The organism is Leptolyngbya sp. PL-A3 (assembly GCF_039962325.1).
Taxonomy (GTDB): domain Bacteria; phylum Cyanobacteriota; class Cyanobacteriia; order Elainellales; family Elainellaceae; genus Vacuolonema.
In genome coordinates this window covers 1-115,343 of sequence record NZ_JAMPLB010000001.1, presented here as the reverse complement: position 1 = coordinate 115,343, position 115,343 = coordinate 1, and the positions used below count along the sequence as shown (strand labels likewise).

Genomic DNA, 115,343 nt, shown 5'->3' with positions numbered 1-115,343 from the left:
CATTGGCGACGCCACACCCAATTACCGCAATGCCAATCGTGCGACTCAAGCCCTCGATCGCCTTTCGCTGGATGCATACCTGGATACGGTCGATATTGATCCGATGATTCGCGATCTGGTGCGTGTTGCCTACATCACGGAGTATGGCCGTGACAGCGGAGATCAGACCTGCCTGAACATGCTGTTTTTGATTGGAACGGAGTCCGGCCAGTGGAGCACCTACGGCACCAGTGATGAACGCTGGCATGTTATTGGAGGAAATGAGCAAATTCCTAAAACCCTGGCTCAACGGTTGCGATCGCCCATTCAATCAGAAACGGTCTTAGAATCAATCCGCGAAACCGATACTGGCACCTATCAGGTCAGCCTGCGGCAGGGAGCGACCAGCCGAGAACGCACCTATGAAGGGGTTGTTCTGGCAGTACCTTTTACGGTGTTGCGGCAGGTGGAATTAGCAGTAAAGTTACCCCCAGCTAAACGGGCAGCGATCGCTCAACTGGGGTACGGCACCAGTACCAAGCTCGTCGTTCCCTTGCGAGAGCGAATCTGGCGTAATCGCTATGGTTCTACCATTAGTGTTTACACTGATCAGGCTTTTCAAAATACCTGGGAGAGTGCCCGTTACACGCCCGGCAGCAGTGGCTGGATCACCAACTTACGGGGTGGTGCAGAAGGCATTCGGCTGGGAGAAGGAACTCCTGAAGCACAGGGCGATCGCCTGATCAGGAGTCTGAGTCCCCTCTTCCCAGGTATTGATCAAGTACAGAGAGGGCAAGCCCTACGAGCTTACTGGGCGGCAGAGCCCTATGCTCTGGGGTCCTACTCTTGCTACCGACCGGGTCAGTGGACTCAGTTTGGTGGAGCCGAAGCGGAACCTGTGGGTAACTTATGGTTTGCTGGAGAGCACTGCTCCCTCAGCTCTCAAGGGTATATCAATGGCGCGGTTGAATCTGCAGAAGTGGCTGCACAACAGGTGCTCAAAACTTTGAGAGGACAGTCGGTATAGTGCGGTCGCTAAGCCATACACAGCCTCCAGGTGAGGCAATCTGACGTGTCTATTGTTGCGTGTGCAAAACGCACGCAACAATAGGGGTTTTTCGAGTGCCACACAATGCGTTGTACTCAAAAGCGAAACTTCGCGTCTATGCTCCTTCCTGTGTCGAGGTAAAAGCCTGCCCTGTATTGAGGCAAAAGCTTGCTGGGTAGGAATTTAGGGCGATCGCAAAAAAGTAAAGATATTCTTAAAATCGACTAAATAAGCGCCATAATTCGGTTAAGTTACACGGTGCTAAGTGTAAATACTCAGCCTAAAGAGGCTTGGTTTAACTCTGACGAGTCGATCAGTCTTAAACCAGCCCATGTGAAACCAATGGCATCGCATGAACGTAGAAGATCTTTTACAACAGTACGCTGAAGGACGGCGTGACTTTTCTGGAATTAACTTGACTCAGGCGAACCTGTTTGAAGCCAATCTTCAAGACATCAACCTTCAGGGCAGCAACCTGAATGGGGCCTATCTGCCCTATGCCAACCTGAGCCGGGCAAATCTTGAAGATGCACAATTGCAAGGGGCCGACTTAAGCCATGCCCGATTGCAGTCCACCAATCTAAATCGAGCTAAGCTGCATCAGACAAATCTCTCTCGTGCTATCTGCTCGTATTCCACCTTCCAGGGCGCTAATCTATCAGATGCGAATTGCCAAACTACTGATTTTCGGTACGCTGACCTATCACAGGCAAACCTCACCCAGGCCAATCTGGTTAATGCTAATTTAGAACACACGAACCTGACCCAGGCCAATCTCCAACAAGCCAATTTGTTTCGATCCCAGGGGGGGAGTTTCAAGGAGAGTGTCTCTGACACCCGAACAATTTTCCCCGATGGGCATCGAAATGGGGATGGCTAACGCTTCTCTTTAAGAATTCAGCAACTCCCATTATGAGCTTCAAAGGCGAGAGTTCGCACCTTTGAAGCTTGAAGATAGACCGCCTTCGGCGGTCTATCTTCAAGCTTCAATTTAAAGTGGAAATTGCTGTTAAAAATCTGTTCTGGATGTGTAGTTGTTTATTGTATGTGTAGTTGTTTGTTGTGGAAAAGGAACTCGCATTCTTTCCACAGCAAACAACCACACGTTTGAAACACAATTTCTTTAAGCAAGTATGTTTTGAGGGTACAAAAACCTAGATTCTATGGCTCTAAAGTATCGCTCAATCAGCAATCTCCCAGTTTTTCAGGTGAGAGATTTGCTTTTTAATGAGAAAGCCCCTCGTTTCTCCATGGTTTATGCTAGTAGAAAAGTGTGTTACATCCCTTTATAAGCTGGGTTATCGCTTTTACGGGCTCACCCGTTAGGGAAGAAAAAACTAGAGATCAAGCCTCTAGTTCTTTTTTACCTCTGAAAGATCTAAGGTGCTAGGAAAAATTGGATGCGATCGCATCTCTGGTACTTAAGTGCTTGACACATCACGAATCAGCAGAGCCTGTTCATCTACAAAACCTTCATTCGGGTGAGAATATTGCCTGTGCAGTCCCCTTTCGATGCCGCTGTTGATGCTTTATCTCAGCACGAATGTCTGACACGAATCAAAAAACTGTTGATTTATACCTGTCAGAGTGTCTGGGAAAGCGACCCCTATCGGCTCGACTACTTTGACTTGCGCAGCCTCGTGTATCAGCTTCTACAATTGGCCCCATCGCGGGAACAGTTACGCAGCCGCCTCGATACCTTTGTTCGCACCTTAAGCAAGGTAGATGAATATACTCACGTTGCTGATATTATTTACAGCCAGTTAGAGCCGCTCTGCGTTCATCAACCCAGCGGCCCGCTCAAAGGAGATTCTCGTTGGCAAAGTAAGGCCGACCGTCAGCGTTATCGCACTGTGGCTCGACAATTACTTCAGGATCCAGAACAGGTTCGCATCAAAAAGATCCTGTACTGTGCGCAAACTCGCACCTGGGAAAATGACCCAGGCGTTCTCAGCCAAATCGACCTGGAAGCATTACTTCAAGACTTGCATAGCCTGCTTCAAACCCCGGAAGCTTTGGCGTTAAACCTGAATGCTATTGTGCAGACTCTCAATCGTCAGGAGCAATATATCCCCATTGCTCAACGCACCCAGCGCATCCTGGCCCCTCTCTTTGCAGAAGAAGCACCTGAGCAGACAAGGGTTATGCCTGCCGCTAGTCCTCAAACTGTAGCTCCAGCGCCTTCTAAAGCTCAGCGATCGCCCGCTCCCCCGCCGCCACCACCACCACCCAGAGCCACGGCTATATCTCCCCCGGCCCCTAGCTTTAAGCCTGCGGTTAAAGTATTGGATACAGCTAATTTGATGGATGTACGCTTGCAGGTCATGAAATACAGTAATCCCCTGCGGGCTAAGGTACTCCTTTTCTCTACCCTATATCGCCCGCTTGGACCGGAGCCCCGCTCCTGGGAAGTGCTCCATTCTCATGAGCTAGATACTTTGCTTTTAGAAGCCTTCCGAGCTTTTAGAGACGACAGTGAACTGCGTCTAAAGCTTCAGCAAACAGCCGAAGCTCTGGCGGAATCAGAGCACTACATTCAGGCAGCAGGGGCTATTCTACGGGCTTTAAAGCCTTACTATGCTCCAAAAACCTCCTCCGCAACTTCACCCGAAGAACCTGTGAGTGCTGGAGGGCCAAATACCAGCATTTCTAAACAACAGGAATGGACGGTTCCCCATCTTCCACCTCATCCCAAAAATTCTCCATAAGGCTGAATAAAGTGCAGCACACAAGACTGCCCCTCATTCATGCGAGGAACGCCATTGGAATCAATACACGCTACTCCCTCTTAATGAAGGGATCAACCATGAATGCTCGAGAGTTGCTACAACGTTATGCGGCCAAACAAACCAACTTTGCAGAGGCCAAGCTGAACGGCATTGACCTATCAGGGGCAGATTTAATTGGAATTGATCTGAGTCAGGCTTACTTACAAAATGCAACGCTGACCCTGGCTTACTTGAACCGAGCAAACCTATCAAAGGCGCATTTGAACCGGGCCCGGTTAAGCGGCATCAACCTGAGTCAGGCGAATCTTATACGAGCGAGCCTGCGCGATGCAGATTTACATGGAGCGATCTTGCAGGGAGCAGATTTGAGAGGAGCGGATCTGAGCCTGGCCAGTTTACTGGATGCCAATCTGCTGGATGCAGATCTGCGGAATGCTGAGTTGGGTGGAGCGAATTTGACGGGAGCCTGTCTGCGAGGAGCAAACCTGCGAGAAGAAAACCGCAAGTATATTGCAAATCTGCGGGGAGCCATTCTACGCAAAGCAGATCTGCAGGGAGCCAATTTGACGGGAGCCGACCTGGCTCGTGTTGACCTGCGAGGTGCGGATCTGAGTGAGGCAATGCTACGAGGAGCCGACTTGAGCGGAGCAGATTTGAGCGAGGCAAACCTCCGTGGAGCATTTCTAACGGAGGCAAACTTGGTGCAAGCCAATCTGCGAGAGGCAAACCTGACTAATGCTAAATTGGAGCGGGTAGAAGCTTTAGAGGCTGATTTGGAAGGTACCACGCTCAAAGGAGCCATTCTTCCGGATGCTAAACTGACCCATGCTAATCTGCAAGGGGCCAACTTACAGGATGCCCAGCTGAGCCGTGCCGACCTGAGCCGCGCTAATCTCAAGCAAGCAAATCTCCAGGGAGCATTTCTCACCGATGCCTATCTGGCCCGTACAGATCTCAGTGACGCAGATCTGACGAATGCCAACCTTGTTCGAGCTGAAATGAGCAGTACCAATTTGCTCGGAGCCATCCTTGCAGGAGCTACGATGCCTGATGGTTCAGATGGAGACTAGGACTCGACAGCTTAAGTTCGCCGATGGTTAGGGATAGGTTGATTTCTGCCGCTTAGTACTATAGCGCTGTGCATGTTGATTAAGTACGGTGGTGTGGGGCACTTCGTGCCCCACACCACCGTTGTTGTACTTAACGCACTTGCACATTGCTATAGTAGCCGCTTAGTACTAGTAGAGAGGCCCAGGCAGTGCCTGGGCCTCTCTACTAGATTCTTAATGATTGAGCGCCTAGCGCTCAGTCATTGGTTGACGTTACACCAGGGCAGGTTGGCGGTTGCTCAGGTGAGGATAAAGCGGGAAGCGATCGCACAACTTTCCAATCCGCACACGGCAGTCTTCCGCTACAGATTCGTCACTGGGGTTGAGCAGGCGATCGGCAATGATGTTGGCGATTTCGACGAATTCTGCCTCGGCCATGCCGCGAGTCGTCATCGCTGGGGAGCCCAGACGAATACCGCTGGTAACAAAGGGCGATTCGGGATCAAAAGGCACCGTGTTCTTGTTAGCCGTGATGCGGGTCGTTCCCAACAGTTGGTCGGCCACCTTGCCCGTCATACCGATCGAGCGCAGATCTACCAGCATCAGGTGATTATCAGTACCATCGGATACCAACTTAAAACCACGGGCTTGCAGTTGTGCCGCCATGGCCTGAGCATTCTTGATCACTTGACCGCAGTATTGCTTGAAGGATGGCTGCAGGGCTTCACCAAAGGCAACCGCTTTCCCAGCGATGACATGCTCCAGTGGGCCACCCTGGGTACCGGGGAAAACGGCTTTGTCAAATTTCTTACCCAGCTCAACATCCCGGGTCATGATCAGGCCACCGCGAGGACCCCGTAAGGTTTTGTGGGTGGTAGTGGTAACCACATCACATAGGGGTACGGGATTGGGGTGGTGCCCACTCGCTACCAGACCCGCAATGTGAGCGATGTCAGCCATCAGATAGGCTCCTACTTCGTCGGCGATCGCCCGGAACTTCTCGAATTCAATAATTCGAGGATAAGCAGAGTAGCCGCAGATGATGAGCTTGGGCCGATGTTGCAGAGCCAAGTCACGAATTTGGTCAAAGTCAAGGCGCTCGGTTTCCCGATTCACGCCATACTGCACGACCTTAAACCATTTACCAGACACATTCACAGGCGAACCATGGGTCAGGTGACCACCATGGGACAGATCCATGCCAAGAATGGTATCGCCCGGCTCTAGCAAAGACAGGAAAACGGCAAAGTTAGCCTGGGCTCCGGAGTGGGGTTGTACGTTGGCATGAGCTGCACCAAACAGCTCTTTGACGCGATCGATCGCCAACTGCTCAACTTTATCAACGAACTCACAGCCACCGTAGTAGCGCTTTCCGGGTAGACCTTCCGCATATTTGTTGGTCAACACGGAACCTTGGGCAGCCATCACGGCCGCCGAGGTAAAGTTTTCACTGGCAATCAATTCCAAATGGTCTTGCTGCCGTTGCAGCTCATCCTGAACGAGGGCCGCGACTGTCGGGTCGGTTGCCGCTAGAAAATCCCAATTGGTTTGAGTCACAAATACGCTCCCAGGAGTTCTCACATCAACGTGGCATAGATTGCCCTATGCTAGGGGCCAGGGTGCGACGGTATGCTCTCCGGTAAAGCCCCGCTTAGCCGATTGCCCTGGATCTAACATCATACTGCGGTTGCGGTTTCTCGCGAAGATGGGATCTTGAGGAGCTGGCTTTCTATCAAAAGGTAGAGAATTGCGGATTGTAGATGACGTTAAGCTTCCGCCATCTTCCGGGCGCGACCATAGAAGGCTGATATAGAATTTAAGGATAGGAGAAATCCAGCACGGTACACCGGAAAGCGACTGTACGTCGGAGGTGACGGATGCTTATTGTATTAATGGATCAACAAATTCTTTCCCCGGAGCAGATTTGTCCGGGATGTCTGATGGCAGACCAGAGCGGGCAACCTCGCTGGAACCATGGGAAGCTACGCTGTGGACGCGCCCTAAAACGCACCGCAGAGACAGTGCCAGAACAGTACGAGTGCCAAATGGGCTTCCGGATTGCCAATATTGAATGATTGAAACCCATTACAGAGTAGGAGCGGTGCTTAGTGCCGCTCCTACTCTGTAATGGGGTCTTTAGAATAGCTGTGAGTATAGCTACCCTCTTCTCTTAAGGATCCGCATTCTTGTTGTGTGGGCTGCCTTGCACCCCACACAACAAGAATGCATAAATATAGTGGGCTTGTATAAGTCCTATTGGTAATTAATTAAATTAATTAACCTGAGTTCGGGTTAAGGGCGTTTTCGAGTGCCGCGCGTTGCGCGGCACTCGAAAACGCTCATTTTGGCGTGCGCTTTGCGCACGCCAAAATGAGCACTTCAGCTTATCCCGAACTGAGGTTAATTAGGTGATTTCTGAAAAAGAACTTCCCATTTTTGGGAGAAAGTACGCGGCTTCGCCGCGCACTTTCTCCCAAAAATGGGGCTACTCTTTTGCGGTAATCTCCTTAGATGGCTGTGGATGGATAGAGGACGGGTTGAAAGAGTTTGCGGTAATCTAGAGCAAAAGCCGCTTAGTTTCCCTCTGATTAGGAGTTTTGCTCATGACCTGGCGTGGCTCCATAACGGCGAGCGATCGCATCTTTGCTTGCCTACCTTACCTGCTGCCGCTCATCTCGTGCCTTGGTTTCGCCGCCCCTCTGGTGTCGCAGTTTCCAGTGGTGGGGCTATTGTTCCTCCCAATCCTGCCCATTGCGGCCATTTATCAGGGAGTTCCCTTCCTCAGTCTGGCGATTTTCTTCGCATTATTTTTGCTGGTCGTACGCAATGAGAGCATTGCTCGCTTCATCCGATTCAACACGATGCAGGCGATCCTATTTGATATCGTGCTGGCCCTGTGCAGTATTGTGATCAGCTACGTACTGCGGCCCATCCTGCCCGGTGGATTGCTGATGGATACCCTGTACAACGTGATTTTCCTGGGCACTTTAGCGGCCGTTGGTTACTCGCTGGTTCAAACAGCTATGGGTAAGTACGCCGAAATTCCTACCATCTCAGATGCGGTAAATACACAGATTCCTTAATCTAGCCCCATTTACAAAGCGCGTTGGAGATACTGTCTCCAACGCGCTTTGTTTTGCACCTGTTTCTATTCCAACCCCAGTTCTCGCTTTAGCAGACTGATGGACTTTTCACCGATGTAATTCTCGCAAGTCACCAAGCGAGGAGCCCGAATCAGATCATCCCGTACCTTCTGAATCGTGTCCCGTACCGCCTTTTCACTGTACTGATCGAAACAGACAATGGTTTGGGAACTGCGAACTAAAGCTGTCAGCTTGTAGGCATCTTCGGTCTGGGCCGTCATCACCAGCAACTCTTCACCCCGCAAGCTGTGAATAATGACTTCCACAGCTCGCAGAATTCCTGTACTGAGACTCACGACACCGATGTTGGTGTTGCGAGGAACGTCCTTGAGTAGGTCCAGTTCTTTGCGGTAGTCATAGATATCAATAGGGATCACACGAACGGATTTGGGGGAAGCGATCGCCTCCGCTTCCCCAATGAAGTAGCGGCTCGTGACCACCGTTCCCCCACGGGCCTGATCCAGCACTTCCCCCAATTCCTCAAGGGGTACCAGTTGGACAGGAATCTGGAGCGCTTGCTGAAGCTCACGCACCATCAACTCACCGGCCCCAATATCCTGACTGGGAGCCGTAACCAGCACGCGGGCACTGCACCGCAACCGCCAGTCAATCTCTGCCAGAAACAATTCTCGGGCCTGGCTCAGGGAACACCCCTGGTTCAACAGCTCATCCAGGCTCTTTTGCACCAGTTTGTAGGCTTTGGGGTGCTTCTCCATGATGGGCGATCGGCTGGCCCCACCGCCTCCTTCATCGCCCTGAGCTCGTACGTAAATGCCGGCTCCAGCTCGGGCATCGACAACCCCATCATCTTCTAGCTGCCGATAAACCTTGCTGATAGTGTTGCGGTGCAGCCCGGTTTGCATGGCCAGTTGGCGGGTGCTGGGCAGGCGGTGTCCGGGGGGAAATTGGCGAGAGGCGATCGCAAAGCGAATTTGATTATAAAGTTGGGCCGAAGCGGGAATGTCGCTCTCTGGCTGGATATGGAACTCAACCATGGTGTTTAAGGAAGTGCAGAAATGGGCAAGCGGCTGGGGGGCAAGCTGGAAGAGATCCTGATTAGGGACTACATTCGAAATCGCAGGGTTTCCTGGATTTAATCCTAAAAACGAAGGGATCAGGCGGTTGCGCCATCCAGTTTACCTCCATAATCTCGTTGACAGCTTCATAATTAACGTGGCGAGTTGCAAAAAGCACAATGGTTGTAACCCAGGATATTCATACTGAGCGCATTACCGTCCCCAATGGTGATTTGCAAATCGAGGCATACCTGGCCCAGCCCGCGGCAGAAGGGGTGTTTCCGGCAATCGTTGTGATTCAGGAAATCTTTGGGGTGAATGCCCATATTCGGGATGTCACCGAACGTTTTGCTCGATTGGGGTACGTGGCGATCGCCCCCGCTATCTACCAGCGCCAGGCTCCCGGCTTTGAAGCAGGCTATACCGAACAGTCTATTAAGCTTGGTCGCCAATATAAAGAGCAAACTCAGGTTTCTGAGCTGCTGAGCGACATTTCAGCGACCCTGGCCTACTTGAAAACACGGCCTAATGTGAAAGCGGGGGCGATCGGCTGCATTGGTTTTTGCTTCGGTGGCCACGTTGCTTACTTAGCCGCAACCCTACCCGACATTAAAGCAACAGCCTCCTTCTACGGAGCAGGCATTCCGACCTGGAGCCCTGGCGGTGGCGCACCCACACTCAGCTACACCGCTGACATTCAGGGCGTGATTTATGCCTTCTTTGGCATGGATGATCCCAGCATTCCCCCCGAACATGTAGACGACATTGAAGGAGTCTTGCAAAACCACCACATTTCCCATCGAGTATTCCGTTACCCAGGAGCCCAACATGGCTTTTTCTGCGACCAGCGTGGCAACTATAACGCCGAGGCAGCCGCAGATGCCTGGGAAAAAGTTCAGCATCTATTTAGCCAAACTCTGCATTCATAGTTAACGTCAGTTCGGGATAAGCCGAGCCGCCCATTATTGCGTGCGCGACGCGCACACAATAATGAGCTTTTTCGAGTGCCGCGCTTCGCGCGGCACTCGAAAAAGCCCTTAACTGGAGCTGAGGTTAGTTAACCTCGGGTGCATTCCACTTTTGTGAGGCGAGCAAAGCCCGCCTCACAAAAGTGGGTTCCTAAATCCGCAAAAGTGGGATGCACCCGTTAACCTTTATTTGGCATAAGCCTAAGTGCCCCTTGTTACCTGCGACAAAGAGAGGATGGGTGCCCCGCGCCCATCCTCTCTGCCAAAGAGGTCTGGAGCTTTGGAAATCCATTTGAATGTGTTAATCCATTCTCTTGGATGGGGAATGTTACAGGTAAGCGCGGCGAACTAGGCGGAAAAGCCCCTATTCGACAGAAATAAAAAATTGGGGCATCCTGACTGTAAGTTATACCTATCCGCCGTTGTTACTGAGGCGGTTGTTGTGATGTCGTTTTTTCGGTCGTCTTGCAGCGATTGAACGAAGCCATGCGCCCAATACTGAATCAACTTCCTGTTTTAATAGCCGTTTTGACCCTGAGTTTAGGGGGCTGCTCGCCATCCAAATCCAACGAAACTGCTACTCCCGTCCCAGTCTCACCCAGCTTAACCGCTTCGTCACCTGCAACCTCAGCTACACCAGCAGCACCGAATGTTGCTCAACTGGTAGCCGAAGCAAAAGAAAACGCGACCCAGGCTGCAACCCTATCTCAGTCAGCCCAATCGCGAGATGACTGGGCTTTGGTGAGTAGCCGTTGGCAACGGGCGATCGCCCTCCTCAGCCGTATCCCTGAGGGCGCCCCCGAAGCAGCCAAAGCCCAGCAAGATCTGGCCACCTATCGGCGCAACTTGGCCGAGGCACAGCAACAGGCCAGCCAACCGCTCAATCGGCAACCCGTCCGTCTAGCTCGCCCTGAGGCAGACGCCTCGCCCGCTGACGGCAGTAGCCCATCACCTGACGCCAGCCCTTCCGGGGATGGGACAGCCTCCCCAGAAGCCAGTCCGTCTCCGGGTGAAAGCCCATCACCAGGAACCAGCCCGTCACCAGGCGAAAGCCCGTCACCAGGAACCAGCCCGTCACCAGGCGAAAGCCCGTCGCCCCAGGCCAATTTGTCTCAGCGGGCGGATGTGACGGCGGAGGTGGCACTCGCCAATCATTTGCAGCAGACAGGCGCACGGATGTATGCCGCCTACTGGTGTGGTTATTGCCAACGTCAGCAGGCAATGTTTGGCTCCGAAGCCGTGCAGCAATTGGAGATTGTAGAATGCGACCCCCGCGGGACTAATCCTCAAGTAGATCGCTGTCGCACAGCCAACGTGGGTAGCTTTCCCACCTGGCAAATTAATGGACGACTCTATCCTGGCCTGCAATCTATGACCCGCCTGGCAGATTTGTCAGGATATAGCGGCCCTCGCACATTTAGGAACTAGCCATGACACCGAGAACAACCGCATCCACATCAAAGCGTTCCGTTAAACACTGGCTTGGGTTAGGAGCGTTGGGGTTACTCGGTTTGGGGCTGGTGGTCTGGGCTAGCCAGATTCGCCTGATTGAATTTCTACGACCATTGCAATCCCTGGTGTTTTGGCTAGAAGAACTGTACCGTCCCTGGCTGGAACAGACGGCTGCTCAGAACCCACTGCTACTGTTGCCAATGGCGTTTCTGGGAGGGCTGATAGCCAGCCTTTCTCCCTGCATTCTTTCCTTGCTACCGGTGAACCTGGGCTACATTGGTACCCGAGAAATTACGTCTCGGCGGGATGCCTTGCTCAAAGCAGGTCTGTTTGTACTGGGGGTCAGTACGACCCTCAGTATTATTGGGCTGTTTTCGTCGGTGGCAGCGGCGATCGCCCTCCAATACCGTGGCTATATCAATGTTTTGGTAGGACTGCTGATTGTAACCATGGGGTTAGGGCTGTTTGGGATTGTGCCTCTACCCATGCCATCCTTTGGGAAACACTTGCCCCTTGCCAATCCCTACATCTTTGGCCTGTCGTTTGCCCTGGTTTTATCTCCCTGTGCCAGCCCCATTGTGTTCGCGGTCATTGCCGCGGCAGGAGCAACAGGCTCACAGGTGATCAGTGTGCTGACGATGGTGAGCTATGCCATTGGCTACAGCATGATTATTTTTCTAGCCAGCCTCTTTACTGGGTTGGCAAAACAAACCCGAGGATGGCTGGTCCATTCCAGCAAATTCTTGCGAATTGGTGCCGTCATGCTGGTGCTCCTGGGAACCTATTACATTGCGACGGGGGTAAATTGGCTCACATTGATGAAGAATTAGAAAAAAATCTGTATCGCAAGATACCTTTGTGCCATAATTCAACCAAAGAAGAGTTTACGGAACTTCTCTCCAGTCTATTGATGTTCTGTTACAGAACATTTCCGACAACCCTTCTCTCCCTTGACTTCCACAGAGAGGCATACCTATGGGCACTCCGTCGAATTCCAATCCCAGACTGAATACAAGTCAGGCATTAGATCAGGCAGTCCGAAATTACCGCAAACACGACCTGCGAGGGCCAGAGTTATTCCGTCAGTGGAAAGCAATTCGAGATGCCTCTCTCGCCTTAGAAATGGGCCCTGGTGAGGGCGATCGCGTTGCTGGCGATGACAGCTACTAAACGATGACTGAAACAAAGAGCGCGGTGCTTAGCACCGCGCTCTTTGTTATTGTGGACGACCCAATTAGGCATCCGGTGGCGTATCAACCGTTGGTTCTGTAGTTTCCGCATCTTCTTTCGTCGACGGCTCCGAAGAGTAGAGCGTATCTACCGCTAAGGCCAGCTCATCTTCAGATATTTCGAGTGGAGATTCTGTCCCTTCAGGTTGAACTGTGCCTTCTTCAGGTTGATCCGACAGAAGAGTGGATGACTCTGAGATAGAAGACTCCGCTACTTCAGTTTGATGTGGGACTTCAGCAGATGTAACAACGGATGTATCTGGGGAGGGAGATTCTCCGTCCGTTGCAGCAAGCGTTGAAGACGGAGTGGGGACGACCACAGACTCGGGCATGGGAAGAATGCGCTTGAGGCGAATTCCAAGCAGGGTGAAGTCTTTACCGATGCGCTCGGTAGGGTAAGGTTCTTGACGGTTAACCTTGGCATCATTCGCCACCATAACCCCCAGAACACTGACCGGAACCTGGGTGAAAAGATTGGCGAAGAAGAAGGCGATCGCCGCTAACCCCAATCCAAACCAGCGCTGCCCATCAAAGGGAGCCACCGAGGCCACCAAGGGGGCCCGCAGGTAAAGCTGCCACAGGACAACCAGTAACCCTACCGCAACTGGAATAGCCAGCAGTTGGTTAAACGAGCCTTTAAACAGCCGCAGTAGTCGACGTTGCCCCTCTGTCATATGAATGGGCGCTACGGATAAAAACAGCAAGCTGAAGATACAGAAGGGCTTTTGCCATTGCATCCACAAAATGGGCACAATACCGACTCCAGCCACCAGCAAAACCTCTAGCCAGACGGGCAGAACTGGATCGCCCACTGCCAGCCCCAACAGACAAATTTCCAGCCATAGGGGCACGGTAGCAAGGCCCGCCAAGTGCAGCCAGAGATAAGGATCAGACCAGAAAGCACGCATAATCGTGAACCGTGAACCGCCAGATTGCTCGAACGTCAGGGGGAAGAGACGCGAAGCTGCCGCTCTCCTACCTTAATGTCGAATCGATCCATTGCAATCCTAATTCAGAGTGGGGGCATTACTTAAAAAATGCCATTTTTTGTGTATACGAATGCATAGCGATGTGCAAGTGCATGAAGTACAGCAACGGTGGCGTGAGGCACGAAGTACTCCACACCACCGTAATTAACTAATGCGCACAGTGCTATAGAAGAAACGGCATTCCACGAGGTGCGGCAACCGCCTCTGTCGTTTCCCCTGGCTTTTCCTTACTATGGTTGATAAACCGAGCCCAGTTCATTCGGTTTCATCCATCGAAACTTTCCCAAGTACCGATTACCGTTCCCTAATCCCGGTTTAATCTATGGCGATCGATCGCTACGGGCGCAGCATCAACTACCTGCGGATTTCTCTGACAGATCGCTGTAATCTGCGCTGTGTCTATTGCATGCCGGAGACGATGACCTTTCGTCCCCGTGCCGAACTGCTTCAGGATGAGGAATTACAGCGGCTTATTCCACTCTTTGCCACGATCCTTGGATTTCGAAAATTCCGGTTGACTGGAGGCGAACCAACTCTGCGAGAAAATATTGTGGGCTTGGTGCGCCATATAGCCGCTGCCCCCGGTGTCGAAGAACTGGCTATGACGACCAATGGCGTGTTGTTATCAAAACTGGCACAGCCCCTCGCCGAGGCAGGATTGCAACGCGTCAACATCAGCATTGATACTCTCGACCCTGACAAGTTTAAAGCGGTGACACGCTGGGGGGACGTCGGCGACGTGTGGAGTGGAATTAAAGCTGCGACAGAAGTAGGACTACACGTCAAACTGAATGCTGTGATTGTACGCGGCTTTAATGACCGAGAAGACGTGATCGAGTTAGCGCGCCTAACTTACGACTTCCCCTGGCAGGTGCGATTCATCGAAATGATGCCCTTTGGAGAAGTGGCAGAATTTCAACAGGCCAACTCCGTCAGTGAAGCCGAATTACTGGCTCGTATCGGTGATACGTTAGATGCGCCGGTACTTCTCAATAACGGTCAACTTGATGGAGAAGCCCGCCTGTACCAGCTACCAGGAGCTGTAGGAAGCTTAGGTTTCATCAGTCCGGTCACACAACCCTTTTGTGCTGGATGCAACCGGGCCCGGTTGACAGCTGACGGGCGCTTACGGCTCTGCCTGCTGCGTGACCATGAACTGGATGTACTCACCCCCCTCCGTCAAGGCATTTCTTCTACAGACTTACAACAACTGATTGAAGATGCCATCTGGCTCAAACCCTGGGGCCATGGTTTAGCAGAAGAAGATGTCCCCCTAAACCGGGTCATGTCGGAAATCGGCGGCTAATACAGCTAAGACCGAAAAGGCTGTATCGCCCGTGTGGGCAGTACAGCCTTTTCGGTCTTAGGTTTGCTGAGCTACTTATCCCTAACAAAAATGCACTAGTACGCTGAGGCGGAAATCCATCACCTATGTTTTGTGTGGGGTGCTTCGCACCCCACACAAAACATAGGTTGTGAACTTAGGCCGCAGCCTACTAGCTCTGGTCTTTTCAAGACGACTCAGCTTCCGAGGGAACGTTGGTTGTAGTCGTTGAAACGAGGGCGATCGCCTCCCCATCTCCCTCCACCTGCGCCTCCGTTGAAGAACGGCCAAACACGATTTCGCTGAGGCGATCGCGCTGATTAATCAAATAGATGCTCACCAGCGTCAACCCTACACCAAACCATTGGGTTAAATTCAGCACCTCACCCAACAACCAATTGCCAAATAGCAAGGCAAAGACGGGGGTGAGAAATGTCAGAGAAACAAGACTGGTAAGGCTACCGGTGGCAGCAAAGTAGAAAAAGAGACCGTAGGCGATCGCACTTCCAAACACGGTTGAATAAGCCATCGCCGTCCACTCTGACAGGCCCAACTGCTGCCATTGGCCCACTTCTCCCCAGGCCGACAGAACAAACAATGGAATGCCGCCCAAAATCATGTGCCAGCCCGTTGCCGCCACCGGATCAGCATGACGGCTCACATAACGCATTAGCACCGTACCCACCGCCATTGATAGAGCTGCCAGCAACATCAGCCACTGACCGTTCTGAAAAATTCGCTCAACCAGATCCACGCCACTACCCAGCGACAACTGCCCATGCAGGAGGCCAGAAAGAACAGCCTCGGGCAGCCCTAAAAGGCTAATGCCAGCAACCCCAAACGCTAATCCTAGCCAGCCCCAAAGGCGCACCTGTTCCCCAAATAAGAAACGTGCCATCAGCGCCACCGCCAGCGGTTGAGAGTCAATCATCACAGACCCCAAACCCGCGCCAGTGCGTACTAATCCTTCGGCTAGAAAGCCCTGAAACAAGGCCCCATCAATCAGGCCGAATAATGAAATCCAGGCCCAGGCTCTCCAACCGGATGGCTGAGGGCGACCCATCCATTGCGTGGCGACAAGGATCAGCAGCCCCGCTGGTACCAATCGAATTCCGGCCATGAAGAGAGGTGTGGTTTGTAGAATTACCCCTTTCATGGCAACCATCGCTGTTCCCCACAGGAAGAAGGGGGCAATCAACAACAAGGATGCAACGGGAATCCGAGACTCGGATAATTTGAGGGCCATAGGGACTGCCAGAAAGTCTTCATCTAATTTTACAGATTATGTAGTTTCTTAACAAAATGGTCTGTATTCTCTCACATCGGCGTCTGAGTACGGTGAGAGCACCACTTTGCCCTCCTTCTACCTCATCCAAGTATTACAGCGCTTTGCGCTTGAATTAGCCATGGTTATTTTTGTGAGAGCCGCACTCCGCGCGACTCTCACAAAAATAACCAGATTTTAAGCGCTTAAAAAGTGCTGTAAGAACTGCTGCATTGAAGGTAACCCCCTCAATTCGCCAGCGCTGAATTGCCACTTACGGAGAATCATTCGGGGTGGATTAGTGCAAACTAGAGATCAGCTTAGTCGCACGAACGATTGTACGGATTCAACATGGTTTGGTTTTTTAAGCGCCCATTTCGTCAACAGATTGCCCGCATTGAAGTGAATGGGGCGATCAATGGTTCCACCCGCACCCGCGTTTTAGAAGCCCTCAAAACCGTAGAAGAGAAGAAATTCCCGGCATTACTCCTGCGGATCGACAGCCCTGGCGGCACCGTAGGCGATTCTCAGGAAATCTACGAGGCGCTCAAACGGCTTCAGGACAAGGTCAAGATTGTTGCGAGCTTTGGTAATCTGTCGGCTTCGGGTGGGGTCTACATTGCCATGGGAGCTCAGCACATCATGGCAAACCCCGGTACGGTCACCGGCAGTATTGGCGTTATTTTACGCGGCAATAACCTGGAGCGGTTGCTGGACAAGGTGGGCGTTTCTTTTAAGGTGGTTAAATCTGGCCCCTACAAAGATATTCTGGCCTTTGATCGAGAATTGACTGAGCCTGAGCAAGGTATTTTGCAGGCGCTCATTGATAGCAGTTACAGCCAGTTTGTCCAGACTGTTGCAGAGGCCCGCAGGCTTCCGGTTGAGGCCGTAAGAGCCTTTGCCGATGGACGTATTTTTACAGGGCAACAAGCCTTGGAACTGGGGGTCGTCGATCGCCTGGGTACCGAAGCTGATGCTCGCCGTTGGGTAGCAGAGCTGGTAGGGTTAGATCCAGAGAAGACACCCTGCTACACCTTGGAAGAGAAGAAAAAGCTGATCAACCGCATTCTGCCATCAAATACCCGCTTCCCTGCTCAATTACAAGCCACAACCCAATGGATGGAATTTGAGCTAGAAACCAATGGATTGCCGCTATGGATGTTTCGTCCTTAGGGTTTGACGGAGAATTCACAGGATCTTTATCAAAGCAAGGTTAAAGGATTCATGGTTTCCGCATTTCAATGGAGAGACAGACCGATCAGAGATCCGTTGAAAGGTTAGTTCTTTGTATGCAGAGCGGGCAAAGCCTAATTTCTTTTAGGGCTTTTCAAAGGACTCCTATTAAGGCTGTTAAAACAAGAGGATGCAGTCAAATTTGAAATGGTTCGAATGTTAAAAAGTTTTGAGTAAGTTTTGAAAACATTGGTATGGAGCTTATGGAGGACATCCACGTGGGTTGGCGAGTGCGGGCAATTCGAGGAGCAACCACTGCGACTGGAAATTCGGTGGAGGCAATTCACTCGGCTGTGATGGAAATGCTAGATGCTATCGAGCATCGAAATCAGTTGGATTTTGATGAAATTGTCAGTGTGACTTTTTCCGTTACCCGAGATCTAGATGCAGCTTTTCCCGCGGCGATCGCCCGCCAACGCCCCCACTGGCAAAACGTTCCCCTGCTCGATGTGCAACAAATGCACGTTGCAGGTAGCCTGGAGCGCTGCATCCGGCTGATGATCCATATCAATGCCCCAGCTCATATCCGCTTCCACCATGCCTACCTGCGCGGTGCCGCCGTTCTGCGACCCGATTTAAGCATGGAACCTGTCATCCCTCAGTTCTAGAATCCCTGTTTCCTTTAAAGAAGAATGCACGGTGCTTAGCACCGTGCATTCTCTTTATCTATCTATTGACTTTAAGAATCCTCAGGATACGTTGGTGTAGGTGCGATCGTTCGTACGCTGATGGGAGCGGGGGCTGCGAGCGCCAACAGCAGCACCAATCATGGAGGCGGCCAGACCCAGCAATGAACCCAGGGCAAAAGACCAACCCACTTTAGCCGAGTTGCCTGCAAGGTTTTGAGCTTCCTGAGTTGTTACATCGGGAGTTTGAACATTCGCGGGGTTAGGAATGTTGCCCGTCTGATTCAGGATTTCTCCAGCATTCGATGCAGCAATACCGAATGCACCGGAAACACCGGAGGAGATCAACCAGGCACTGACGGCCAGGGTAGTTGCCCACAGAATTGCACCATTCAACAGAGCAGTCTTACGGTTCATCGGACCGCAAGCACGGGAGGTAACCCAGCCACCCAGAAATAGAGAAATAAACAAGCTGATGATCGACCAAATACCCACAGCGGAGCCAACTCCACCGGCATTGGCTTGGGGGGCTCCAGAGTTAGCCAGAGTAGTTAGACCGATCGCGGCACCCAGAGCTGTCAGCACGAGTTGAGAGCTGATCGCGGTGACGAGTCCTGCAAAGATAGGACCCCAACGTACCAGATCGTGATACTCGGCAACTGGGACAGCAGCCATCGGTTCTACAACCCGATTGACAGGTTCATTTGTGTAAGCCATGGTCTAGTAGCTCCTGCTAGCTATAGGTGAAATCTAGGCGTGAATTTTCATAAGTCCAAAATAGGCTGTGTTTGCTGTGGATACACCTACCTGCAGGGATAAGCAAAATATCCCCTAGGAGTACATATTTCGGCAATCCGTACCTCTAAGGTGTGGCCTAACAGAAATGTGTTTATTGCATCTATGCGTGGGATCATGTACTGAACAGGTCTGTGCTTCTTAACCCAAGGTGCAAGGCTCACAGCATCGCTTTTCTATCAAAGAACAAACTATTTTTTTACTTTAGCTGAAGTGAATATTTCACACCGATTCTCTTATCAACCTGAGATATCCGCTGGCAAGAAATCCACCAGTACTGTTCTAAATGAGCTGATAGGTTAAGGGCGTTTTTAAGTCAGTAATTCTCATTTTGGAATCCAACCCGAAAATAGCCCGCCTTCGGCGGGCTATTTTCACGTCAGTTCGGGATAAGCCGAACCGCCCATTATTGCGTGCGCGACGCGCACGCAATAATGGGCTTTTTCGAGTGCCGCGCGAAGCGCGGCACTCGAAAAAGCCCTTAACCCGAACTGAGGTTATTTTCGGGCTTCAACGCTGAAGCCCATACTGAGAATTGCTGCTTTTGAGTGCCGTACGTTGCACGGCACTCAAAAACGCCCTTACGTTTAAAACACGACTGAGCTTCTACGAACTATCCCGAAGGGATTGCAAGTTTTGACTCAACTGCAGGAGTCCTTTCCGAGTCCAGGTTTTTACAGTGCCCAGTGGAGCGTCCAGAAATTGAGCAATTTCTGCCTGGCTTAAGCCTTCAAAATAGCTCAGCTCCAAAACTCGCCGCTGCATTTCTGGGAGCATCGCTACAGCACAGCGAACCAGCTCTCCTCGTTCAAGGGTAGAGGCTTGATCAAAGGGTGTAGTGCTCGTGATAGGAGGGCTGACCTCATCGGACCACTGATTTAAGATACGGCGACGGTTGCTGCCCACTCGCAGGCGATCGATGGCGCGCGATCGCGTCACCGTTGACAAATAACTACTCAAACTGCCCCGACTCGCCTGATAGGTATTGCGTTGCCATAAGGTGAGAAAAACCTCCTGGGTCAGGTCTTCTGCTTCTGCTGAGTTACCCAGAATTTTCATCGCAATTCCATACACCAACTTGGAATAGCGATCATAAACAACGCCCAGTGCAGCAGTCTGACCGGCTTGAAGGGCTTGAATCAGCTCTGCATCAGTATCAAGCATGGATATAGATTGAGAACCTATAAATACTTTTGCAATAACAGCTTGAGCTTTTCTTTTGTACTGTCAGGTGCCTTATCCAACGGGGTGATAATGGCATACTTGAGGGCATCATGAGCATCGGATAAAGGCGGATTCTCGCTCAGACGCCGGACTGTTTCACGAATGACCCGTTGGGCGTTAACGGCGTTTTTCTGCAGGTTGCCAATCACCATTTCAACCGTCACACTGTCATGGTCGGGATGCCAGCAATCGTAGTCTGTTACTAGAGCTAGAGTGGCATAGGCAATTTCGGCTTCACGGGCAAGCTTGGCTTCAGGCAAGTTTGTCATGCCAATAATCGTGGCGCCCCAGCTCCGGTATAGATTCGATTCCGCTTTTGTGGAAAATGCTGGGCCTTCCATGCAAACGTAGGTGCCCCCCCGATGCAAAGTAATGTCGGGCAGATTGAGGTCAGCGATCGCCCCCGCCAACACTTCCGCCAATCGATTGCACACTGGGTCACCAAAGGAAATATGAGCAACAAGGCCATCACCAAAAAAGGTGGATACACGGTGTCGGGTGCGATCGATGAACTGATCTGGCACGACCATATCCAGCGGCTTCACTTCCGCTTTTAGAGACCCCACGGCCGAAGCCGAAATTAAATATTTCACCCCCAAACTCTTCATCGCGTAGATATTCGCCCGGAAGGGGAGTTCCGTTGGCATCAGCGTATGCCCGCGCCCATGACGCGCTAGAAATACAACCGGCGTCCCATCCAAGGTGCCCCGAATCAGCGCATCGGAGGGTGGCCCAAAGGGTGTATCCACCCGGATTTCCTCCACATCCTGCAACGCCTCCATTTGGTAGAGGCCGCTGCCGCCGATAATGCCGATCTGAATATCTGTCATAGCTGGGGTTCTGAACGACTCTAGGATTTTATATCAATCACTCAGGGTGTTAAGAGTAATATCAGACCTTGCATAAAAAAACCAAGTAGCGATCGCCCCCTACACTGGGCTAACCTTGGCCCGATAAAGCAACCGATCGCCCTGCACATACCCCATATATCGCACCCTGACTTGATCTCCTGGCTGTGCATTCCCTTCCATCAATTGATGCTGCTGCGGGTCATAGGGAATCTCGGAGCCGACCGGGGCGATCGACTCGATCCCCCACTGGCTCAGCAATTGATCCAGCGGCCGCAGTAGGGGAGCTAAACGACTAGCTGGGATATCCGGTTTTTGCTGGGCTGTATACAAGGCTGTTGGTAGTTGCACCAGCATAGATTCCAGAGTTTGCAGCGTCGCCTGCTGAAATTCAGCCAATAACTGCTCCCGCTGTTGCTCTAGTTTGGCCTGAAGCCGTTGATACTCCTCCTGTAGGGCGGTAGCGTCTGAGTCAGTAGAAGCTGAGTTTTCTACCGCAGTTGATGTTACCAAAGTCGATGAAAAATGGGAGATAAACTCCGTTAAAGACAGGCCTAGAGCTTCACTCATGCGTTGCAAGTTCTCGACGCGCATGGCAGCTATCTGCCCTCGGCGCAACTGCTCCACCTGCCATTTCGACACCTCTGCCTTGCGACAAAGCGCTCGAAAACTGGGGATATTGGCTGCTTCAAGCAGCGATCGCAACCGTTCTGAAAAATCCGGGGAGTTCATACCAGCGTCCTGATGTTGCGCTTCCCAACTTCAAGTAATGTTTTTGTGGGTAGCAGAGACAGCCTGCCACCCACAAAAACATTACATCGTATCCAGAGTTGAGGGACAAAATGCGCAGATTGGTGACGGGATTGATAGTAGCCATGTTCTGGTTGGGGGCGATCGCGGGAACCTGGGCCGCCGAGTTGCCCACAAGCAATTTGCCGGACGCGGCCCCCCTATTTGAGACGCACTGTGCCGGCTGCCATATTAACGGCGGCAACATCATTCGCCGGGGCAAAAATCTGAAACAAAAAACCCTGGAACGCAACGGATATGACACTGCTGAGGCAATCGCCCAACTCGTTACCCACGGCAAAGGCAATATGCCCGCCTATGCTGACCGCATGACGCCAGACGAAATTCAAGCCGTCGCTAACTATGTATTGGAGCAAGCGGCACAAAATTGGAAACCCTAATTTCGAAGTGATGGGTCAGGGTAGCGTCGAAGCATTTGACAGTCAAAACATCACGGAATAGCAGAACCATACCGAACGTTGACGATAGGTTATTCCTGAGAACGTCCCCGACTAAATCGCTCACGGATACGGCCGACAAACTGATCGACCTCCGGCAACTGTAATCGGCTGGCATAAAACGCAAAAGCCAAAAATCCTAGGGCTCCAGCGATCGCCAATTCCCCTAACTGAACGAAGAAGCCGTCCAACCCCATCCAATTTTGCAGAAGTCGGAGGCTACCGTAGGCGATCGCTCCAGTCATCACGCTCCCAACGGTCAGATTCAGCGTAATCATACTCCACTGACGCAGAGGCAACCCATTCAGGCGGCGATCGAGAATCCACAGCATCGTCACTAGGGCAATGAAATTGACCCCTACCGTTGCCAATACCAAACCCACTGCACCTAAAGGTTTGACCAGCAGGAAATCCAAAAAGGCATTCAAAAAAATATTAACGACGCTGATGCGAAAAGGAGTATCCCCATCTTCCAGAGCATAAAAGACGCGGACCAATACATCTCGGCCTAGATAGAAGAACATGCCCAAGGCATAAGCCACCAGCACTGAAGCCGTCAGATACGAATCTTTTTCTGTAAATGCGTAGCGTTCATAAACCACCCGCGACAGCGGCACCGCCAGAGCGACCATCAGAGCGCTGATTGGCAGCATCGTGATAGCCGTCATTAACAACCCCTGCCGGATGCGCAGCTTCAGATCAGGCCAATTTTCTGGCGCCGCCAGACGAGAAAAAACAGGAAGCAAGGGCACCAGGATAACGTTAGACAGGATACCCAGCGGCGTCTGAATCAACAGACCCGCGTAGCCCATAGCCGATACCGCCGCCGCCGCACTGGGGATGAACGATGCAAAAAACAAGTCCGTCCAGACGTTGATCTGCATCATGCCTGAGGAGAATGTGGCAGGCCCCATGATTTTGATCACTTCCTGCACTTCCGGCTGACGGAAGTTAAAGCGGGGGCGCAACGTTCCTAACCCCGATCTCCATTGCACAGGCAGCTGCACCAACCACTGCATTACAGCTCCAGCCACAATCGACCAGGCCAGTACCGCACCGCCAAACATGATGTTTTCTGAGCCGGAAATACCGGATCCTAGATACCAGGCCAACCATCCCAACCCCAACAACACCGAAAGACTAGAAAAAATTGGGCTAATGGAGGGCAACCAATACTGATCTGAGGCATTCAGCGTACCAAAGCCAATGCCAATCAATCCTGCCAGCACCGCCAACGGCGACATGATGCGGAATTGCAAAATAGCCACTTCCCGAGTCTGTTGCAAGGTTGCATACACCTCAGGTGCTTCTCCCAACGCCTGAAATTGCTCTGGGGTAATAAACAGACCAGGCGCGACTAATCGCATCAATGGCTCTGCAAAGACAATCATGCCGACCATGACCAACAGGAGAATGCCGACTACCAGGGTGGTAATGGTTTCCACAATGGCCGCGATTTCCTCGCGCCTCCGCTTGGCCAGAACACTGACAATGGCACTGTGGAAAGGGCCATTTATCCCCCCCAGCAAAATCAGTAGAAAGCCGGGAATCACATAGGCAAAGTTGAAGGCTCCGAAAATCGGTCCGACTCCAAAAGCGGCAGCGATCGCCTGCTGCCGAAACAGCCCAAACAGTTTACTTATCAGGGTGGCCGCCGCAACAATACCAGCAATCCTGGTTAAAGAGCGGGCTGGGCGCTTGACATCAGACACAGAATTTCAGGTTCCTTTAGGGTGACTTCACCCATTTAAGCCTGAAATGGGTAAGAAGTTTTGCGGGTTCTATTTCAAACCTATCCATGGGCAGGGTAGAAGGGATACTGAACGACTCTTCCGGCGCACCCAACAAGCGGATGAGAATACTAGTACGCTGAGGCGGAAATCCATCACCTATGTTTTTGTGTAGGGTGCTTCGCACCCTACACAAAAACATAGGTTGCGAACTTAGGCCGCAGCCTACTAGGGTAAGTTTCAAAGCTTATTGAAAGGGTTGTTTTTTCGTGCGCTAAGCGTGCGAAAAAAACAACCCTTAAAACAGCCCCTGGCTTTTCATGAGGGGGACAGCTAAAGAATCTCCGCGCGCAGCTTAGCTAAGGGCAGGCTCAGAAACTTCCGCGCACCCGAAACATAGGCTCGCTTCGTGAACACGTCGTAGCGGTTCTTCTCGATAGCATCGAGGATTTGGCGATAGAGCATCAGCGCTGACCACACGGGGAAGCGAGCATCGCGGCTGAGCTGACGAATGCCACTCTCAGAATCCGCAAAAAACTGACGAGCCCGACGAATCTGAAATTTCATCAACTCTCGCCAACGGTCGTCGATGACGCCGTTCATCAGATCTTCCTCGGTGTAATTAAACCGAGCCAGGTCTTCCAGCGGTAGATAGATTCGACCACGGCGCGCATCTTCACCCACATCTCGCAGGATATTGGTGAGCTGATTGGCAATGCCGAGGGCGATCGCCTGCGGTATCGGATTAGGTACCCCTTTATCCCCATCCCATGGGGCTGTGCGGCCATCCGTATCGACTCCCATCACCGCTGCCGACATCAGGCCGACCGTCCCGGCTACCCGGTAACAGTACAGCTCCAGTTCTTCAAAGGTCTCGTAGCGGTTACGGTAGAGATCCATCCGCTGCCCCGCAATCATGTCACGGAAGGGTTGGATGTCGATAGGAAAGTGCTCCAGGGTATCAACCAGGGCAACATCTACATCGGAGATCGGATGACCCGCAAAAATAGACTCCAGGTTCGCCTCCCAGTCATCCAGGGTGGCGTCAGTCGTAAATTGAGCCCGGGCACCATCTACCAATTCATCAGTGTGGCGACACCAGACGTAAATTGCCCAGATCGCGCGTCGCTTCTCCGGGGGCATCAATAACGTCCCCAGGTAGAAGGTTTTAGCGTACTCTTGGGTAATTTGACGACAAGATTCGTAGGCTTCTGCGACCGAAGCCTGCGGCGTCTTGCAGGTGGGTTTTGGAAGTTGCAGCATCACATCGCAGGGCTTGGAATACAGATAAACCTATCAGCAATTGGCAACCGAACGGGAGTAAACCGCCACGATTCAGCCTGAAAAAGAGAATAAATCGCCATTATCAGGAAGAAGCGGGCTGAAGAACCTTTGCCGGAGCATCGGCAGACTCGGTAACCACGGGCGGTTGACAAATAGCCTGCGCTGCAAGCTTACCAGAAAGCACGGCACCTTCCATACTGCCGAGGTAGCGTTGCATGGTGTAACTACCCGCCAAGAAGAAATTAGAGATGGGCGTAGCTTGGCTGGGACGGCACTTCTGACTGCCTGGACGCGCCGTATAAACCGAGCGCGGCGTTTTTACAATCTTGTACTTAAGCAGCTTTGCCGGGTTCTCACCCTCAAAATCATCTGGAAAAATCTTTTTCAACTCCTCCAGGGTGGCAGCCAGGATATCCTCTTCAGATCGGTCAATCCAATCTTTTGCAGGAGCCAATACAAGTTCCAGCATGGACTTATCGGGGTCTGAATACTCGCGGCAGGTATTGCTCATGTCAGCGTAGACACTGAGCAGGGGCGATCGCGAGAACAGTAGCTGATCTACCTCCGTCAGCTTCCGATCCATCCAGAGGTGAATGTTAATAACGGGTACACCTTCCAACTCCGTCATCTTCTGGAAGAATTCAATCTTCTGCCAGGGTTCAGGCATCAATGCCTTCATCACGTCCACTGACATGGCCGAGACGTAGGCATCCGCTGTAATAACTTCATCGGGAGCCCCATCTAGGCCACGAATCGCGAAACCTCCAACCGTTCCGTCATCGTTCAATAACACCTGTTTCAAAGGCTTCTTGAGGTGAACTTCCCCACCTCGTTCGGTCACATAATCCACGATGGGCTGGCAGAGCCGCTCCGTGGGCGAACCATCTAAAAAGGCAACCTTGGAACCATAGCGCTCCTGTAGGAAGCGGTTCAGAGCCGTTAGAGGGACAGTAGCGGAAACATCTTCAGGGTTAATGAAGGTCAATGCTTTAGAAGCCGCAATGAAAATATCGCTGTTCACCCGCTCATCAACCCCTTGCAGCCGCAACCATTCCAGCAAGGAGTATTGATCCATGTTCTCAACGTACTGCTGACCCCGCACGATCGCAGGCAGAAGGCCAATCGCAAAGCGTACTTTTTGCTCCCAGGTCAGCATGTCGTTATTGCGCAGAATAGAGGCAATAACGTTAAGGGGAGCCGGAATATCGGGTACGTCGAAGCGCGAAAGGACGCCAGGCTTTTCCGGCTGGTTGAAGATCAGGGTGTGTTCTTTCCATTGCAGGCGGTCTTCAATTCCCAGCTCCTTGAAGAGTTGGAGCATGTTGGGGTAAGCGCCAAAGAAGACATGCAGCCCGGTTTCATACCAGTCTCCATCTTCATCTTTCCAGGCCGCCACCAGACCACCCAGGACATCACGGCTTTCCAGGACGATGGGGGTATGTCCGGCATCAACGAGATACTTGGCACAGGCCAGACCGGCTAACCCGCCCCCAGCGATCGCTACTCGCATGAATGATTCCTTCCCTTGGTTGGTGTTTGGATGTGCTCTAAGATTATACGCCTTTCCTTTACATTCCTTAAAAAATACTGAAGGAATGGAGTGCATCCCATTTTTGTAAGTGAGGCGGGCGAAGCCCGTCTCACTTACAAAAATGGGGTTCCCAAATCTACAAAAGTGGGATGCACCCAAGGAATGCTTGTTTACGGGTTATCGCCATCTTATTGCGATGTCGCGTTAGCTAGGACATCGCCCATGTTGATTTTTCGTGTGTATAGCGCACAAAAAATCGCTATTAATCGTCCTCTTCCAACACTTCATCCAGGTGGAGGGAGTCCAGTTCTTGCTTGCCACTGCGACGCGATTGACGGCGGTACTTCTTCTGGGAAAGTTTAGGTTCTGTTTCGATTTGACCCGATTGGCGAATCTTTTGCTTGGTGGTGGATTCTACATCAGGGGTACGGTCAAGTTGAGTCTGACGAGCGATCGCCTCTTCCAAAAACGTTAAATAATACTCATACCGCTCCCAATCGCCTCGCACAGCACAGCCGGGCTCATCCCGATGGAGGCAATCGTTAAACTGGCAGAATTCATGGCTCAAGCGCTCGCGGGCTTCGGGGAAGAAGTGAGCCAACTCGGTGGGAGCACAGTATAAATCAGGCTGATTAAACCCAGGGCTATCGGCCAGAAGACCGCCGTGGGCTAATTCAAATAATTCGACGTGGCGGGTGGTGTGACGACCGTGGCGCAGTTTTCCAGATACTTCTCCAACGCGCAGTTCCACATCAGGTAGCAGACGATTGAGCAGGCTGGACTTGCCAACTCCTGATGGCCCTGAAACCAGAGTAATATGGCCTTCCAGGCTCTCTTGCAAGTCATCCAGGCCCGTATTGGCTTGAACGCTCATAAAGATGGGGGAGTAGCCCCAGGTAGCCAGGCGATCGCGCCACTGCTCCCGTTCTTCTTCTGAAAGCAGATCTTGCTTATTCAGACACAGCCGAACCGCTACTTCTGTAGACTCCGCTTTGACCAGAAATCGGCTGAGCTGCATGGGTTCTAACGATGGCTCCGCCAGAGCAAACACTAATAGAATTTGATCGACGTTAGCAATGCGGGGCCGGTCCAGCTCCGTCTGCCGGGGATAGACAGCAGAAATGGCTCCTCGTCCTCCAGCCCAGTCAGGTTCTTCGATCTGGACGCGATCGCCGACCATCACCTGCTGACCAATCTTTTTGAGACGTGCTCGCCGCGTGCAGAGCAACATGGAAACCTCCGCCCCTTCAGGCGGAATGGTGTCTGACTCTAACTGTACCGAGTAGAAGTTGGCTTGAACTGCCAGCACTGTCCCGATTAACGGCACCGATTCCTGGGTCTGCTCAGACGCCTCGTCAGCATCGTCTTGCTGCAAATCTGCAGGTTCTGACGTGATACGTTCGGGTAATTCTGCCCTTTCCCGACCCAGCATGGCCTCATTCCGTTGCATTCGGACGACGCACCCGCAGCGAGAAGAAACCATCCCGCGCTTCAATTTGCTCAATGGGATAGCCTTCTAATCGCAAGCTATCGGGCACCTGTTCAATCGGCTCTCCCCCATCCAGCCACACCTCTAGCAAAGCTCCAGGAGCCAGTTTCTCCAGAGTTAGCTTGGTACGTACAAAGTTGATAGGGCAGGGTGTGCCCCGTAGATCCAGTTGAAAATCTGGGGTCTGGAGCACATCACTCATGACTGAAACAGCCCCCCCAGAAAGCCCGAACCTTTACCACTGGTGCGATCGCCCCGAATCTTTGCCAATTTCTCCAACAACTCACGCTCCTCAGAAGAGAGTTTCGTTGGAATATCAACCGAAACGGTCAACAAATGATCTCCACGCACATCCGGCGTCCCTAACCGAGGCACACCGTGCTTATCCAAGGTGAGCACAGTTCCTGGTTGGGTTCCGGGCGGAATGGTCACTTCGATTGGCCCATCTACTGTGCTGGCATCCAATTTTGCTCCCAGAATGGCCTGCAAATAACTCACCTTCAACTTGGAGTGGATGTTGATACCATCCCGTTGAAATTCTGGATCCTCATTCACGAAGAGGTAAACGTACAGATCGCCTGGAGGGCCATTACGCTGTCCGGAATCCCCTTCTGAGGAAACCCGCAGACGCGTACCATTGTCCACACCAGCAGGAATAGTAATCTTGAGCTTTTTCGCTTCCTGACGCAGCCCAGCGCCACCGCAAGAGTCACACTTGTCCTCAATGACTTGCCCATTGCCACCACAGGTAGGACAACCTGAAACCTGGGTAAAGCTGCCAAAAGGGGTTCGAGTCGCACGGCGCACCTGGCCCGCTCCGTTACAAGTGCCGCAGGTGGTTGGACGAGTGCCTGGCTTGGCCCCAGAACCAGTACACGTAGTACAGGTTTCCAAGTGGCTAATGCGAATTTCCTTTTCGCCTCCAAAGATAGCTTCCCGGAAGTCCAGCTTCAGATCTAAGCGCAAGTCATCCCCACGGGTTGGCCCAGAGCGACGACGGCCCTGTTGTCCCATCCCAGAGAACCCGCTGAAGAAGCTTTCAAAGATGTCGGCAAAGCCGCCCATATCTCCAAAATCTTGGTAGCCACCAGCTCCAGCTCCAGTCACTCCAGCTTCACCGAAGCGGTCGTAACGGGCTTTTACTTCCGGGTCTGATAGCACCTCGTAGGCCCGGTTAATCTCTTTGAAACGCTCCTCGGCTCCCTCCTCTTTATTGACGTCGGGGTGATACTTACGCGCGAGGCGGCGATAGGCTTGCTTGATATCTTCTTTATCGGCTTCGCGTGAAACACCGAGAATCTCGTAGTAGTCACGGGGCATAGAGCATTGCCTCGGAGGTGCGGGGAATAAAACAATAAGAACAAAATTTGTCGAATATGTGACGGGCTAAGCACAGTCACACATTCTTAATCCTAAATCACAGGGTATCGCATCGGGAATCCGCGAGAATTACGGTTTCCCCGAAATCAACCGCCCAGTGTCAACCTAATCCTTGCTTCAAAAGCCTTTGACACATCAATGTTTCGTACGCTAGACGCACGAAACATTGACCCCTCTTGGGACTCTCCAAACATCCTCATTTAGATGTCAATTAATCAACGGCTTCGTAGTCCGCCGTCACGGTCTCGTCAGTTTCAAAGTTGAAGCTCTCGTCGAAATCTTCCAGCGTCCGAGTTTCCTCATCCTCATACTGGCCGTTATTCCACATTGCGGTAGCTTCCGCATCAGGGACAGGATCGTATTCGTAATCGGTCGAGGTGTCTTGAGACACGGTGGCATTCTGATATAGAGATGCGCCAATGGCAAAGAGAGCGGCCTGCAACGCATCAATGCGCTGCTTCATGTCATCAACGGAAACTGTACGATCGGCGATCGCAGCCCGCAGTTCTGCCACTCGCTCCATCGCTTGTGCCTTGTACTCCTCGGGAATCAACTCACCATTTTCCCGCAGAGTCGTTTCGTAATTACCAAACAAGACATCAGCCTGGTTACGCAGCTCGATCAGGTGCTGACGACGACGATCCTCCTCAGCATAGAGCTCAGCTTCCTGACGCATCCGATCCACTTCAGCATCGCTCAAGCCACCCGTATTGGTAATCCGGATGCTTTGAGCACGCCCAGTGCCCTTATCTCGGGCGCCCACCTGGAGAATACCGTTAGCATCAATCTCAAAGCTCACCTCAATTTGAGGAACACCCCGAGGAGCTGGCGGAATACCCGTTAGCTGGAATTTCCCTAAGCTCTTGTTGTCCTTCGCCATGGCGCGCTCACCCTGTAGCACATGAATTTCTACAGAGGTCTGGCCATCGGTAGCCGTAGAGAAGGTTTGAGTTTTGCTAGTCGGAATCGTTGTATTCCGCTCAATGATTTTGGTAAACACTTCACCCAGGGTTTCAATTCCCAGGGAAAGCGGGGTCACATCGAGCAGGAGCAAATCTTTTACTTCACCGCCCAACACCCCAGCTTGAATGGCTGCACCTAATGCGACCGCTTCATCAGGGTTAACCGAGCGATCAGGAGCTTTGCCATCAAAGAACTTCTTAATCGCTTCCTGGACGGCAGGGATACGCGTTGAGCCACCAACCAGAAGAATCCGATCAATTTGGTCAACAGCAAGCCCCGAATCTTTCAGTGCCTGGCTTACAGGCTCAATCGTACCCTGCACCAAGTCATTGACTAATTCTTCAAATTTGGCACGGGTCAGCTCCATCTCCATGTGCTTTGGCCCGGTTTCATCAGCAGTGATGAAGGGCAGGTTGATGGAGGTTGTCAGCATGCTAGAAAGCTCAATCTTGGCTTTCTCTGCTGCTTCCCGCAGACGCTGGAGGGCCATGCGATCGCTCGCCAAATCAATCCCTTCTTGATCACGGAAGGTATTAATAAGCCACTGCACCAACGCGCTATCAAAGTCGTCACCGCCGAGATGGTTGTTTCCTGAGGTCGCCTTCACCTCAAACACGCCATCTCCGAGCTGTAAGACGGATACGTCAAACGTTCCACCTCCTAAGTCAAAGACCAGTACAGTTTGATCCTGATCTTGCTTGTCCAGCCCGTAAGATAAAGCAGCGGCTGTAGGCTCGTTAATAATACGGAGCACTTCGAGGCCCGCAATTGTACCAGCGTCCTTAGTTGCCTGTCGCTGAGCATCTGTGAAGTAAGCCGGAACCGTAATCACAGCTTGAGTCACGTCTTCTCCGAGATAGCTTTCGGCATCCTGCTTGAGTTTTTGCAGGATCATGGCTGAAACTTGCTGCGGAGTGTAACCTTGCCCCCGAACCTGAACATCTACCGTGTCATCCTTACCCCGTACACAAACGTAGGGAACACGGCTCCGTTCCTGATTGGTATCGTCCCAACGTCTCCCAATGAACCGCTTAATACTAAAAATGGTATTTTCAGCATTGGTAACGGCTTGCCGCTTTGCAAGCTGTCCAACGAGACGTTCACCGTTTTTGCCAAAGCCTACAATGCTGGGTGTGGTTCGTCCACCCTCGGTATTGGCGATGACAACTGGCTGCCCGCCTTCCAGCACAGCAACGCAACTGTTTGTTGTACCCAGGTCAATGCCAATGACTTTTCCCATATTCAGCCGCCGATAAGTTGTTCAGGGGGAAATGAGTACAGAGCCCCTCAGAACTGAACTCATTTCTTGCAAGTATTCCGCAAATGCTCGGAAAGCGATCAGTATTTGCTCGTTAAATTTAGCAACGTTGATGAAGTTTCTGATGGTTTTCCATGAATTAGGGGCATTTAACCAGAACTTACGCTTCCGAGGCTTCTGAAGTACTAGATTCTGGAGCGGTAGATCCACCATCTTCTGGCGCTGCTGCAACCTTCACCATGGCATGGCGCAGGACACGTTCTCCCAGAGTATACCCCCGTACCAGTTCTTCGATCACAGCGCCTTCGGGGTACTCAGCACTAGCTTCTCGAAGAACGGCTTCATGAAAATTAGGGTCAAACTCCTGACCTTCAGAACGCATTTGAGCTACCCCAATGCGCTTTAGACGGTCGACCAAATCTTTATAAACGCCCTGATAACTCTTATGAACTGAAAGCCCTTCTTCCGTCTGGGGCTTAATTTGCGATCGCGCCCGCTCAAAGTTATCCACCACAGGTAAAATCTCAATCACTGTCGAGCACTTCACCTGAAGTTCAAGGTCTTCCCGCTCTTTTTGGGTGCGTTTACGGAAGTTATCAAAATCTGCCGCAATCCGCATAAATTGAGTTGTACGGTCGTCCAGTTGAGCCCGCAATGAGGCAATTTCTTGCTGCAACTCTTCCGCACTGGCTCCACCCGTGGTTTCCCCAGTTGCATCAGAGCCTAAATTTTCACTGCCTTCAACTGGAACAGCATCTTCAACCGAAACAACATCTGCCCCACTTCCTTCCTGGGAAATGGTCTGTTGTTCCGAAGCCTGCATCTCTTCAATTCCATCGGACATCATGCCTTGCTCCATCTCCTCGACTGGCTTCTCTTGCAACAAACCTCAGACGCTACCCGAACATAAGTCTTGCGGTTAGCGACTCAACCTGGCCTGTGTTATATAAGATGCATCGCTGCTGACAGCGAACACTCGTACAAGCCTATCCTACTGAGGTATTTTACTGACAAGGTATTCACTGACAAGATTTTATTGACATCCAACAGTCGGCATAAACCCACAAACTGGCGTCGAATCTAACTATCTGTTGATTTTAACGATTTCAGGAGGGTTTTAAGCATAGATTTGCGATCGCCCAGCGATCTGGCAACCATATTTATGAAGCTAAGGTTGCCTTTTAAGCTCAAATTCTTCCGGCCTCCAGGACTGGGCTATCCGATTCCGCAACGGTTAACCCTAGACTTGGGGCGATCCAGTATCTTTACGGAAAGTTTACCTATCATCAACTATTATTTCCATCAAATCCATCTTCCCCGGGATCGGTTCTACGAAATTTTGCCTTCCTGTTATCAAACCTTTATGTTTGCGGGAATACTCAATCTACGACTGAAACAGAAACACTGGATTAACCATGGCTAACTCTTCCTCGCAGCGCCGCGCGCTGGTTGTTCAGCATAACTTCTCCCCCTTCAGCAACAAGCTCATCCAGTCGGGTTATGTCAATAATGAGCAGATGCAGCAGGCGCTGGTTGAGAGCCGCAAAACGGGTAGACCCCTAACCGACGTTCTTCAAATGATTACGGGCCAGCAGCTCCCCCCTGATCTGCTGCGTCAGTATAAGAAGCAACAGTTATTTGAGCTAAAGATTCTCTACGGGGTTGAATCGCTTGACCCCGAGATCAGTCAGATTTCCACGGCCCAGGTAGGTCAACTGATTGACACCCTGATCCCCGTCGACCTGTGTCGGCGGTATCGCCTCGTTCCTGTGTCGAAGACAGAGGGAGAACCCCCCTCCGCCCTGATTGCAATGGTCGATCCCGATGACCTGGCAGCTCAGGATGATCTCAACCGCATTCTGCGGCCTCAGGGGCTGGCCTTACAGCGCATGGTTATTACAGCCGAAGACTACCAGCGCATCATCTCTGAGTATTTAGATGAGCAGGTCGAGCGGCAAAAGCAACTTGAACAACAATCCAAAGTTGATGTGAAGGCCGACCTGGAAGGGTTGGATTACCTCGACCTGGAAGAGCCGGACGATGATATTGAGTCCAACCTGGACGTCGCTCTGGAGGATGCAGAGGCAGCTCCAGTCATCGCTCTGGTTAACAAGATTTTGGTAAAAGCCCTACAAGAAGGGGTATCTGACATCCACATTGAGCCCCAGGAAGAACACCTGCGGATTCGCTTCCGCAAAGACGGGGTACTGCGGGAAGCCTTTGATCCCCTGCCCAAAAAGATTATTCCGGCGGTAACCGCTCGCTTCAAGATTATCTCCAACCTGGATATTGCCGAACGTCGGATGCCTCAGGATGGCCGGATTCGTCGAATTTTTGACGGTCGCAAGGTCGACTTCCGGGTCAACACCCTGCCCAGCCGTTACGGAGAAAAGGTTGTGTTGCGGATCCTCGACAACTCAGCCACTCAGCTTGGCCTAGACAAGCTCATCACTGATCCTGACACCCTAACCATTGTGCAGGAAATGGTCGCCCGTCCCTTCGGTCTGATTCTGGTAACAGGGCCAACGGGTTCGGGTAAAACGACTACCCTGTACTCGGCTCTGGCAGAGCGTAATAGCCCAGGCGTAAACATCAGTACTGCTGAAGACCCGATTGAATATTCCTTGCCTGGGATCACCCAGGTACAGGTGATTCGGGAAAAAGGAATGGACTTTGCCTCAATTCTGCGAGCCTTCCTACGACAAGATCCAGACGTCATTCTGGTGGGTGAGACTCGGGACAAGGAAACCGCCAAGACTGCTATCGAAGCGGCGCTAACGGGGCACCTTGTATTAACAACACTGCACACCAATGACGCGGCCAGTGCGATCGCCCGCTTAGAAGAAATGGGCGTAGAAACCTTCATGGTATCCAGCTCTCTGATTGGTGTGTTGGCTCAGCGTCTAATGCGTCGGGTTTGCGCCGAGTGTCGCATTCCCTACAACCCCACCCCAGAAGAACTGGCTCGTTTTGGCTTGTCGGCATCCCGTGATGGCGAGATTACCTTCTACCGAGCTAATTCTCTATCAGTGGAGGAGATTCAGGCAGCGAAAAGCAACAACACATTGTGCTCAGCCTGCCGAGGAATTGGCTATAAGGGCCGTTGTGGCGTTTACGAAGTCATGCGGGTGACGGAACAACTGCAAACCTTGATTACAGAAGGCGCTCCAACAGAGCGGATTAAGGAAGTAGCCGTTGATGAGGGCATGAAGACCCTGTTAGCCTACAGCCTGGACCTTGTACGCCAGGGTGCAACCACCCTAGAAGAGGTCGAACGAGTTACCTTTACCGACACCGGCTTGGAGTCGGAGCTAAAGGCGAAACGGAAAACATCACTCACCTGTCGAAATTGTGCGGCGGAACTGAGACCCGAGTGGTTAGATTGTCCCTTCTGCACAACACCACGCTTCCAGGATTAATCCTCCTTGAACTTTGCGTGGCTTTGCAATCGGCTATAGAATCTTTGGTTTCGTTGCTCTTTACTAACCCATGTATTTGCTGAAGGAGACTATCCCATGCCCATGGATTTGATGATTGAAGACCTGATGGAGCAATTGATCGAAATGGGAGGGTCTGACCTGCACCTATCGGCTGGAGTACCCCCTTATTTCCGAATTAACGGTCACTTGACCCCCATTGGAGATGAACCGCTGACCCCAGAAGAATGTCAGCGTCTAATCTTCAGCATGCTCAACAACACCCAACGGAAAACTTTGGAACAGACTTGGGAGTTGGACTGCTCTTACGGCGTGAAAGGGTTGGCGCGCTTCCGGGTCAACGTCTATAAGGATCGGGGCACCTATGCAGCTTGTCTCCGGGCATTGAGTTCCAAAATTCCCAACTTTGACAAACTGGGTTTGCCCGACATTGTGCGAGAAATGGCCGAAAAGCCCAGAGGTCTGATTCTGGTGACAGGACCAACGGGTTCCGGTAAGACGACCACTCTGGCGGCCATGATCGACCTGATCAACCGCACCCGGGCTGAACACATTCTGACCATTGAAGACCCAATCGAATTCGTTTACGAACCGATTAAAAGTCTGATTCACCAGCGTCAGTTGCACGAAGATACCAAGAGCTTCGCCAACGCTTTAAGAGCCGCGCTGCGGGAAGACCCAGACATTGTACTGGTGGGTGAGATGCGGGACTTAGAAACCATTTCTCTGGCAATTTCTGCCGCAGAAACCGGTCACCTGGTTATGGGCACCCTGCACACCAGTTCTGCCGCCCAGACGGTAGACCGGATCATTGACGTGTTCCCTGCCGAGAAACAGCAGCAGGTTCGTGTACAGCTCTCCAACTCGCTGATTGCGGTATTCAGTCAAACCCTGGTATCCAAGAAGAACCCTAAGCCTGGCGAGTTTGGGCGGATCATGGCTCAAGAAATCATGGTCGTAACCCCTGCTATTTCCAACCTGATTCGGGAAGGAAAAACATCTCAGGTTTATTCTGCGATTCAAACCGGCGGTAAGTTGGGCATGATTACCCTGGAGAAGGCTCTAGCCGACATGTATAAGGCAGGCCAGATCTCCTTTGAAGCGGCAATGTCAAAGACCTCTCGCCCTGATGAATTGCAGCGGCTGATGGCTGGAGCTGGTGGCCCAGGGGCCCGTCCAGCCGTTCAATCCCGTTAATCTTAAAGAGTTGCTTTTCGTGTGCTTGGCGCACGAAAAGCAACCGATTCCGTTGGGGACATCTCCAACCATCAGGAAAGGGCTCTATCTCTTCGTGAACGTAAAACAGTTAGCGGTTCAACTTTAATTTTTTGTTTTTTAAAGAGCCCAAAGCCCAGGATTTATTTTCTACCTTAAACCCTGTGGCTATTATGGAGGCATCCAATATCCTGTCCTGCTGTCGCTTCATTAATTCACCCACTCGATAGCCTCACATTTCCACTCTTCGTTTTACTTCTGCTTGTGATAGAGCTATGCCTACTTATGTTGTCCGTGCCAGAGATGCTAAAGGTAACCCCGTCCGACGTAAAGTAACGGCGGAAACTCCGACGGATGTTCGGACTACCTTGCGATCGCAAGGTCTGTTCGTGCAGGAAATTAACCAGGATCGAAGCTTGATGGAAACCATCAATAACTTCGATATGAAGGAAGTTAGTACGGCCTTCGCGTCCGTGAGCGTGAAGGACAAAGCGATTTTCTCGCGGCAATTTGCCTCCCTGGTAAATGCAGGCGTTGCCATGGTAAGAGGTTTGGGAGTACTAGCCGATCAATGCCCCAACCCTAAGCTGAAGAAAGCACTTCAAGAAATTAGCTCAGATGTGCAGCAGGGGACTGACCTATCGGATGCCATGCGCAAGCACCCCCAGTGCTTCGATGGTCTCTATGTCAGCATGATCCAGGCTGGAGAAGTGGGCGGGGTACTCGATGAAGTATTAAACCGTCTCTCTAAGCTTCTGGAAGATATCGCCCGATTGCAGAACCAAATTAAGTCTGCGATGGCATACCCCATCACCGTAGGCGTGATTGCGGTCTCCGTTTTCATCGGGATGTGCGTTTTTCTGCTGCCCACCTTCGCTAATGTGTTTGAGGAATTGGGTGCAGAGCTGCCTATGTTTACCCAAATCATGCTAAACATCAGCGCAATTTTGCGAACTCCCATCTATTCCATCACGCTAATTGCGGTTGTAGCCCTTCTGGTCTTTGCTTACCGCCAATACTACAAAACTCGGGTCGGCCGGGAAACCATGGATCGGTTCTTCCTCAAGATGCCGTTGTTTGGTGACCTGATTCAAAAAACAGCAACGGCTCGCTTCTGCCGTACTTTTGGTGCTTTATCGCGCTCTGGGGTACCCATCCTGACATCGCTGGAAATTGTGCGAGATACCTCGGGAAACCAGGTGGTTGCCAATGCGATTGATTCTGCCCGCAGAGAAGTGCAAACCGGTGGCATGATTACCATGGCTCTTCAGCGAGAGCAGGTATTTCCTATCATGGCGATCCAGATGATCAGCATTGGGGAGGAAACCGGGGAACTGGACTCCATGTTGTTCAAAGTGGCCGACTTCTATGAGGATGAGGTAGAACAGTCGGTAAAAGCCCTAACCTCCGTTATGGAGCCCATCATGATTGTGTTCCTGGGGGGCATGGTTGGTTCGATTCTGGTTGCGATGTATCTACCGATGTTTAAGGTCATGGACGCAATCGGTTAAAATCTTAGCCCATTAAATCTCCTCAACATGAGGGATGAACAGCGGCGGAATCGGGTTTTAGGATCTGTTCCAAGCTCATAACCGGCACTTTTAGGGAGCCCTACAACATGACGGTTAAACAATCCCAATATGAAGAGTTGCTGGCGGAGTACTGCGACCATCAGGGGGCGATCGCGCTCCTCAAGCAGTACCGCTCCTACCTGGAAATGGTGCCGAGTATGCGCCGCCCCAGCGACAGTGTCATTACCATCCCCCTGCCAGTGGTTCGAGTTCGCCACACGAATCTAGCGGGGGATGGGGGAGTGGCCACCGTCAAAACATCCGAGACGGTGCTGCTGCCCTGTGATGTGGGCATCCTCATGTGTGACCCGGAGTGGAAGATTAAAACGGGCTCTGAGATTTTCGTATTCATTCACCGCCCCCAAGAGGACTTCTCAGATTTACTGAGTCGCTGGCGCCACACGCAAATGCTCTTGAATCGTGACTATGAGTGGGTGATGCCTCACCGCTACAAGCACATTCTGAATGAGGCGGCAGAAGATACCTACCCATTGTTCGTGATTTTTCCCGACACCCCAGAACGTATTCGGCGGGGGTTGCGGGGAGCAGGGTTACCCTTTGTGATCCAGCAGGTTGATGTGGCTGATGCCGAAGAACCTGAACTGATTGAAGAGGCAGACGATCTTTCCTACCTACCATTATCCGATGACACGTGGGGTGAGATAGGGGAAGGGTTCTAGCTGAAGCTGATAAAGAAGAAGCGGGGTGCTAAGCACCCCGCTTCTTCTTTATCAGGCTATTGTTAATCCCAATCATCAAGATGTTCGTCAGCCTGGGCAACCCCTTCCGAGTTTCCTTGCGCTTCGTATAAGGAGCGGGCCTGCTCCATGGCGGCGATCGCCTCCTGCCGACGCTCACGCCCATCGAGTGCCAAGGCAAGGTTGTAGTGCGCGTCTGCGTTATTGGGCGATATTTCGGTCCAGCGGCGGAAGGTCAGGATTGCTTGCAGATAGTCTTCCCGTTCAAGCTGGATATTGCCAAGGGCAGCCTGAGCCTCTGTGAGATCGGGCTGCACCAAAACTGCACGGTTGTAGTAGGACTCCGCTTGCTCCAGATTGTTCTGAGCCCGGTAGACGTCACCGACTTGCAGAAGAATGCGACCATTACGCGGCTCCAGCTCAGAAGCTCGCTTCAGAGCATCTAGACCCTCCCGCGTATTCCCTGCGTTTAGAAGGGCTACCCCTAGATTGACAAAAACGCTGCCATTACGAGGATTTTGATTCGCGGCCTGACGTAAGACCGTAACTGCCTCGTCATAACGCTCCTGCTGAATCAAAACAGCCCCAATGGCATCTTGAATTACAGCATTGTTGGGTTGTAGACTTCCAGCGCTCTGATAAGCCTCTAGAGCTTCCTCATATTTACCCTGGCGAGCCAGTACAACACCTAAACCAACCTGAGCATCAGCATTATTGGGGCGTAGCTGGGTAGCGCGGCGGTAAGCATCCGCAGCAGCGTCATAATTCTCCAGGTTGGCCTGGGCAAACCCGAGGGCCAAATAGAAATCAGAGTTATCATTCTCTAGAGCGATCGCCTGTTCATAGGCGGGTATCGCTTCCTCAAAGTCGTTCAGGCTGACATAGGCAAAGCCAATGGCTGAAAAAATACGAGCGTTGTCAGGCTCCAGTGTTGCCGCCTGTTGGTAAATCCGTACCGCCTCGGCATAATTGCGCCGTTGCATTAGGTCACGACCCTGACGTAACAATTCGTTGACCTGGCGGCCCGTCTGCTGGTTCCCTGAACCCTGCTGCTGAGCCAGCATCAACACATCGCCAGATGGGTCGGTGCTCGAAACAGCCTCATGGGCCGCAGCCAGGACAGGAGGCTGCAGGAGAAGCCATCCGCCCAGAGCTACTCCCATAGTAAGAAGCGTTTGCCGATTCACTGAACTACTCTCCAATCAGACACAACATCAAACCAGTGAACGTGAAATTATCCGATTCATTCTCTTCGGATGCAACCCGATCCGGTTCAATTAGAAAAAACTGTCTCGTATAGAGATCCAGCCTATGATCTTAACCACAACTGACGTACTTCAGGGATCCGTAATCGATGCTTATCTCGGTATCGTGACCGCTGAAGTAGTTTACGGAAGTAATGCTCTTCGCGATTTTTTTGCCGGCATTCGCGACATTATTGGAGGCCGAACCGCTAGCTATGAGCGGGTTTTCGAAAAGGGTCAACAGGATGCTCTGGTTGAGCTAGAACGCCGAGCCGCTCAACTAGGAGCAAATGCTGTCATTGGAATTCGTGTTTCTACAGGCACAATTAAACTGGACGAAACAGGGGTATTGCTATTAATTACGGCCACAGGAACTGCTGTACGGACTCAAGGCTAATCTGGCCACTGATAGGCCTTTTGTAGAAGGGAGTAGTGCCCTACAGCCGCCCTCTTCTATTAAGAGATAACCCTTCCGCTCTAGTAAGGTACGAGAGGATGTAGAACTTCGTCCTATCCTCTTGCACCTCACTAGTACGCTGAGGCGGAAATCCATCACCTATGTTTTTGTGTAGGGTGCGAAGCACCCTACACAAAAACATAGGTTGCGAACTTAGGCCGCAGCCTACTAGAGCGGAGAATGCTGTATTTCAGAGCAGATTGTCCCTGGAAACAATTGTTTTTGGGAAGGGGTGAAGCCGCTCTCTCAAAAACAATTACAGGTTATTTTATGGGTGACCCATAAGATAGACGACGCGGGGTAATGATGTTGGATACGCTATAAAGTAATCTTATAGCTTCTTTAGTTAGGCATATGGATTGTGTTAATGCATAAGGAATCTTATGCTATCGCAAACCCCTATCCAAACCCCAAAAGTCCCCCTCACGTCACAACAAAGATTATGGAACTCACCAATAGCTCCTATCCCGTTCGGGCATTCATTCGCCACAAGGCTGAAATGAAAATTCGGCAAGCTGAAGCGGCTGAAACGTTCTGCCCCCATGTCGACCGCATGCTTCTGAAAGATTTGGCAACGACGCTCTTCCGTTCACAACTTGGCACAGCGATTTACACAGCTTATCCCACCCGGGTAGAAGCCGAGGCCATCGAGGAACGTTTTGCCGAGGAGTTGGCCCAGACGTATCAACACATCAAGCAGCAGCAAACTAATCCAGATATTCAGAAACTTAATCAGCTTCTCGAATAAGTAACCGTTCACAGAATCAGTACTTGCTGTGACTTACGCATTCGTATTGTGAAGCAGGTTACACCTGGCCCGGAATACGAATGCGCAAGGCTTGTTGCAAAGGATTATAGTCTGAGTCTTGGTCAGGCCGTAACATGAGGTGGCGCAGCGCTTTGCACTGTGCCACCTCATGTTACGGTTATTCAAACCAATGTCCTATAACCTGTAGACCAAGAGCCTGGCCATGCTAGTGCTAACCCAACGGCATCCCGCCAACCGAACGACGCAAACCGCCCTGGTTCTAGCCCTGACTGCAGAGGAGCGAACGCGATCGCGCCATCACTTCACCACAGAAGATGGGCACTCGTTTTATGTGCAGCTTCCCCGGGGCACCGTCCTACAGGACGGCGACCTATTACAGGCTGAGTCTGGAGAATGGGTGCGCGTCAGTGCTCGACCTGAGCCTGTTATGACGGTGACAACAGAACATCCACTGGATTTGTTACGAGCCGCTTATCACCTGGGTAACCGCCATGTCTCCCTGGAAGTGACCCCACATTATTTACGACTCTCCCCAGATTCAGTGCTGAAATCTATGCTGCAACAGATGGGATTAAGCGTGGTTGAGGAAACTCAGCCGTTCCATCCGGAAACAGGAGCTTACGGTCACAGCCATCGTCATGCCCATGCCCACTAATTCGCTTGCCACTAACTCGCTCGCATTGTCGCGTTTGCTGCAGTTGGCCAGTCCTGCCTTACCTGTGGGAGCTTACACCTATTCTGAAGGGTTAGAAACCCTGGTTCAGGATGGGGTGCTCTGCCAAGTAGAAGCTTTGGAAAACTGGATCATTGCAGAATTGCAGCAGGGAGCTATACGGCTGGAAGCAGCCATCGTAGCTCAGGTTATGCGAGCCCTTCAGAATGAAGATATGACTGCTATAGAGCAGTGGAACAATTGGCTGTCAGCTCTGAGAGAAACAAGTGAACTACGGGAGCAGAGCTGGCAGATGGGGCGATCGCTCCAACGTCTTCTTCAAGAACTGGAACCCAGCCTTGCACCAACCCTAAAGGCCATAGGTGAGCCTTGCAACTTTGCGATCGCGTATGGAGTTGCAGCCCAACACTGGCACATTGATTGTCATGCCGCAGTCGTAAGTTACCTGCAAAGTTGGGCTACTAATCTCATTACCGGTGGCGTAAAGCTCATTCCGTTAGGACAAACGAAAGGGCAGCTTTTGCTGGCACGCCTCGCGGCTGTGCTTGAAGTCGTGGCGACTGAGGTGCAGGAACTTGCCCCGGAAGAATTTTATGCTTGTGGATGGGGTGTGGCGATCGCCAGCATGAATCACGAAACCCTTTACACCCGCCTCTATCGAAGTTAGAGCATTGGTTTGGTGGGCTAGCCATACAAAAAACTTACTATGGCATCATCCAAAACACGGGGTTATTGGCCATTTCTGTAATGTCATCCTGGGATATTGATCGATTCTTCGGCTGTTCTGTGGCGGAATGTTGAGTATTAGGAGACGGCTGGGGCTTCTGATTAGAGGCGCGAGAATTCACAGAGGGCTCAGTCGTCGCAGCAAAGGGAAGTTGAAAAAATCCGAACGCTTCCATAGTGGGTAGAGACTCCTTAGGATGCAGCAACCTGGTGGTTGAATGGTTACGCAAATACTCCTCGACGGCTCCACAGCAAAATCCGTACAATTTCGGACACTTTATAAATCGGTGGTTTTTGGCCAGATAGTTTAACGGAAATTCAAGGTTTTGAGGGGGGGCGATCGCAACCACTTCTCAAATTGGCTGCGGTAGAATGCAGGGTCATTGCCGACATCGTTATCAGCCTCTCAAAGAAATCTATGCAACCATTTCGTGTTGGAGTCGCGGGGCCAGTGGGGTCAGGGAAAACCGCTCTGGTGGAGCGGTTATGTAAAACGTTGCGCGATCGCCTCAACCTGGCAGTCGTCACCAACGACATTTACACCCAGGAGGACGCTCAGTTTCTGGTGCGTAATCAGGCATTGGAAAGCGATCGCATCATTGGGGTCGAGACAGGAGGGTGCCCTCATACTGCTATCCGCGAAGATGCGTCGATTAACCTGGTAGCCCTCGAACAATTAGAGCAGCGGTTTCAAAATCTCGATCTGGTCTTTGTGGAAAGCGGGGGTGACAACCTGGCTTCGACCTTTAGCCCCGAACTGGTCGATCTCACCCTCTACGTCATCGACGTAGCGGCTGGCGACAAAATTCCCCGTAAAGGTGGCCCAGGAATTACCCGCTCTGACCTGCTCATTATCAACAAAATTGATCTGGCTCCGATGGTAGGAGCTGATTTGGGGGTCATGCAGCGGGATGCAGAGAAAATGCGTGGCGACAAGCCCTTCGTCTTCACCAACCTAAAAACGGAGGAAGGCTTACCCAGCATCGTGGAGTTTATCCAGTTACACATGGGTCAATTGGTGCGGTGACATCCATTTTGCGTGTGTCAAGCACATTCAAAATGAATGCCAGTAACGTGAAGTGGGGGATGGTTATCCATCCCCCACTTCAAATCTTTTGGTCATTCCATCAGCCCCAAAATTACGATGGCCGGATGCGTGCCCACAATTACTGTTCACGAGCAATCTGACGCTTCAAGGGGCTTGTACCATCAGCAATCAGTAATTGGCTGGAGAGTCCATGCAAATGCTCAGCAGCGAACCGGAAATAAGCAGCAGCCCGCTGATCAGCTCCTAACTCCAGAAAATAAACGCCATGTTCCAGAGCGGCTTGGGCTAGAGCAAATTCACGGACGGTCACAGATGAAGACATGGTTTTCTCCCTAAACAGTTGGTTTTCGTTGCAATGGGGTCGGCGTGGGTTTTAGGCCAGTGATGCAAGTAGGAGGTGCGATCGCCACAGCCCCGCCCGACAAATCAACGGGCAATAGTAATGAAGCAATTGCTTCTGGCGGTAGCTCGGTTTACGGTGAGCCGCGTCGTAGCGGGCGATCGCCCAGGCGATCGCATTAGCTGCATCGACGGGAATTCCGGCTTCAATTAGTCGACGCCAATAAGTTGGAGTAATTTCACGGAGCGGCTTACGGGGGGCTTTCTGCTGTGTCACGATACACCTCTCAGGACGTTTTGGAACTCTCGTTTCGTTATGTTTACTATCCCGTGAAACTTCGCCTGATCAGGTGATTGAACCCCCCTAAAGATGGTGATTTTACAGGGATTATCCCGTGACGCAGAAGCGTCCTCGCTGGTGACAGAACAAAGCATTTCCTGTGATGTGCGTCACAACCCACGAAATTCGAGCACAATTCTTACTTAGGGAGAATGCCCAGTGTGTTGAGCAAGGTGTAGAGTACCTCTCACAGCGTGTTTATTAGTACTTCGAACAACTCGTTAAGTTCCAGACCTGTTGATATGGGGGTCTGAACGTCCTTGTATCGAGAGGTAGTACTACCTTGCGGCAGAAACCTTTATGGTTCTATGCCAAAATTTGCAACGAATTTGGATGAACTGAAAAACACACGCTAAAATAGAACACATGAACTAGTTCTAGGACGCGTCGTTATGAGTATCTTCCAACGACTTCAAGACGCTCTGGGTATTGGCGAGTACGAAGACACTTATGACGAGGAGTACCGCTACGAAGGGGAGTCCTACCCAGAGGTCTACCCCCCGCAAGCCCCGGCTGGAGCTTCCCGTCGTCGCCACCCAACCACACCTAATAGCAACGTCGTGGGTATGCCCGGTCTCCCTTCAGGTAATCCAGAGGTCCTCTTGATGGAACCCCGTTCCTTCGAAGAAATTCCTCAAGCGGTACGCGCCTTAAAAGAGCGAAAATCTGTTGTGCTCAATCTGGGGTTAATGGAACCTGAGCAGGCTCAACGGGCAGCAGACTATGTTGCCGGTGGAGCTTTTGCCGTTGATGGCCATCAGGAACGTCTAGGAGAACATATTTTCCTGTTCACCCCGAACAACGTGCAAATCAGCAGCTATTCAGTTCCCCCACCACCACCCCCGCCTTCGGCTACGCCGGTTCTGGCCCAGCCAACACCACCGGGTGTTTCCCCCTGGGCAAGCACAAATTTTCCAATTCAGCCGCAAGGTTTTTAACTCATTTTTTTAACCTGAGTTCGGGTTAAGTGTGTTTTCGAGTGCCGCGCGTTGCGCGGCACTCGAAAACACTCAATTTGGCGTGCGCTTTGCGCACGCCAAATTGAGCACTTCAGCTTATCCCGAACTGAGATTTTTTTAGGATATAACGCCCTTGCGGGGACGTTACATGCAACGTCCCTGCAAGGGCTTCACTATATTTGATTCACCAAGACTAACCAGCTTATAGCAACAAATCCGTTTCCATGGCGGCAATCTGATTGGCGTCACCCCATTTGACCAACCACTTCATGACTTCATCAGGAATGAATGTTCGTACTCGGGCTGCAGAGTCAATGCAGACATGCTTCGTAAAGGCCCGTGCCGCACAGGATTCCTGAACTTCTTTGACCCCGCGATCGACAACTTCAATAACATAGATTTCATAGGCCACCTCAAACTCACCATCCTTAATTTGTTTGGGGGTGGTGTAGATCTTGATATCGTCGCCGCAGAAGAGCGGACGCATAAAATCGATGGTGCTATGGGTGATAGGAATCGCAATCCGGGGATAGCAGAAGAACTGGTTGAGGTTGATGCCTGCTGCCCCTAATGATGCCTCGTAGGCCTCATGACACATGGAGAGGATGTTGGCAAAATAGGCCACCCCCGCAGCGTCGGTGTCTTGAAAGCGGACAGTGCGTTGATAGGTAAACGGCATGGCGATCGCTCAATCCAAAAAACCAGCATTCTCTATTGTGACTAGAATCGGGTCGTTATGACATAGATATTTGTTTAGGGACTTGCTATCGAATAAAATTCCATTTTGTCGCCACGTTGCAGCGACAAAATGGAATTTGGAAAAATTGAGATTCATTATCGCGGCCTGCATCCACGATCAATGAACCTACCTATCAGCTCCCACTGCAACATCCTCGTCACCTAAGGATTCCGGATGCAAAATACTGCTGAGAATCCGCTCAGGCCGACGCTCGTACTTCCAGGCAAAGGCATGGCGGAAGGCAGCATCCTGGCAGGCTTGCAACTGCTGGAAGCTGATAATGTCGTGGGTTAGCAGGGTTTCGTATTCAAATGGCAGGCGCACGTTGTGCAGCCCAGCGTTGTCGGTACAGATGGCGATGTCTACCCCAGCTTCAAAACAGCGATCGAACACCAACTTCAGTTGATGCAAGTCCTGCAAGGTGCCCGTCTTTAAATAGGTGGTGGGGCATACCTCTAGGCACTGGCCTTGCTGGGCCAACTGAGGCAACAGTTCCGGATGGAGCAACGGAATTTGGATCCCATGACCAATCCGCATCAGGTAAGGCAGGAGTTCGGGGTAACAGCCTTCGGTCGTCTCGTACAGATGCCCTGTGGTGTTGAGACCGAGGGAGCGCGCGTAGTCGTAGAGTTGAATAAACTCGTCGAGGCGATCGCGATAATGAGCATCTCCACCCGCTAGATCCACTGCACACACATATTGTGGGTACTGCGCTGCCAAGTCCACAATGGCCTTGTTTACCTCGTAGGGCAAGCGCGAGTGCATACAGAGGATTTGGCTGGTAACAATGGGGTACTCCCCAATCTGGCTGGACTTGCCGACGATATCGACAATCTGGCCCATCAGCTCAATTCGTTCAGATTGCTCCAGATGTTCCGGTGTTCGAAGGAAGGGAGTATAGCGCAACTCCAGGTACGCCAGGTTCTCGAACACATAGGCACCCCGCATCAAACGGTAGATGAAATAGGGAAGGGTGTCTTCCGTCTGCACACTCTCCACCATCGTATGGAGTTCCAGGTATTCGTCTAACGTGTTGCGGGGACGGGTATAGAATTCCTCAAAATCCGGATAAGCGGTAAACCGCTCGGTTAAATCTTGTCGATTTCGCTGAAAATAACGCCATAGGACACGGGGAACCACGGAGCCCCCCAAGTGACGGTGCAATTCCGCATATAGAGCCACAAAATACCTCTCAGAAAATTAGGGATTGAATAAACGGTTATCTCTGGAAGCTGACACAACGAAGCCGATCTTGAAACGTTGAGAACGTAGACAGAATGGGGCTTTGTGCTAAAAAAATGACCGTAACCAACCTGAGAGCCAAGCCAGGAAAAATAATCTGGCTTATGGGGCAATCAGCAACTCATCATTGACAGCTGTGACACCAGCTGCTGATAATGGGAGTTTGCGGATATTTCGATAAATTTTAGCAACTTTAGAGTCTTGGCAAACGTTGTAGTCATTGGTGCCCAATGGGGCGATGAAGGGAAAGGCAAGATCACCGATTTACTTAGTAAGTCGGCCGATATGGTGGTTCGCTACCAAGGGGGCGTTAACGCCGGCCATACCGTTGTCGTACAGGGGCAAACCTTCAAACTCCATCTCATCCCCTCTGGCATTCTGTACCCCAACACAGAGTGCATCATCGGTTCCGGCACCGTCATTGACCCCCAGGTTTTGCTCGGTGAACTGGATCAACTTCACGCATTGGGCATCTCGACCGACAATCTTTTGATTTCCGAGACAGCTCATGTGACCATGCCCTACCATCGCCTCATTGATAAGGCGTCGGAAGAGCGCCGTGGCGATCACAAGATCGGTACCACGGGGCGCGGCATTGGCCCCACCTATGCGGACAAATCGGAGCGTACTGGCATCCGAATCATCGACTTGATGGACCCCGACGGGCTGAGGAAGCAGCTCCATTGGGCCATCATGCATAAGAACGCAGTTTTGGAAAAACTCTACGATCTGCCTCCGCTGGAGCCAGCGGGCATTATCGAAGAGTACTTGGGCTATGCCGAGCGGCTACGTCCCCATGTAGTGGACAGTTCGCTGCGAATTGCTGAGGCCGTCCAGAAGCGCCGGAACATTTTGTTCGAAGGCGCGCAAGGTACATTGCTCGATCTCGATCATGGCACCTATCCCTACGTTACATCCTCTAACCCGGTTGCGGGGGGAGCCTGTGTCGGTGCAGGGGTTGGCCCAACGATTATCGATCGGGTCATTGGCGTGGCAAAAGCCTATACGACTCGCGTGGGAGAAGGGCCCTTCCCAACGGAGTTGGATGGGGATCTGGGCAACGAGCTGTGCGATCGCGGCGCTGAGTTCGGCACTACCACTGGGCGCAAACGGCGCTGCGGTTGGTTTGATGCCGTGATCGGACGTTATGCCGTACGCATCAACGGTCTCGACTGCCTGGCCATCACCAAGCTAGATGTGCTGGATGAAATGGACGAGATCAAAGTCTGCGTAGCCTACGACATCGACGGCCAGCGGATTGAGGCATTCCCTACCAGTGCGCGGGTGTTTGCTCGATGCCGTCCCATCTACAAGACCGTGCCGGGTTGGAAGCAATCCACCGCCGACTGCCGCACCCTGGATGATCTGCCAAAACAAGCGTTGGATTATCTCAAGTTCCTGGCAGAATTGATGGATGTGCCGATTGCGATCGTCTCTCTGGGAGCCAGCCGGGATCAGACCATTATTGTGGAAGATCCCATCCATGGCCCTAAGCGGGCCTTGCTCTATACCCAGGAAGTGGCGGGAGCTTAATGGCTTGTTTTGCCTCTATTAATTTTCGTGGGGTCGAAGCTCCCCGCGAAAATTAGCCAGATCATAGGTCTGAATTTGGTTCCCCCAAATTGGAGTAGAGGCGAGATAATAAAGGTTTGTGCGTTTCGTGCAACGGCTTTGCGTGTCAATTTTTCGTAGTTAAGGTGAAATGAGTTATGGAACTGACCCTTGAATGTAAAACCCGGCCTGAGAATGCCAAGCCGAACGCCATCCGTCGTGGTGGACAGATCCCGGCTGTGCTCTATGGCCATAATGGCACCGAGTCTGTAGCCCTGGTGGTTGAAGGCCGCGAAGCAGAGCGTCTGATGAAGAAAGCAGTGATCAACAACACGGTGATCACCGTCAACGTTCCCGAAATCTCTTGGAGCGGCAAGACCCTGCTGCGCGAAGTACAGACCCACCCCTCTAAGGGTTCGTTGTACCACCTCAGCTTTTTCTCCTTTGCGGCTCACGGTAGCATTGATATTAAGCTACCAATCCACTTCGTTGGCATATCTGAAGGTGTGAAGAGCTACGGCGGTATGCTAGACACCGTGATCAACGAACTACCTGTACAAGGTCAGCCCGATCGCATGCCTGACTTCATTGAAGTAGACGTAACCAACATGGCCGTAGGGGACGCGATTAATGTGGGTGCCCTGAACCTGCCGGAAGGGGTTCAAACCCAACTGGATCCCGAAACCATTATCGTTTCGGTACTGCAGGGCCGTCCGGATGCGGGTGCCGCTGCTGAATAAGGCTTGAACGGGGACGTAGCACTTACGTCCTGATAAGCCAGGGGTTTCTATGGAACCCCCTTGAAAAACTTGACCATACTCAACTGTTTTTTAGCAACATTTGAGACACTGGGAGGGGGCGATCGCCCCCTCCTTAGTTTTATGTCCGCCTATCCTTCTACAACCTATCCCTATGACCGAAGCCAGCCTGCCCCCCTTGATTCAAGCCATGCAAAAACCGGAGTTTTACCCCCACCCGGTGACAGTTCCCGTCGAGCTAATTCAAACACACGTTTCTTATGTTCTATTGACGGGCGATTATGTCTACAAGGTCAAAAAACCAGTCAACTTTGGCTTTTTGGACTTTTCTACCTTGGAGAAGCGGCAACACTTCTGCCAGGAAGAGCTGCGGCTCAACCAACGAGGAGCGGCAGCACTGTATCTGGAGGTACTGCCCATCAGCCAGGTAGATAGCGAGTATCAGCTCGGGGATGAAGGGAACGCTGTCGAGTACACAGTCAAGATGCGGCAGTTCCCGCAGGATGCCTTGTTAAGCAGCCTATATGACCGGGGCGAATTGACGGAAGCATTAATTCAACAGCTGGCCGTCAAAGTCGCGGCATTCCACAAAACGACGCCTACTAACGATTACATTCGAGGGTTCGGTGCCGTTGGGCAAATCCGCCAAGCCTTTGATGAGAACTATGAGCAGACTGTGGGGTTCATCGGCGGACCTCAAACTCAGCAGCAGTTTGATGAAACCCAGGCCTATACCGATCGTTTTTTTGGCGATCGCACATCCCTCTTCGAACAGCGAGTACAGCAGGATAAAATCCGCGAGTGCCACGGGGATCTGCACCTGCGAAACATCGCGTCCTGGAATAACGAACTCTGGTTGTTTGACTGCATCGAGTTCAACGAGCCGTTCCGCTTCGTGGACGTCATGTACGACGTAGCCTACATTGTGATGGATCTGGATATCCGTCAGCGCCCTGACCTACGAGCTCTGTTCCTTAATACTTACTTCGAGGAAACGGGGGATTGGGAAGGGTTACAAGTGCTGCCAATCTACGTCAATCGGCAAACCTACGTGCGTGCGAAGGTTATCTCTTTCCTGCTCAATGACGCAGGAGCATCCGCCGCTGAGAAGCAGGCCGCCAGTGATACAGCTGCTCAGTACTACCGATTGGCGTGGGAATATACCCAACCGCGCAAAGGACAACTGGTTCTGATGTCGGGATTGTCGGGTTCTGGTAAAAGCACAACAGCTCGCGCTTTAGCAGCCCGCACCGGGGCCATTCACATTCGTTCGGATGCAGTTCGTAAGCACTTAGGTGGAGTTGCCTTGCAGGAACGAGGCGATGCCAGCCTGTACACCCCTGAAATGACCCAAAAGACTTATCAGCGGTTGCTAGATCTGGGTGTGGCTCTGGCTTCAGAGGGGTACACAGTGATTCTGGATGCCAAGTATGATCGACAAGAGGTGCGGCAGGAAGCAATCATTCAAGCAAAAAACCATCAGCTTCCCCTGACGCTGCTACATTGCACGGCTCCGTTAGAGGTGTTGAGCGATCGCCTGCAAAAACGCACGGATGATATTGCTGATGCCACCGTAGAAGTACTGGCTCAGCAATATTTCGAGTCATTTCTCGACAGCGAGCAATCCTACGTGACAACGCTGGAGAGCACCCAAGACATTACACCCCAACTAGACCCAATCGTGCAGCAAATTCAAAGCGCATGACCTCGCCATGGTAGACAGAAACGGTATTGGCACTGGCCTTAAGCTCTGGCTCATTCTATTACTCACCTTTTTTTTCCTGGGCTATCCGGCAGTGCTGGCCATCCTCTGGGCTCTAATTGGCAGTTTTGCGGGGGGCGTGATTGCAGCGAACTTAAACCTCAAAACGCCCCCACCTATGGCAAAGCCTATAGACAAAACTGGAGAGGGTTCCTCCGAGCGGGGCCGATTTACGCTTCGCAGACGAGTTGAGGAGCGAAACCAGGTAGGAAATTCTATATTTGGGCGTTGGGGTCGGCGGATCGACCGTTCCTCTAAGCCTCGTCGATAGTACTCCTGGTACTAATACTTCACGACACCAATTCTGAGAGATAGGATGGGGTGAGCTTGGCCCGCACATCCTACCTCTCAAAATTAATGACCTGTTAAAATCCTATGATGGGATACTATTAGGCATAGCGGAAACTGGCCTATGTTTGGTAGTGTAGAGCACTCTGCACTCCGTACGATCAAACATAGGCAAACTTAAACCGCTGAATAGTAAATGGCAAGATGAACTCACCAACCCGGTGATATAGCGTTACATCATCTAGTTAGGGCAGTTTATTTTTGAAAAGCTGGGCTCCGCCCAGCTTTTCAAAAATAAACTGCCTGGTTCTAAGCGTGTAACGTAGTACAAAGAGACTGAGGCTTTGTTGCGGGGGTGCAGCAAACCATCACTCTCTTTATATTGCCGAAGTAATAAGTTTGAAGGTAGTGCAAAGCATCGCCACTAAACTTAGGTTCATTTCCACCTTGGTGTCATAGTAGGAATAACAAGCAACCTCCCCGCGAGATATTTTCCGGAACCAGGATGAGAAGAATTTGTGAATCCTTCAAAATTCCTGGGGAAATCACGGATGTTCTTTGTAAAATATCGTTTTACAAGAATAAGTAAGTTTTCCTGTGATGGTTCGGTAGGTCGCCTATTCCTGAAACGTCTAGCTTGAGCATCTACCATGTCGCCGATCGTTCTTAATGAGACCTCTGTAAAACCCTTCTGTTTCTATTTAGATGGCAATCTCTGTAAGGGAGTGAGCTATCAAAATCGGCTGTATCATTTGGTGGAAACCCTTAACGCTGGGAATTTAGAGCGGGTAAGGGAGATCTGCCTGGATCTACGACGACAGAAGCTAACATGCATCATTACAAGAACCGAGCATCACTATCGGATTTGGACAGATTTAAGAGCGATGCAGGTTGGCACGGAAGTTGCTAAGCCTGTGCTACCAGTATCTTTCTCAGCAGCTAGCGAGCTACAGGCTTTATAAGAAACGCTGAACTCGCGGTAGCATCAGAGGCAGTGGAATAATCTCTGCGTTCTGGATGTCATGGCCGATACCTCTTCAACTGGGCTAACGCTGCGCTCGGCGACGGCGGCTGATGCCGATTTAATTTTTGCCTTGATTGGCGAACTGGCCGACTATGAAAAACTGCGCCATCAGGTGACAGGCAGCGCTGCCGACTTAGCTCAACATTTGAGTGGAAATCCTTCAGTTGTCGAAGCGATTGTGGCGGAATGGAATCATCAACCCGCTGGATTTGCTTTATTTTTTACTAATTACTCAACCTTTCTCACAAAGCCTGGCTTGTACCTTGAGGATCTTTATGTAAAGTCCGAGTATCGGGGGTTGGGGATTGGAAAAGCTTTGCTCAGCCACTTAGCTGGCCTTGTTCAGGAGCGGGGTTACGGGCGTCTGGAATGGAGCGTATTGGACTGGAATGCGCCCGCGATCGCCTTCTATGAGCGGATGGGAGCTACCGTATTGCCCGACTGGCGCATTTGCCGGGTAACGGGAGATGCGATCGCCACTCTGGCATCTCAGGCAGAATCTAGCCCGGCCTAGGAGCTACAGGACTTACACAGTTTTGTGGAGTATATGTGCTTCTATCCGGAACCAGGAAGATTATTTTAACCTGAGTTCGGGTTAAGGGTGTTTTCGAGTACCGCGCGTTGCGCGGCACTCGAAAACACTCATTTTGGCGTGCGCTTTGCGCACGCCAAAATGAGCACTTCAGCTTATCCCGAACTGAGGTTATTTTAGAGAAGCCACGCTCAGCGCAGCTTTTCTAAAATAATCTGTCCGAACCAAAGTGCGTAAGGCGATATCAGGAGGGTTGTGATATTTAGCTCTTGCAGCAAATTCTAGAACCCTTATTTTTTCGTCACTTCGCAACGGGAAATACGGTTTCGGGGGTTGAGTTTCAGCAAAGATGCAAGATGTGCGTAACCAACTTCGTTAATGATAAAACAGTTGATTCTATCCGTTGCTGAATGGAGCGATGCGATGGGTGTAGAACCGCAGTTTCCATTCCATCGCATCGCTCCATTCAGCAACACCTGACTTCATGAAAGACTTGCAGAACGGACATCCCACAACATGAATCGCTCTTTTTAAAAGCAGCCTCAACATGCAACTAAAGGCATCCTTGAATCCATTACATCATGAGCCTTTCACCTTATAAAAAGCTTACGTTCTTGTAAGAAAGCGATCGCCCACTCAAAAGCCGTCCTAAACTTTTAATAGAAGGCTCTGGTGAGTTGGGTCTTAGCCTCACCCCCTGGAGTTCCACATAGCGTACAACATCGGATTGGATTGTGACCTATGGCAAAAACCATTTGGGTAAATGAACAAATCGACCCATCCGGGTTGATTTACACCTGCATTGCCTGCTGCAACCAGGAACAGGCCGAAGCATGTCACGACTCGTTTGAAACGAATCTGACGGACGAGCAGAAGGCAATGGGGTGGATCGCCCGCCTACGTACCGTTGAAGATTGGGATGATGTCCCCGTTAACTCTCTCAAACTGGATTAATTATTCAAAGACTTACGCAGTTTTTTGATGGGTGGCAGACAACGAAGATGCGCCTAATATTCTATGTCCTGCCTAAGCGGAACGTACAATATTAGGCGCATCTTCATATTGAATTGGTATTGCTAGTACGCTGAGGCGGAAATCCATCACCCATGTTTTTGTGTAGGGTGCTTCGCACCCTACACAAAAACATGGGTTGCAAACTTAGGCCGCAGTCTACTAGTATCACGTGAGCTAGGACATCCAGAACTGAGATAACTGCTCCCACTCGATCTGGATGTTCTAGCTCACGTGTCTAACTTCACCCTGGCTGCCATGGCCTGGAGAGTTTCAAGAGGGACGGTGTAGAAAAAGCGCCGGCGGAACTGTTCTTCTTGAACGGCTTCTAGAAATCGGCTGATACATTGAGTTGCCTCTGTATCTAGAGAGGGTTCAGGAGACATGCTCGGTGCCGTTTCAACAGGAGCCGCCTGCTGTATTCCCAACTGATTGTCATTGGCTGTCACCACAAATCCTAGCGGTTTCAGGGCATAAAAACCAAGTTGGAGAGGGCGATCGCCAATCCCCAACTTGTCAAGAATTTGGCTGCGTCGAACGGTGTGTCCAGTACGGCTCAAGTATTTGGCAATGCCAACGAGATCTTGCCATACATCAATAGATGGCCGCTCTGTTGGATGAGGATAGGCCAGAGCTAACTGGGTTCCCTCTTGAGTTGCTCTACGGAACCAGACATTCAGCTCATCCCAACGGCTAGGGCATTGGGTCATTTTCAAGACTGGCCCGTCATCGGAGAATGCTTCTGGCTTTTGCGTGCGCCAGTCTAGGATCCAATTGACCCGTGGGGTTACGGCTAGCGCTTCGGGAGAATCTGAACAGGAGCGCACAGCAATCAGGCGGATTTCAAACTGGTTCTTGCTGGCGTTGTAGTCGAGTTCGGCGATCGCATCACAACGCCCCGACGGAATTTCATCCTTATAATGGCCCCACCAAACTCCATCGAATCGGCTTCCCGTATCATCGCGAATTTCAAAAACCGTTCGAATGTAACGCACGGCTCGGTTACGGAAATCCTGAATGTTACGATTCCATACCCGCTCGAACCAGCAATTACGCAGCAGCAGGCGAGGGGTTGGATTCCCCAAACCATAAGGTTCTAGAACACTCAGTTCCCGGAAGAGGGATTTCCCTAAATCCGCAACCGTTACGTCTAAGTCGGCTTCTAGCGTAGCTCCTAGCGGGAACCCTATGGCAAACTGCTCCTGACGTAGTTGTCGGTTGATGGCCTCAGCGAACAGCGGCAGATTTTCGACGGGTAGGCTCATCCCGGCAGCAAAGGGATGGCCGCCAAAACTTTGAAGGAGATGCTCTTGCTGTTTGACCAGGCGATAGAGATCAATGTTGTTAACAGAACGGGCAGAGCCTCGGGCAGTCCCTGTCTCCGTATTGAGTAGAATTGTCGGTCGGCCATACTCCTGAGCAATCTGGCTGGCGACAAGGCCAAGCACACCGGGTGACCACTGAGGGTCGGCCAGAACAATAGCTGCGGTAGTCGATAGATCCTGTTGAGCCAGTTGGGTTTTCACCTGGGTCACCACATCTCGCTGCAAGGCTTTGCGACGGGTATTCGCCATCTCCGTTTCTTCTGCCAGGGTTTGGCAGCGGATGGGGTCGCGGCTGGTTAGCAGTTCTACTCCGAATCGAGCATCGCCATGAATGCGGCTGATAGCGTTGATGCGGGGGCCGATGCCAAATGAAATATCAGTGGGGCGATCGCCACTGGCCTGACACAGTTCTAATAGTTTCGCCACACCAGGACGGGGTGGAACGGCATCCCGGTTCTTCCGCAATTGTTGAATGCCCCGTTGGGCTAGATAGCGGCAATCTCCCTTCAACTCCACCAGGTCAGCAATTAACCCGATCGCCACCAGATCTAATAGATCCTCTAAAGGCTGGGTAGGAACTTGAGGTAGCGTCTCATAAAGAGCCTCGACGAGCTTGTAGGCTACAGCTACCCCCGATAAGGTGGCGAAGGGATGGTCTGGAGGGAGCGATCGCGGATTAATCAGCGCCACGACCGGAGGCCGAGTTTCTGACAGCGTATGATGATCCGTCACAATGATGTCGATGCCCAGCTCACGGGCATGTTCAATTTCCCGAAGATTGGTGCTGCCCGTATCACAGGTGACAATCACGCGAAAACCTTGAGCAACCAGTCGCTCAATACCTGCTATCGACAACCCGTGGGATTCTGTAAAGCGATTGGGGATGGTATAGACAAGTTTTTCTTCCTGCGAGAAGAATTGCCCCAACCCTTCCCAAAGAACAGAAGTGGCGGTTACGCCGTCGGCATCAAAGTCGCCCCAGATGGCAATCGCCTCTCCCTGTTCACGAGCTTTTTGAAGGCGGGCGATCGCCCACTCCATCTCATCTCCAAACGCAAATGGCGACGCAGGAACGTAATGGGCTGGATTAATGAAGCGACGGACAGTTTCAATATCTTGCAAGCCCCGCTGCCACAGCAACTGGGCGGCCCACATGCCAGATGAATCAGGCATATATTGTGCCACAGCTTTGATAAATGCTTCTGGCAATTCTGCCTTTGGCTGAAGCTGCCATGGTGCTACGTCAGGCATTCAGACTCCACGTGACCGACTAGTTCTATCTTGCAATAAGTACCCCATAGTTGAACATGCGTACTCCAGCCATCCATGTTATGTAGCGCTCCATCCTCAGAACTGGGAAGCACAAATATCTGAATGAGGTTCGCGATATTGATGTTTTGAGGAAGTAGCGTACAAAACATCAACATCTCGAATAGTTGCTAAGAATAGCAATGTATTCACAACAACAGATTGACATCAAATTTCCTGAAAAGGCTAAAATTAGGCAACGAAATTCTATCAGCGTCAATACTCTTTCAGTTGATATTATTTAAAGATTGGTTTTTCGTAAAGAACAACCCGTAAAAGATTAACCATTCAAATACTTCAAAATTAGCCTCTTTTTATACCAGTTCGTAACGTGAACATACAAGAGGATAAAAGCACGGGCAGATTTGTATCGACTGCCTTGGGCTTGGTAAACCGGCATTTTTGATAAACCTAGTCAAGGCAAACACTTTCGGAATTCGAATTTACGTATCTTCTCAATATTTCGTGAGTCGTTTTGTAAAAAAATATTTAGCAACATGGTTTTCCTGATTGGGTACATTCTTTGATTCATCATGTAGCTTTTTTTATTGACTCTGATGGGGATCTCCGTAGTTATTCGGGATGAGTCTAAAAAAAATCGGTTCAAAAGAATAGTTTTTTGGTTAAAACATTCTTGTGTTCTTTAAGACGAAACCCATATTTGATGTGGGAGAAAGAGTTCTTTCGAAAGGGTGTTTGTCTATCTAAAGGGGGTTATTCTTCTGCTTTGTCTTTTGTTTTGATAAAGCCCATTTATGGTTCCCTTTACCAAGTGCTTTAAGGTTCTTTTTCAATCCTTGAGTTACTGCAAGCAATAGGCAAAACCGGGCCGGCGATCGCCTTCGGGATTTCTGTAACATATCCCGAGTATCCGCATGGCTTTTTTCAGGAAGAACAACAGCTAAACGTATCTGTTTCGTTGATTCATCCCGTTCCTGCGTCTTTTTTATTCTCACTCAGATCAGGTCAGAGTGGTCATTGCAACAGTTCCAAATCTAGCTTTTGCCAATCTTTTGTTCCTGTAGAGGTTTCCCATGGCCAGTATTACAAGCGTCACCCTTCCTACCAATCAAACGTACGGGCTCCAACAAAATCTGGACTTCACCGTTACCTTTGACGAAGCTGTGACCATTACCCCAACCGGTAGTGATTCAGTTCGTATTCCCATCACGCTGGATACTGGGGGTACTGTTTATGCCGTTCTGCAAGGAACAGGCGCATCTTCCACAACTCATCAATTCCGCTACACCGTCGTAGACGGCAACCTCGACAGCAACGGCATTCAGTTAGGTACAGCCCTTGAGTTAGCGAGTGGAGCGACGATTGTTGACGCCAACAACGCGAGTGCAACCCTCAACCTCGTCGGGGTTGGTGATACGACGGGTCTTCTCGTTGATGCTGTTTCCCCTACCATTACAGGCGTCTCCGTACCCACCGATGACACGTATGGCAGTGGGGAAGCCTTGAATTTCATTGTGACCTTCAGTGAAACCGTCACACTCGAACCGGGAACCGGGTCAATTCGCCTACCCCTCACCTTAGGTACCGGTGAGCCGGTCTATGCAGTCCTTCAGGGCGCCGCTTCCATTCCTAACAGCTACGAATTCCGCTACACCGTAGCCGAAGGAGACTTGGATACCGACGGTATTCAGTTAGGTACAGCCCTTGAGTTACAAGGCGATGCCAAAATTGTGGATGCGGCTAACAATACGGTGGCAACCCCTACTCTAACTGGCGTTGGCGATACCACGGGTATCCTGATTGACACCATTCGACCTACCATCACAACCGTAACCGGGCCTGCTGCGGGCACTTATGGTGCAGGCCAGAACCTCGATTTTGTCGTCACCTTTAGCGAACCCATCACTCTGACCCCCGAAACAGGTGCGCTTCGTCTACCCCTTACCCTGGGCACAGGTGAGCCTGTATTCGCCGAGCTTCAAGGCCCTGGCACGGAACCCAACACTTATGTGTTCCGTTACACCCTCGCTGATGGGGATGTCGATACCGATGGGATTCAGGTGGGCACTGAGTTGGCGTTGCAGAATAGTGCGATCGTTGCAGATGCCGCAAACAATAACGCAAATTTAACCCTAGCTGGTGTCAGTGATACGACGGGAGTTCTAGTGGACACCATTGCTCCCACCATTACCACTGTAACTGGGCCTGCTGCGGGCACTTACGGTATCGGTGCAACCCTAGATTTTGTCGTCACCTTCAGTGAGGCAGTCACGTTGACTCCGGGCACAGGAGCCATCCGGCTTCCCCTGACGGTAGGAGAAGGTGAGCCTGTCTTTGCCGAGCTACAGGGTGCCGGCACAGAACCCAACACCTATGTCTTCCGCTACACCGTAGTTGCTGGGGACGTCGATACGGATGGTATTCAGGTAGGCACCGACCTTGTGGTGGAAGGGGATTCCACCATTGTGGATGCTGCGAATAATAGTGCACTCCTGGCCCTAGCTGGCGTTAGCGATACAGCCGGCGTCCTGATCGATACCGCAGCACCCACCATTACAGCAGTGACTGGCCCAACTGCCGGTACCTATGGTGTAGGTGAAACCCTCGACTTCGTTGTCACCTTCAGCGAACCTGTTACCCTCACCCCTGGTTCTGGAACCATTCGTCTGCCCCTTACTGTAGGAGAAGGTGAGCCTGTCTTTGCCGAACTACAAGGTGCTGGCACAGAGCCCAACACCTATGTCTTCCGCTACACCGTAGCAGAAGGGGATGTCGACACCGATGGGATTCAAGTGGGCACTGACCTGGCACTTGAAGGGGATGCTACCGTTTCAGATGCTGCCAGTAACAACGCTATCCTTACATTGGCTGGAGTCAGCGATACCACAGGCGTCCTGATTGATACAACAGCACCTACCATTACCTCTGTCACGGGGCCAACTGCCGGTACCTATGGCGTGGGCCAGAATCTCGACTTTATCGTCACCTTCAGTGAACCTGTTACCCTCACCCCTGGTTCTGGGACCATTCGTCTGCCCCTCACCGTAGGAGAAGGTGAATCTGTCTTTGCCGAGCTACAGGGCACTGGTACTGAACCCAACACCTATGTCTTCCGCTATGTTGTCGCGGAAGGAGATGTAGACACTGATGGCATTCAAGTGGGTACTGATCTGGAAGTACAGGGTGATGCCACCGTTGTAGATGCTGCAAATAATAGCGCTACCCCAACCCTCGCTGGTGTCAGTGACACGGCTGGGGTTTTAGTAGACACCATTGCACCTGCCATTACAGCAGTGACTGGCCCAACTGCCGGTACCTATGGTGTAGGTGAAACCCTCGACTTCGTTGTCACCTTTAGCGAACCTGTTACCCTCACCCCTGGTTCTGGAACCATTCGTCTGCCCCTTACTGTAGGAGAAGGTGAGCCTGTCTTTGCCGAGCTACAGGGCGCTGGCACAGAGCCCAACACCTATGTCTTCCGCTACACCGTAGCAGAAGGGGATGTCGACACCGATGGGATTCAAGTGGGCACTGACCTGGTACTTGAAGGGGATGCTACCGTTTCAGATACTGCCAGTAACAACGCTATCCTTACATTGGCTGGAGTCAGCGATACCACAGGCGTCCTGATTGATACAACAGCACCTACCATTACCTCTGTCACGGGGCCAACTGCCGGTACCTATGGCGTGGGCCAGAATCTCGACTTTATCGTCACCTTCAGTGAACCTGTTACCCTCACCCCTGGTTCTGGGACCATTCGTCTGCCCCTCACCGTAGGAGAAGGTGAGCCTGTCTTTGCCGAGCTACAGGGCGCTGGTACTGAACCCAACACCTATGTCTTCCGCTATGTTGTCGCGGAAGGAGACGTAGACACTGATGGCATTCAAGTGGGTACTGATCTGGAAGTACAGGGTGATGCCACCGTTGTAGATGCTGCAAACAATAGCGCTACCCCAACCCTCGCTGGCGTCAGTGACACGACTGGTGTCCTGATCGATACAACAGCCCCCACGATTACGGCTGTGTCTGGGCCTGAGGCTGGTACGTATGGTGTTGGTCAAACCCTCGACTTTGTCGTCACCTTCAGCGAGCCCGTTACCCTAGAACCGGGCACTGGGTCAATCCGTTTGCCCCTCACCGTAGGAGAAGGCGAGCCCGTTTTTGCCGAGCTGCAAGGTGCTGGTGCTGACCCTAACACCTATGTGTTCCGCTATACCGTAGCGGAAGGGGATGTGGATACCGATGGAATTCAAGTCGGTACTGATCTGGCATTGGAAGGGGACGCCACCGTTGTGGATGTGGCTAACAACAGTGCAGCACTGACATTGGCTGGCGTCAGCGATACTACAGGCGTCTTGATTGATACAACAGCACCTACAATTACGGCTGTGTCTGGGCCTGCTGCGGGCACCTACGGAGCAGGCCAGGAGCTTGACTTTGTTGTTACCTTCAGCGAGCCCGTCACTTTAACGGCCGGTGACGGTTCCATTCGTCTTCCCATTAACCTAGGGAGCGACACTCCTGTCTTTGCGGAGTACCAGAGCGCTGGTACTGAGCCTAATACCTATCTGTTCCGTTACACCGTAGCGGAAGGGGATGTGGATACCGATGGGATTCAAGTCGGTACAGATTTGGCGTTGGAGGGGGGTGCCACTATTACCGATGTCGCCAACAACAGCGCAACGCTAACGCTGGCTGGGGTTAGTGATACAACTGGAGTGCTAATAGACACGGTTGCGCCCACGATTACATCCGTGAGTGGCCCAACCGCTGGTACTTATGGTGTGGGAGACAATCTCGACTTTGTCGTCACCTTTAGCGAACCCATCACTCTAACGCTCGGGGACGGTTCAGTTCGCCTGCCTATTAATGTGGGAAGTGACACCCCTGTTTTTGCTGAGCTACAGGGCGCTGGTACTGAGCCTAATACCTATCTGTTCCGCTACACGGTGGCGGAAGGCGATGTGGATAGTGATGGCATTGAAGTCGGCACCGATCTGGCATTGGAGGGAGGCGCCACCATTACGGATGCGGCCAACAATAGCGCAACACTGACACTGGCTGACGTAGGCGATACCACAGGTGTGCTGGTAGATACCGTTGCACCAACCATTACAGCGGTTTCCGTACCCGCTGCGGGTAATTATGGCGTCGGTCAGACCCTCGACTTTACTGTGACTTTTAGCGAACCTATCTCGTTGAATGCTGGAACGGGCTCAATTGGTCTACCGATTACGATAGGTACTGGGGAACCCGTGGTTGCCGAGCTACAAGGGCCTGGCACTGAGCCCAATACCTATACCTTCCGTTACACCGTAGCAGAAGGGGATGTGGATACCGATGGGATTGAAGTAGGCACCGACCTCCAGTTAGAAGGGGATGCCACCATTACGGATGCGGCTAACAATACTGCAACGCTAACGCTAGCTGGCATTGGGGAGACGACAGGTGTGCTGGTGGATACGGTGGCACCAGAGATTACAGCGATCGCCCCTCCCCAAAACGGCACCTACGGCATTGGACAAAACCTCCAGTTCGGTCTCACCTTCTCCGAACCCGTAACCATTGACACGACCGGAGGAGTTCCCAACTTGCCTTTGACCGTTGGTAGCAACACCGTTGATGCCACCTATGTTTCTGGCAGTGGCACCAACACATTACTCTTCGAGTACACCGTTGCGGATGGAAATGAAGATGCGGATGGGATTGAAATTAGTTCGGCCCTGAACCTCAACGGTGCAACTATTCGTGATGCTGTTGGAAATGACACAACCCTCACGTTGGATACACTGCCTGACACCAGCGGTGTTTTGGTGGATGGAACCCCTCCAGGTGTGACGGCGGTACAGGTTCCCAACGCCGATACCTATGGTGTTGGAGAGGTTTTGGAATTCTCGGTAACCTTTAGCGAACCTGTTACGGTTACAGGTGGCACACCCGCCATACCGATCACCCTGGGTAATGGCGCGAGTGTAAACGCGGCCTATGCAGAGGGTAGCGGCACTAACACTTTGATCTTCCGCTACACCGTCGCGGAGGGTGATACCGACACCGATGGAATTACGCTAGGCTCTGGCATTAGCCTTGGAGGCGCAACCATTCAAAATTCTGCGAGCAGTGATGCAGTTCTGACACTGGTTGGAGTTGGATCAACGACCGGAGTGCTGGTAGATGGAATAGAAACATCTGTTGCATTTACAGCCATTACTCCTGCAGTACAAGATAGCCGTCAGACCCCAGCCACAGCTTCAGTCACTCTCACGTTTGGGGAAGCAGTTAGCGGCTTTGATGTAGAGGACCTCCAGCTGACTCGCGATAATCAACCTGTGGAGTTAACAGGAGTTACCATTACCCCTAACGCCGAGCAGACAAGCTACACCATCACGGGTCTAGCAGACTTGACGGCTCCCGCTGGCGACTATCAGTTGCGGCTGGTCGCTGCCAACTCTGGCATTACAGACACCTCCGGTAGCCCTCTGGCCGCAGATGCCTCTGTTTCCTGGATACGGGGCACGACTGCTCGGGCACCCCGACCCATCGATTTCTCGGGTGGTGACCCTGGAGTAAGTCGGAGCGGTAACAATGGCAACAACACACTCCGAGGCACAAGACGCAATGACACGATTGCTGGCAACGGTGGCAACGACAACATTTCTGGATTGAATGGCAACGACATTCTTGATGGAGATGCAGGCACCGATGTTGTTACAGGAGGCGGTGGCAACGATCGCCTTCTGGGGGGTGGTGCCAATGACTCCCTGGATGGTGGAGTCGGTGATGATCGGATTTTCGGGGAAGCCGGTAACGACTTGATTAATGGTGGCAATGGTGACGACGCACTTGTAGGCGGTCTGGGCCGTGACACTCTGACCGGCGGTGGCGGCGAGGATGTGTACACCTATAGCTCGTTAGCTGAAGGGGGCGATACCATCCGTAACTTCCAGGCCAATCAGGATGTGATTAATCTGGCAGGGATCTTCCGGGGAGACGAGTATAACGGCGACACATCTTTTGCCAAATTTAATCAGTTTGTACGACTGATTGGAGTCGGCAATTCAACCCAGGTGCGAGTTGATTCCAATGGGTCGGGCGCAGGTAACACGTTTACCATTCTGGCCACGTTGGAAAACGTTCGAGTCGGGCAGATTAGCAGTGAAAACTTTGTGATTGGCTAATCGTTCTCGTTACACCGTTTTGGGGAGTGGAAGTTTTGCTTCCACTCTCTGTCACACTTTAGAGAGTGGAAGCAAAACTTCCACTCTCTGTATTTTTAGTATTTTCAAATCTGAGGACGTTTCCGAGTGCAACACACCATGGGACACTCGAAAACGCCCTGAATCAGACAGGTTATTGTTTGAAAAGCCTCGCTCCGTCAAGCTTTTCAAACAATAACCTGTCTAACAGAGTGCTTAAGGTTTGTACCTGGTGCATATCTCTTGTATGGAGTGTGTACGGCGCACACACTCCATACAAGAGATATTTGGATAGAAGCGCGATCGCCTCCAAACTCTTACCATGAGGTCGGTTCGAGCATGACTATCACAGCAGTTATCATTATGAGCTTCAAAGCCAAGATTGCGCGCCCGACGGGCGCGCAATCTTGGCTTTGAAACCCGAAAACCGCTTGCCTTCGGCAAGCGGTTTTCGGGCCTAATTCCATACTGAGAATTGCTGTGACTATCAATAAAGTCTTGCAGCAAGCTCGCTCAGGAGAGATCATTTTGTTGCATGATGAGGGGCGGCGACCAGATGACTCCCGTTGAGACATTGCCGCAAATTCTGTCGGCTTTTCCCGATAGAGCTCGGTTTGTGACTGCACTGGAACTCCTACACCTGGGTGCGCCGGATTCTACTCATGTCCCCCCTGAAACCTCTACTAAATAAACGTTCTACCGCGATCGCCCTGTTCACCCTGGGCTGGGCCGTTGCGCTTCTACTGCGTTTCCCACTCATGGCGATCGCTGCCGATCCAATGCCCGCCGAGCTGCGCGGTATTTGGCTAACCAATATCGATAGTGAAGTCTTGTTTTCCAGCCGCAACCTCGTGGAGGGATTGCAACGATTGCATCGCCTCAACTTCAATACCCTTTATCCCACCGTCTGGAATGGCGGTTACACGCTCTACCCCAGTCCGCTTGCGAAAGCAACGTTTGGGGTTGAGCAAGATCCCTACCCCGGTTTTGAGGGGCGGGATATGCTGGGTGAAATGATTGTCGAGGGCCACCGCCATGGAATGGCCGTGATTCCCTGGTACGAATTTGGGTTGATGGCTCCAGCCGAATCAGAGCTAGCAAAGCAGCATCCTGATTGGTTGAGTACCAAGCAAGATGGCGATCGCATCTGGCTGGAAGGAGGCCGCATTCCTCGGGTATGGCTCAATCCGCTGCATCCTGAAGTGCAGAATTTTATGGTGGGGCTGTTAACAGAAGCAGTCGAACGCTACGACATCGACGGCATTCAACTGGATGACCATTTTGGCTTACCGGTCGAGTTTGGTTACGATGAGTTGACCGTAGCCCGTTACCGAACCGAAACAGGAACGGAGCCACCAGAAGATCCGACAGATCCAGAGTGGGTGCGCTGGCGAGCCAATCAAATTACTCGTTTGATGCGTCGGGTGGTTAACGAAGTGCGGGCCATCAAACCCAATTGCATTATCTCTCTATCCCCTAATCCCCGAGAATTTGCATTTGAACAGTATTTACAAGATTGGGGCACCTGGGAGCGCCGGGGCCTGGTGGATGAGTTGATTGTGCAAATTTATCGGCGCGATATGGAGCGGTTCATTTTTGAAATTGAGCGCGCAGATGTGCAGGTAGCCCGAGAATTTTTGCCGGTTAGCGTTGGAATTCTCACAGGGCTGCGCGGCGACATTACCGATATGGAGTTGATTAGCGAACAGGTAGAAGCCGTACGCGATCATCGCTATGCCGGGGTTGCATTCTTCTTTTATGAAACGTTGGGCAATCGCGATAGCTTGTTTCTCGGCCTATTCCCAACTCCGGCCCGTCGTCCTGAGCCTCCCGATCTGGGTTGGGATGATTCAGTTTGATTATTTCTTGAGCCTCTTAATTTACCTGCGCGAAGTACAGGGTGCATCCCACTTTTGTTCAGTGAGGCGAACTTCGCCCGCTTCACTTACAAAAATGGCTTTCCACATTTGCAAAAGTTAGGATGTACCCTGAGGCACATGAAAAGTGGAGAGGCTCAAAATAACTTCCCCCCAACGATTGAAACTTGCAAAGAAATTTGACAATCGGTACCGAAATAGGAAAGTATAAATACGGTGGGCGTAGTTTGGGAATACGTTGTGATTTCTGAATGGCTACGTTCTTGCCAGTTCGTTTCGTTTCAAGGCTACCGACCTGAGCCGATCGCACCCTCGTAAGATGTGTGGTTTGTTCAATAAAATGGAAGGTTGGGTTCTCTGAGACGGTCGTTGCGGAAACTGGGATCATCGGCGGGTTCTTGCGATCGCCCAAATTAGCTGGATGTGACGAAAGCTAATTCCTGGTGGTTTTGAGGATGGAGTGTCGGTGGCACCGGGTGACTCAAATCGGAGTTGGAGTCAACTTGCGATCGCGATGACACTCGTTGAGCCAGTTTGAAATCGTTGATGTCGGGTCTGAAGCATTTTGGTTGACCCGATTTCTTTGGTTTCGTTCAGCGTTCCGCAGACTGCGTAGAGTTTTGGTCTGCTGATTTGGGTCGGACTATATTCTGTGACAAGAGGTTCACCGCTACATGAATTTTTCCATTGCGTCACTGCTTGCTAACTTTCAGGACGATAAGCTCGTTGCTCCCAAAGCTCTCGAAAAAAAGCTCGAATGTGAAGACGAAGACAGTCTGCGTCAGCTACACATTGCGCTGGATGCTCTGGAACGCATTGGCATTCTGGCCAAAGAGCGGGGCAAATATCGCCGGGTTACCGAAGATGATGTCGTCGAAGGGAAACTGCGCTGCTCCAGCAAGGGTTTTTGCTTCGCCATTCAGGATGTAGAAGGTTCTGAGGATATTTATATCCGCGAAAGCCAGTTGAACACAGCCTGGAATGGCGATCGCGTTCTCGTACGGGTTACCAAAGAAGGCAGCCGTCGCCGCAGCCCTGAAGGAGAAGTGCGGCTGATTCTGGAGCGGAACAATAGTTCTGTTCTGGCCCGCGTTAAGAAGGTCGATGAGAAGAGCTATCGGGCTATGCCGTTAGACGATCGCCTCTTGTTTGAACTGGACCTCCTACCCAGCGATGATCCGCCTCTGGATGAAGCCGTGGATCAACTGGTGCATGTTGAGATCCTGCGCTATCCCCTGGGCCAAAACCTGCCCGTTGGCCGGGTCGCTCAAATCCTCGGTCTGGATGCCCAGGAAGCCTCTGACATTGACATCGTCTGCTGCAAACATGACTTGCCACGCCACTTTAGCGAAGCGGTCACGGAAGCAGCGAAGGATATGCCGACCAAGCTCCGCAAGACCGACATGAAGAAGCGGCTGGATTTGCGGGCACTTCCAGTTATCACCATCGATGGGCCAGATCACCCCCACAGCCCGGCCATCGACGATGCCCTCAGCCTGGAGCAGGTCGATGATGACATGTGGCGTCTGGGCGTACACATTGCGGATGTGTCGTATTATGTAGCGCCGCGATCGCCCATCGATGTAGAAGCCCAGAAACGTGGGACGTCCGTCTTCCTGGGCGAGGTGGTTGTGCCCATGCTGCCCGAGCAGGTGCACCGTATCTGTTCCCTGCTGCCCGGTGAAGATCGGCTGGCCCTGTCCCTGCTGATTCTGTTGAATAGCGAGGGCGAGGTACAGGAATACGAGATTCACCCGAGCATTATCCAGGTCAACCACCACCTGGACTACCAGCAGGCCCAGGCCATTCTGCAACGCAACCAGAAAGACGTCGCGGAATCTCCCTATCCCCTGCCCTCCCTGAAAGAGCTGAAGCCACTAGAGCCTGTGTTTGAGTTGATGGATCAACTCAACCTCATCAGCCAGGCTTTAGCGAAGCAGCGTCTCAAGCGAGGAGCCTTCAACCTCAGCCTCTCAGAGAGCATCTTCCCGGAAGAGCACAACCCCGAGCTCGGCAAATTCCTTTCTACCCGCTTCCAATACGACGACGAAGGGGAGTTGGGAGCCATGGTGGTGTCGTCTGTGCTGCCCGCGCGGAACATTGTCACGGAGCTGATGCTGCTGGCAAACCAGCTTGTGGCCGAGCACCTGGCCGCTCTGCAGGTGCCTGCGGTTTACCGCGTTCACCGCACCCCCGACCCCGCGGATGTGCAGGAGTTGGTGAAACTGGTGGCTAACATGGGCATCGAATACGAGCCCGAGAAGGAAGAGGAGGTTCACCCCCGTGACTACCAGCACCTCACCCAGTTCTTTGCGGAATCCCAAGCAGAGCGAGTGCTGACCTACCTCCTGCTAGAAACCCTCAAGCCTGCGGTCTACAGCACCACCTCCGGAGCCCACTTTGGGTTGGCCCTGGAAACGGCTTACACCCACTTCACCTCACCTCTACGGCGCTATCCTGATCTGCTGGTGCATCGGGTGCTGCATGCCATCTTTGAGCATGGGCGCGATCGCAAGACCACCCGCTCCAAAGATAAAGTCGAGCTATACAGCAGCACCGCCCACGGTGCCATTAGCTGGACGGTATTACCCACCGACATGCACGACGAGCTGGCAGAATACTTCAACAGCGTTGTCACGCACCTGACGGAGCAGGAGAAGCTGGCCCAGGAAGCCGAAGACGACCTGGAAGGCTTGAAGAAGGCCGAATATATGCAGGCTCGCACCGGGGAAGTGTTCCACGGCATCATCACGGGCGTACAGTCCTACGGGTTCTTCGTAGAAATTGAAGAACTGCTGGTGGAAGGCCTGGTTCACGTCAGCTCCCTCAAGGACGACTGGTACGAGTTCCGCTCTCGCCAGCAAAAGCTGGTGGGTCGCAAGAACCGCAAACAGTTCCGATTGGGCGATCGCGTCGAAGTTCAGGTTAAGAGCGTCGACTACTACCGTCAGCAAATTGACCTGCTGGCTGTAGGCGGCGGCAGCGAAGCCAGCGACGATGACGAGGATCTGAACATTACCGAGCCAGAACACCACGAAGAGTTTGAGTCAGAAGATTAATCTCCTCCAAACTCAACGCAAACTAAAGAAAGAGCGTGGCACTCCGTGTCACGCTCTTTTCTGATGGTTAAAGAACCTGCGGCTCTCACAAAAAAACCGTGACTGATTCAAGCGCAAAGCGCTGTATGTGGTGAATCAACCGGAGTTGATATAAGGTCAAGGTTGGGGCGTTGTGTCCACTTGACCTTAACTCTTAATTAGCCTGTGCCTTCCTCTTCTCATCCCATCATTCTCGGTATTACTGGCGCCTCTGGTCAGATTTATGCGGTGCGATCGCTCAAGTTCCTCTTAGAAGCTGGCTACACGGTCGATCTGGTGGCCTCCAAATCCACCTATATGGTGTGGCAGGCAGAGCACAGTCAGCGAATTCCTGTAGAACCGGAGCGGCAGGAACAATTCTGGCGACAGCAGGCGGGAGTGGAAAGTGCAGGGAAGCTGCGCTGCCACCCCTGGGGAGACGTAGGAGCGACGATCGCCAGCGGTTCGTTTCGCACCCAGGGAATGATCGTGATTCCCTGTAGTATGAGCACCGTGGGCAAGTTGGCGGCAGGGCTCAGTTCGGATTTGCTAGAGCGGGCGGCAGATGTGCAGTTGAAAGAGGGGCGATCGCTCATCCTGGTGCCCCGCGAAACGCCGTTTAGTCTCATTCACCTTCGCAACCTCACCACTCTGGCTGAAGCGGGAGCCCGCATTGTCCCGGCTATCCCCGCCTGGTATCACCACCCCCAATCCATCGAAGATCTGGTGGATTTTGTTGTGGCCCGGACTCTCGATCAGGTGGGCATTGATTGCGTTCCTCTACAGCGTTGGGAAGGACGAAATCCTGAGTCATCCGAGCCTGAATAACAAATACACCAGACCCCAGCGTGTTGTCGCCGCGAACCATAGCATAACTCTGGGGTCTGGTGTGAGATGTGGCAGCAATTCTCATTTTGAAATCCAACCCGAAAATAGCCCGCCGAAGGCGGACTATTTTCGGGTTTCAAAGCTGAGAGTTCGTGCCCTTCGAGCACGAACTCTCAGCTTTGAAACCCATACTGAGAATTGCTGGAGATGTGGCTTCACGCAATAGCAACGCCCGGAGAAGTAGTATAAGGGTGAGGTATTGCCTTCCACTTCACTGGGCTGATGTCTTCAACCTTAAAGCGAAGGTAACAGAGACGGAACACGCGAATGGTAAGAGTTGTACTGCTGTTAGCCGTTGTGGGTGTATTGGTGCTGTTTTTCTTGCAAAACAGCAGCGTTGTATTGCCCCTGACGATTTTGGGAATGAAGACCGTAGAGTTGCCTGTGGCCGTGTGGGTGCTGGGGGCGATCGCGGCTGGAGCCATCACAGCCCTTCTCACCGGCGCAGTGGTGCAGTTGGGAGGCAATCGCCGTTCCCGTCGTCGTTCTTCTGGTCGTAATAACCGTTCAGGGGCCTCTGGTACCCCCTGGACGCCACCTCCCTGGACAGGGCAAGGGGCAGAACCTCAAGACACTCCGCGCAATGGTAGCCGCCGTTCTCGATCCGAGGACGATGACTGGGGCGCCTCCTCCAGCGGTGACGATTGGGATGACTGGGCCCGAGGCGAAGACTCGCCGCGCACAACCGTACGGCCTCCCACAACACCTCCCATCCGGGATGCGGAATTTCGCCCGCTGAATGTGGAAACCGTCTATCCGGAACCCGACTACGAGCCTTCCTACAGCAATTCCTACGACAACACCTACACCAGTTCCTATTCGGACTATAGGGCCAGTGCTCCAGACTACTATGAGGAACCGGAAGAGGGAGAAGTTTGGGATGATTGGGAGGAAGAACCTGTACGACCAGTCCCACCGCCACCACCGCCACCGCCCGAAGACGTTCCACCAGCCCGCGATATTGTCGAAATCCGTCGAGATCCCCAGAGCACCGAGCGCACTGGCACCATTTACTCCTTCAGCTACCGTACTGAAGAAGAGCCGGAGGTTGTAACTCCTAAACCGCCCAATGATGGAACCACAGTTATCCAAGAACCTGTGATAGACGTTACTGAGGAGAAAACACCCGCCCCTCCCCCAGAGGAGCCTCGTATCCGTGTGATCATTCCGCCGTATCGCTCTACCCCTGAACCGCCTCCTGCCCCCCCCGCAACCGATGATTGGGATGACAATGAAGAAGACTTTGACGCGGATAGCACTTACGACGCGGATGTAACGGATTCCGATGTGACGGGTGATCGCGAAGTCTGGGATGATTGGGATGAGGACCCCGACGAACCGGATTCTCCCAATGGAGGCCCATCCCCGCGATCGCCCAACGGCAACCCACCTCTCAAGTTTTAAGGGAACACACACCATGACAGACATTTACGGGTATCCGCCCGATCTGGCTGCTCGCCTCAAGGGCACCAATATTTTTTTGGTTGGCATGATGGGCAGTGGCAAAACCACCGTAGGTCAGTTTTTGGCTAAGAACCTGAACTATCGCTTTATCGATACCGACAGTCTGGTGGAGCAGGTTGCCCAAAAACCCATCAACGAAATTTTTGCAGAATCGGGAGAGGATGCGTTTCGCCAGCTCGAAACCCAGGTGCTCTCAGAAGTTGCCAGCTATTCCCGCATGGTAGTGGCAACGGGTGGTGGCATTGTACTGGCCCGCCAGAACTGGAGCTTTTTGCACCACGGTCTAGTGGTTTGGTTGGACGTGCCGGTAGAGCATCTGTGTCGCCGTCTCCAGGCCGATACCAGTCGTCCTTTGTTAAAGGATGTTGACCTCAAAAACAAACTAGAAAAGTTGCTGGAGGAGCGGCGATCGCTCTACTCTCAGGCGGATGTACGAGTTGTATTGCAGGGAGATGAGCCCCCAGAGTGGGTAAGCGAGCGTGTTCAAACGGACATGAGCAAAGTCCTCAACCCTGAAGATTCCGCGATTAACAACTGATATAGCAATATGCAAGTGCGTTAAGTACAGCAACGGTGGTGTGGGGCACCACGTGCCCCACACCACCGTACTTAATCAACGTGCACAGCGCTATAAATCGACAGCCATTAAAAGAGAGGACGAGTGCAAAGCACTCGTCCTCTCTTTTAATGCTTTGGCTTCATGATGCTAGTGGGCTGCCGTGGTGATGGACTAGATACCAGCGATCGCCCATACGTTCGAAAATATTCGTTGCCATAGATTTCGCTTGCATGCGGCGGTTGCCAATCACCTGCATCACAGTCTCGACCAACACGACGTAAGCTAAATCCCCAGAAATCTCCGTCGTTTTAACATCGATGTCAATTTCTAAATAACGAGTGTTTTTGAAAATTTGCTCCCAGGAGGGACGAATCTCATCCCATCCTTTGAGGGCCATCCGGCCAGGATGGATGCAAAGCGTGGCCGTTCCCTTGGACCAAACCGCATCCATCGCATCCAGATCGCGCTTTTCAAAAGCCCGGTAGAACTCTGTGTTGGCCGATAACACGGCTGGCGCACTCATCGCAAAGAAGGGGCAAAGGCTACCGGAGCCAGATTGAGCATCCCAACCGAACCATCTTCAGGGCTAGCAGATGGCGATGCTCCAGGGGTACGGGTACGGTTAGGCGAAGCGGGAGACACAGGAGATGGCGAAGACGTTGATCCCGCCGGAGCCGTACGGTTGGGAGTTACTGTAGCCTCGGGTGTGGGGCTAGCAGACGGCACAGGAACCGCACTGGGAGAGGGGGCTACCTGGGGTGCGACCGGTTCACCCAGAATGCTGGCATTGTTACCGGGCAAATAGAAAACACCCGCAACACAGGCGATCATCAGCGTCGCCAGGGTACCGATGAATAGTGCTTTCCAACCCAACTCAGAGATGTCCCGACGGCGGGAAGGAATCAGGGCGCTTGTACCACCCACAAAGATACCAACAGAGGCCAAATGGGCAAAACCTGAGAGGGCGTAGCTGATAATAAGGACAGCGCGATCGCTCAAGGGATTATCAGGACGAGCCGCCGCAAGCGCTAACGATTGGTAGGGCGGAATCGCCGTTTCAAACAACCGCCGACCAATAATGACTGATGATTCCCACAGTTCATTCCACTCCAGGGAAACCCCCGTCAGAACGGTGAGGGGCAAGAACAGAGCACCTAGAATATTTTGCAGGGTGACGACTGTGAAAAAGTCGCCGACGCCATAGGGCAACGTGGCTAACCAACCAAACAATTGGTTGATCAGATAGACGATACCCAAAATCAGAATCAGAACGGCAGCAATTGACACAGCCATCTTGACCCCATCCAATGCACCAACAATGGCCGCATCCATCGGGCTCACTCGCTGAATGGGTTCGCCTGCAACGGTTTCTCGGGGAATATCATCCTCGTAATCAGCTTCCCGAGCAGCTTTGTTTGCTGGGTCTCCTGAATCTACCAACACTGAATCATCAGGAATGCCCCCTGCAGTTACAGGAATTGTCGTTTCTGGCACCAGAATTTTTGACAACAGGAAGCAAGCCGGAATTGCCATGATGGAAGCAGAAACCAGATGCCCCAGAATATTTGGGAATTCAGGTTTGAGGAAGCTAACGTAAATTGCCAACGTCGAGGATGCTGCTGTGCCAAAACAGCAGGACAGAATGGCGCACAGTTCACTGCGAGTCATGGAAGCAAGGAACGGTTTGACAGCGATCGCTGCTTCAATACCGACAAAGATATTGGCTGCACCACTGAGAGACTCAGCTCCACTTAATCGCATCGTGCTGTAGAACACTTTGGCGAAGAAGTTCGTGATGGCCTGCATAATGCCCAGGTTATAGAGCAGGGAAATGAGGCCCGAAAAGAAAATCACGGCCGGCAATGCCCGGAAGGCAAAAACATATCCCAGCTGAATACCACAAAAACCAGGAACCACCAGGCCCGATGGTGGAGTGCAGGCCGCTGCCCCTGGCGCTAGTGGCGATAGAAGCAACGGCTCCTGCCCCGGCACAGGCACGAGATTACGGCCAAAGACAAAACGCGCACCCGCATCGGCGGCATCAAACACAACATTTAACAAACCGCTGAACACTTGCAGAATGTCGCGGGTCAGGGGAAACCAAAAAACCAGGGCACCCAGAATAAGCTGCAAGAGAATTCCAGCGAGCACCACTCGCCAGGGAAAATACTTGGGGCGGCGATTTTCAGAAAATAGCCAGGCGATCGCACACAGCCCCACCATGCCCAGCAATGAAATCAGGTTGAGAAGCCCCATAGACCCTTCCTTAACGCAAGCCTCAATGACGGCATTTACCTTATTTACCTTTAGAACAGTAGCCTAAAACCTTCAGTCCGGAACATTGAATATTGTTGCTAAGCAAACCCTCTCAACTAAAGTACCCAAGATTAAGCTCACACTACGCGTGAGCTTAATCTTGGGTACTTGATTTCGACTGTTGCTAAATGGAGCGATGAAATGGGATGTGGAGTCGCACCCCATCCCATTTCATAATTTTGGGCACGGTCGCACACCGCCCACTACTCCAATTCACGGAGGGCAACTCCAGCAGAACTGTTTAGGATAAGTGAGTAACAGGTTCTAAGGTTTCCCATGGATGCATTTGCACCGGTTCCTCCGGATTGGGCAGAAGCGGCGGTCCATGCCTGGGAGTTTAGCTGTCCCACCTGTCGGGCAACGGCTGGCGAAGCGACTGAGGTATGGTTGAATCGGCGATCGCCCGTTTTTACAGAAGACTATCGTCGCAAGTGGCAGATGTTTTACTTATGTCATTGCGGTGCAGCCTGGTGGGGCTGGAGCAATGAGCAACCACCCAGTGAATTAAATAAACCTGACACGTCTGCGACATTTCAGAATGATCCGTTGGACGATCTATAAAGCCAGGTCTTCGTTCTACTTGAGAGAATTTGTTTGCGCGCATTCAGCGTGCACAAACAGACTCTCTAACATTGAGTAGTGGAAATCAATCCATATTTGAAGATGGGGGGTGCGAAGCACCCCCTATCTTCAAATATGGTCAAAAAACTCGGTTTAGGGCCAAAAGTGTTTTCGAGATTAACGCACTGTACATAATCTTCGAAAACGCCAAAATGAGCTTATCCCGAACTCAGGTTACATAGGATTCAGCGTCAGCATTTAGCAATTCGCATAGTTTTTCTGGAACGCTTGATTTTTTACGCGTGCTTCATGCACAAAAAATCAAGCGTTTCCAGAAAAACTATCCAGAGCATTGTAGAGGTGAGTATCGAAGATTGCTTGGAGCACTGAGCATTAGAAAAATGTAGATTTACAAATATCTTGCTCAAGTTAGAGACAGAGGATGACAATCAGAGATATCCTGATGCTCAATTTATAGTCACGCCTATAATAAGCATCACGGTGTGCAGTGATGCCAGGATATTGTGCAACCGTAATATTGTGGCACCGTAAGCTAGTAGCATAAAGCATTGAGCCCGGTTGCTCATGAATACCACATTCTGTTTGCTATAGCTGACTGCAAGTATTCCACGGACCTGATGTTTTATGACATCTGATTATTGGTTCGATTATTCTATTCTTCTGTGAACCCTTCTCACTTTTTCCAATTAATGAAATCCTCATCAACTCAGCGTCAAACACGAGCTCAAAGTTTATCGCTTGCGACAATTGAAGAGGCCCGTGCGGCCTTAGAAGCGTTGTCTGAAAAAAAGCGCGATCGCTTTACGGTGGGAGAAGCGATCGTCAAGTTAGAACAGCCCATTCAGGCTGCTCTGGATAAAGGCTATTCTCGCCAGGATGTAGTAGCCGTCCTGAATCGGTCTGGGGTCCCAATTTCTCTTTCTTCATTGCGCTACTACCTGGGGGGAGCAACCACTCCATCCACTCCCTCAGACGTTTCGGAGCCCGATAAACCGTCCTTACATGCATCGCGATCGCTCTCTAAAGCCGAGTCAAAGGCTTTACCACCCCTGGTGGCAGCACTTCAGGCCCCCCGTTCGCCAGCCAATCGTCAACACGTTGAGGATGTCATTGCTTACTTGATTGAATAACAGTGTCACCTTTTCCATGGCTTCTACCCTCAGTCATTTTGTCAGAGCGTTGGAGCATAACTAGAACAGCAAAGACCCACACTCAACAACCAGATTTACATCATTCTGATTCATGAGGTGCACAGGAAAAATGATTCAACCGGATTCATTTTAGATACACTGAATTATTCCCTATGGGTAACATCGGGAATCTGTTTTTACCACTGTTCACAACTACTTCAAAACATTTCCTATGACAGTTTCTAAAGCAAGAAAGCGTCCACCGGGTTCGATTCTGGTTCAACAAGCTGCCATTCAGCAGGCCGGTGATTTACTCCAAAAACTTCCCGAGAAGCCCAAGGAGAACTGGTCATTACGCGAAGCCATTGAATCCCTTGAAGGCTCCATTGTGCAGGCTCTTGACCGGGGCTACTCCCACGAGGAGGTTGCCGAATTGCTTGAAGAGAAAGGGATTTCTATCAGCGTTTCATCACTCAAGCGATATCTGGCAGCTTCGCGTAAGGACAAAGGTGGGCAGCCTCGCCGTACTCGCAAGCCTCGGGGACGTGCCGCAACGAAAGAAACGGAAACGGAGCCTACGAGTGTGGAATCGGTGGCACCTGAAGCTCCTGCTCCTTCCGAGAGTGAAGCCAGTGAAGCGGCTGAACCTGCAACAACTGGCCGTCGCAAGCGCTCCGCCAGCAATGCGCCTAAGGCCAGCTCAACGGCTACCAAAACTAAGACCCGCTCGGCTTCGACCCGCAGCAAAACCACACCGTCGAACGGGCGCCGGAAAAAGAAGGAAGATTGAATCCTCCAGTTCTTTATTCCGGATGGTAAACATCATAAAGCCCCAGATTTTTTGGGGAAAGTGCCGGTTTGGACTGCTTTCCCCAAAAAACCTGGGGCTTTATACTGCACTATGCTTTTTCGGAAAGCGCTCCTCGAAAAAGCCCTTAACCCGAACTCAGGTTACATAACGCTGCACGCGTTGATTACAGCGCTTTGCGCTTGAATCAGCCCCGATTGTTTTTGTGAGAGCCGCGCGGAGCGCGACTCTCACAAAAACAACCAGATTTTAAGCGTTTGAAAAGCGCTGTACTTCACGCACTTGCACAGTGCTATATAAATCTACGAGGCATGAATGTATACGTCCTTTCCCCAATTGAGGCATGGTTAGAATTGCCTTAAAGGATTGTTTTTTCGTACACGAGACACATGAAAAAACAATCCTTTAAGCCAACTCTAGATTTCGATAATGAAACTGGTAGCATTGGCATGACTTTCAGCGTAAATTTTACCGCCAATATGTTCTGTGAGTTTCTGTACCAGGGCTAATCCCAACCCTGTACCCCCTTGCTTCCAGCGATCAATATCAGGAATGCGATAGAACTTCTCAAAAATACGGGGCAACTCCTGGGCAGGGATTTCAACCCCCGTATTGCGAACAGTAATTTTGAGATGTGCAGTCACAACGGGAATACGACCACCTAAGGTGTTCTTAATTTCACCCGTCGCCTTCAGGCTGAGTGGTTTGATGGACAAGTCAATGCTTTCACCCGGTGGGGTGTACTTACAGGCATTGTTGAGTAGCTCAGCCAAGATTCGCGTTAGGCAGGAGCGATCGGTCGTCCAGGTGGAGAGGTTGGGAGCCAGGGTAACCTGAAGGGTTTGCTGACGATTACGACAACGCTCCCGAAAGGGTTCCACCAATTCTTCCAGCCATTCCTGAAGGGGAATGCTTTCTGGCTCCAGGATACGGGTGCCTGAGGCAAGCCGCTGAAGGTCGAGCAGGTCGTTAATCAAATCTACTTCGCGGGCACATTCTGTCTGAAGAATTTCCATGTAGCGCGTGCGACGTTCTTCAGAGGGAATCATCCTGAGCATATGAATAGCCATTTTCATATTAGAGATAGGCGTTCGCAGCTCATGGGAAACCGTGCTCAGAAAATCATCTTTGAGTTGATTCAGTTCCTCCAAAGCCTTCACTTCTACCTGAGCCGCCTGGTAGAGACGAGCCTGACGAATGGCGATCGCACACTGACTCGCCACCTGTGACACTACCCGAATTTCTGACTCACTAAAAACTGCTTCAGAATCACGAAACAGCCGCAGTTTACCCAACACTTCTTGATCGTCCATAATAGGACATGCAAAAACGGTGCGAGGGTGCCGATTTGCCTCTACGGTAGGGCACTCACAAAACTGAATACTTTGTCTCTTCAGAAGTTGAGGGGAGATGTCTGAGAACTTTCTCGCTGACATGACCTTTGGATAGGGAGTAGAGGCGTCATGACCATAGGCATGGGAAATGGTCATCGTCCCCTGGGCCAGATCGAACAGGGCTGTGTCGCAGCTATTAACCTCTAGACCTCGCCCCAACTCCTCAACAGCTGTCTGTAAAATCTGATCTTCATCAAGGCTGTCACGCACTTTGTCTGTCATGCGCGTAATCATGGCTTCATAGCGCAGCGCCTGTTGCAGTTGGACGGTGCGCTCCTCCACCTGATGTTCCAAAATCAGATTCAGCCGTTGCTCGTGCTGATAAAGTTCAGATTGGTGGATGGCGATCGCCGCTTGAATTGCGAGTTGTCGCAGGAAGTCAATCTCAGACATCTGCCAAACCCGTGGGGCACGGCAGTGCTGGGCCACCAATAAACCCCACAGCACATCCCCCTGAAGAACAGGCACTACCAGGGTTGCTCTAACTTGCAACTGGATCAAGAGTTCCCGGTGACAATCAGCCAGGTTATCAGTCTCAGTATCAGTTGTGGCAAAGATGCGCCCCTGTTTATACGCAACACCCCGAGTTTCAGCAAAATAGGCATCTGTGATGCGTCGGCCTAAAATAGATTGCCAGCCTTCCGCCACCGACTCCACCGCTACAACTCCACTCCAGTCTGGCTGGAACTGATAAACGATGACTCGGTCTGTTTGCAAAAACTGGCGAACTTCGGCGACGGTGGTGTTGAGGATGTTGTCTAGTTGTAACGATTGCCGCATTTGCAGGGCGATCGCCCCCAGCAACCGCTCACGCTCAGCCTGTTGCCGCATTATCATTTCGGCTTGTTTGCGCTCCGTAATATCTTGCGCCACACCAACAATGCGATAAATTTCTCCAACGTCATTGCGAACTGTAAAACCCCGATCCCAAATCCACCGGATGGAACCATCAGGATGAACAATACGGTATTCAAGACCCAGGATTTCCTCCTGAATATCCATGAAGATGTTAGCAACTCGTTCTCGATCTTCAGGATGGACAGCACCCAGGAAGGAGTGAGGTTCTGCATACAAGCTCTCACAGGTGCGTCCCCAAATTAGCTCATAGGCTGGGCTGATATACAGGAGCTGAGTGCGATGGGCGGATCGCATCCAGAATACTTCCCGGATATTTTCGGCCATCTGGCGAAATCGAGTTTCGCTCTCGCTTAGGGCTGCATTGCTTTCTTGCAGGGCCTGAGTCCGTTCTTGAACCCGTTGTTCTAACGTTGCGTTGACCTGTTGAATTTCACTAAATTTCTGCTGCAGGCTAAAAGCCATCGTACGGAAATTTTGAACCAGCAGGGAAAACTCCGTAATCTGGCTTTGTACCCAATCGATGGGTTCATGTTCCACCAACTTATAAGGCAAGTTGGTCGTGACATCTGCTAATTGGGCAATGGGTTTCACAATCTGTCGGCTCACCACCATGGATACAAAGGGAGCACAGCTAGATACCAGCAGCAAGATGGCCATATTTCGCGTATGCACCCGTTCGATGTGGTGTACGTGTTGTGTAGCTCCCATCTGCACAATCAGCGTCCACGGGAGACCATGCCCCATTGACACTTCCTGAACAAACTGAGAGTTAATCCAACGCACCATGACCAGCGGTGAACCCGTATTGGGAAACCATTGGTAGGTTTGCTCCCGAATCGGATCAATATCACCACCCTTGCGCCAGTCAAAAGCCTGGTGTGGGTCCCATTTCAGCAGGGTACTGGCTGCAACCTTCTGGTTCTGATCAATGAGCGTAAAGTTAAGCGCCTGATTATCGACATTTGCTTTCAAAAGCGATGTCAGCCCCACCAGGTCAATTTCACCAACCACAGCCCCTTTCAGCGTACCGTCCTGAACAATGGGTAAACCGATCAGGACGGTACGCTGATCATGGGCACCCGGCCTCAGGCGTACCGGGGAGATATAGGGTTGGGGCGATCGCCGTGATATCTCCCAATAAGCCTGCTCGTCAAAGTCGTTCTCCCCCTGGCCCGTAGCACTTTCCACATCAAACACTCGCCGTCCCGTTACATCCAAAACGTGAATGTGACGTAAGTCTGGAAAAACCTGGTGGATAAAGTTTCCATGCTGCCGCAGAATATCACTGTCGAGGGAGGAGGTTTGAGCCAAGTTTGACAGGGCCTGCACTACTCTCAACCGGCGCTGGTACCAGGTATTAATCTCTACAGTTAGATAACGAGAGGCATCCTGAAGATCTAACCAGGCTGCCGTTTTGATATCATCCACAACCTGGCGGCTGGTCAATATAATCAACGCCAGCGTTGGCACCATCACAAAAAGCGTTAGCAAGTTGAACAACATTTGCCGTAGGGAGAGGGTACGAAGTGCTGGAGGGCGAGCAACCCACTGATGAATCGGCAAATGAGTTAACAGCAGGCTGGCAATTAGGGCATTGAAGATACCGTTAACGGGTTGCTTCAACAAAATAATGAGCGCCTGAGTTGAATCAACCTGCAAGATAACGGCGTAAAACAGCCACACCAGAGGCATCCCAATTACCAACCAGAAGGCCGCATCCAGCAACACAATATTATTTCTGTGCCGATGGTGAAACAACCAACCGACAATCAGCGCTTCCAGGGTAAAGGTTAACGTTGTATAGGGGTGATGCCAAATAATATAAGTGCAAGAGCCAGCGATAAAACCCGCGAGGGTTCCCCACCGTACGCCATACAAGCACATGACGATCCAAACGGCGATTGAGCCAAAAATAAAATCAATGTTGAAGAATAATGTCAGCCGAAAATAATTTCCTAGAAATCCTGAGCTGATTAGAAGAAGCAAACCCCAGATGGATCTTCTGTGAAACAAGTTTGATATCCAAGGATTTTTTAAGTTCATCCTACCCGTCCCCTTACGATCCTTGCTACAGCAGCCTCTTATTAGGAGAGACAGTCCAATACTTGAAGCTGCTGTATAAAAGCACTGTTACCATTTCCTAGACATAGAGTGACCAGTCTCTAAATCAATCTATTCAGTCGTTAGCGAATCGTAAGACTTGAGGGTACTTTTTATTTTTGAACCCTGTATCTACGCTTTAAGGAGATTTCCAGATAAGAACTTCCCCATTATTTGGAAAAAAGGCGCGGCTTCGCCGCGCCTTTTTTCCAAATAATGGGGATATTGTTTCTCAGAAATCTCCTAAGTTCTACTGACAGCTATTAATGAGACAGGAATGGCACCTGTCTAGCAGCAAAACCAGGCATTACTGTGATCAAATATGGAAGCTCAAAGTTTAGCTTTCGCCCATGGCGATCGCCAACGTTGTTGCAACAACAGGGCTACCGTTTGCCATTACAACCTCAGAAACACCTCCAATAAAATTCCTACATCAATTAGTAGAATGTCAGAGCTTTTCCAAAGCTTTAGAAGTTCTCAAACTTAAAAGTTTATTTTTCCATCACAAAACATATGAAAGTAAATTTTTGAATTTCAAATAGCGTTTAAAGAAAGCTTTGAGAAATGCAATTTTGCTACTTAAGAAACCCCTTTGTAAGTAGCTCAGCCCCAGTAGATTGCCAGTTTTTCCCTTTCATGAGGGAGATCAGGTGGAGCTAAAATCTCACCTCTGACGGACGTCTGTCGTCATCAGGGTTCCTTAGAGTGTGGCGGTATGACTATGCTATTCAACTATTCAGCATTGAGCAGTCGCCCACTCCATCTCCACCACACCATGAAAGGACTGACGGGAAAAACCGCATTGATTACGGGCGCAAGCTCAGGTATTGGTCAGGCGATCGCCATTCGTTTGGCTGAGGAAGGTTGCAACATTGCCATCAACTACCGCAGCAATGCGGAGGAAGCGGAGGATACGGAAGCGATCGCCATGCAGCAAGCCTGCGGCCAGGTAGAACAATGCGGCATGCAATCTTTGTTGATCAAAGGAGATGTCTCCAAAGAGCAAGACATTCTGAACATGATGAACACGGTTGTGGATAAATTTGGGAGCCTGGATATTCTCGTTAATAATGCGGGAATTCAGATTGAAAAGCCATCCCACGAAGTTCCAACAGACGACTTTGATCGGGTGATTGGCACCAATTTGCGGGGTGCATACCTGTGCGCTCGGGAAGCAATCAAATGCTGGGTTGAGCACCAACACCCTGGGGTCATTATCAATATCTCCAGTGTTCATGAAATCATTCCGCGCCCTTCCTACATCAGTTACTCCATTAGCAAAGGAGGCATGGGAAACCTGACCCGTACTCTAGCTCTAGAGTATGCAAAGCAGGGGATTCGGGTGAATGCGATCGCCCCCGGAGCCACCATCACCCCGATCAATCAAGCGTGGACCGATGATCCAGAGCAAAAGGCGATCGTCGAAAGCCATATCCCTATGGGCCGCGCCGGCAACTCCGAGGAAATGGCGGCAGCAGTCGCATTTCTTGTCTCTGATGAAGCCACTTATATCACTGGACAAACTCTGTACATTGATGGGGGACTGACGCTCTACGCTGATTTTCAAGAACCCTGGTCAGCCTGACACTCCAGCTCCAATCCACCAGTTGTGTGGCATTTCGTGCCACACAACTGGTGGATTGCAGGCTCGATAACCAATACACGGCATGGATTTTTGGCAGTTCTTTAGTGCATTAGTTCGGACAGTTTTTCTGAAACCATTGATTTTGCGTGCGCTTCGCGCACGCAAAATCAATGGTTTCAGAAAAACTGTCCAGAGTATTGTAGTGGGTGAGCATCCTACCACCAAAGTTGGACCGGGCACTGCCATCGGCAACACTTCTACAATGAGGTTGTTATCCTGTAATGATCTAAGCCCCTATGACATTACTAAGTACTGCAGTTGAGCCCGTTGCCATCGAAGAAAATCTGAAGCAGTTTTTATTGGTAATTTCTGCGGCCCTGGTAGTTGCAACCCTATCCCAAATCGTGCCCTGGCTGCAGAAGGTACCTTACACACTAATGCTGGTCTTAACAGGAATGGGATTAGCCCTGTTGGATGTGCGCTTCTTCACTCCATCACCTGAATTAATTCTGTGGATTTTTCTACCTCCCCTCTTGTTCGAAGCAGCGTGGAATCTTAACTGGGATGACTTAAAGCGCCATCTCTTGCCGATTACCCTTTTTGTTACCATCGGCGTTGCGCTTACTATCCTGGGTATTGCCCTTCCTCTAGCCCAATGGAGCGGCATCAGCCTGCCTGTTGCCCTGTTAATTGGTGCTTGTCTGGCGGCTACTGATCCCGTCTCCGTCAGTGCCCTACTCCGGGAACTCGGTGCCCCTCCACGATTAAAAGCTCTGGCGGAAGGCGAAAGTATGTTCAACGATGGTACTGCCGTGGTCGCCTTCGGGTTGATTATTGGCATCGCCTTGGGAACCGACAGCTTTGATCCTCAACGGTTAACGGTCGATGTTCTGACAGTAGTGGGAGTGGGCCTACTGGTGGGGTTGTTGTTAGGCTTTGGTATTTCCTATTTAACGCAACGGTTCGACCTACCTCTGGTGGAACAATCCCTGACGCTCGTTTCAGCTTACTCGGCTTATCTGATTGCCGAAAGTCTAGGAGGCTCTGGGGTGATTGGTACAGTTACCACCGGGTTGATCCTCGGCAATTTTGGCTCTCGCATTGGGATGAACCCCCGCACCCGCATCGCTGTCAGCGAATTCTGGGAATTTGTGGCGTTTTTCACGAACTCCATTTTATTTTTGCTAATTGGTGACCAGTTTCATCCGGTCAATAATCGCAGTGAGCTTGCCTTAATTGGTCTGGCCTTTGTAGCTGTTCTAATCACTCGGGCCATTGGCATCTTTGGCTTAACTTTCTTGAGCAATCGGCTCACCCAGTTAGACATCGACCTCAGCACGCAAACGATGCTCTGGTGGAGTGGCCTGCGCGGCGGTGTATCCCTTGCCCTCGCCCTGAGCGTTCCTGCTGATCTACCAGAACGCCAAGCTATTTTGACAGCAGTTTTTGGGGTTGTGTTTTTCACAACACTGCTGCAGGGCTCCACAGCTAAGTTTTTACTGGAAGCGTTGCACTTGGCAGAATCTAGCCCATTACGCGATCGTTATTTAGAAATCCTTTCCCGCCAAGCTGCCCTGTATCGCATTCTCAACTATTTACAGCAACCTGAATCCAAAGTTGGTGTTGAGCTGGTCATTCATCAAGCCAAGGAAGCTGAAATCAGACAACAACTCGAAACTCTACAAGTAGAAGGCAGCAAGCTTTGTCAGGAAGACCCAGAGCTCCTGGAAGTTGGGGCAAAACAGCTTCAGCAGGAGCTGTTTGCGATAGAGACCGCAACTTATACAGAATTCGTGCGATCGGGCCGCATTAACCAGGAGTTACCTGGATTACTGGACCCAATCCATCATCATTAGTACGGTACAGCGCTGTTCTAGTATTGCATGGGGGAAATCAACCTATGTTTAGTGGAGTAGGGTGTTTCACACTCCACTAAACATAACCTCAGTTCGGGATAAGCTGAAGTGCTCATTTTGGCGTGCGCTTTGCGCACGCCAAAATGAGCGTTTTCGAGTGCCGCGCAACGCGCGGCACTCGAAAACGCCCTTAACCCGAACTCAGGTTAAACATAGGCAACCTTAAGACCCTAAGCACTAGAGTGCGATTGAATGTTATGAGAAGAGCCTTTAGCACTTCTTTATTGCGCTTTAAAGCGCAATAAAAGGGTTATTTTTCGTGCGCAAGTGCACAAAAAACAAGTCTTAAAACAGCTCCTAGAACACAACCTCAAACTGTCAGAAGTCCAAAAACAATGTTTTGACAAATACGTTTTTTGAGCTTTTTGTAGCCTGTTAATTAAACGTGGCATGTTCTCAATTAGTGTAGTGAGAACACGATGAGCCACTCCAAACAATAGAGATCCAACATAAGAGGGATGTGAAATCTTTCCAAACAGGGTTGAATGAAACAGTATTTCCCTTACTATTTCTGCTTTAAAGAAGACTGCTCTCTCTTTCGATAGATTTCTATTTTCATCAAAGCTAATAGCTACATTGATTGAATCTACATTATGAAATTAAATCACGTGCCTGAATCGGCCTTACAACAAGAGCCTGCAAAGTGGATTGAGCGGTTCGCCCGCTTTGGTTATGCTGCTAAAGGAATCGTTTACATACTTGTAGGTATCCTGGCTTTTCAGGCGGCTTTTCATTGGGGAGGAAAAGTTACCAACTCTCAGGGAGCCCTGCAAACGGTAGCGACTCAGCCCTTCGGTCGTATATTACTGTTCTTAGTTGCCCTTGGGTTAATTGGGTACGTTGTCTGGCAAGTAGTTCAAACTATTTGGGACCCAGAACATAATGACAGGGGAGCAGGGGCGATCGCAAGACGCTTTTCTTACGTCATCAGTGGCTTGATTTATGCAAGCTTAACCTGGTTTGCTCTTCGAGTTTCTTTGGGCAATCCAGCGAGTAGTGGAGGAGGCTCCAGCCAACAAGCTGCAACACTTTTATCCAAACCCTTTGGACAGTGGCTACTAGGATTAATTGGTGTTGCTATTATCAGCTATGGATTTTATTGCTTTTACCGGGCTTTCACGCGGCAATTTCAGCGGCGGCTTAAGCTCGACCAAATGAGCCAGACAACGCAGAAGTGGGTTACACGCATTTCTCGCTTCGGTTTATTTGCGAAAGGAATTGTGGCCCTTGTCATTGGCTATTTTGTGATTCTGGCAGCCCGAGCAGCAGATCCCAATCAAATCCGTGACACAGAAGGGGCATTACAAGCTATTCAACAACAACCTCTGGGTGCCTATCTCATGGGCATTACAGCTCTGGGCCTAATCGCTTATGGTGTGTTTATGGAAACCCAGGCTCGATATCGCAAAATCTCACCCTGATGGAGTCTTAGTATTAGGCGCAACTGGTTAAACCCGCATGTTCGATACCAGATATGGGCCTTGTTAAAAAATCCAAAACTTTTCTTCCCTCTGGTAAAGCATCAGGAGAATAAGGTCCATACACACGTATTACAAGAGGGGATGTATCCAGGTCAGAAAGAGCTCCTTACTTATTAGTAATAACAGTTGTTTAGATTCGATACATTACTCTCATTTTTCATACTAAGCTTCTCATTTTTCCAGGAAGTTTTCGTTATATATAAGAATCTTAAATGACTTTGAAAAGGAGGCTGAATAGGGCTCGTTTCGTTTCCTAAAAGGCATTTCACACATTACCCAGAAATACCACACGCACGATTGATCTAGTTGGGACAAAAGAAGAAAACCCTGGACAGGGTACTATATATGCCCTTACGTTCTAAACAAAATAGCTATAAATTTGGAGCTCATTAATAAGAATAAATCATGCAATGAAGCAAGAACTTGAGTACTGCTTCCATTCCATGATTTGAAAGTTACTAACGTATGGCCAAGCTGATATGAGCCGTCAAACTCTAGGCTGAGAAATGTTCTTTTTTTATTCCATCTCTGGAACGAGGATTTTCATAGGGTACACGGTTAATCTCAGTAGTGAGTTATTTGAAACACGAGTTCCGAACACTTAATCCTCCTCGCGCAGAACTACTCGCATAGTTGCGGTTGAGTTACCTAAATAATTGAGGGAAAACCATGAAAATCAACAAGATTCAACAACTTACCGGAGCTTCGTTCCTGGCTTTGGGCCTGGCAGTACTGCCCGCTACTCACTCCGTTATGGCGCAGGATGCAACAGGCACAACGGGTACCACCAGCACCTCTGCCCCCGCGACAGATACTATGGGCACTACTGGTACTGATACAACCGGCACCAGCGACACCGGTGTGACGGGTGGCACCACCGGTACCACCGATCCTGGTATTTCGGGTGGCACCACCGGCACCACTGACCCCGGCGCCACGGGCACTACCACTGCTCCCGGCACCACGGGCGGCGCAGACACCTTTGACACCACCAATTCCCCCTCTTCTCAGCAGTTCGACAACACGGACGCTGCTGATACAGATAACGACTCTGACTGGGGTTGGCTGGGCCTGCTGGGCTTACTGGGTCTGCTGGGCCTGGGTGGTCGTAAGCGTCACGATGATGATGTGCGCTACCGCGAACCCGAAACCACCACTCGCACCTACCGCTAATTAAGCTCCTGTTTCGTGTGCCTAGGCACACGAAACAGCAACCCTTCTGGATCCCTTTCTGATTAGTTGAGTAAGTCAAACATCTGGATCACAGCATAGGCCGCTGCTTTGCGCCTATGCTTTTTTCTTTTTTAGGGCTTACGAACGGCACTTTAATGTCTTCTCAATATAAAGATGCGCCTAACGTTCTATATCCTGCTTAAGCAGAACTTAGAATATTAGGCGCATCTTTACGAACCAAAGAACGGAGAGGGAGGGATTCGAACCCTCGGTACGCCCTAAAACGTACAACAGATTAGCAATCTGCCGCTTTCGACCACTCAGCCACCTCTCCAGGCGTCCGGAAATTAATAATAGCAGAGGTTTTGTCTAAGTCAAAGGGTTTTGACGATTTTTCTTGAAAAATTGGGCGATCGCTTCTCATCAAAAGCTTTAGATATTGCCTCTACTCCTTTTATAGCAAGGGATTCAGAGTTCTCTGACAAGAAGTATCTCCTCACTTTTTTTCAAAAAATTGGGCTGATACCAGCTCCCCAGATTTTTTCAGGTAGCCGGACACGCTTCAGCCTTCTGGAGCAACTCAGTAAGGCCGTTATATTAACTTTTTTAGGAATCCCAGAAGTAAAACCAACTGAAGCGGTTCAGGTACACTATCCTCTACACACGGGGCATTCGGATCTCTTCAGATACTAGATGCGGGGTTTTGCTTACGATTAAATGAACTCTAGCTGACGGTGTGAGTCCTGAAACCAGGCTAGACACACGGGCATTAAAATACGTACCTCAAAAATTAACCGAATAGTGGCTTTGAATGGGGGAATAGCAAGCAATGGGACATCGGCGACGAGCAGCAGCATGGATACGGTGGGCAGTCCTATTGGGAGTATGTAGTGCAGGCTTTGGGGTTGTTTTACCCGGCAGATTTCTGGAAGGGGAACGGGCGATCGCCGTTACTCCCGCTGAGATCACCAGTTGGCGCTTTAACACAGATAGCCAACAACTCGAAGTCGTGTTACCGGGTGGTGCTACCCCCCGTTATTTTTTGTTGGCCCAGCCTGCTCGCATTGTTGTGGACATCCCTGCGGTCGATGCTGGAGCCTCTGCTGGGGAACAAACCTTTAGTGGGGTAGTCAGCCGGGTGCGTGTAGCTCAATTTGAGCCGGGGCTAACCCGTATCGTTCTGGAGCTCAGCCCCGATGTGGAACTGGCCCCAGGTCAGGTGGAATTGAACCGAGCTGAAACCCTTGCGACTGGAGAAGCCCGATGGACGCTACGCCCTTTACTTGTGGGTATGGCTCCGGCTCAGGACACTCAAAATGATGTGGCCATCAATTCTCCCGGCCCCATAACACCTTCTCCTGCCGACGTGGCCCCGGCAATCGCCCCTGCTGTTCCAGTTGAACCAACGTTGAGTGCTGTCCCCGCCATAGTTCAACCAGATCCGGCGATGGCAATACCTGAGGGCAGTGGGGCTACGATTGCCGTGCCTCCACCCGAACCTGACCCGACCATGGGAATGGCATTCTCTGAAGACTCTAGGTCTACGCTTGATGCGCCGCCACTGGAGGAGCCTGCGCCGAGCCCGACCCAGGCGAACATTGAAGCGGCGGAAGCACCCATGGATATGGTGACGCCTGAAGACCCTGCGATCGCCATTACAGAGTCCCCACCGGATACCAATCCTGCATCAGCACCATTAGCCGTACCTTCCAATCAAACGGTAATCACAGAACCCCCACGGTTATCAGATGAGTCTCCCACCCTGAATAGCCAGGGAGCCGAATTTCTCAGCCCTGAAGCGGCCTTAATACCCGAAACGTCTACGGCAACTCAGGGGGATGATGAGGCCCTGAACTCGGCAAACCTTCCGGATGCCGTTGAGATTCCTATCGATTTCCCAGCCCCAACACTTTCAGACAACGAAGCCAGTTCTTCAGCAATGCCATCCCGTGTCTCGGCCTTGCCTCCCACAGATCCTGCAACCGATGCGCCAGCCATTGCCGTGCCTCCACTAGATTCTATCGTTCCGGTGACGGAGCCTGAGTCTGTAGCTGCGGCTCCAACCCAACCCAACGTGCTAATTCCAGCCGGACAGACACTGCAGCTCCGATATCCTCGCCCTTCATCTCTGGAGCTGTCCGATCGCCCCTGGCAGGAAGTGCTGGTGTTAGCAAACCCTGTAGAGGATAGCCAGGGAACGGTGCTCGTACCCGCAGGGACCCAAGTCATTGGCCGTTTTGAGCGGGATGGTCGAGGCTATCGGTTTATTGCTCAGGCGATCGCTCTCAATGACACGGTTCTCATGATCCAGGGAGCTTCTGCCATCTTTAGAGACGAATCCATTGAACCCAACACGGTGATTGAGCTAGATGTTGACCGAGATCTGATGCGATCGCCAACACCATAAAATCGACAAAGAAGGACGGCACAGCATGCCGCCCTTCTTGATGTAATAAAAAAGCGCGGCTGAACCGCGCTTTTTCTTAACGAGCATGGAGGGATTCGAACCCCCGACCCTCAGAACCGGAATCTGATGCTCTATCCACTGAGCTACATGCCCTTGCGTACTTTGCGAGTATAGCATCTCTGGGGGACAGCGATCGCTATCTTCTGCTATTTTCCACACCATGAAGTCAAGTTTTAGCTAGAAGCTTACTATGGCACCCCTTTGTGGCGGCATAAGAGGGCTTCTAGCTGAATTAGGGCGTGTTTTAGAACTCGCTGAAAGGATTGTATTTTCGTACGTTTACCGCACGAAAATACAACCTTTAAAGCAGGCCTTAGGCAACCGTTGTTCCTCCGGAGAAGTAATCCTTCAGCTGTTGCCCATGGTCGTGGGATAAATTGTTCAGGGGAATAGCCGTAGGCTCAAAAGCTTGAACTTCAAGCACCTCCAGCTTATCCAGAGTTTTCAGAGCACCGCTGGCTCTAACCTCAACAACCAGACAAATAGAGTGGAAGCGGGGATCCCGTTCAGGAGAAGAATAAACCCCAACCAGACGACCCAGATTGAGGAGATCTAGGCCGGTTTCCTCTTTAAGCTCCCGTTTCAAGGACGTCGGCAGGTCTTCGCCCCAGTTCACCATGCCTCCGGGTAAACTGAGCATGCCATTATCTCGGCGGCGGATCAGGGCAATCTTCCCATCGGGGAGGACAGGGATAATGCTAGTGCCCGTCAATGGATGACGGAAAATAATTCCAAGAGCGGTTTGCAGATATCGCCAGGCTTGACGCATAGGAAGGACAATCGCTTGCAATATTTAGAGAGTTTAGTGTTCTACTCCTGTGAACCATGAGGACGAGGAAAGCATTGACAATACCTTTCGCCCTGTATATCAGCAGGGTTGAACCAGAGCCAAAACGTGAGACCAGGGCTGGCTAGGCTGCCATTAACACTTCCAGGTCTTGTAGAACCTGTTCTGCGTGGTTTTCGGGCTTCACTTTTAGATAGACTTTGGCGATCGCACCCTCAGGGTCAATGATAAAAGTATTACGGCTGATACCCATATACTCCTTACCCATAAACTTTTTCAGGCCGTAGCTCTCGTAGGTCGTCGCCATCTGTCCCTCAGCATCGGTCAGGAGAGGAAATGGCAAATTGAATTTGTTGGAGAACTTGGTATGGGCTTTGGCATCGTCGGTGCTAACTCCCAGAATCACCACGTCTTTAGATTGGTAGGTCGGGTAAGCATCCCGGAAGCTACAGGCTTCTTTTGTGCAACCGGGAGTGTTGTCTCGGGGATAAAAGTACAGGACGACCCACTTTCCTCTTAAAGAAGAGAGGCTAACCGTGTTGCCGTTTCCATCGGGCAAGCTGAAGTCAGGGGCGGAATCACCAGGGTTAAGAGCCATAGCAACAGGTCGAAACAGCAAAAGGGTAAACAACAAAAGCCTTCAAGGCTGCAAAATTACCTAAGATTGTACTCAGTTCAGTCCCCAAAACTACAGCTAATCTCAGTTCGGCAAGACTTGCGCACTTGTGTTGTGGATGGAGTACGAAGCACCCCACCCACAACACAAGTACACTACAGATAGCGGACTTGCGTAAGTCCTATTTGGAATAAGCTGAAGTGCCTATTTTTGCGTGTGCTTTGCGCACAACACGACCTCTAGCCCTAACTAGCCCAAGAGTTCCTGTTAGGTGTAGCAGGCCCAGTAGGCACCTAATAGTAAACCCCCGTAGTTATGGGGTTTGACATCCCCAAAATATGTCTGAATCATCAACGTCTGTGCCAGCCTTCGATGCTCCGCCACCGTTCCAGGAAAGGGCTACATGGATAAGCTGTCCCGCTGTCACCCACCTATTCCGTAAATCTGCGCCTGGCGCTTTAGTTGAACCCTGCGACAGCCTGACCCTTCAACGGGGTTATGGCATTGCTGGCGATGCCAGTGCTCGAGTTGGTAATCCGCGGCAGGTTTTACTGGCCGGACAGCCAACACTGCATCAGTTCGGGCTTCAACCTGGAGATTTGCAGGAAAACATATTAGTGGATGCCGCCGTCGAATCTTTTGAGTCAGGAACGGTATTAGCGATCGGCAAAACAGCTCAGTTACGACTGATGTTTCTCTGCGAACCCTGTGCCTCTCTAGAACGGCTCAAGCCTGGCCTATCTCGTAAAATTGCAGGCAAACGAGGGTTCCTTGCAATGGTGGTACAGGATGGCACCATTCGCCCTGGCGATATCATCCGGGCCTATCCCCGATGCTTTTCCGTCATTCCCGAATCTACCCGAGGCAAATTTGAGGAATTTGTGGCCCGTATCCCACCCGGCTATGTAGTCGATACCCCTAACCTGCTGCTAGCCCTGGGCATGACGCCCAGCTACGCCCGCGCCATCCCTACCTGGCTGAAAAAATCAGCTCATCTGCCCGTACACCGCATCGTAGCCGCCAATCACACCCTCCTCACTCGGCATATTCCCGACCAGGCTGATGCTCTAGTGGCGGAAGGAGTGACTGTTGAGGGCGATCGCATCTCTCCCCAATTTTTATGGCCCCCTGAATTCTTCCACGTCGTTGAAACCAAATAACGTAGCTCCTGCTATACACTGACAGAGCAGGTTTTGTGCAGGAAACACGCCTTATGCTGCCCTGGCTGCTGGCCTTTCGATTTACATCTCCCGGTCCAATTTTCTTTGAAGCAGGGCCAATTACCGTTCGCTATTACGGCTTGCTGATTGCCTGTGCCGTGTTAATTGGGATCACGCTGTCACAGTTTTTGGCGGGTAAGCGAAACATAAACCCTGAGCTAATTGGAGACTTTGCGTTGTGGTTAGTTTTGGGGGCGGTGCCCTGTGCGCGAATCTACTACGTGTTGTTTGAGTGGAAGAACTACGCGAACAACCCGGCAGAAGTTTTCGCGATCTGGCACGGGGGCATTGCGATCCATGGGGCCATTTTGGGCGGTATTGCGGCGATGCTCATCTTTGGGCGGCTCAATCGCATTTCTTTCTGGCAGTTGGCTGATACTGTGGCACCATCCGTCATTCTGGGGCAGGCCATTGGGCGCTGGGGCAACTTCTTTAACTCCGAAGCATTTGGCCGTCCTACAGATTTGCCCTGGAAACTTTACATTCCCCCCGCCCAACGGCCTCCCGGCTATCAGGCATTTGAGTATTTCCATCCCACTTTTCTGTACGAATCCCTATGGAATATTGGGGTATTTGTGCTGTTAATGGTGATTTTTTGGCGTGGAATTCGGGGGCATTGGCCCCTGAAGCTGGGGACGGTGGCGCTGGTGTATGCGATCGCCTACAGTCTGGGCCGTGTCTGGATCGAAGGTCTACGGATGGACAGTCTGATGCTGGGGCCGTTACGGATTGCTCAGATTGTCAGCTTAGTCGGAGTGTTTATTGGGGTTGCTGGGTTGGTCTGGCTCTATGGGTTGAAGCGGAACTTGCCTGGTTCCAGAGTACGGTTTGGGGAAATTCATTTGTCTCGCCCTCCCGCAGAATCCCGATAGTCGCGAGTATCTTGCACAACCAAAGAAATAGCCCCGAAGTTTCCTTCGGGGCTGAATCAGGGTGCATCTACCATTCGCTTCTACCGGGGTTTTACAGAGCTATCCGGACACTCCCCCCTCCTTTGTCGGGATTTAACACAGAGCATTGATTTGTAAAGCTTTTTACAGGAAAAGGTCAGGTACGGTATGGAATTACGGAGCACGGGGAATGGGTTGGCGGAACGGTTGGCGGTGTCGCTTCAAGGGAAGTCGCCTGTCCCCGGTACAGTTTACATTGTGGGAGCCGGCCCAGGAGATCCGGAATTGCTGACGCTACGGGCCTACCATTTGCTAGCCGAGGCCGATGTAATTCTATTTGCCGACTCCCTGGTACCCCGGCAAGTGTTGAGTGTGGCTAAACCTGGGGCAGAACTCATTCGCACAGCGGATAAGACCCTGGAAGAGATTTTGCCCTTGATGGAGGAACGGGTGCGATCGCACAAAACCGTCGTTCGGCTCCACTCAGGTGACCCTTGCTTATATGGGGCGGTGCATGAACAAATGCAAGCCTTAGCGAGGGCAGACATCCCGTTTGAAGTTGTTCCCGGTATCAGCGCTTTTCAACTGGCCGCGGCTCGTCTCAAGGTGGAATTTACCGTTCCAGGTCTGGTGCAATCCATCATCTTGACCCGTATCAGTGGGCGCACTCAGGTTCCTGAAGCCGAGGAACTGGCATCGCTAGCAGCTCACAAGGCAAGCCTGTGCCTTTACCTCAGCGCTCGCCACGCTCAGGACTCTCAAGACAAATTGCTGCAACACTATCCTGCCGATATGCCGGTCGCCATCTGCTATCGCCTGGGTTGGCCCGACGAGCGGATTGTGATGGCTCGCCTTGATGAAATGGCAGCCGTGACAGAACGGGAGAAGTTAATTCGCACAACCATGTATGTCATTAGCCCAGCTCTGGTGGCTATGGAGCAAGCAGATGGGGCGCGATCGCAACTCTACAACCCCACTCACTCGCACCTGTTCCGTCGCGAATCGACTGAAGCCGTATAACAGTAACAGGACTCACGCAAGTCCGCTATATCTAGAGCATTTAAGTTGTAGGTAGGGTGCTTTGCACCTACCTACAACTTAAATGCGTAAGTCCTGAGTAAGCAAACCTTAGTTTGGGATAAGCTGAAACACCCTTTACCTGAACTGAGGTTAAGTTACAGCCACTTTAATCAGAACTTGTGGATCAAAGGGGTGAGTGCGTCGCACTCACCCCTTTGATCAAACCGGCTATGGGTGTCAACTTAACCCCGTGCATCCATGGCGTAGTAAAAATACATCTGCAAGCCCGATCGCCATACCCAATATCCATCGGTATTGAGGTGCAACCCATCCGTGCTGAGGTTCATCTGGAGATTTCCCTGGCTATCGGCAAACAGAGGATAGAGATCCAAATATTCAATTTCTTCCTCCTGGGCAATCTCTGCCAATTGCTCGTTTAGCAATTGAATTCGGTGATTCGGAATGGCGAGTAGGCGATCGCGCCCTTCCCAGGTAGCCTCCTCACCAGCATGGGGCAGAATGGATTGCATCACAATTTCCGCATCGGGATGGGCTGATTTGAGGTACTGAACAATTTGTCGCTGGTTGTGGAGAATCGTCTCGTCGTCAACCCCCTGCAACAGGTCATTAATCCCGATCATGAGCAGGATAGTATCCGGTTCCGTCTGATCCAACAGATCTAACCGTTGCAGCAGACCAGTAGAGTTCTCGCCAGAAATCCCCTGATTGAGCCACACACGCCCTGGCAACAGCAAATCGGGCGGAAACCACAGGCTGATGGAATCTCCCAGCAAAACACTGAGATGCTTAGGTTTTTGAACAGCCACCGCCTGAGCTTCCTGAGCCAGAAGATCGACCCACTGAGGATAGTTCAACTGATGCCGCGTTCCTAAGGACGGGACACTGACCGTAAACGATTGAGAGGCAGCGGATGAGGGTTGCATAAGAACCACGGCTCGATGCAGCCAATACTGCCGAATTCCCATCTGTAGCAGGATGAGTAGCAGCACGACATTGGCGGCCAGGGAGAGATAAATCCATCGGGGCAGCGATCGCCGCCCATAAGTGGGCTGGGTAATACGATCCCAATGCCAGCGCACCTGTTGTCCCCATCGGGAGCGACGTATTTCAAACAGGATACGGCTGAGGTGGCGATCGCCCCAATGCCGAAGCCAATACTTCATGGGAGTGCTCGTTTTACTCACCGCTCAGTACTCTTACAAAACATCTCTTTAATACCTCAAAAAATATCCAATAGTTCAGGGAGCAATCTTAAAAAGTCTGTTATATCAATACTCTGGACAGTTTTTCTGAAACCCTTGATTTTGCGTGCGCGAAGCGCACGCAAAATCAAGGGTTTCAGAAAAACTGTCCGAACTAATGTTATATCAAAATATTTATATTGAATTTGGCCAGATTTCAGAAAATGATGGCGATTGATAGGTCATAAAATCAAAGGTTTTGAAAGACGAGAAGCTTACCCATAGCCTTTCTGCATTACTTGTCAATGTTTTTGGCCCAGTAGAGTGGGTGCGGCCTACTGAGTAAAAACATGCAAGATTTTTGATCACATTGCTAGTGTCACGCTAGTGAGGACATCAAAAAAGCCAAGGGGAGAAAACCCCTTGGCTCCAAAGAGAGTTACCCAAAACTTAGTGAGGCACGCTTGTTGTGGAGACGCCAGGAACGCCAGCAGGAGAGCCCGTTGCATCCTTCACGAAACCAGCGTAGGCTTCCATGCCATGCTCGCCAATGTCGAGACCCATGAGTTCCTCTTCAGGAGACACGCGGATACCCAGAGTAGCCTTCAGCGCGATCCAGAAGATGGTAGACACCAGCACCGTCATACCACCTACAGCCAGAGTACCTACCAGCTGAATGATGAACTGGCCCAAACCACCACCAAAGAACAAACCTGTAGCAGGTCCTAAACCTTCAGCGTACAGATCGCCAGGGCCAGCTGCAAAGAGACCAACAGCCAGGGTTCCCCAAACACCATTGGCCAGGTGAACAGCGGTAGCACCTACGGGGTCATCAATCTTAAGGCGATCGAAGAACCCAACAGCAAATACGACCAGCACTCCACCAACAATACCGATGATGGCAGCGGAACCTGCATTCACAAAAGCACAGGACGCTGTAACAGCTACCAGACCAGCCAAAACCCCGTTGATGATCATAGACAGGTCAGGCTTGCCCAGCAGTAACCAGGCAGTAATAGTAGCCGCCAGACCACCAAAAGCACCTGCGGTGTTCGTGGTGATAGCAATGTGGGCGATCGCCGAACCATCACCCACGCTCATGGTGGAACCGGGGTTAAACCCAAACCAACCCAACCACAGGATCAAGCAGCCCAGAGTCGCGATGGACATGTTATGACCAGGCAGGGCGTTGGGAGAACCATCTTCGTTGTACTTGCCAATCCGGGGGCCAAGAAAAGCCGCACCCATGAGAGCAGCCCAACCACCAACCGCGTGTACCACGGTAGAGCCAGCAAAATCCCAGAAGCCATACTTGGCAAGCCAGCCACCACCCCAGATCCAGTGACCCGTAATGGGGTAGGCAACGCCAACCAGCAACAAGCTGAAGATCAGGAAGTCAACGAACTTAATCCGCTCAGCCACAGCCCCAGACACGATGGTGGCAGCGGTACCTGCGAACACCAACTGGAAGAAGAACTTAGCACCCAGAGGTACGCCAGTCCAGCTCAGAGCACTGTAAGCACCTTCATAGGCGTCACCAATGGCCGGGCTGTTATCAGCGCCACTCAGGAAGGTTAAGCCTTCCCAACCAATAAAGCCATTACCATTACCAAACATCAGGCCAAAGCCGATGAACCAGAAGGCAATGGTGGAGAGGGCGAACACAATCAGGTTCTTGGAAAGTACGTTGACGGCGTTCTTTTGACGGCAGAAGCCGGTTTCCAACATACAGAAACCCGCGTTCATGAAGAACACCAGCATCGCGGCAACCATGACCCAAACGGTATCCAGGCCCACCTGCAGGGTAGCGACCGTCTCCTCGACAGACGGGGTATCCTGGGCAAACACGGCTGTGCTGCTGACCAGAACGATCAGTGCCGTCAGGGGAATACAAGCTTGCCAGGTAGGGGAGAGAGAGTTAATGACAGCGCCCGGCCGTTTAAAGAAACGCTGCATCAGACTGGAAAAACGACGCCCTTCAATCAAGGGCTGGCGCTTATTCCGTTTTTTCATGACCAGTCTTGACATTGATTGACCTTCCTCGACTTAGACAGAAACCGACTCACGTTGAAACCGATTTACAAAGGCAAATGGCGACCCGACAGACAATCACCCATTAGCAGGGCTAGAGATTGAATAGATACAGCAATGTATCAATCAAGTAGCCCATCCCACGCCACGTAGGATAGGCCTGCCCCCAACCGATTCACCAACAGCCGGTAGAGAAAAACCACCCAGAGGATCACCCAGAAGCTGGATGTGTAACTGTTTGTGAATTGCAATCGAATATCACAGATTTCATCAATCTAAGGCGAGTAAATCTGTATCCAGAGATACCATTTCTCCGTAGTTCCCCTTAGAAAATTAGCTGAAACGCTCAAAGGCCCAGGATTTGGTCGATCATTCGATTGGCCTGAGTTTCATATCCTCCTCCAAATAAATTGAAATGGTTGAGGATGTGATACAGGTTGTAAAGTACTTTACGTTGGGTATACCCCTCAGATAGGGGATAGGCGGCATTGTAGGCTCGGTAAAATTCGTTGGGGAAGCTGCCAAATAGCTCAGTCATGGCCAGGTCAACTTCGCGATCGCCAAAGTAAACCGCTGGATCCAAAATTATGGGTTCCTCTAGTTTGGTAATGGCTGCATTGCCTGACCAGAGATCACCATGAACCAGGGAGGGTTTGGGAATACGCTCAGCCAACAGCAGGGGAACCGCATCGAGGAGGCGATCGCCGTTGGGGAAATGCCCACCCTTACGCCGAGCCAGACGCAGTTGATACCCTAACCGACGCTCACAGAAGAATTCGATCCAGTTGTCAGTCCAGGAATTTTGTTGCGGGGTCGAGCCAATGGTGTTGTCCTGGTACCAACCAAACCCGTGGGTGCTGGTAGTCTGGTGCATGGCGGCCAACTGATGCCCCATGGCTTCCCAGGCCCGATGTGTTCCATATCCTAAATCCAGCCACTCCAACGCCAGGAAAGAAAAGGTGTTTGCGACTCCCCAACAGATGGGCTGCGGAACCCGAATTGTGGCTGTCTTGGAGATCTCTTCAAGGCCACGAGCTTCGGCCTCAAACATGGGTAAGGTTTCGGCCTGGTTAAGTTTGACGAAATAGGCCCGGTCTTTCCCCGAAAGGGCATAGGCCTGGTTAATGCTGCCTCCGCCGACCGATCGCTGGTGGGTCACCTCAAACGGTTTGCCCGTAGCTTGCTGAATTTGGTCGGCAATATTAAGCCACAAAGTATTCATGGGAGCGTTTCAGAACCACCACAGGATTAGACATTCAAACAGTTCCGACTTATTGTAGTCGGGGAAACTTGGGAAAATATTTGAAGAGATATTTTCTCTGAGCCGTAACTTACTCCATCCATCGCTCGTACGAAGGATCACAAATAAAACAACCTGTCATTGCTTTTTGTGGAAGCGGCGACTTCGCCACTTCCACAAAAAGCAATGACAGGTTAATCAATGCACGATCCTAAGCGACGTCAATCAACTAACGATTGGAGTTGAGAGGGTTCGTCTTCGTGCCTCATGCACAAAAAATAACCCTCTCAACAGCTTTTATAGCGCTGTGCACGTTGATTAAGTACGGTGGTGTGGGGCACTTCGTGCCCCACACCACCGTTGTTGTACTTAACGCACTTGCACATCGCTATAGAACTAGAGCAGAGACGGGAGAAGAGCTGCCTGGAATGAAAGCCTGTTGCAAGATATTCCGAAACACAAAGGTGCAACAGAGCAATGGTGCTCTGTTGCATTGCGAATTTTCTACTTTAAGCAATCGAACTAAATCGAGGGCTACAGTCGCGCCTCGTCCTACAGGAAAATAGCTTCCTTACGAACCAAGCCAACTGCTGCCATTCTTAAAGGAATTCTCAGGAAAGTAAATGTATCGATTGAGGGGCCAAAGGCTCTCAATCTTAATCTTCGTGATCTTCGAAGGGGTCAGCCAATTCCTTGGATGGGGGTCCAAAGGACGTATACAGGGCGATTCCGGTGACAATCAGAAGGACAGCACCGATGGAAATACTAAGAACTGTTGCGGACTCCATGTAGGGTATCAACCAAAGGTAACCTCATTAGTATAATATTTCAAAACGTTAACTATTCAGGCTTTCTTACAGGTACACATGGCACAACGAACCCGATTGGGCGATATCCTGCGGCCCCTCAATGCGGAATACGGTAAAGTTGCTCCGGGTTGGGGCACTACCCCCGTAATGGGTGTTTTCATGGGTCTGTTCTTGGTCTTTCTGTTGATCATCCTGCAAATTTACAACTCGTCACTGATTCTGGAAAACCTGGATGTGGATTGGCTGAGCCTGGGCCGCTAAGCCCCTCTGCCGATTCAACTAGATTTTTCAAGAAGCCTTTTCAAATTTCATAAGCTTGCATCATGACCCCGGCCTGCCGGGGTTTTTTGTTTCACAGGCTGACTTTCCGTGTGCTGCTCACGAAAAATCAACCTCGTGAAACGGGTTCTTATACTAGGGTGAGGAAAGGCATACCCGGATACGGTATCCTGAAGTCTTGCCGGGCTGCTTCATTACCTAATGCGATCGCGGGAGGAAAGGTTATGAATATTTTTGGCATTGGTTTACCCGAGATGGCGCTGATTATGGTGCTGGCCCTCCTGATTTTTGGCCCCAAAAAGTTGCCAGAGATTGGGCGGAGCGTAGGAAAAGCGCTTAGAGGGTTTCAAGACGCATCCCGCGAGTTTCAGGATGAGTTTAAGAAAGAGGCCGAGCAGATTGAGAAGGCCATTAACCAGCCCATGGAAGCTAAGCTAGAGCCTCCAGCTCAAAAAGCTTTGGCGGCTAATGAGGTACCTGCCGCCACCTCAACCGAGACGACGGAAGCTGAAGTCATTACCCCCACCGAGGATGACGCTGTTAGCTCTTCCCCCAGTTAAGTTTGGGTGTGCACAGACAAGAAACTAACCGACGAACACCAGCTCCACGGATACGTAAGACAAATAATCACGAACGTAATGACTAACGCAGGAGTTGCGAGCGATCGCCTGATTCCACAACTCATCGTGGGTTTGGGAAATCCGGGAGCGAAGTATGAGCAGACGCGCCACAACATCGGCTTTATGGTGGTCGATCAGTTGGCGCGGCGCTGGTCTGTTTCCCTATCGGAGAACCGCAAGTTTCAAGGGTTTTATGGCGAGGGAGTAGCCCTGCGTCAAACCCGTGTGCGCTTGCTAAAGCCCACCACCTTTATGAATCTGTCTGGGCAATCCATCCGGGCAGTTTTGGATTGGTACAAGTTGCCTCCAGAAGCAGTGCTGGTGATCTACGACGAAATGGATTTGCCCACAGGCAAGCTACGGATGCGGCTGTCTGGCTCAGCAGGCGGCCATAATGGCATGAAGTCAGCGATCGCCCATCTGGGCACCCAAAACTTTCCCCGGCTTCGGATTGGTATTGGCAATCCTAAAAATAGCGAGAAGGCCAACAAAGATACGGTCTCCCACGTACTGGGGCGCTTCTCCCAGGAGGAAGCCAAACTTCTCGATGAGGTCATCCAACTGTCCGTCGAGGCGATTGAAATGAGCCTGACCGATGGTGTTGCCAAGGCTATGAGTCTTTACAACAACCGCGCGGTCGCTAGCTAAAAGGTAAGACCAGACAATCTGCCGCATTCCATCCCACATGGAAGGTTTCGGCTGAGGGCGATCGCTCACTCAAGTCATTCCCTAAAGCGTTGCCCAGTTGTGTCACTCGCAAAGAACCAAGGGGCGTTTCTACACTGGCTTCCAGCAATTGACCAATGTAGGTTACGTGGGTGAGCTTTCCGGCGATCGCATTTTCCATGCCTTCCGCCGGATTGAGTCGCAATCGCTCGGGGCGGATCATCAGCGTTACCGTCGCGTCTGGTTGCAGGGGGGACGTGGGGGCGATCGCCTTTAACGGTCTACCGTTAACCTCGACGGTTGCAATGTCGCCATCCACTCCCAACAACCGCCCCGTCAGAAAATTTGCCTTTCCTACAAACTGCGCCACAAACAAAGACGTGGGTTGGTTGTAAATGTTGAAGGGAGTACCGACCTGCTCCACGCGGCCATTGTGCATCACGGCAATGCGATCGCTCAAGGCCAATGCCTCTTCCTGATCATGGGTGACATAGATGAAAGTGAGGTTGGTTTGCCGCTGCAACTCCCGCAATTCCTGGCGCACCTCTTCGCGGATTTTGGCATCCAGCGCTGACAAGGGTTCGTCGAGCAGCAATACTTTAGGACGGCTGATCAGGGCACGGGCCAGAGCGACTCGTTGCTGTTGTCCGCCGGAGAGTTGGGAGGGACGGCGATCGCCAAACCCTGGGATACGGAACATCTTCAGCGAATCTTGCACCCGTTCGGCAATTTCATGGCGAGGCACACCTGCGATCTTCAAGGGATAGGCGATGTTCTCCGCCACAGTCATGTGAGGAAAGAGTGCATAACTCTGGAACACGGTATGGACTTCGCGCCGATAGGGTGGCAGCATCGTGACATCCTCACCGCCTAAATAAACCGTGCCCCGCTCGGGAATCTCAAATCCGCCAATCATCCGCAGCGTCGTTGTTTTACCTGAGCCACTCGAACCCAGCAAGGAAAAGAACTCTCCCGGCTTCACCGCCAGAGTGACATCCCGCGCTGCATACACCTCTGCGTTGCCGCCTCCATAGATCTTGCTGACATTGTCGAGATAGACCAGACTATTGTCTTTCATGGTTTTAGAACTACAGGATGCTGAATACTCTTGATGCGATGAGTCCTGACTACGTATTTTGAGCTTCTTTCATCAGAGCCGAAAACACAATTATTCACGCGAGGTAGCCCATTCACTGAGGAGAACGAGGGCCGTGCTGGTGCCGAGGATAAGGGTGGCGATCGCCGCAATCTCGGGTGTAATTGACGTTCGCAGCCGCGCCCAGATCTCCATAGGCAGGGTATTATCCCGTCCCGTCAGGAAAATCGTCACCACCACCTCGTCAAAGGACAGGGTAAACGCCAACAATGCCGCTGCGATCAGGGCACTCCGCAGGAAGGGAAACACCACGTCCAGGTAAACCTGTGCCGGTTTGGCTCCCAGGTCATAGGCGGCTTCCTCCAGGCTACGGGGAAACTGCCCCAGGCGCGTCAAGATTGGCCCCAATGCCACCGGAATGCCAAATACCGCATGGCCCAGAATCACCGTCCCCAGAGATAGTTCCCATCCTAAATCCGAAAAGTAAGCGAGCATGGCCACGCCTGTTACAATCCCCGGCAACAGGATGGGCAGATTCAGGGCAATACGAAAGGCATTGCGCCCAAAGAAGCGATAACGATAAATGGCAAACCCCGCCAGTAACCCCAGAGTCGTCGCCAGTATCGTTGCCACCCCTGCCACCTTCAGAGAATTAACCAGCGCTTCCCGCAATGGCACATCCTCCATCACCATCTGGTACCAACCCAGGGTGAAACCCTTCAAGGGTAGCGACAGGATGCGCGAGTCATTAAAGCTCATCACCACCAATACGATGATGGGCAAATAGAGAAAGCCAAAGGTGAGAGCGGTCCACCCCGCCAGAAGCCAGGGACGTTTAGGGGTGCGAGGGGAAACTCTTTCGTCAAGAGACTTCGCCAATGCACGGGAATTAGTAACCATGAAACTCAGCCCAAGGGATACCGCTATTGTGCCGTATTCCCCTGAGTAAAGGTGTTAAAACACTTCCTGGAATTTGCAAAACAACTCTGGTGTATTTAAGGTTCTATTGCTACAGCAATTGGGGACAAAAGAAGTAACCCATATCAAGCTACACATCTCCCATACTGTGTGGTTTGATATCAAAACGTTATGACAATAAAGTGACCATTTTGGGCCCGTGCTAAATAGAAAGATAGGTATCAAATGCTCTTTGCATTAAATCTTGTGTGTAATTGCACTTTTATGAATTGCCTAGGGGAAAGTTCCCCAGTAGAATACCCTCCATAATTTCATTGAGCTTGATTATAAATATCGTTTACAAAGCATTCACTGTTTATATCCCATCCATCTCATTCGATTGGTGTGTGGGAATACATTGAGTGTCTTGATTCTTTGTGTGAATGTTCAAAAAACTGTTCGTAGATTTGATACAGGAAAAAAGCTTCAAGATAACTTGAATATAGAAGGATGGTGCAATTTGCCTAGGTCTGGGTTGAGAGCAACAGAATTGAGTAGAAAGCGATGGGTTTGCTTTAGTTTGGGGATTCTAGCTGGATTCAGTTTGGCATTGCTGCCAGCTATTGCCATCTCGCCAGACTCCATCACCCCATCCGTCACCGAAGTAGTGCAATCTCACGGCTCCAGCCCAAGCCGTCAGCTTTACGAAGCAGGCCGCTACCAAGAAGCGGCGCAACAGCTAGAGGTAACCGCTGCAGATGCTGAAACGCGAGGCGATCGCCGGTCCCAAGCTATAGCTCTGCGTAACCTCTCTCTGGTTTATCAACAGCTAGGGCAATGGAAAGATGCAGAAACAGCCATCACCCAAAGTCTTGCTTTATTAAATGCAGAACAGGCAGACCCATCCCTGGTCGCCCAGACCCTGGATGTTCAGGGACGGCTCCAGTTTTACCGGGGAGATGGTGCGGCGGCTCTTGCTACATGGGAAGCGGCAGCGGCTCTGTACGATCGCCAGGGCGACCGGGAACGGCTTCTTCAAGCTCAACTCAACCAGGCTGAAGCCTTGCAATCGCTCGGGTTCTATCAGCGGGCGATCGCCCTTCTCAGTCAACTTCAAGAAACGTCTACAGATCAGCCCGACTCACTCCAGCAGGTCGAGCGCCTGACCCGCTTGGGTAATGCCTTGCGGGTTGCCGGTGATCTCCCCGGTTCTGTCAGCGCTCTTGAGGCAAGTCTGGCTATGGCTGAGCGGTTGCAAGATGCGGAGGCGATCGCCCAATCCCAGGCCAGTTTGGGCAACACCCTTTATGCGCAGGGGAACCTGGAGAATGCTCTCCGCTCGTACGAACAGGCGACCCAGACCGCTATCCCCTATCACCAGGTTCAAGCTCGCTTAAATCAACTGCGAGTATTGGTTGAGCAGCAACAGGTGGATGCAGCGATCGCCCTCATTCCAGCTCTGCAAACCCAAATCAACGCGCTCCCCCCCGGTCGCCCCAGGATTCACACTCAAATTAACCTGGCAGATTCGTTACTAAGACTGGTAAAGCTGGGAGGCCACGTTTCTGAGAACGATATTGCTAACTTACTCACAGCAGCGGTGCAACAAGCTCGGGAGTTGGGCGATCGCCGCGCAGAATCCTACGCTCTCGGCACTCTGGGAGCGACCTATGAGCAGGCGCGCCAGTGGAATGAGGCACAATCGATCACAGACCAAGCCCTGAGGCTGGCTCAGCAGCTCAACGTCCCGGAGCTGCGTTACCTGTGGGAATGGCAGCAAGGTCGTCTCTTCCGTCAACAACACAACCGGAAAGAAGCGATCGCGGCCTACACCAACACGATCAACACCTTACAAGCGGTGCGTCGTGACCTATCAGCGGCCAACCCTGACGCCCAGCTCTCGTTCCGCAACAACATCGAGCCCATTCACCGGGAACTGGTCTCCCTGTTGCTGGATCGTAGTGCCAACCCCAGCCAGAAGGAGCTAGAGCAGGCCCGCTCCACCATTGAATCGTTACAACTGGCGGAGCTGGATAACTTTTTTCGGGAAGCTTGCTTGAATGCCCGCGAGGTGCAGGTGGATAGCATTGATACCCAGGCAGCGGTATTTTATCCAATTTTGTTGCGCGATCGCATGGCGGTTATCGTTGCCCTTCCCGGCCAGCCTTTGCAGTATTACGATGCCCCCGTTCCTGCCAGCACTGTAATCGAAACAAGCAATGCCTTTGCAAACCAGGCGGAAGATATTCGCAAGCCGGTCCGTCAAATTCAAGGTCTGGGCAGGCAACTTTACGATTGGCTGGTGCGCCCGGCCCTCCCGTACCTCCAAGGTAGCGAGGTGAAAACCCTGGTGTTTGTGCCCGATGGGGTGTTACGGAAAGTGCCCCTGGCCGCTTTGTATGATGGCGATCGCTACCTGATCGAAAATTACGGTGTTGCCATCGCCCCCACCCTACAACTGTTATCCGCCGAAAGCTTACCTCCTGACTCCCTAACAGCTCTGATGGGAGGGTTGAGTGAAGCTCGGTTGGGCTTCGCTCCCCTGCCCTGGGCCGAAGCAGAAGTGAATCAACTACAGGATATCGTCTCGGGCGAGGTGTTGTTTAATGACGCCTTCACCCGTGAGGAAATCGCCACCCGCATTGCCGAGATTCCGGCTCCTATTGTCCACCTGGCAACCCATGGAGAGTTCGGGGCAACCCTGGAGGAAACCTACATCCTCACCTGGAACGATCGCCTCAATGTCAATCAACTCAGCGAACTGCTGCAATCCGCTGACATCAATCGTCGCCGCCCGATTGAACTATTGGTACTGAGTGCCTGCGGAACCGCCGTCGGGAATGATCGAGCAGCACTAGGATTGGCCGGAGTCGCCGTTCGTTCGGGAGCTCGCAGCACCATCGCCTCTCTCTGGTATGTGGAAGATCAGTCCACCTTCTACCTGATGTTGGGGCTATATGCCAACCTTTCTCAACCCGGAATCAGTCGGGCCGAAGCCCTGCGCCAGGCCCAACTTGCTCTGATTAATGGCAGAACCGAGTTTCAGTTGGGCAGTCGCGCCCGCAGCCGGGGGGCCACAGGCAGCATTGACCTGCGGAACTATCCCAATCAGGCGGGCAATCGTAACTTGTCCCATCCCTACTACTGGAGTGCCTTCGTGCTGATTGGCAACTGGAAGTAATTTTTTCTGCTGAACGCCGCTTTACTCTCCCCCCTTTACCCCCTGAAGCCCTATGTTGCGCGCGCTAACTCCTGCCTGTATTGCAGCTTTGACGTTGACGAGTCTGGTCGGAGCGTTCGACTCTGTCGTCCCCCTAAGCATGACTCCCTCAGCTCTGGCCCAACCTGTCATACCTGACACCACCCTGGGCAATGAGTCCTCAACCGTTATTCCTCTGCAGCCTGGAAATGTTCAGATTGGTGGTGGTGCCCAACGGGGCAGCAATCTGTTTCATAGCTTCCGCGACTTCAATGTACTGGAGGGAGGCAGTGTCTACTTCCAAAATCCTGCCGGCATTGAGAACATTCTGGGCCGGGTGACGGGAGAAGATGCTTCGCGAATCTTTGGCACATTGGGGGTGCTAGGAGATGCCAATCTATTTCTGCTCAATCCTAATGGTTTTATTTTTGGAGAAAATGCTCGTCTGGATGTGCGGGGTTCGTTCTTAGCAAGCACAGCGAATCAATTCACGTTTGCCAACGGCAATACCTTCAGTGCCGTCAATCCTGCAGCACCACCTCTGTTGAACCTGAATATCACACCAGGGCTGCAATATGGAGCCAATGCTACCTCCGGCGACATTGTTAATCGAGGCCGACTCTACGCACCTGGTGACTTCACCCTGGCAGCCAACAATCTCAACTTACAAGGGCAACTTTGGTCAGGGGGAAACCTGACCCTACGCGCACGCGATACCCTTCAAATTCGCGATCGCCCAGCCGCTCCATTTGTCGCCGCCGCTCAGGGGCGCATGGTGTTACAGGGCAACCAACAAGTGGATATTTTTGCCCTGGGGCACACTGACAGCGGATTTTGGGCCGGGGGAGACATTCGCTTGCGATCGGCCAATCGGGTCGGGGGCGATGCCCACTATTACAGCGGCGGTAATTTTCGTGTTGAGCAGTTGGATGGAAGCCTGGGCACATTGTACAGTCCTTACGACCCCGTCGTCCGTTCCCTGGGGAATGTCAGCTTTGACTCCTACATCGGCAACTCGCTACATATTCTGGCCGCAGGGAGTGTCAATGTACCGAATTTCATCCAAATTCTCAACCAGGCCGCACCGGGCGAAGCGGTGTTGATTGAACCCAATCTGCGCCTCTCCAATGGAGCCGCGTTTCCCATTAATGGTCTGACGGAACCGACGCTGGATATTCGGGCTGGAGTTGATCCCGACGTGGTTGGAATTGAAGCCAATTCAGCGCCGGGTAACTTCTTCAACCTGGCAGTGACGCCACCTCCTATCACCCGTGCCAACATCAATGTCGGCACGATTATTTTGGGCACCGTCGCCTCGGCAAATCTGCCCCCTGACTTCCTACAGGGACGTATTCTGCTGACCAATCGATACGCTCCTGATTTGACTAATTTTGTACCCGGCAACATCCGCATTGCCGACACCCAGGTGGATTTGCCCAATAACCCCGATTTACATGGGGCAGCCATTCGCGCTGAAACACCGGATGGTGGCGGCTTCATTGCCATTGACTCGCGCGGTAACATCAACATTGCTGGACGCATTAACGCCAACGCAGTGCCAACCGGAACAGATGCCAATGGCAATGCGACCTATGCGGCTGACGGTGGAAATGTCACCCTGTTAGCCAACGGCAACATTACGTTTGAAGCGGGCAGTGGGCAATTTCGCACAGGGGTTAATTCGGTAGGGGCCTTGGGGGGCGACATTACCCTCCGAGCGCTGGGGAATATTACCTTACGCGGCAACAGCTTTATTGACAGTACGAGTGCCAATAGCGATCGCCCCACCGCCTTCAACACCATCCGCATTGAATCGGTCAATGGCTCCGTACGGTTGAATCGTGCTGGCATCAGTGCCATGAACACGGGCACAGGTTTTGCTGGAGATATTTTTGTAGACGCCCGCCGTCAGCTCGACCTGCGTAACGAAAGCCGGATTGCAGCCGATGGTAACTCCGGTCGCATTTTCCTGGGTAGCACGTCCACTCGGTTGAATAGCGATCGCACCGCTCCCAATCGGATTCTGCTCGACAACAGCACCCTGAGCACAACGAATAGCATTATCAACGGGGCGCGCGACGCCGGAGACATCACTGTCCGAGGCCGTAACGTTTTTCTGCAGAACGAAAGCTTTTTGTCTGCCGATACATCCGGGTTTCCGGCTGGCACTGAAGCCATTGGAAACGGAGGAAATATTAATATTCTCAGCCAAAATCTCCAGCTCACAGGCGGCTCGGAGGTGCTGACACAAACTTTTGGGGCCGGTAATAGCGGCAATATTTTCGTGGGACCCATCAACCCTCTCGCTCCATCCTTTGTGCTGATCTCTGATGTGGCGCCACTGTCCTTTGAGGTTGTGGATCAGCCAGATGGAACGCAGGAGGTAGTGCCAACTGGGGGATTTTCCAGCGGTTTCTTCTCCACCACCGAAACGAGTGTGCAGGACGATGGCACCCTTGTGGTCGCGACCGGCAATGGGGGCAACATTCGAGTGCGAGCCGGGGTTCTGCGACTTCAGAATGGAGGCGTTATCAGTGCGCGGACGCGATCGCTCGGTGACAGCCAAAACATCGATATTCGGGTGGGTCGATTGAATATCCGCAATGGTGCCCAAATTCTCTCAGCCTCGCTGTTTACAGACCCCAATGGCAACGCGGGTGACTCGGTCAGTAGTGCGGGCAACATCATCATCCGGGCAACGGATGAGGTGTTGATCAGCGGCTATGACCGCGCCTATAACAGCCGGTTTACAAATCTCCGCAATGCCTTTAACAGCGTGACCCAAAACCCAGTCACCGCTTTTCAACGAACTCAGCAAACCATTGATCCCATCAGCCCTTACAGCGGTTTACATGCTACAGATTTGTATGGCTTCGGGGAAGCAGGCCGCATTACGGTGATCTCGCCCACCACGACCCTGAGCAATCTAGCCAGCATTGATGCCACCACCCGAGGCAATTTGGATGGCGGGAACATTACCCTGCGTACTCAAGACCTGCAGATAACGGGCGGGGCAACCATTACCTCGGCTACCACCGGAGGTTTCCGCAATCCTCAAAATAATGGCGGCACCGTCACCTATACCCCATCAACAGGGAACGCAGGAAACATTATTATTCTGCCACTGGATCCAAATCAGCCTTCGTCCATCAGCATTTTGGGGGTAGCTCCTGCGGTTTTGCCCGATGTAGATGCGAATGGCAATCCGGTTGTTACGCCCGGTGGGTTTTCCAGTGGTTTGCTCGCTACTACCGAGCGTTTTTTCCTGGATCAAAACACCATTATCACGACCGAAGGAGATGGCGGCAGGATTAGGCTGGGTACGGCTCAAAATCCCTTTACCAGCATCAGGTTGGAGGATGGCGCAGTCGTTGGCAGCCGTAGCCGCTCTCTAGGAGATGCCGGGGATGTGGTTGTCCATACCGGAGATTTGTCTCTGACAGGAGGTAGCCAGATGGTTTCTTCTACTTTCGGATATGGCAATGCCGGGAGTGTGCGAATTTATGCCGCAGGGCAAGTGCAGATTTCAGGAGCGGATGAACAGTTTGGGGCTCGCTCTGTGGCCGTTACCCAGGCCATTCAGGACCAGGCGATCGCCCAGGGTATTACTCTCACTCCTGAACAGATTTTGGATAACTCCAGAGGGTTCATTACCCAAACCCAAGCATCCAGAACCGAAGGTATTGCCCCCAGTGGTATTCAGAGCCTCGCTGCGTTTGAGCAAACCGCCTCGGATCTGGATGATCCACTCAGTGGCAATATTCGGGTGGAGGCGGATGCGATCTTTTTGGGCGATCGCGCCGAAATCAACAGCGAAAGCCGTAACTCTGACCGCACCGCTTTTAGTAGCGTTACCCTATCGGCCCGAAGCGGCCCCGTTGTTCTCGACAACAGCCTGGTCAGTACCACCAACTTCGGGACGCAATATGCCGGGGATATTTTTATAGCATCCCCCACCGACATTCGGATCGAAAACCGCAGCAACATTTTCAGCATCGGAAACTTTGGCCGCATCTTCGTTGGTAATGGCCTGATCAACCCCAATGATATTCACATCAGCGGCGGTTCCCAAATTCGCACCGATAACCAGAACGCTGAGGGATTTGGCTTCTCAGGGGGGCAGCAGGCCGGGCGCATCTCCTTCCGTGCGAACGACGACATTGAAGTAGAGGACCGTCTGACGCAAATATCCAGTGCCACATTTAATCAAGCCGATGCAGGGGCTATTTTCTTCCTGGCCGGGGATGATGTTGTCATTCAGGATGGTGCCACAGTCTTTACTACCGTTGAACAGGGGGCACAAGGCAGTGGCGGCCGAATTGATGTCGAAACCAATGACTTCAGCCTGCTCAACGGTTCTCAGTTACAGACTCAGGTGAATCGAAATGCGCGAGGCAATGCCGGGGCCATTCTAATTCAGGCCCAGGATGACGTCCTAATGGATAATAGCGCTATGTTCACCAGCATTGCCCCAGGAGCCATCGGGGCAGGTGGCGTTATTGCGATTGGGGATGCGCTTTTTTCTGGAGATAATCTCGTAGGTGTTAACCCCGCTGATTCGGTAGTGCTACGCAATGGTGCTCAGTTAATTGCCAATACAGAAGGGGTAACCGAAAATTCCAATGCAGGCGATGTGCTGATTGTAGCCAATCAAATTACTCTAGATGGCGTCAATGAGCAGGGCTTTCCGAGTGCCCTTTTCAGTGGTGTTGGGCTCGGAGGGCAAGGAAGCGGAGGCGACGTTCTCCTCAGCGGTGCTATCACGCGGACAAACAATGGCTATGACTTCCAGCCTGCGGATCGGATCACCATTTCCGATGGCGCATTAGTCACTGTTAGCAGTTATGGCTTCTCCCGAGGCCGGATTGTTGGTCTGGCGAGGAACGATCAACAACAACAACGGGCAGGCAACATCGGCATTTCAACTCGTTTTCTCGATCTAGACAATGGCCGAGATAGCCTGAATACCGAGCGAGGCATTTATGCCGAGACTGGCGTCGGCGGTGGCGGCAACATTACCGTGAACGCTGACGGACTAGTGGTGCTGCGGGGTGCAACGCGCATCTCCACAACCGCCGGACGCTTTGTGCAGCCAGGTGACGGCGGCAACATTATCGTAAACGCGACAGAAGACGGATTTATTCTGGCAGAGCCCTATGGCAACAACGACATTACCGCAGACTCCGTCGTTCGTGAAGGAGGGCGGGTCGAGCTCACGGCCGATCAGGTATTTGGGTTGTTCTTCCGCACCCGTGAAGAACTGCTCGATGAACTCAATCCAGATAATCCCCTGGATCCTGACCGTTTACCGACGAGCGATGTCACGGCCATTTCCCAAACGGATGCATCTCTCGATGGCGACGTGGTTTTAAATGCCGACCGAGTTGATCCCGCCCGAGGCTTGATAGAACTGCCCGCAGGCGTTGTGGATGCCACCGATCAAGTAGGCCAGGTATGCCCCCGTGGCCCCAGAGCAGCAGAACGGCTCGGTCGCTTTGTTATCACTGGGCGGGGTGGGGTTTCCTCCAGCCCCATTGGGGTTATGGATGATGCCGGCATCCTGACAGACTGGTTGGAAGATGGAAATACTTCTCCTGTTGAGAGCTCGACCGCTCAGGAGGGCGTGACGGCTCCTACAGAGCAAATGTCACTCGTGGAGGCCGATAGTTGGGCGATCGCCCCTGGTGGCCAAATACGCCTGGTAGCCAATACCCCTCACAATCCCCCTGTAGGTGACGAGCACCAGGGTTCTTGCCTATAAAATGCCCGACCAGGAGAAACGCAAGAGGGAGTAGGTGTGCCGTACCCACTCCCTCTTACTCAAACAAGTATTGCTCAGCGCATTTCTTGTTTTTTCTTTCCTTGACTTTTCTAGAAAACGTCCTTAAAAAGGTTGAAGCTTACGCGTAATTAGTTCATGAATAGAGAGAGTAACTGTTAAGGCTAATTTCTTGTGAGTCGCAAACGTCTACCCGAAACGACCGCCTATGTGCGCATTACCCATCAGTCCTGGCAGAATGGCCGGATCGAAGGCGAAGTGAGGGCTAATGATTATGAATGGCAATTTCAGTGGCGCTTTCGGCAAGGGGAACTGGTGGTAGAACCGTCTCTTGGACGTGCTCTGATTAAAGATCCCTTAGCTCGCTTTTTGGAGCGCAGCGATTACCAGTTGGAGCCCGGAGGAGATTACTCATTTACGATTCGGGCTGATATCTAACATCGGCCATTCTCCTTTTTTCCTATCCCGCCCCCAGGCTGGAAATCGTAACAGATCGCACATGCTCCCTAATATACCCGACCCCGGAAGCAGCAATTCTCAGTATGGGCTTCAAAGCTGAGAGTTCGTGCCCTTCGGGCACGAACTCTCAGCTTTGAAGCCCGAAAATAGCCCGTCGAAGGCGGGCTATTTTCGGGTTGGATTTCAAAATGAGAATTGCTGCCCCGGAAGTCCTATTTTTGTGCGTTTCGTTTACAAAAATAGGGCTTCCGGGGTCGGGTGCAAGAACGATGTTTTCACAGACAAAATGATCCGGTTTTAAGTAGATTTCAATAGCTAAAGGATATAGCCATTGTCTAGCTCCCTAAGAGTATTCCTCAGGATACTCTCAGGGGGTTTCCCTTACGTGCTGAAATCCTGGTGATAGGGATACCATGAATATCCCTATCACCAGGATTTCAGCCTGTAGACGCGGGATAACTAGGACTGCATAGCGGAAATCAACCTATGTTTGGTAGTGGGGTGCAAAGCATCTCACCACTAAACATAGGCAAACTTAAGATACCAAGTACTCGTACTTTGCCCAGAAATTTTTGAGGGGTCTACGACCCATCAAAAATTCCTTAAATTTAATTATTAAGTGTGGGCTTACCCCACACTTAATAATCGACAGACCACTAGGACAAATTAGACCTCTGCTTGTTGTCGCTCCTCGTCTTCGATCGCCTGGATGGTCAACAGCAACTGTTCCTCCAGTTCTTCAAACTCCTCCTCAGGAACATCTCCCATATCAAAGGCCAACTGTAGGGCAAGAAGTTGCTTTTTCAGGTTTTCCTTCTCGTTGAGATGGGGTTCTGCCTGTTCCAAAATCTTCTCAGCAATCCAGGAAATCCCATTGACGGGAGCCAAAATGGGAGCGGCAAGTAGGTCAAGAAACATAGGGCTTACTCCAGCTGGGCAAAGTTGAACGGTGCAGTGAAATTGTTGTAGCGAATCTTCAGGCGGCCCTCAAATTGGTGATCCAATTCCTCGATCTTGTGGCCAAAGTCCAGTTCATCGTCCCAGGGAATCAGGTAAGCGGCGTTGTAAATCATGCTTTCCGTCATAGGGTCGTTTTCTACCATGGCGATCGCCATCGGGTTCAACAACTGCCGGAATGTCTCAATAATCTCCTGCTTGCGGGCCTCCATCGCCTTCTCGATAGCCTGCCCAATACGCACGATCTCATCCATGCTGAGGGTTTTGCCCTCCAAGAGATCGCGCTCCTGGCGTAAGGCATCGTTTTCGGCCATTAGGGTTTCGAGTTCGCGATCGCTTTCCCAAGACAGTTTCACCCCGACTTCCCGCCGTCCTTCCAGCCGGATAAAAAGTTGCCTCAGAGTTTCTCCCTGGGGGTTGAGCAACTGCGTTTGTACCGTTTCCCAAGCATCAATGATCAACCCAAATTGAAGGGGTAACAACGTGCGATAGCCGTGCTCCATCGCCTGTTCTAAGACCCGCTCATGGCCCAGCAAATTGCGGCGGCTCGCCAGATAACGCTCCTGTTGCGCCTCCGAGTAGAGGAATACGAAGCCGTCCAACGAGTGGGCGTGCACAGGTTGCTTATCTAAACCTTCCAGAGCTAAGTGACGGGGGCCAGGCTCCGGAAAGATGCCATAGAGATAATGTCCGAATCCCATAAATTGCCATTTCGATACCTATCTTGAGAGTACCCAGCCCAACCTGCTCCATCCGCATAACTATGGATAATTGCAATGTTTTTTCTGGCGCGATCGCTCCAATGGCTATTTCTGGCGTTGCAAATGGATGTATTTTCATATCTGTACCAAAACCGAGAACCGTTGTTTCTACGTTGCGACGAAAAACAACAATTCTGGATTTTGGTGTTAGAAAGTTGCGAGATGTGGGTATTACTTGTCTCTAATAGCACCAGCAATTCTCAGTATGGGCATCAAAGCCAAGAGTTCACGCCCTACGGGCGTGAACTCTTGGCTTTGATGCCCGAAAACCGCGCGCCTTTGGCGTGCGGTTTTCGGGCCTGATTTCAAAATGAGAATTGCTGCAATAGCACACCAAAGATTGGCTTTTTCCAGAACTCACGTTACCCTTATGACAAATTTTTAAGCTCTGGAAGGGGTGAAAGTCTATGGCACGAGCACGAAACGGAGCGACTGGCTTTTTTCGAGATTTTCGGGACTTTCTCAATCGCGGCAACGTGGTGGAACTTGCTGTTGCCGTTGTAGTAGGAACAGCATTTGGGCAGGTTGTGGAGGCGATTGTGAATTTAGTCAGCACCGCAGTCCTCAACCCGGTACTGCAACAACTTCAAATTGAGCGTCTGCAAGACTGGCCCCTGGGTTCTGTAATTGTTGCCGTTATTAACTTTCTCCTAATTGCATTTCTGGTGTTTTTGATTGTGCGTGTGGTTGAACGGTTTAAGGGACGCCCGCCTGCTGGCCCCGATCCTGTAGAAGTACAAAGCCGTTTGGCAGATGCTGTAAATCGCCTGGTCGATCGATTGGAACAATAGCCGAAGACCTCTTTTATAGAGCTTCTCATCGGGGTGCATTACAGTTGAATTGGTAAGGTATCCAGTAACCTCCATCAATTCAACCTTTGTATTCCAATTATTCCGTAATGTTTGGAAGTAGAATTCTAGTCTGACCTGGTATGTGGAATTTTCCAATCTAGTCCTCTGTCAAGGAGTTTTTGAGTGAGTCTGCGACCCCTCAAAAACTCCTCAAATTTCATGTTCAAGTGTGGGGTTAACCCCACACTTGAACATTGACAGACCACTAGTGGGTCATTTGACTCGAATATCGCCATTTTTTATAGGCGGCTGTCAAGATAGTAGGGAACCCTTGGGTGCCCTGCTATGACCCGTCGCCAAAAACATCCCCTGCGTGAT

General features: G+C 51.5%; 94 protein-coding genes and 2 tRNA genes (1 of these 96 running past the window's edge). 59 read left to right on the top strand and 37 right to left on the bottom strand.

What is annotated here, in order from left to right; translation table 11 throughout:
• The 4 genes from NDI52_RS00480 to NDI52_RS00465 all read left to right on the top strand — a co-directional run.
• Positions 1-1,006 carry the 3' portion of an NAD(P)/FAD-dependent oxidoreductase gene (locus tag NDI52_RS00480; protein ID WP_190772570.1) on the top strand. 569 nt of this gene lie to the left of the window's left edge, so the window shows 1,006 of its 1,575 coding nt (coding positions 570-1,575); its start codon lies off the left edge, out of view; its stop codon occupies positions 1,004-1,006.
• Positions 1,007-1,379: 373 nt separating this feature from the next.
• Complete coding sequence (locus tag NDI52_RS00475; protein WP_190772569.1) at positions 1,380-1,907, top strand: pentapeptide repeat-containing protein; 528 nt, start codon at positions 1,380-1,382, stop codon at positions 1,905-1,907.
• 616 nt (positions 1,908-2,523) lie between these two features.
• Positions 2,524-3,735, top strand: coding sequence for a hypothetical protein (locus tag NDI52_RS00470; RefSeq protein ID WP_190772568.1), 1,212 nt, complete (start codon positions 2,524-2,526; stop codon positions 3,733-3,735).
• Between the two features lie 98 nt (positions 3,736-3,833).
• A complete protein-coding gene (locus tag NDI52_RS00465; protein ID WP_190772567.1) occupies positions 3,834-4,826 on the top strand; it encodes a pentapeptide repeat-containing protein in 993 nt (330 codons plus the stop codon).
• 252 nt (positions 4,827-5,078) lie between these two features.
• On the opposite strand, the gene glyA is transcribed toward NDI52_RS00465, so the two are convergent.
• Entirely contained in the window at positions 5,079-6,362 is a 1,284-nt protein-coding gene (gene glyA, locus NDI52_RS00460) for a serine hydroxymethyltransferase (RefSeq protein WP_190772566.1), read from the bottom strand.
• Between the two features lie 320 nt (positions 6,363-6,682).
• Here glyA and NDI52_RS00455 point away from each other — a divergent pair, with 320 nt between their 5' ends.
• Together NDI52_RS00455 and NDI52_RS00450 are read left to right on the top strand one after the other, a co-directional pair.
• A complete protein-coding gene (locus NDI52_RS00455) occupies positions 6,683-6,880 on the top strand; it encodes a hypothetical protein (RefSeq protein ID WP_190772565.1) in 198 nt (65 codons plus the stop codon).
• Between the two features lie 528 nt (positions 6,881-7,408).
• Positions 7,409-7,888, top strand: coding sequence for a Tic20 family protein (locus NDI52_RS00450; protein ID WP_190772564.1), 480 nt, complete (start codon positions 7,409-7,411; stop codon positions 7,886-7,888).
• 65 nt (positions 7,889-7,953) lie between these two features.
• Here the strand turns inward: NDI52_RS00450 and NDI52_RS00445 are convergent, their stop codons facing one another.
• On the bottom strand, positions 7,954-8,943 hold the full coding sequence (locus tag NDI52_RS00445; RefSeq protein WP_190772563.1) for a GntR family transcriptional regulator: 990 nt from the start codon (positions 8,941-8,943) through the stop codon (positions 7,954-7,956).
• 200 nt (positions 8,944-9,143) lie between these two features.
• Here NDI52_RS00445 and NDI52_RS00440 point away from each other — a divergent pair, with 200 nt between their 5' ends.
• The 4 genes from NDI52_RS00440 to NDI52_RS00425 all read left to right on the top strand — a co-directional run bounded on the left by NDI52_RS00440 (position 9,144) and on the right by NDI52_RS00425 (position 12,554).
• On the top strand, positions 9,144-9,893 hold the full coding sequence (locus NDI52_RS00440) for a dienelactone hydrolase family protein (RefSeq protein WP_190789457.1): 750 nt from the start codon (positions 9,144-9,146) through the stop codon (positions 9,891-9,893).
• Positions 9,894-10,397: 504 nt separating this feature from the next.
• Entirely contained in the window at positions 10,398-11,360 is a 963-nt protein-coding gene (locus NDI52_RS00435) for a hypothetical protein (protein ID WP_206758181.1), read from the top strand.
• A gap of 2 nt (positions 11,361-11,362) precedes the next feature.
• Positions 11,363-12,214: a cytochrome c biogenesis protein CcdA gene (locus NDI52_RS00430; RefSeq protein WP_190772560.1), complete on the top strand. Its 852-nt coding sequence runs from the start codon at positions 11,363-11,365 to the stop codon at positions 12,212-12,214.
• A 145-nt stretch (positions 12,215-12,359) separates the two neighbouring features.
• Positions 12,360-12,554, top strand: a complete 195-nt coding sequence (locus NDI52_RS00425) for a hypothetical protein (RefSeq protein ID WP_190772559.1) — start codon at positions 12,360-12,362, stop codon at positions 12,552-12,554.
• A 64-nt stretch (positions 12,555-12,618) separates the two neighbouring features.
• Here NDI52_RS00425 and NDI52_RS00420 read toward each other — a convergent pair whose 3' ends face one another.
• Positions 12,619-13,521 (bottom strand): low-complexity tail membrane protein, encoded by a 903-nt coding sequence (locus NDI52_RS00420; RefSeq protein ID WP_190772558.1) that lies wholly within the window; start codon positions 13,519-13,521, stop codon positions 12,619-12,621.
• A gap of 403 nt (positions 13,522-13,924) precedes the next feature.
• On the opposite strand from NDI52_RS00420, the gene moaA reads away from it, so the two are divergent.
• Entirely contained in the window at positions 13,925-14,908 is a 984-nt protein-coding gene (gene moaA / locus NDI52_RS00415) for a GTP 3',8-cyclase MoaA (RefSeq protein ID WP_190772557.1), read from the top strand.
• 205 nt (positions 14,909-15,113) lie between these two features.
• On the opposite strand, the gene NDI52_RS00410 is transcribed toward moaA, so the two are convergent.
• A complete protein-coding gene (locus tag NDI52_RS00410) occupies positions 15,114-16,172 on the bottom strand; it encodes an EamA family transporter (RefSeq protein WP_190772556.1) in 1,059 nt (352 codons plus the stop codon).
• Positions 16,173-16,541: 369 nt separating this feature from the next.
• Here NDI52_RS00410 and sppA point away from each other — a divergent pair, with 369 nt between their 5' ends.
• Both sppA and aroH read left to right on the top strand, forming a co-directional pair.
• Positions 16,542-17,363: a signal peptide peptidase SppA gene (gene sppA / locus NDI52_RS00405; protein WP_190772555.1), complete on the top strand. Its 822-nt coding sequence runs from the start codon at positions 16,542-16,544 to the stop codon at positions 17,361-17,363.
• A 263-nt stretch (positions 17,364-17,626) separates the two neighbouring features.
• Positions 17,627-18,031, top strand: a complete 405-nt coding sequence (gene aroH, locus NDI52_RS00400; protein ID WP_190772554.1) for a chorismate mutase — start codon at positions 17,627-17,629, stop codon at positions 18,029-18,031.
• 81 nt (positions 18,032-18,112) lie between these two features.
• Here aroH and NDI52_RS00395 read toward each other — a convergent pair whose 3' ends face one another.
• The 4 genes from NDI52_RS00395 to grpE (NDI52_RS00380) all read right to left on the bottom strand — a co-directional run bounded on the left by NDI52_RS00395 (position 18,113) and on the right by grpE (NDI52_RS00380) (position 21,648).
• Positions 18,113-18,766 carry a hypothetical protein gene (locus NDI52_RS00395; RefSeq protein ID WP_190772553.1) on the bottom strand — a complete coding sequence of 218 codons (654 nt, stop codon included), beginning with the start codon at positions 18,764-18,766 and terminating at the stop codon, positions 18,113-18,115.
• A 684-nt stretch (positions 18,767-19,450) separates the two neighbouring features.
• Positions 19,451-20,008, bottom strand: a complete 558-nt coding sequence (locus NDI52_RS00390; protein ID WP_190769817.1) for a sigma-70 family RNA polymerase sigma factor — start codon at positions 20,006-20,008, stop codon at positions 19,451-19,453.
• A 17-nt stretch (positions 20,009-20,025) separates the two neighbouring features.
• Positions 20,026-20,898, bottom strand: coding sequence for an S-methyl-5'-thioadenosine phosphorylase (locus NDI52_RS00385; protein ID WP_190769816.1), 873 nt, complete (start codon positions 20,896-20,898; stop codon positions 20,026-20,028).
• 99 nt (positions 20,899-20,997) lie between these two features.
• Positions 20,998-21,648 (bottom strand): nucleotide exchange factor GrpE, encoded by a 651-nt coding sequence (gene grpE / locus NDI52_RS00380; protein ID WP_190769815.1) that lies wholly within the window; start codon positions 21,646-21,648, stop codon positions 20,998-21,000.
• Between the two features lie 110 nt (positions 21,649-21,758).
• On the opposite strand from grpE (NDI52_RS00380), the gene NDI52_RS00375 reads away from it, so the two are divergent.
• On the top strand, positions 21,759-22,106 hold the full coding sequence (locus tag NDI52_RS00375; RefSeq protein ID WP_190769814.1) for a c-type cytochrome: 348 nt from the start codon (positions 21,759-21,761) through the stop codon (positions 22,104-22,106).
• Positions 22,107-22,195: 89 nt separating this feature from the next.
• On the opposite strand, the gene murJ is transcribed toward NDI52_RS00375, so the two are convergent.
• The 8 genes from murJ to grpE (NDI52_RS00335) form a co-directional block, all read right to left on the bottom strand.
• Positions 22,196-23,875 carry a murein biosynthesis integral membrane protein MurJ gene (gene murJ, locus NDI52_RS00370; RefSeq protein ID WP_190769813.1) on the bottom strand — a complete coding sequence of 560 codons (1,680 nt, stop codon included), beginning with the start codon at positions 23,873-23,875 and terminating at the stop codon, positions 22,196-22,198.
• 351 nt (positions 23,876-24,226) lie between these two features.
• Positions 24,227-25,156, bottom strand: coding sequence for a 15-cis-phytoene synthase CrtB (crtB, locus tag NDI52_RS00365; protein ID WP_190770318.1), 930 nt, complete (start codon positions 25,154-25,156; stop codon positions 24,227-24,229).
• A 103-nt stretch (positions 25,157-25,259) separates the two neighbouring features.
• Positions 25,260-26,687: a 15-cis-phytoene desaturase gene (gene pds, locus NDI52_RS00360; protein WP_190770317.1), complete on the bottom strand. Its 1,428-nt coding sequence runs from the start codon at positions 26,685-26,687 to the stop codon at positions 25,260-25,262.
• 283 nt (positions 26,688-26,970) lie between these two features.
• The gene (gene rsgA / locus NDI52_RS00355; RefSeq protein ID WP_347280184.1) at positions 26,971-28,158 is read right to left on the bottom strand and encodes a small ribosomal subunit biogenesis GTPase RsgA; all 1,188 of its coding nucleotides are present in this window, start codon (positions 28,156-28,158) and stop codon (positions 26,971-26,973) included.
• The gene (locus tag NDI52_RS00350) at positions 28,145-28,399 is read right to left on the bottom strand and encodes a sulfurtransferase TusA family protein (RefSeq protein WP_190770316.1); all 255 of its coding nucleotides are present in this window, start codon (positions 28,397-28,399) and stop codon (positions 28,145-28,147) included. The genes rsgA and NDI52_RS00350 overlap by 14 nt, the downstream gene beginning before the upstream one ends.
• A complete protein-coding gene (gene dnaJ / locus NDI52_RS00345; protein ID WP_190770315.1) occupies positions 28,396-29,517 on the bottom strand; it encodes a molecular chaperone DnaJ in 1,122 nt (373 codons plus the stop codon). The genes NDI52_RS00350 and dnaJ overlap by 4 nt, the downstream gene beginning before the upstream one ends.
• A gap of 271 nt (positions 29,518-29,788) precedes the next feature.
• The gene (dnaK, locus tag NDI52_RS00340; protein WP_190770314.1) at positions 29,789-31,780 is read right to left on the bottom strand and encodes a molecular chaperone DnaK; all 1,992 of its coding nucleotides are present in this window, start codon (positions 31,778-31,780) and stop codon (positions 29,789-29,791) included.
• 178 nt (positions 31,781-31,958) lie between these two features.
• Positions 31,959-32,645, bottom strand: coding sequence for a nucleotide exchange factor GrpE (gene grpE / locus NDI52_RS00335; RefSeq protein WP_242035903.1), 687 nt, complete (start codon positions 32,643-32,645; stop codon positions 31,959-31,961).
• Positions 32,646-32,960: 315 nt separating this feature from the next.
• On the opposite strand from grpE (NDI52_RS00335), the gene NDI52_RS00330 reads away from it, so the two are divergent.
• From NDI52_RS00330 to NDI52_RS00310, 5 genes are all read left to right on the top strand, one after another.
• Positions 32,961-33,221, top strand: coding sequence for a hypothetical protein (locus NDI52_RS00330; RefSeq protein WP_190770313.1), 261 nt, complete (start codon positions 32,961-32,963; stop codon positions 33,219-33,221).
• The gene (locus tag NDI52_RS00325) at positions 33,214-35,217 is read left to right on the top strand and encodes a GspE/PulE family protein (RefSeq protein ID WP_190770312.1); all 2,004 of its coding nucleotides are present in this window, start codon (positions 33,214-33,216) and stop codon (positions 35,215-35,217) included. The genes NDI52_RS00330 and NDI52_RS00325 overlap by 8 nt, the downstream gene beginning before the upstream one ends.
• 102 nt (positions 35,218-35,319) lie before the next feature.
• A complete protein-coding gene (locus tag NDI52_RS00320; RefSeq protein ID WP_190770319.1) occupies positions 35,320-36,432 on the top strand; it encodes a type IV pilus twitching motility protein PilT in 1,113 nt (370 codons plus the stop codon).
• 293 nt (positions 36,433-36,725) lie between these two features.
• Complete coding sequence (locus NDI52_RS00315; RefSeq protein ID WP_190770311.1) at positions 36,726-37,961, top strand: type II secretion system F family protein; 1,236 nt, start codon at positions 36,726-36,728, stop codon at positions 37,959-37,961.
• A gap of 107 nt (positions 37,962-38,068) precedes the next feature.
• On the top strand, positions 38,069-38,701 hold the full coding sequence (locus tag NDI52_RS00310; RefSeq protein ID WP_190770310.1) for a hypothetical protein: 633 nt from the start codon (positions 38,069-38,071) through the stop codon (positions 38,699-38,701).
• Between the two features lie 62 nt (positions 38,702-38,763).
• Here the strand turns inward: NDI52_RS00310 and NDI52_RS00305 are convergent, their stop codons facing one another.
• Entirely contained in the window at positions 38,764-39,882 is a 1,119-nt protein-coding gene (locus tag NDI52_RS00305; protein WP_348256310.1) for a tetratricopeptide repeat protein, read from the bottom strand.
• Positions 39,883-40,030: 148 nt separating this feature from the next.
• Here NDI52_RS00305 and NDI52_RS00300 point away from each other — a divergent pair, with 148 nt between their 5' ends.
• The 5 genes from NDI52_RS00300 (at position 40,031) to ureG (ending at position 43,615) form a co-directional block, all read left to right on the top strand.
• Complete coding sequence (locus NDI52_RS00300) at positions 40,031-40,360, top strand: YbjQ family protein (RefSeq protein ID WP_190789459.1); 330 nt, start codon at positions 40,031-40,033, stop codon at positions 40,358-40,360.
• A gap of 502 nt (positions 40,361-40,862) precedes the next feature.
• Entirely contained in the window at positions 40,863-41,168 is a 306-nt protein-coding gene (locus tag NDI52_RS00295; RefSeq protein WP_190771344.1) for a hypothetical protein, read from the top strand.
• Between the two features lie 223 nt (positions 41,169-41,391).
• Entirely contained in the window at positions 41,392-41,844 is a 453-nt protein-coding gene (gene ureE / locus NDI52_RS00290; protein ID WP_190771343.1) for an urease accessory protein UreE, read from the top strand.
• A complete protein-coding gene (locus NDI52_RS00285) occupies positions 41,828-42,529 on the top strand; it encodes an urease accessory protein UreF (RefSeq protein ID WP_348250378.1) in 702 nt (233 codons plus the stop codon). Before ureE ends, NDI52_RS00285 begins: the two co-directional genes overlap by 17 nt.
• A gap of 477 nt (positions 42,530-43,006) precedes the next feature.
• The gene (gene ureG / locus NDI52_RS00280) at positions 43,007-43,615 is read left to right on the top strand and encodes an urease accessory protein UreG (protein ID WP_190771341.1); all 609 of its coding nucleotides are present in this window, start codon (positions 43,007-43,009) and stop codon (positions 43,613-43,615) included.
• 139 nt (positions 43,616-43,754) lie between these two features.
• Here the strand turns inward: ureG and NDI52_RS00275 are convergent, their stop codons facing one another.
• Entirely contained in the window at positions 43,755-43,958 is a 204-nt protein-coding gene (locus NDI52_RS00275) for a hypothetical protein (RefSeq protein ID WP_190771340.1), read from the bottom strand.
• 51 nt (positions 43,959-44,009) lie between these two features.
• Entirely contained in the window at positions 44,010-44,252 is a 243-nt protein-coding gene (locus NDI52_RS00270) for a hypothetical protein (protein ID WP_190771339.1), read from the bottom strand.
• A gap of 455 nt (positions 44,253-44,707) precedes the next feature.
• On the opposite strand from NDI52_RS00270, the gene NDI52_RS00265 reads away from it, so the two are divergent.
• Positions 44,708-45,253: a cell division protein SepF gene (locus NDI52_RS00265; RefSeq protein ID WP_190771338.1), complete on the top strand. Its 546-nt coding sequence runs from the start codon at positions 44,708-44,710 to the stop codon at positions 45,251-45,253.
• 223 nt (positions 45,254-45,476) lie between these two features.
• Here the strand turns inward: NDI52_RS00265 and NDI52_RS00260 are convergent, their stop codons facing one another.
• Both NDI52_RS00260 and NDI52_RS00255 read right to left on the bottom strand, forming a co-directional pair.
• Positions 45,477-45,953, bottom strand: coding sequence for a thioesterase family protein (locus NDI52_RS00260; protein WP_190771337.1), 477 nt, complete (start codon positions 45,951-45,953; stop codon positions 45,477-45,479).
• 186 nt (positions 45,954-46,139) lie between these two features.
• The gene (locus NDI52_RS00255; protein WP_190771336.1) at positions 46,140-47,195 is read right to left on the bottom strand and encodes an adenosine deaminase; all 1,056 of its coding nucleotides are present in this window, start codon (positions 47,193-47,195) and stop codon (positions 46,140-46,142) included.
• Between the two features lie 261 nt (positions 47,196-47,456).
• On the opposite strand from NDI52_RS00255, the gene NDI52_RS00250 reads away from it, so the two are divergent.
• The 7 genes from NDI52_RS00250 (at position 47,457) to NDI52_RS00220 (ending at position 54,124) form a co-directional block, all read left to right on the top strand.
• Entirely contained in the window at positions 47,457-48,788 is a 1,332-nt protein-coding gene (locus NDI52_RS00250) for an adenylosuccinate synthase (RefSeq protein WP_190771335.1), read from the top strand.
• 176 nt (positions 48,789-48,964) lie between these two features.
• Positions 48,965-49,546, top strand: coding sequence for a 50S ribosomal protein L25/general stress protein Ctc (locus NDI52_RS00245; RefSeq protein ID WP_190771334.1), 582 nt, complete (start codon positions 48,965-48,967; stop codon positions 49,544-49,546).
• Between the two features lie 172 nt (positions 49,547-49,718).
• The gene (locus NDI52_RS00240) at positions 49,719-51,269 is read left to right on the top strand and encodes an AAA family ATPase (RefSeq protein ID WP_190771333.1); all 1,551 of its coding nucleotides are present in this window, start codon (positions 49,719-49,721) and stop codon (positions 51,267-51,269) included.
• 7 nt (positions 51,270-51,276) lie between these two features.
• On the top strand, positions 51,277-51,597 hold the full coding sequence (locus NDI52_RS00235) for a hypothetical protein (RefSeq protein WP_190771332.1): 321 nt from the start codon (positions 51,277-51,279) through the stop codon (positions 51,595-51,597).
• Positions 51,598-52,264: 667 nt separating this feature from the next.
• Positions 52,265-52,576 carry a hypothetical protein gene (locus NDI52_RS00230; protein WP_190771331.1) on the top strand — a complete coding sequence of 104 codons (312 nt, stop codon included), beginning with the start codon at positions 52,265-52,267 and terminating at the stop codon, positions 52,574-52,576.
• 60 nt (positions 52,577-52,636) lie between these two features.
• Positions 52,637-53,152, top strand: coding sequence for a GNAT family N-acetyltransferase (locus NDI52_RS00225; RefSeq protein ID WP_190771330.1), 516 nt, complete (start codon positions 52,637-52,639; stop codon positions 53,150-53,152).
• A 759-nt stretch (positions 53,153-53,911) separates the two neighbouring features.
• Positions 53,912-54,124, top strand: a complete 213-nt coding sequence (locus NDI52_RS00220) for a glycogen debranching protein (protein ID WP_190771329.1) — start codon at positions 53,912-53,914, stop codon at positions 54,122-54,124.
• Between the two features lie 287 nt (positions 54,125-54,411).
• On the opposite strand, the gene recJ is transcribed toward NDI52_RS00220, so the two are convergent.
• Entirely contained in the window at positions 54,412-56,757 is a 2,346-nt protein-coding gene (recJ, locus tag NDI52_RS00215) for a single-stranded-DNA-specific exonuclease RecJ (protein WP_190771328.1), read from the bottom strand.
• A 1,091-nt stretch (positions 56,758-57,848) separates the two neighbouring features.
• Between recJ and NDI52_RS00210 the strand changes: the two genes are divergently transcribed.
• The 6 genes from NDI52_RS00210 (at position 57,849) to NDI52_RS00185 (ending at position 71,815) form a co-directional block, all read left to right on the top strand.
• Entirely contained in the window at positions 57,849-63,953 is a 6,105-nt protein-coding gene (locus NDI52_RS00210; RefSeq protein ID WP_190771327.1) for a hypothetical protein, read from the top strand.
• Between the two features lie 680 nt (positions 63,954-64,633).
• A complete protein-coding gene (locus NDI52_RS00205; protein ID WP_190771326.1) occupies positions 64,634-65,830 on the top strand; it encodes a glycoside hydrolase family 10 protein in 1,197 nt (398 codons plus the stop codon).
• A 692-nt stretch (positions 65,831-66,522) separates the two neighbouring features.
• Positions 66,523-68,907 carry a ribonuclease R family protein gene (locus tag NDI52_RS00200; protein WP_190771325.1) on the top strand — a complete coding sequence of 795 codons (2,385 nt, stop codon included), beginning with the start codon at positions 66,523-66,525 and terminating at the stop codon, positions 68,905-68,907.
• A gap of 204 nt (positions 68,908-69,111) precedes the next feature.
• Positions 69,112-69,753, top strand: a complete 642-nt coding sequence (locus tag NDI52_RS00195) for a UbiX family flavin prenyltransferase (RefSeq protein WP_190771324.1) — start codon at positions 69,112-69,114, stop codon at positions 69,751-69,753.
• 327 nt (positions 69,754-70,080) lie between these two features.
• On the top strand, positions 70,081-71,217 hold the full coding sequence (locus NDI52_RS00190; protein ID WP_190771323.1) for a hypothetical protein: 1,137 nt from the start codon (positions 70,081-70,083) through the stop codon (positions 71,215-71,217).
• Positions 71,135-71,815 carry a shikimate kinase gene (locus tag NDI52_RS00185; protein WP_348256309.1) on the top strand — a complete coding sequence of 227 codons (681 nt, stop codon included), beginning with the start codon at positions 71,135-71,137 and terminating at the stop codon, positions 71,813-71,815. The genes NDI52_RS00190 and NDI52_RS00185 overlap by 83 nt, the downstream gene beginning before the upstream one ends.
• A 160-nt stretch (positions 71,816-71,975) precedes the next feature.
• On the opposite strand, the gene NDI52_RS00180 is transcribed toward NDI52_RS00185, so the two are convergent.
• Both NDI52_RS00180 and NDI52_RS00175 read right to left on the bottom strand, forming a co-directional pair.
• Complete coding sequence (locus NDI52_RS00180; RefSeq protein WP_190771322.1) at positions 71,976-72,359, bottom strand: nuclear transport factor 2 family protein; 384 nt, start codon at positions 72,357-72,359, stop codon at positions 71,976-71,978.
• Positions 72,356-74,092 carry a nucleoside transporter C-terminal domain-containing protein gene (locus NDI52_RS00175; RefSeq protein WP_190771321.1) on the bottom strand — a complete coding sequence of 579 codons (1,737 nt, stop codon included), beginning with the start codon at positions 74,090-74,092 and terminating at the stop codon, positions 72,356-72,358. Before NDI52_RS00175 ends, NDI52_RS00180 begins: the two co-directional genes overlap by 4 nt.
• A 336-nt stretch (positions 74,093-74,428) precedes the next feature.
• Between NDI52_RS00175 and NDI52_RS00170 the strand changes: the two genes are divergently transcribed.
• From NDI52_RS00170 to NDI52_RS00160, 3 genes are all read left to right on the top strand, one after another.
• Positions 74,429-74,713: a hypothetical protein gene (locus NDI52_RS00170; protein ID WP_190771320.1), complete on the top strand. Its 285-nt coding sequence runs from the start codon at positions 74,429-74,431 to the stop codon at positions 74,711-74,713.
• 710 nt (positions 74,714-75,423) lie between these two features.
• A complete protein-coding gene (locus NDI52_RS00165) occupies positions 75,424-75,864 on the top strand; it encodes a hypothetical protein (RefSeq protein ID WP_190771319.1) in 441 nt (146 codons plus the stop codon).
• Between the two features lie 232 nt (positions 75,865-76,096).
• Positions 76,097-76,654 (top strand): hypothetical protein, encoded by a 558-nt coding sequence (locus NDI52_RS00160; RefSeq protein ID WP_190771318.1) that lies wholly within the window; start codon positions 76,097-76,099, stop codon positions 76,652-76,654.
• Positions 76,655-77,088: 434 nt separating this feature from the next.
• Here the strand turns inward: NDI52_RS00160 and NDI52_RS00155 are convergent, their stop codons facing one another.
• On the bottom strand, positions 77,089-80,808 hold the full coding sequence (locus NDI52_RS00155) for a GAF domain-containing protein (protein WP_190771317.1): 3,720 nt from the start codon (positions 80,806-80,808) through the stop codon (positions 77,089-77,091).
• A 566-nt stretch (positions 80,809-81,374) separates the two neighbouring features.
• Here NDI52_RS00155 and NDI52_RS00150 point away from each other — a divergent pair.
• The 5 genes from NDI52_RS00150 (at position 81,375) to NDI52_RS00130 (ending at position 87,179) form a co-directional block, all read left to right on the top strand.
• Entirely contained in the window at positions 81,375-81,566 is a 192-nt protein-coding gene (locus NDI52_RS00150; RefSeq protein WP_190771316.1) for a hypothetical protein, read from the top strand.
• 233 nt (positions 81,567-81,799) lie between these two features.
• Entirely contained in the window at positions 81,800-82,609 is an 810-nt protein-coding gene (locus NDI52_RS00145; RefSeq protein ID WP_190771350.1) for a glucose 1-dehydrogenase, read from the top strand.
• A 296-nt stretch (positions 82,610-82,905) separates the two neighbouring features.
• On the top strand, positions 82,906-84,465 hold the full coding sequence (locus NDI52_RS00140) for a sodium:proton antiporter (protein ID WP_348256308.1): 1,560 nt from the start codon (positions 82,906-82,908) through the stop codon (positions 84,463-84,465).
• Between the two features lie 653 nt (positions 84,466-85,118).
• Entirely contained in the window at positions 85,119-85,946 is an 828-nt protein-coding gene (locus NDI52_RS00135) for a DUF1206 domain-containing protein (protein ID WP_190771314.1), read from the top strand.
• Between the two features lie 729 nt (positions 85,947-86,675).
• Entirely contained in the window at positions 86,676-87,179 is a 504-nt protein-coding gene (locus NDI52_RS00130; protein ID WP_199307963.1) for a hypothetical protein, read from the top strand.
• 245 nt (positions 87,180-87,424) lie between these two features.
• Here NDI52_RS00130 and NDI52_RS00125 read toward each other — a convergent pair.
• Positions 87,425-87,513 (bottom strand) — tRNA-Ser (locus tag NDI52_RS00125).
• A 50-nt stretch (positions 87,514-87,563) separates the two neighbouring features.
• Between NDI52_RS00125 and NDI52_RS00120 the strand changes: the two genes are divergently transcribed.
• Together NDI52_RS00120 and NDI52_RS00115 are read left to right on the top strand one after the other, a co-directional pair.
• Positions 87,564-87,872, top strand: a complete 309-nt coding sequence (locus tag NDI52_RS00120; RefSeq protein ID WP_190771313.1) for a hypothetical protein — start codon at positions 87,564-87,566, stop codon at positions 87,870-87,872.
• A 136-nt stretch (positions 87,873-88,008) separates the two neighbouring features.
• A complete protein-coding gene (locus NDI52_RS00115) occupies positions 88,009-89,586 on the top strand; it encodes an AMIN domain-containing protein (protein ID WP_190771312.1) in 1,578 nt (525 codons plus the stop codon).
• Positions 89,587-89,666: 80 nt separating this feature from the next.
• Here the strand turns inward: NDI52_RS00115 and NDI52_RS00110 are convergent.
• The 3 genes from NDI52_RS00110 to bcp all read right to left on the bottom strand — a co-directional run bounded on the left by NDI52_RS00110 (position 89,667) and on the right by bcp (position 91,031).
• Positions 89,667-89,739, bottom strand: a tRNA-Arg gene (locus NDI52_RS00110).
• Between the two features lie 220 nt (positions 89,740-89,959).
• Complete coding sequence (locus NDI52_RS00105) at positions 89,960-90,415, bottom strand: NUDIX hydrolase (RefSeq protein ID WP_190771311.1); 456 nt, start codon at positions 90,413-90,415, stop codon at positions 89,960-89,962.
• 142 nt (positions 90,416-90,557) lie between these two features.
• Entirely contained in the window at positions 90,558-91,031 is a 474-nt protein-coding gene (gene bcp / locus NDI52_RS00100) for a thioredoxin-dependent thiol peroxidase (RefSeq protein ID WP_190771310.1), read from the bottom strand.
• A gap of 356 nt (positions 91,032-91,387) precedes the next feature.
• Here bcp and NDI52_RS00095 point away from each other — a divergent pair, with 356 nt between their 5' ends.
• The 3 genes from NDI52_RS00095 to cobM all read left to right on the top strand — a co-directional run bounded on the left by NDI52_RS00095 (position 91,388) and on the right by cobM (position 94,179).
• Entirely contained in the window at positions 91,388-92,209 is an 822-nt protein-coding gene (locus tag NDI52_RS00095) for an MOSC domain-containing protein (protein WP_190771309.1), read from the top strand.
• A gap of 53 nt (positions 92,210-92,262) precedes the next feature.
• Positions 92,263-93,141, top strand: coding sequence for a prolipoprotein diacylglyceryl transferase (lgt, locus tag NDI52_RS00090; RefSeq protein ID WP_190771308.1), 879 nt, complete (start codon positions 92,263-92,265; stop codon positions 93,139-93,141).
• Between the two features lie 186 nt (positions 93,142-93,327).
• The gene (gene cobM / locus NDI52_RS00085; protein WP_190771307.1) at positions 93,328-94,179 is read left to right on the top strand and encodes a precorrin-4 C(11)-methyltransferase; all 852 of its coding nucleotides are present in this window, start codon (positions 93,328-93,330) and stop codon (positions 94,177-94,179) included.
• A 242-nt stretch (positions 94,180-94,421) separates the two neighbouring features.
• On the opposite strand, the gene NDI52_RS00080 is transcribed toward cobM, so the two are convergent.
• The 4 genes from NDI52_RS00080 to psbN form a co-directional block, all read right to left on the bottom strand.
• Positions 94,422-95,363: a GDSL-type esterase/lipase family protein gene (locus NDI52_RS00080; protein WP_199307964.1), complete on the bottom strand. Its 942-nt coding sequence runs from the start codon at positions 95,361-95,363 to the stop codon at positions 94,422-94,424.
• A 468-nt stretch (positions 95,364-95,831) separates the two neighbouring features.
• Positions 95,832-97,337 (bottom strand): ammonium transporter, encoded by a 1,506-nt coding sequence (locus NDI52_RS00075; RefSeq protein ID WP_242035909.1) that lies wholly within the window; start codon positions 97,335-97,337, stop codon positions 95,832-95,834.
• A 421-nt stretch (positions 97,338-97,758) separates the two neighbouring features.
• The gene (locus NDI52_RS00070; RefSeq protein WP_190771348.1) at positions 97,759-98,625 is read right to left on the bottom strand and encodes a fructosamine kinase family protein; all 867 of its coding nucleotides are present in this window, start codon (positions 98,623-98,625) and stop codon (positions 97,759-97,761) included.
• Between the two features lie 683 nt (positions 98,626-99,308).
• Positions 99,309-99,440: a photosystem II reaction center protein PsbN gene (gene psbN, locus NDI52_RS00065; RefSeq protein WP_190771305.1), complete on the bottom strand. Its 132-nt coding sequence runs from the start codon at positions 99,438-99,440 to the stop codon at positions 99,309-99,311.
• A 78-nt stretch (positions 99,441-99,518) separates the two neighbouring features.
• Between psbN and psbH the strand changes: the two genes are divergently transcribed.
• The 3 genes from psbH to pth all read left to right on the top strand — a co-directional run bounded on the left by psbH (position 99,519) and on the right by pth (position 101,008).
• Entirely contained in the window at positions 99,519-99,722 is a 204-nt protein-coding gene (gene psbH, locus NDI52_RS00060) for a photosystem II reaction center protein PsbH (RefSeq protein ID WP_190771304.1), read from the top strand.
• A 242-nt stretch (positions 99,723-99,964) separates the two neighbouring features.
• Positions 99,965-100,300 carry a TatA/E family twin arginine-targeting protein translocase gene (locus NDI52_RS00055; protein WP_190771303.1) on the top strand — a complete coding sequence of 112 codons (336 nt, stop codon included), beginning with the start codon at positions 99,965-99,967 and terminating at the stop codon, positions 100,298-100,300.
• A gap of 78 nt (positions 100,301-100,378) precedes the next feature.
• Positions 100,379-101,008 carry an aminoacyl-tRNA hydrolase gene (pth, locus tag NDI52_RS00050; protein ID WP_190771302.1) on the top strand — a complete coding sequence of 210 codons (630 nt, stop codon included), beginning with the start codon at positions 100,379-100,381 and terminating at the stop codon, positions 101,006-101,008.
• Here the strand turns inward: pth and NDI52_RS00045 are convergent.
• The gene (locus tag NDI52_RS00045) at positions 101,001-102,104 is read right to left on the bottom strand and encodes an ABC transporter ATP-binding protein (protein WP_190771301.1); all 1,104 of its coding nucleotides are present in this window, start codon (positions 102,102-102,104) and stop codon (positions 101,001-101,003) included. The two genes, pth and NDI52_RS00045, sit on opposite strands and share 8 nt — an antisense overlap.
• A gap of 90 nt (positions 102,105-102,194) precedes the next feature.
• The gene (locus NDI52_RS00040) at positions 102,195-103,022 is read right to left on the bottom strand and encodes an ABC transporter permease (protein ID WP_190771300.1); all 828 of its coding nucleotides are present in this window, start codon (positions 103,020-103,022) and stop codon (positions 102,195-102,197) included.
• A gap of 601 nt (positions 103,023-103,623) precedes the next feature.
• Between NDI52_RS00040 and NDI52_RS00035 the strand changes: the two genes are divergently transcribed.
• The 3 genes from NDI52_RS00035 to NDI52_RS00025 all read left to right on the top strand — a co-directional run bounded on the left by NDI52_RS00035 (position 103,624) and on the right by NDI52_RS00025 (position 112,435).
• Positions 103,624-106,200, top strand: a complete 2,577-nt coding sequence (locus NDI52_RS00035; RefSeq protein WP_190771299.1) for a CHAT domain-containing protein — start codon at positions 103,624-103,626, stop codon at positions 106,198-106,200.
• A 52-nt stretch (positions 106,201-106,252) separates the two neighbouring features.
• Positions 106,253-111,979, top strand: a complete 5,727-nt coding sequence (locus tag NDI52_RS00030; RefSeq protein ID WP_348256307.1) for a filamentous hemagglutinin N-terminal domain-containing protein — start codon at positions 106,253-106,255, stop codon at positions 111,977-111,979.
• A 192-nt stretch (positions 111,980-112,171) separates the two neighbouring features.
• Positions 112,172-112,435 (top strand): DUF3146 family protein, encoded by a 264-nt coding sequence (locus NDI52_RS00025; RefSeq protein ID WP_190771297.1) that lies wholly within the window; start codon positions 112,172-112,174, stop codon positions 112,433-112,435.
• 687 nt (positions 112,436-113,122) lie between these two features.
• Here the strand turns inward: NDI52_RS00025 and NDI52_RS00020 are convergent.
• Together NDI52_RS00020 and NDI52_RS00015 are read right to left on the bottom strand one after the other, a co-directional pair.
• A complete protein-coding gene (locus NDI52_RS00020) occupies positions 113,123-113,374 on the bottom strand; it encodes a gas vesicle protein GvpG (RefSeq protein ID WP_190771296.1) in 252 nt (83 codons plus the stop codon).
• A 5-nt stretch (positions 113,375-113,379) separates the two neighbouring features.
• Positions 113,380-114,114, bottom strand: coding sequence for a GvpL/GvpF family gas vesicle protein (locus tag NDI52_RS00015; protein WP_190771295.1), 735 nt, complete (start codon positions 114,112-114,114; stop codon positions 113,380-113,382).
• 75 nt (positions 114,115-114,189) lie between these two features.
• Here NDI52_RS00015 and NDI52_RS00010 point away from each other — a divergent pair, with 75 nt between their 5' ends.
• On the top strand, positions 114,190-114,477 hold the full coding sequence (locus NDI52_RS00010; protein WP_190771294.1) for a hypothetical protein: 288 nt from the start codon (positions 114,190-114,192) through the stop codon (positions 114,475-114,477).
• Positions 114,478-114,581: 104 nt separating this feature from the next.
• Positions 114,582-114,965 carry a large conductance mechanosensitive channel protein MscL gene (gene mscL / locus NDI52_RS00005; RefSeq protein WP_190771293.1) on the top strand — a complete coding sequence of 128 codons (384 nt, stop codon included), beginning with the start codon at positions 114,582-114,584 and terminating at the stop codon, positions 114,963-114,965.
• The last annotated feature ends 378 nt before the right edge of the window (positions 114,966-115,343 follow it).

What these genes read in the sequence shown, in the direction of transcription:
- NDI52_RS00475 (WP_190772569.1), top strand. Translation starts at nt 1,380, where the DNA reads ATGAACGTAGAAGATCTTTTACAACAGTACGCTGAAGGACGGCGTGAC.
- NDI52_RS00465 (WP_190772567.1), top strand. Translation starts at nt 3,834, where the DNA reads ATGAATGCTCGAGAGTTGCTACAACGTTATGCGGCCAAACAAACCAAC.
- NDI52_RS00455 (WP_190772565.1), top strand. Translation starts at nt 6,683, where the DNA reads ATGCTTATTGTATTAATGGATCAACAAATTCTTTCCCCGGAGCAGATT.
- NDI52_RS00450 (WP_190772564.1), top strand. Translation starts at nt 7,409, where the DNA reads ATGACCTGGCGTGGCTCCATAACGGCGAGCGATCGCATCTTTGCTTGC.
- NDI52_RS00445 (WP_190772563.1), bottom strand. Translation starts at nt 8,943, where the DNA reads ATGGTTGAGTTCCATATCCAGCCAGAGAGCGACATTCCCGCTTCGGCC.
- NDI52_RS00440 (WP_190789457.1), top strand. Translation starts at nt 9,144, where the DNA reads ATGGTTGTAACCCAGGATATTCATACTGAGCGCATTACCGTCCCCAAT.
- NDI52_RS00430 (WP_190772560.1), top strand. Translation starts at nt 11,363, where the DNA reads ATGACACCGAGAACAACCGCATCCACATCAAAGCGTTCCGTTAAACAC.
- NDI52_RS00425 (WP_190772559.1), top strand. Translation starts at nt 12,360, where the DNA reads ATGGGCACTCCGTCGAATTCCAATCCCAGACTGAATACAAGTCAGGCA.
- NDI52_RS00420 (WP_190772558.1), bottom strand. Translation starts at nt 13,521, where the DNA reads ATGCGTGCTTTCTGGTCTGATCCTTATCTCTGGCTGCACTTGGCGGGC.
- moaA (WP_190772557.1), top strand. Translation starts at nt 13,925, where the DNA reads ATGGCGATCGATCGCTACGGGCGCAGCATCAACTACCTGCGGATTTCT.
- NDI52_RS00410 (WP_190772556.1), bottom strand. Translation starts at nt 16,172, where the DNA reads ATGGCCCTCAAATTATCCGAGTCTCGGATTCCCGTTGCATCCTTGTTG.
- sppA (WP_190772555.1), top strand. Translation starts at nt 16,542, where the DNA reads ATGGTTTGGTTTTTTAAGCGCCCATTTCGTCAACAGATTGCCCGCATT.
- aroH (WP_190772554.1), top strand. Translation starts at nt 17,627, where the DNA reads ATGGAGGACATCCACGTGGGTTGGCGAGTGCGGGCAATTCGAGGAGCA.
- NDI52_RS00395 (WP_190772553.1), bottom strand. Translation starts at nt 18,766, where the DNA reads ATGGCTTACACAAATGAACCTGTCAATCGGGTTGTAGAACCGATGGCT.
- NDI52_RS00390 (WP_190769817.1), bottom strand. Translation starts at nt 20,008, where the DNA reads ATGCTTGATACTGATGCAGAGCTGATTCAAGCCCTTCAAGCCGGTCAG.
- NDI52_RS00385 (WP_190769816.1), bottom strand. Translation starts at nt 20,898, where the DNA reads ATGACAGATATTCAGATCGGCATTATCGGCGGCAGCGGCCTCTACCAA.
- grpE (WP_190769815.1), bottom strand. Translation starts at nt 21,648, where the DNA reads ATGAACTCCCCGGATTTTTCAGAACGGTTGCGATCGCTGCTTGAAGCA.
- NDI52_RS00375 (WP_190769814.1), top strand. Translation starts at nt 21,759, where the DNA reads ATGCGCAGATTGGTGACGGGATTGATAGTAGCCATGTTCTGGTTGGGG.
- crtB (WP_190770318.1), bottom strand. Translation starts at nt 25,156, where the DNA reads ATGCTGCAACTTCCAAAACCCACCTGCAAGACGCCGCAGGCTTCGGTC.
- pds (WP_190770317.1), bottom strand. Translation starts at nt 26,687, where the DNA reads ATGCGAGTAGCGATCGCTGGGGGCGGGTTAGCCGGTCTGGCCTGTGCC.
- rsgA (WP_347280184.1), bottom strand. Translation starts at nt 28,158, where the DNA reads ATGCAACGGAATGAGGCCATGCTGGGTCGGGAAAGGGCAGAATTACCC.
- NDI52_RS00350 (WP_190770316.1), bottom strand. Translation starts at nt 28,399, where the DNA reads ATGAGTGATGTGCTCCAGACCCCAGATTTTCAACTGGATCTACGGGGC.
- dnaJ (WP_190770315.1), bottom strand. Translation starts at nt 29,517, where the DNA reads ATGCCCCGTGACTACTACGAGATTCTCGGTGTTTCACGCGAAGCCGAT.
- dnaK (WP_190770314.1), bottom strand. Translation starts at nt 31,780, where the DNA reads ATGGGAAAAGTCATTGGCATTGACCTGGGTACAACAAACAGTTGCGTT.
- grpE (WP_242035903.1), bottom strand. Translation starts at nt 32,645, where the DNA reads ATGATGTCCGATGGAATTGAAGAGATGCAGGCTTCGGAACAACAGACC.
- NDI52_RS00330 (WP_190770313.1), top strand. Translation starts at nt 32,961, where the DNA reads ATGAAGCTAAGGTTGCCTTTTAAGCTCAAATTCTTCCGGCCTCCAGGA.
- NDI52_RS00325 (WP_190770312.1), top strand. Translation starts at nt 33,214, where the DNA reads ATGGCTAACTCTTCCTCGCAGCGCCGCGCGCTGGTTGTTCAGCATAAC.
- NDI52_RS00320 (WP_190770319.1), top strand. Translation starts at nt 35,320, where the DNA reads ATGGATTTGATGATTGAAGACCTGATGGAGCAATTGATCGAAATGGGA.
- NDI52_RS00315 (WP_190770311.1), top strand. Translation starts at nt 36,726, where the DNA reads ATGCCTACTTATGTTGTCCGTGCCAGAGATGCTAAAGGTAACCCCGTC.
- NDI52_RS00310 (WP_190770310.1), top strand. Translation starts at nt 38,069, where the DNA reads ATGACGGTTAAACAATCCCAATATGAAGAGTTGCTGGCGGAGTACTGC.
- NDI52_RS00305 (WP_348256310.1), bottom strand. Translation starts at nt 39,882, where the DNA reads ATGGGAGTAGCTCTGGGCGGATGGCTTCTCCTGCAGCCTCCTGTCCTG.
- NDI52_RS00300 (WP_190789459.1), top strand. Translation starts at nt 40,031, where the DNA reads ATGATCTTAACCACAACTGACGTACTTCAGGGATCCGTAATCGATGCT.
- NDI52_RS00295 (WP_190771344.1), top strand. Translation starts at nt 40,863, where the DNA reads ATGGAACTCACCAATAGCTCCTATCCCGTTCGGGCATTCATTCGCCAC.
- ureE (WP_190771343.1), top strand. Translation starts at nt 41,392, where the DNA reads ATGCTAGTGCTAACCCAACGGCATCCCGCCAACCGAACGACGCAAACC.
- NDI52_RS00285 (WP_348250378.1), top strand. Translation starts at nt 41,828, where the DNA reads ATGCCCATGCCCACTAATTCGCTTGCCACTAACTCGCTCGCATTGTCG.
- ureG (WP_190771341.1), top strand. Translation starts at nt 43,007, where the DNA reads ATGCAACCATTTCGTGTTGGAGTCGCGGGGCCAGTGGGGTCAGGGAAA.
- NDI52_RS00275 (WP_190771340.1), bottom strand. Translation starts at nt 43,958, where the DNA reads ATGTCTTCATCTGTGACCGTCCGTGAATTTGCTCTAGCCCAAGCCGCT.
- NDI52_RS00265 (WP_190771338.1), top strand. Translation starts at nt 44,708, where the DNA reads ATGAGTATCTTCCAACGACTTCAAGACGCTCTGGGTATTGGCGAGTAC.
- NDI52_RS00260 (WP_190771337.1), bottom strand. Translation starts at nt 45,953, where the DNA reads ATGCCGTTTACCTATCAACGCACTGTCCGCTTTCAAGACACCGACGCT.
- NDI52_RS00245 (WP_190771334.1), top strand. Translation starts at nt 48,965, where the DNA reads ATGGAACTGACCCTTGAATGTAAAACCCGGCCTGAGAATGCCAAGCCG.
- NDI52_RS00240 (WP_190771333.1), top strand. Translation starts at nt 49,719, where the DNA reads ATGACCGAAGCCAGCCTGCCCCCCTTGATTCAAGCCATGCAAAAACCG.
- NDI52_RS00235 (WP_190771332.1), top strand. Translation starts at nt 51,277, where the DNA reads ATGGTAGACAGAAACGGTATTGGCACTGGCCTTAAGCTCTGGCTCATT.
- NDI52_RS00230 (WP_190771331.1), top strand. Translation starts at nt 52,265, where the DNA reads ATGTCGCCGATCGTTCTTAATGAGACCTCTGTAAAACCCTTCTGTTTC.
- NDI52_RS00225 (WP_190771330.1), top strand. Translation starts at nt 52,637, where the DNA reads ATGGCCGATACCTCTTCAACTGGGCTAACGCTGCGCTCGGCGACGGCG.
- NDI52_RS00220 (WP_190771329.1), top strand. Translation starts at nt 53,912, where the DNA reads ATGGCAAAAACCATTTGGGTAAATGAACAAATCGACCCATCCGGGTTG.
- recJ (WP_190771328.1), bottom strand. Translation starts at nt 56,757, where the DNA reads ATGCCTGACGTAGCACCATGGCAGCTTCAGCCAAAGGCAGAATTGCCA.
- NDI52_RS00210 (WP_190771327.1), top strand. Translation starts at nt 57,849, where the DNA reads ATGGCCAGTATTACAAGCGTCACCCTTCCTACCAATCAAACGTACGGG.
- NDI52_RS00205 (WP_190771326.1), top strand. Translation starts at nt 64,634, where the DNA reads ATGTCCCCCCTGAAACCTCTACTAAATAAACGTTCTACCGCGATCGCC.
- NDI52_RS00200 (WP_190771325.1), top strand. Translation starts at nt 66,523, where the DNA reads ATGAATTTTTCCATTGCGTCACTGCTTGCTAACTTTCAGGACGATAAG.
- NDI52_RS00190 (WP_190771323.1), top strand. Translation starts at nt 70,081, where the DNA reads ATGGTAAGAGTTGTACTGCTGTTAGCCGTTGTGGGTGTATTGGTGCTG.
- NDI52_RS00185 (WP_348256309.1), top strand. Translation starts at nt 71,135, where the DNA reads ATGAGGACCCCGACGAACCGGATTCTCCCAATGGAGGCCCATCCCCGC.
- NDI52_RS00180 (WP_190771322.1), bottom strand. Translation starts at nt 72,359, where the DNA reads ATGAGTGCGCCAGCCGTGTTATCGGCCAACACAGAGTTCTACCGGGCT.
- NDI52_RS00175 (WP_190771321.1), bottom strand. Translation starts at nt 74,092, where the DNA reads ATGGGGCTTCTCAACCTGATTTCATTGCTGGGCATGGTGGGGCTGTGT.
- NDI52_RS00170 (WP_190771320.1), top strand. Translation starts at nt 74,429, where the DNA reads ATGGATGCATTTGCACCGGTTCCTCCGGATTGGGCAGAAGCGGCGGTC.
- NDI52_RS00165 (WP_190771319.1), top strand. Translation starts at nt 75,424, where the DNA reads ATGAAATCCTCATCAACTCAGCGTCAAACACGAGCTCAAAGTTTATCG.
- NDI52_RS00160 (WP_190771318.1), top strand. Translation starts at nt 76,097, where the DNA reads ATGACAGTTTCTAAAGCAAGAAAGCGTCCACCGGGTTCGATTCTGGTT.
- NDI52_RS00155 (WP_190771317.1), bottom strand. Translation starts at nt 80,808, where the DNA reads ATGTGCTTGTATGGCGTACGGTGGGGAACCCTCGCGGGTTTTATCGCT.
- NDI52_RS00150 (WP_190771316.1), top strand. Translation starts at nt 81,375, where the DNA reads ATGGCGATCGCCAACGTTGTTGCAACAACAGGGCTACCGTTTGCCATT.
- NDI52_RS00145 (WP_190771350.1), top strand. Translation starts at nt 81,800, where the DNA reads ATGAAAGGACTGACGGGAAAAACCGCATTGATTACGGGCGCAAGCTCA.
- NDI52_RS00140 (WP_348256308.1), top strand. Translation starts at nt 82,906, where the DNA reads ATGACATTACTAAGTACTGCAGTTGAGCCCGTTGCCATCGAAGAAAAT.
- NDI52_RS00135 (WP_190771314.1), top strand. Translation starts at nt 85,119, where the DNA reads ATGAAATTAAATCACGTGCCTGAATCGGCCTTACAACAAGAGCCTGCA.
- NDI52_RS00130 (WP_199307963.1), top strand. Translation starts at nt 86,676, where the DNA reads ATGAAAATCAACAAGATTCAACAACTTACCGGAGCTTCGTTCCTGGCT.
- NDI52_RS00115 (WP_190771312.1), top strand. Translation starts at nt 88,009, where the DNA reads ATGGGACATCGGCGACGAGCAGCAGCATGGATACGGTGGGCAGTCCTA.
- NDI52_RS00105 (WP_190771311.1), bottom strand. Translation starts at nt 90,415, where the DNA reads ATGCGTCAAGCCTGGCGATATCTGCAAACCGCTCTTGGAATTATTTTC.
- bcp (WP_190771310.1), bottom strand. Translation starts at nt 91,031, where the DNA reads ATGGCTCTTAACCCTGGTGATTCCGCCCCTGACTTCAGCTTGCCCGAT.
- NDI52_RS00095 (WP_190771309.1), top strand. Translation starts at nt 91,388, where the DNA reads ATGTCTGAATCATCAACGTCTGTGCCAGCCTTCGATGCTCCGCCACCG.
- lgt (WP_190771308.1), top strand. Translation starts at nt 92,263, where the DNA reads ATGCTGCCCTGGCTGCTGGCCTTTCGATTTACATCTCCCGGTCCAATT.
- cobM (WP_190771307.1), top strand. Translation starts at nt 93,328, where the DNA reads ATGGAATTACGGAGCACGGGGAATGGGTTGGCGGAACGGTTGGCGGTG.
- NDI52_RS00080 (WP_199307964.1), bottom strand. Translation starts at nt 95,363, where the DNA reads ATGAAGTATTGGCTTCGGCATTGGGGCGATCGCCACCTCAGCCGTATC.
- NDI52_RS00075 (WP_242035909.1), bottom strand. Translation starts at nt 97,337, where the DNA reads ATGCAGCGTTTCTTTAAACGGCCGGGCGCTGTCATTAACTCTCTCTCC.
- psbN (WP_190771305.1), bottom strand. Translation starts at nt 99,440, where the DNA reads ATGGAGTCCGCAACAGTTCTTAGTATTTCCATCGGTGCTGTCCTTCTG.
- psbH (WP_190771304.1), top strand. Translation starts at nt 99,519, where the DNA reads ATGGCACAACGAACCCGATTGGGCGATATCCTGCGGCCCCTCAATGCG.
- NDI52_RS00055 (WP_190771303.1), top strand. Translation starts at nt 99,965, where the DNA reads ATGAATATTTTTGGCATTGGTTTACCCGAGATGGCGCTGATTATGGTG.
- pth (WP_190771302.1), top strand. Translation starts at nt 100,379, where the DNA reads ATGACTAACGCAGGAGTTGCGAGCGATCGCCTGATTCCACAACTCATC.
- NDI52_RS00045 (WP_190771301.1), bottom strand. Translation starts at nt 102,104, where the DNA reads ATGAAAGACAATAGTCTGGTCTATCTCGACAATGTCAGCAAGATCTAT.
- NDI52_RS00040 (WP_190771300.1), bottom strand. Translation starts at nt 103,022, where the DNA reads ATGGTTACTAATTCCCGTGCATTGGCGAAGTCTCTTGACGAAAGAGTT.
- NDI52_RS00030 (WP_348256307.1), top strand. Translation starts at nt 106,253, where the DNA reads ATGTTGCGCGCGCTAACTCCTGCCTGTATTGCAGCTTTGACGTTGACG.
- NDI52_RS00020 (WP_190771296.1), bottom strand. Translation starts at nt 113,374, where the DNA reads ATGTTTCTTGACCTACTTGCCGCTCCCATTTTGGCTCCCGTCAATGGG.
- NDI52_RS00015 (WP_190771295.1), bottom strand. Translation starts at nt 114,114, where the DNA reads ATGGGATTCGGACATTATCTCTATGGCATCTTTCCGGAGCCTGGCCCC.
- NDI52_RS00010 (WP_190771294.1), top strand. Translation starts at nt 114,190, where the DNA reads ATGTTTTTTCTGGCGCGATCGCTCCAATGGCTATTTCTGGCGTTGCAA.
- mscL (WP_190771293.1), top strand. Translation starts at nt 114,582, where the DNA reads ATGGCACGAGCACGAAACGGAGCGACTGGCTTTTTTCGAGATTTTCGG.